This is a genomic window from Clostridium sartagoforme, assembly GCF_004794105.1.
GTDB classification, from domain to species: Bacteria; Bacillota; Clostridia; order Clostridiales; family Clostridiaceae; genus Clostridium; species Clostridium sartagoforme_B.
The window spans coordinates 57,672-173,014 of sequence record NZ_SRYR01000005.1; the positions used below are offsets into that span (position 1 = coordinate 57,672).

Consider the following 115,343-nt stretch of genomic DNA (forward strand, 5'->3'; position numbering starts at 1 on the left):
CTATTAAACTATAATCATAGCTGTATTTTTATATTTAGTTTGTGAATGGATGGTAGAAATTATTAAGAACCATGATAACAAAGAGAATTAATGGTTACTTCTAGAAATCTATTAGAGATGATTAATTCTAAGAAGAACAAAGATTTAGATTTATAATTAACTAATGTGATTAACTAGAGGGAATATTGAGAAAATTTAAATTTATTTATAATTATTAAAATAACTCCGTCAAATATTGACAAGCTTACTGATGGATGATAATATAAGAAAAAATCCCTTTAAATTGATTCGAGAAATCAGCAAGGAAGTTATAGTATGCTTGTATGTTTTAGCCTTTTATTTTAAATAAGATTAAAATAAAAGATTTAGTAGAGTTATAGTAACCTTCCTTAATATTAGGAAGGTTTTTTTTATTCTTTATAAATTAGGTATAACATGAATTTTAAGGTTTTAAATATAGTAATGTTATTAAGATAAAGAGTAAAAATATGTGCTTAGAATATAGGGCTAAATATTACATAAGTTAAGTATATTAAACCTGATAAAGTTGTTTAGATCTGACAAGTAGGGAAATAACAATTAGGAGAAGGTATCATGAAAGTAAACAACAATAATAGAGTAGCTATAAAAATGGCAATTGCTCTTATTTTAGGATTAGTAGTAGGTATAGGGTGTTTATTACTAAGAGAAAATTTAATGGCAAATGGAAATGCAGATGCATGGACAAAAATAAATAATATTTTATTCCAAGATATATCAGCAGAAGGTGCAACAAGCGCTTTAGGTATTTTTTATATAATAGGACAGTTATTTGTTAACTCACTTCAACTTATAATTGTACCAATGGTATTCACTTCTATAGCATTAGCTATGTGTAAGATAAGTGATACTAAGAAGCTTGGACGTATTTCATTTAAAACTATATCAGGATTTTTAGTAACATCATTTTTTGCATTAGCATTAGCTGGAATAATAGGTTTTATAATTAAGAACTTAGGTTTATTTACTGCTAATGTGGATAATGTTACAGCACAAGTTGGAGTTGCAAGTTCAACAAATCCATTGCTTGTAATAGTAAATGTAATACCCAATAATATTATATCTGTTTTCTCAAAAAATAGTGAAGTGCTTGCAGTGGTATTTATTGCAGTAGTAACAGGATTATGTATTAATAATTTAGGTGATAAAATAAAAGTACTAAAGACTGTATTAGAAGAAGTTAACTCTATTATTACTGTATTCTTAACTTTTGTAATAACTAAGTTTGGACCAATTGCTATATTTGTACTTATAACAAGAACCTTTGCAATATATGGCGTAGAGAATTTAAAACCAGCATTAGTATATGTAGTAGTTACAATAATTACATTATTACTATTCTTAGTATTTGGTTATGCTATATTTGTAGCAGTAGGGGCTAGACTTAACCCGTTTAAATTTGTAAAGAAAATAGGAAAAGTTGCTTTATTTGGATTCTCAACTTCATCTTCAGCAGCAACATTACCTTTAAATACAAAGACAACTACTGAAGAATTAGGTGTTGATAAGGATATTGCATCATTTATATTACCTCTTGGAATGACTGTAAATATGAATGGTACTGCAATAATGCAAGTTATAGCAACAATATTTATAGCATCTTCAGCAGGATATGATGTAACAATAGGAAATATAGTTGTTATTTCATTAATAGCATTAATAGCATCAGTTGGTACTCCAGCAGCACCAGGAGCAGGAGCTATAATATTATTTACTGTACTTTCAGGTATGGGATATAACAATGATGGAGCAATCCTTGCTTACTCATTAATATTAGCTATAAATAGACCGATAGAAATGCTTGTAACATCTTTAAATGTAGTAGGAGATGCAGCAACAAGTGTTGTAGTTGCTAAATCTGAAGGAATGCTTGACGAAAAAGTTTATAATGCAGATTAATTTTTAGGTTGTTGTTTGAACAACCAGTGACAATAAGATAATATATGAGATTAGATATAGATTCAAAAGAGTTTAGTATAAAAAATACTAAGCTCTTTTTTATATACAATTTACTACATTATAGCAATATCCATTAAATGGTTTATTATTAATTTACTTTATGCAATAATAAGTATTAAGAATACTATTTATATAGATGGGGTGGATATAAATATTAGGAAATTAAGAAAAGCGTTATTTACTATTTTAATAGCTATTTTATAAGATGCTTTTAGGGGAAGGTGTTAATTTATGAGAAAGGGTATAAAAATAATGCTTACTATAATGATAAGTATATTTGTAATGGGGTTCTTATCAACTACAGTAAGCGCTACTGATGATGTTGAAGATTATTATAATGGAAGTTACTATTTCAAAAATTTTAATGTAAGTATAGAAGCTAATGATAAAAGAGAATTTATAGTTACAGAAACAATAGATGTATATTTTAATAAAGAAATGTCAGGGATAATAAGAGGTATCAACTTAGTATCTTATTTTGAAAAATGGACAATATCAGATATATCTGTTGAAGGAGGTTCCTTTGAAGTAGAAGAAGAAGCCCACTCGAAAGATATAATAATAGATAGTGAAGGTGAAAAGGTATCTGGAGATAAGAGATATATAATTAAATATACTTTAAATTATTATGATGATGAAGAAGTAGATGGAGATTATATATATTTAGACTTACTACCTAAGTTTACAAAGGTAGAAAATTTTAAAGCAGAAATAACATACCCAAGAGGGAGTAAGCTTGAAGATATAAGATTAATAGATTTTATCAGTGATAGCGAGAATACTAATTTGGCTAAATATAGTCTTAAAGATAATAAAATCATTGTAGAATCCACTGATGTTATAGAAGAAAATAATGAGTTTGTAATTCATGCAAAGTTGATTGAAGGAACATTTAAAAATGCAAAAGAATATCCATATCCTTATATTATAAATAAGGATGTTATGAATATTAATATTACTAAGGATAAAAATTATATTATAGAAAGACACTTTGAAATAGATGTTAAAAGAGGTGGGGAATTTTATCCTTCAAATGAGTATATTAAGCTTTGGGAAGGGTATGAAGATAAAATAAGCAACTTAAATATTAGTAATAGTAGTATAGAAACCTTTGATGGGAATTATATAAATATCCCTAAAGAGCCTGGTATTTATGACTTTGTTGTATCTTATACAATAAGTCCTAAATTAGAATATATGCAAAAAATTATAATAAAGCAGGCTTATATGTACTGTAGGCTAAAGAATTTAGAAGTTAATATTAATTCTGAAATCCCAATAATAAAGAATAATATAAACTTTCAAGAGTTAGGAATGTATGGACTTAAAGATAGACATTCTCTACGAACTAATAGAAATACAATCTTTTTTAACTATTTAAACAGGTTTCATCCAGATGAAGAAGTTTCTATTACATTAATTTTTGATAATAGTGCTGAAAAAATGAAAATTTTATGGACATCTATTATAGTATCAATAGTGTCTATACTTTTATTTATAGGAATTAAGGTAAATAAAAAATCAGAAAGCAAATCTTCATTAGTTACAACAATAGCAATGTTAATTTTATCATTTATTCCTATTATTAAAATTCATATAGGAATACCTAAATTTAGTATAACTAAATTAGGTGAAGCATTAAATTTTATGCAAATAGATATTATTGTTATTCTAATGATATATACGGCTCTACGCCTTTGGAGGAAGAGTAAAGCTAGTAATAAATATATTATTAAGAGTATAATAATATATTTATTAGCAGTAGGGTTTTTTGCAGGATTTGTATTATTAGAAATGAAAAAGCTTGATGTAAATATTTCGTTTAATATATTAATATCTGTAATACTGTCATCATCTATAGCTTTTTTATTATCTGTATTTATATCTAAAATTAACAAAGATAAATTATAGATATATGAAATAATAGTATTAACTTTCTTAATAATAAACAAAACAAAGTAAAAATTGAATAATGAATAAGTGGAGCTACTTCTATAGGTTAAAAAAATACTTGAAGTTAGCTCCTTTTTTGACAGAAGCAATTCAAATAGTGTTTAACACCTATCTTTAGCTATAATATAGTTTAGTAAGGAATTAGGAGCTATAAAAATTAATTATAATAATATTTATAGGATAAATTAATTTTATGATTGTAATTAAAAAGAGAGAAACTATGAGATATAGGGTTTAAATAGGGTAAATATAGCTATATAGTTTAGATATGGGGGAGAGGGAATGTATAGAAGGATAGAGTATTTAGATAATGAGATAAAGATAAATGTAAAATTTATTAAAGAAATAGTAACATCATATCATTATCATAATAGTATTGAGTTGTTATATGTAATTAATGGGGAGTTGGAAGTAAATAAAATAGATCATAAATATATTCTAGGTGCTGGAGATTTATATATAGTTAATAATGAAGATATTCATAGAATAAAAACTATTGGGAAAGAAAACATTATACTTATGGTACATATAAATGAAGAATTAATAAGAGAACTTCATGGTGAGCTTAGTGGAGAAATGTTTAGGTGTAGATACATAAGAAATATTTCTCATGAGGATTATCTTTGTAATCCAGAATATTTAGAGGAAAAGAAGAGCGCTGTAGATAAAGTTATAGATTATATATTAAAAATCTATTTTATTAATACATTATTTGAAGAAGCTTCTAGAAATAAAAGAAAACTTAAATGGCTAAATAAGAATAAGCCAATATATGATTATTATGAGGAAAGTTTAATTGAGTTAATTATTGATGAATTTGGATTAACTGAATTTTATAGAAGAGTAGCTAATTTAGATGATGATATCCTTAAAAAGAATTATGAGTTTAGTAGATATATTAGTGAAAATTATAGTGGGAAAATAACCTTAGACAAGCTATCTAAAAATTTAAATTTTAGTAAGTACTATATTTCTCATCTTTTAAATGATAAAGGTTTCGGAGGTTTAAATAACTATGTAAATAATATAAGATCATATAAAGGTAGGGACTTACTTTTTAAAACAAATAAAAGTATAAATGAGATTAGTGAAATTGTAGGTTTTAGTTCATCAGGAGCATTTATAAAAAGGTTTAAAGAAGTTTTTTTATATACACCAAGCGAATACAGGAAGATGTATGAAGTAACTAAAGAAGATGAGATAGTTACTGAATTAGAAGATGATAAGATAGAAATTATTTTAAGAAATAGTATGAAAGATTATTTGAAATTTATAGAGAAGGTAAGGGACTTTAATGAGAGAAAGCTAATGATTAACTTACTTGAAAAGAAAAAAGTTAATAAATTTATGCCTATAATTAAATTTATTTTAAGAAGTAACAGTCCTATAGAGGATATATTAGAATTAAAAGATAGGGATAATTTATATAAATTTGATTTGAAAAAAATTGATTTTAGTAAGGATTTAATTAGTGAAAATTATGATATGAATTATAGATATAGTAATTTATTAAAGAGCATAAGAGAAGAAACCTATTATGAAGAGTGGATTTCAATAAGTGAGCTTATATTAGAAAACGGTGTAGAAACACCATTATATTATTTTTATTGTTTTTTAAATAGCCTTGAATCTAATATAGTTGATTATACAGAAGATTATATAATTACTGGGGAAGAAGAAATAGGATATAAAATATTAATATTAGGAAGAAAGATAAAAGTAGATGATAATAATGAAATGCTGGATATTAAATTTAAATTACCTAAAGGATTTAATAAGGTTATAGTCCACATATTAAATTTAAATCAGCCTACTTATGAACCTATTATTAATGAAAGGGAAAAGGAAATAATAAGGAGAATAGTAATGCCACAGTGTAGATTTAATATGGTTTATAAGGATGAATTTACATTAAGTTACAAGCCAGGAGAGCAATATTTTATAGAAATTGATAAATAAAAATTGCTATGGTCATAAATATAAATAATAAATTAAAATATAGACAATATACGATGATAAATATAGCAACAGGAAACAACATTTAAAAATATATCCTTGCTAAAATCTAAATATAAGGTTTTAGGGGGAATATGTATGAATATTATAATTAAATGTAAAGAATATTTATTTGGAAAAATAGATTTGGGAGATGACAATATTAGTAGATTGCTTATTAATCTAACTATACCATCTATTTTAGCTGTATTTGTTAATAATCTCTATCAAGTTATTGATTCTATGTTCGTAGGGAAAGTTATTGGCGAGTTAGCTATTGGGGCAGTAGCTATCGTCACTCCATTTATAGGAATTATTATGACTTTTGCTATGTTAGTTTCAACTGGAGGAGTAAATGTTTTATCTAGAAGTCTTGGTGAAAAGGATATAGAAAGGGCTAAGTACTGTTATGGTAATAGTCTTACTATTATAGTAAGTATTTCAATAGCTATATCAATTATTTCTTTAATATTTTTAGAACCTATTTTAGGAATATTAGGTGCAAAAGATGAATTACTTCTATTAGGTAAAGAGTATTTTGGCATATTTTTAATAGGAATACCTTTTATGGCTACTGCATTTATATTTGGACATCTTTTAAGAGCAGAAGGTAAATCAAAAGAATCAATGATTATATTAGTTATTGGTTCAATTACCAATATAATATTAGATTATATATTTATGATTGTTTTTAAATGGGGGATACAAGGCGCAGCTTTAGCAACTACAATAGCAAATTTTCTATCTTTTATATATGGAATTATTAAAATATTAAAAGTAAGTAGTGTTTTAAAAATAAAGTGGGAGTACTTTAAATTAGATTTTAAACTAGTAAAAGAAATATTATCTATAGGAATATCTTCTTTTATTAGTCAAAGTGTTTCGAATTTAGGGCTATTAGTGGCTAATAAAGTAATGATTAATGTTGGTGGAATTGAATTAATGCCAGCAGTAGGACTTTTTGGAATGATACAAAATCTTGTTTTTATGCCTGTTTCAGGAGTAACACAAGCAATGCAACCAATCTTAGGATATAACTATGGTGATAAAAGGATAGATAAAGTGCTTAAAGCTGTTAAACTGACATTAAAGTATGTCTTTTTTATAGTTTTATTCACAAGTGTAATGGCGATGATATTTACTAAAGAGATAGCATGGTTATTTTTAGAAGGAGATGCTTCTATTTTAGAGTATGCAGTACCTAATATAAGAATTGCTTTAATATTTTCAGCTATAGGAGCTTTACAAGGTGTAGGAGGAACTGCTTTTAGAGCTATAGGGATGGCGAAAAAGTCATATTTATTTTCACTTTTAAGAATGGTAATTATCTTTATACCATCAATTATAATACTAGGTAATATCCTTGGACCTATGGGATGTTGGTTATCTTATGCCTTTGCAGATTTGATATCTGGTATTGTTTCTAGAAAATATTTAATTAAGTCTATTAATAAGCTTAACCTTAATTATTAAAATAAAAACGGAATTTAATAAAACATTATGTCAAAAAAGACATTTCCTCATATTATATATTAGATAGATTTAGTCTAATTTAAAATGGAGTTGATGACTTTGGAGACTAATACATCAAAAGATAAATCTTGTTTTAGTGGTGAAATAGTAACAAGAAAGAGTAAAACCTATAATAAAGATAGGCAGATTTATAATAGAGCAATTCAAAAATTTCCTAAGGCTATAGTATATTGTAAAATTACAGAAGATGTTGCTTGTGCTGTAAAAGATGCCTTTAAAAAAAGATGTCCGGTTAGAGTAAGATCCGGTGGTCATAATTATGAGGGGTATTCAACTGGAAATAATATAGTGGTTATTGATGTAAGCAAAATGAGGAAAATAAGAATTAATTATAAAGAAAATACAGTGACTATTCAATCAGGAGTAGAGAACTATATGCTTTATGATTTTCTAGGAAAAAGGGGATATCCATTTCCAGGAGGAACTTGTCCAACTGTTGGATTATCAGGATACTCCCTTGGTGGAGGTTGGGGATTATCTGCAAGATTATTTGGTCTTGGAACAGATAGTTTAGTTGAAGCTGAAATAGTTAACTATGAAGGTGAAGTTTTAAAAGCAAATAAGAGAGTTAATACAGATTTGTTTTGGGCTCTAAGGGGTGCAGGTGGAGGAAACTTTGGAGTTGTAACTTCACTTAAATTTAAGCTTCCACCTAAGGTTAAGTATGTAACTATATTTAGAATTCTTTATAGTAAGACAAGTCAACAAGAACAAGCATATGTAATGAATCTTTATCAAAATTTATTTAAGCATTTAGATAGGAGAGCAAATATAAGAGCTAGTTTTTATAATTCTCATGTAGAAGGAAAAGGAATAGATATATCAGGAATATTCTATGGAAAAGAAAAAGAAATAAAAGAGATATTAAATCGATTTTTAAGATTATCAAATGTATCATATGTATTTAGATATGTAACATTTTTAGAAGCAATAAGCTTAATTGAGGATTTATATCCTGCTAGTGAGAAGTTTAAGGACACAGGGGCTTTTTCTAATAGAATGTACACAAAAGATGAATTATATAATTTAGCTGGAGTAGTAAGAAGTAGGCCAGAAGGTTCTATTTTTACTGCAGTAACATTTTATGGACTTGGTGGGGCTGTTAAAGATGTAGGAAGCAGAGAAACAGCCTTTTATTATAGAGATTCAAATTATATTATTGGAATGCAAACAGTTTGGGAAGATTCAAAGTTTGCAAAGGAAAATAGAAAATGGTTAGATAATAAAGTTTGTTATCTGAAGACATTAACAGAAGGATTTTATGTTAACTTTCCATATAACCTTTTAAAAGATTATGAGAAAGCTTATTATGGAGAAAATATATGTAGGTTAACTAAGATTAAGAAAAAGTATGATCCTTTTAATTTCTTTCATTTTCCTCAATCAATAAGGATAACTAAATAATAGAAAGATTATAAGTACAGTAGATTTAATTTTTACTGTACTTTTTAATTCACTTATATAGATTTAAAGAAAAAAATATTAATGGTTAAAAACTAATTTGAAATTATTTGAATTATATTAGTAATTGATAAGGGTTTTAATTAAAATTACAATATCAAAAATAGAGGTTATATTATCAATTTTCAGACATTGACAGTAATAGTAAAAAAGGTTAAAATATTAATAGATAATGATAATTAATATCAATTGTGAGTGATTATAAGAATTTAGTTGATATATAGATTTTTAAATATATTTACATACTTTTTGTGGACATGCACCATATAGGATGGGTTAGAGAAATTTTAGCGTAAGGTTATGATCACAAAATATAAAAAAAAGATAATTGAAGGGATGATATAAATGGAAAATAAATATCCAATGTCACAACTAATTACTGACAGAAGAACAATAAGAAAATTTAAGAATGAGGCTATAGAAACTGAGATATTAGAAGATTTACTTCAAGTGGCATCTTGGGCTCCTAATCATAAGTTAAAGGAACCTTGGAGATTTATTATTTACAAGGATGAAGGAAGTAAGGCTCTTGGAAACATAATCTTTGATATAGCATCAAAGGCTGGAAAAATGAAAAAGAGTCCTGAAGATATGAAAAATTACTTCTCATCTATTCCAGCTCATATATTAGTAGTAATGCCAGAAGATCCTCAACCGCTATTAAAGGAAGAAGATTATGCAGCTAATAATGCCTTAATTCAAAACTTCCAGCTTGCTGCTTGGGAAAGAGGAATAGGAGTATTTTGGAAGAGTGATGGATATCTTACATTACCAAGCTTTAGGGAAGCTGTTGGTGTAGTACCAGGAGAAAAAATAGTAGCAATATTACATGTTGGATATCCAGATATGACACCGAAAGCTCAGGAAAGAACAAAAGTATCAGAAAAAATTACTTTAATTGATTCGGCGATTAATTAAGAATTAGTTTAAAATAGAAAATGAATAATTAAAGAATTAAAGAATTATGGATGTAATTTTTTCAAAATTGCTAAAATTAAGTGACTATCTCATTAAAAAAATGGGGTAGTTTTTTTTATTGAAAGTGCAGAAATATTATTTTATAATAATAAATCGAAAAATAAGGCAATATAAGATATAGAAGAAGCAACTTCACAAATAACCAAATTGTATTTTTCTACAGCACCTTAAATTATGTTAATAAAAAAGGATATACTAAGGATTATTAAAATTATAAACAAAAGAAGGAGAATATATATGGGAAAAAAATTACCTAAAGAAGCTTATGGAGGAGTCCATGGAAAAGACTATGTTCCATATTTAACTGATAAATCTAAGAAAGGAAGTAATATATCAGTACTTATAATAGGTTCAGTTTTATCTGCAATATTTGCAGCTTCTACTGCGTATTCAGGTATGAAATCTGGATTAACAGTTGCTGCTGGTATTCCTGGAGCAATTATTGGATCTATGCTAATTGGAGTATTTGCAAAAGATAAGGGGATGCTTGGTAAAAATATTACTCAAGGTATGTCTAGTGGCGGAGAGTCCATAGCAAGTGGTATGATTTATGTTTTACCTGCAATTATATTAATAGGAAAAAATATTACTTTTTTTGAAGGCCTTGCAGTTGGAGTAGGTGGAATACTATTTGGAATAGGAGCACTATCTTTAGTATATAATTATTTAATGGTTGAAGAGCATGGAAATCTTATGTATCCAGAATCTATGGCTATTTCTGAAACTCTTGTAGCATCAGAAGGTGGAGGAGATGCTATAAAATATATGGGAATAGGATTTGCTATAAGTGGTATTATTAATGTTTTAACAGGATCATTTTTAAATATAGTTAATAACACTATTTCTTATATGGGAAGTAAGTTTTATAAATGGAAGTTTGCAACAGAAGTAAATCCACTTTTACTTGGAATAGGATTTATAGTAGGTCTTGAAGTATCCTTAACTATGTTTGCTGGATCAATATTAGCCAATTTTGGTATAGCTCCATTAATAGGTTATTTTACAGACCTAGCAGATAAAAATATACAATCTTGGAATGATGCTTCATTATTACTTCATCAAATGGATGTGAATGCTATATCAGGAAATTATGTTAAATATATAGGCGCAGGAATGATGCTATGTGGAGGAATAATCGGAGCAATAAAGTTAATCCCAACTATTATAGTTTCTATTAAGGAAACGTTAAAGGCTAGGTCTGGTAATAGTGACAAAGGTGAGAAGGGTTCTAGTGAGATTATTATATTATTAGCAGGAGTAATTATTGCTTTTGCTGCAGGATATTTTATATCTGGAACAATTAAGATGGCTATAATTGCAACAATTGTGTCATTAATACTTTCATTATTATTTGTTATTGTATCTGGTAGATTAACAGGTACCATAGGTACATCAAACCTTCCTGTATCAGGAATGACTATAGCTTCATTAGTTATTTTAACATTATTTTTTGTGATTTTTGGATGGACTACGAAGTCAGATAATAAATCATTATTATTATTTGCAGCCTTTATGGTGGTAGCAATATCAGTAGCTGGTGGATATAGTCAATCCCAAAAGGTAACATTTATTATTGGTGGAAGCAAAACTGAAATGCAGAACTCCTTTGCAATAGCAAGTATAATAGGAGTAATTGTAGTTACAGGTACAATAATGTTACTTTCAAGCCAATTAGCTGAAACAGGAGCAAATGCTCAATTTGCATTACCACAAGCTAACTTAATGGCAACACTAACTTCAGGAATAATGTCAGGAAACTTACCTTGGCCAATGATAATAGTAGGAGTTGTTATGGCATTATTTTTATTCTTTTTAGATTTACCGATAATGACTATTGCAATTGGTTTTTACTTACCTATTTCAACTACTTCAATAATACTAGTTGGCGCATTAATACGCCTATTAGTAGAAAAGATGAGCAATAGCGAAAAAGATAAAGAAGTTAAGATATCAAATGGAATAAGTTTATCATCTGGACTTGTTGCAGGAGGATCAATAATAGGACTTATAGGTATAATACTTCAAGTTACTGGGGTAATTACTCCAAGAACTCCAAGTGGTTTTGCTAGCGGTAATATGATTGCAATAATATTACTTATAATTTTAGTAGTAGCAACGACAATACCTATTATGATGTCTAAATCAAAGGATGCTTAAATAATTATGATAAATCATTTTTAAACTTAAAATAAGGCTGTTTTTGTAACAGCCTTATTTTAAATAATATTAATATATAATTATTCAATATTTTTAATATATTTTATTAAGTAACTTATAGTATAAAAATCCTTATCTAAATTGTCAGTAATATAATTTAGCCCATTAATTAAGGTTTCTTCATCAAAAGTCTCTAAAAGAATCATAAGACTTAAGTTATTAATTCCACCATCTTTAGTATCTAATATTCTTGAGGATTTTACATATTTATTATTGAAGGTATTAAGAGTAGCAACTCTTAGCTCTTCGCTAATTTCTATTTCAGGCATCTCATTAAATACTCTTATTTCTGGATTATCTATATCTAAGTTTTTAGCCTTACTTACATCACAAGAAACGAAGATTGTATTCTTAAACTTAGCATCTTTAAAATTAATATCATCTAATTTCACTGAATCAAAAATAGCATTTTCAAAGTTTGCATTTTTAAAATTACTCTTTCTAAAATTTGTTCCGATAAACTCAGACCATTTAAAACTACAATTTAGGAAACTAGAAGATTTAAAATGAGCCCCTCTAAAGTTTACGTAATCAAAATTTGAACCTGAGAAATTACAGTTGTAGCAATTGCTTCTTTCAAGATTTTGATACATAAAATTTTTATCTTTCTTTTCTATATTATTGAAATGAAAATTTCTTTTAACATTTTTATTATTAGCCACAGGTTCCTCCGTAATATATAATTTATTTTTTCTCTTTAGTCTACATAATATTACCACAATATTTAAAGTATTACTAATTAATAATCAAATTATAAAGTATACATTGAATTTTCAAAGATAATAAAAATCACATTAGTATGAAACTTTAATATATTAATATAAAATCAATAAATTAAGGTGATTAGATTAGCTTTAGAAAATTAGAATTTATATTATTTGCTGGTGAAGAAGCTTTGCCTGTGAATGGTGTAGAAATTATTATAATTTATACGGAGACCTCTGAATTAGTTAGTAATAAGGTGCTGGAGGTTGATAAGGATGGAAAGACAAAGGCTATAAGTTTGTATACAATCAAATTATTTATAAAATATTGTGTATGTATCTTTAGTTTCTAGTTAATATTTTTGATGGGTGTACTTGAAATATTAGGATATGATATAATTATTTTATAAATTATGGTTTTGAAATTTATTTATGGAAGCAAAATAATCGTATGAGATTTAGTGCAAGAGTAAAGTTATTTTATACAGAGGAAGGAATAAAAAATGATATATGAAAAGATAAATATAAGTGAAGTAAATAGTAATTTAAAGGATAGTAAAGCTTTTATTAATGCATATATACCTGATAATAGTGAAGAAATTGACATAAAGAAAAAAAGAAAAACTATTATTATATGTCCAGGTGGAGGATATTCTATGACTTCAGATAGAGAAGCTGAGCCTGTAGCCTTAAGATTTATTTCAGAAGGATTTAATGTTATTGTTTTGAGATATAGTGTTGCTCCAAATAAATTTCCAGATGCATTATTAGAGCTTGCAGCTACTATGAATTATGTTCGAAAAATGAGTGAAATATGGAATGTGGACAAAGATAAAATTATAGTTAGTGGATTTTCAGCTGGAGGGCATTTAGCAGGAAGTCTAGGAGTTTTATGGGATAGAGAGTTTATTTCAGAAACATTAAAAGTAAATAAAATGGATATTAAACCAAATGCTATGATACTTTCTTATCCAGTTATAACTAGTGGGGAATTTTCTCATAGAGGTTCTTTTGACTGTTTATTAGGGGAGGATGCAAGTGAAGAGGAAAGAGAAAAGCTTTCTTTAGAAAAATTGGTATCTAAGGATACTCCACAAACATTTTTATGGCATACTTTCGATGATGGAACAGTTCCTGTGCAAAATTCATTAAAATTTGCAACTTCTTTAAAGGAAAATGATGTGCCATTTGAGTTACATATATATCCAACTGGTGTACATGGACTAAGTCTTTGTGGAGAAACTTCTGCAAGAAAAGACAAGGTAAATCATATAAATCCACATGTAGGTACTTGGTTTAAATTAGCAGTTCAATGGTTAGAAAATATTTAGCTAAGTAAGGGGGTTGTCCAATTATCAGCTCAAATTAAGAATTAAAAATGAATAATTATTGATGTAATTCTTACAGAATTACTAAAATTAATTGCTTTTCAAAACTCCTATGGGAGTTTTTTTATTATTCATTCTTAATTTACATTGTGCGACATCATCTTTAAAATAAAGCAAACACTAAAAATGTAGATTATTTATTGAAACTTATATATTAATTTTTATTATTTATAGTAATAGGATTTACTATATATTAATAACAAAAAAGTTAGGAACCTAATTATTTTTATTGACATAGGATTGGTATAAAGAATATAATTAATTTAATTAGGTACCTAAATAATTATAAAATTATAAGGAGGATGTTTATATGACAGAAAAAATTTCAAATGAATTATATGATGCAGTGCAAAAACTAAATAGACATATGCATAGAAATAGACATAGAGCAGTAAAGACAAATGAAGGAATCCATAGAGGAAGAATAAGACTACTACATTTTATTTCTAAGAATGATGGAATCATTCAACGTGATTTAGCGGAAATGTTAGATATGAGACCATCATCTTTAACAGAAATGATAACTAATTTAGAAAAGAGTTCATTAGTTAAACGTGAAAAGGATGAAAATGATGGTAGGGTAATGCATGTATTTTTAACTGATGAAGGTAAAAAAATTATTGATGATTTTACTAAGGTAAAGGATGAATTACCTGATACTGTTTTTAATTGCTTAACAGTAGAGGAAAAAGAAAAAATGCTAGAGATAGTTAATAAGGTTAACTCAAATCTTGAAACTATTGATAGTACTGAAGAGGGATTGAAAGATAATACAAAGTTAGAATGTTCTCAGAAGGGGCGTGGAGGACATCATAGGAAACATGGAAGACCTGATAAATTTAATCATCATAGAGAAAATAAGAGGATTTGGATTTAACTAGAGGATACATTTACAGTATGGATTAAGGTGTGGAGCTTTTAAATGTAAAACTGTATGTAAATGGAGGAATAATTATGGCAGGAGGATTTGGAGGCAAAATGAGGTTTGCCAAAGAGGAGGATAAGGAAATAAAAATATCTAAAGATATATTACTTAGGATATTTAAATACTTTAAGCCTTTTTGGAAGCAGATGATTTTAGCTATTATTTTACTACTTATTGTATCAATATTAGGACTAGTGCCTCCTATAATGACTAAAAATATTATTGATAAGGCTTTACCAGAGAAAAGTATGTATCTACTTATTATGTTTATACTTGCATGTATTGGAGCTACAGTTCTTAAGGAATTAGTCTCTGTTGGACAAAATTATATTAATACATGGATATCTAAACATATTATTTATAATATGAAAAATGAAATGTATATGCATCTGCAGCATATGTCTATGAATTTCTTTTCACTATCGAAGCCAGGTGAAATTACTACCAGAATGACAAGTGATATTGAAGGTATTCAAGATATTTTTAAAACGACAATTGTAAATGCCTTAGGGAGTATATTAACCCTTGCAACAACTATGGTGGCATTATTTGCAATGAATTGGAAGATGGCATTGATAAGTTTTATAATATTACCAGTGTTTATATTACCAACAAGAAAGGTTGGGAAATATAGATGGAAGATAGCCATGGATAGTCAAGAAAGGTTAAGCGAATTAAATCAATTAATTCAAGAAACCTTAAGTATTAGTGGAGCAACATTAATGAAGATCTTCACTAAAGAAAAGGATTCTTATAACCAATTTGAAAGTACTAATAAAAAGGTTATTAACCTGCAGATAAAAGAAACACTAGCAGGAAGATGGTTCTTTATGACTATGAGTATTTTCACTACTTTAGGACCTATGCTTATATATTTATATGGCGGATATTTATTTATGATAGATAAGATGTCTATTGGAGAAATAGTTGCTTTTGTTGCTTTATTAGATAGGTTATATAGGCCAGTAACTCAGCTTTCCAATATTCATATTGACGTTACTAGATCTCTAGCATTATTCCAAAGGATATTTGATTACTTTGATATAGAAGAAGAAAGTAGAGATAAAGATAATGCAATTAATTTAGAAAAAGTAAATGGAAATATTGAATTTAAAGATGTTTCTTTTGCATATAAAAAGGATCTTCAAGTACTACATGACATTAATTTTTCTATTAATTCTGGAACAATGACTGCTTTAGTAGGAGCTAGTGGAGTAGGGAAGACTACAGTAACTAATCTTATACCAAGACTTTATGAAGTTTCAGAAGGAAGTATAAAAATAGATGGACATGATACAAGAGATGTAACCCTTCAATCCCTCCGTAGACAAATAGGGATAGTTATGCAAGAACCATATTTATTTAATGATACTATTGAAGCTAACTTAAGATATGGAAGTGAAGATGCTACTAATGAAGAGTTAATCGAAGCATGTAAAGCTGCATATATCCATGATTTTATTATGTCTTTACCGGATAATTATAAAACAGTAGTAGGGAATAGAGGTATTAAACTATCAGGCGGAGAAAAGCAGCGTATATCAATTGCAAGAGTAATATTAAAGAATCCTAAGATATTAATTCTTGATGAAGCTACATCTGCCTTAGATTCTGTTTCTGAAATGTATATACAAAAAGCGTTAGTTCCATTACTAAAAGGTAGGACAAGTATAGTTATTGCCCATAGATTATCTACAATTTTATCAGCAGATAATATATTAGTTTTTGAAGATGGAAAAATAGTTCAATCAGGAAAGCATAATGAATTGTTAAATGAAGGTGGATTATATAAGAAGCTATATGATACACAGTTTAAAAAAGAAAATGCTTTTATATAATGAAGGAAAGAATATAAATAATAAACAAAGAGTTATAAAAGGTTTCATGGAAATTATACATGGAGCTTTTTTTATTAAAATGAGTCGTATTTAAGGCGCTATATTTAAGATTAATATAGAGATTTTAGTATAAGAAGATACCCTTAGTTATAATTATTAAAGGGGATATTAAACAAGTGAGAAATGTAGGGACTGTAGTTTTTATGTGAAAATAGGCTTGTCATACAATATATGAAAATATGTTTAATCATATTAAATATACTTTAAAAATATTCTCATATAAATGTTTTAAAATGCTAAATTATAGAAAAAGGAGACAAAATTTTCTTGCCTATGATATAATAAGAAAATGTAAAGATGAAAATAATTATATGGGAACTTTAATTGGACACAGGGGGTAAAATAATGAAGCGGAAAAGAAACTATACCTTAAAAGTAGTTGCTGCTTTTTTTGTTACTATAGTATTTGCGTTGATTTGTTCGTTTACATATTTAGATTATATGAGAAATATATTAAATAATGATACAAAAGAAAGATTGCTTGAAGTAGCAGATCGAACTACGGATACAATGAAGATAAAGCTTCAGTCTGGTATTACTGAACTTAAAAATTTAAGTACAGCTATTTCTTTAAAAAGTGGATATAACACAGAGGAAATGAAAGATGTATTATATAATTATGTTAAAGAATCGAGTTTTCAAAGAATCGAATTAATTGATCCTAATGGAGATGGGTACTCAAATGACTTCAAAGACATTAACTTTTCAGATAGAGAATACTTTCAAAAAGCAATGAATGGAGAAGTAAATATTTCTAATTTTATGCAAGAGAAGGTTAGTGCGGAAATAGGTAGCACATTTGCAGTACCAATATTTAATGAAAATAATGAGGTAATAGGTGTATTAGCTGCCTCAAAAGAAGTTTCTGAATTTAAGAAATTATTAGATGTAAATATTTTAGGGGGAGAAGGATATTTAGCATTAGTAGATTCTAGTGGTGCCATTATTACAAGCCAGAATCATAAAAACTATGATAGTGGTATTACGGATTTAAGAGAAGTTAAGTTTGAAAATAATAATACCTTTGTTGATTGTTCAAGGAAGTTTGAAAAAGGCGTTCTAAAGACTCAATCAAGTAGTAATGATAGTAAGTATATAGCCTATGCTCCAATAGGTATAAATAATTGGTATATCATATCTATTGTTCCCGCAAGTATCATAGAGAAAAATATAACTAGTTTGAATAACATATCTTCTTTAATGTGGATTAGCATGTCAATATTACTTTTGATTATAGTAACATATATTATTTATTCCAAAAGAAAAGCTGATAACAAGTTAGAAAAAATAGCATTTGTTGATTCAGTTACGAATGATCCCAATTATAATTCATTTTTTTATGATTTTAATAAAAGAATGAGTAAAGAATATAAAAATAGTTATGCACTAGTAACATTAGATATAGATAAGTTTAAAGTAGTTAATGATGTCTTTGGATATGAAAATGGAGATGATATTTTAAGACATATGGCCTTTGTTATCTGTGAAAATTTAACGCAAAATGAAATATATGCAAGACATAGTGCTGATAATTTTTTAATTCTTCTAGAATATATAGATGAAGATAGCATGTTGAACCGGATGGACAGTATGACAATAGAGATATTGAATAATTTAGATAAAGTAATTAAAAATATGAGTGGAAGAATTTATTCTTATAAGTTTATTTTAAATTACGGTATATGCATAATAGATGATAAAAAGGATCCTTTAGATTTAATAGTAGATAGAGCAAACCTTGCTAAGAAAAGAGTTAAGGGTAGCCACAAAACTACAGGGGCTATTTACACTAAGGATTTAAGAGAAAAAATGCTAATGGAAAAAGAACTTGAAAACTATATGGATAAAGCATTGAGAGAAAAGCAATTTAAAGTATATTTTCAACCAGAAGTGTCTTTTAAAACAGGGAAAATTATAGGTGCAGAAGCACTAGTTAGATGGTATCATCCTGAAAAAGGTATAATTTATCCGGATAAGTTTATTCCATTATTTGAAAAAAATCAATTTATAAAGAAATTAGATTACTATATGTTTAATGAGGTAGCATTTTATATTCAAAAATGGGAATCAGAAGGTATAGTGCTTCCAAAAACATTATCTATTAACTTGTCTAGAGTACATTTATCTGATTTAGATTTAGTAGATGAATTATTAAAGATAGTTAAAGATCACAATGTAGAGCCAAGTAAAATAGGAATTGAGCTTACTGAAAGTGCATTTTTTGAAGATACTGATTTAATTATAAATGTAATGGAAAGGTTAAAAAATGCAGGCTTTAAAATTTATATTGATGACTTTGGTTCAGGTTACTCATCATTAAATACATTAAAAGATCTGAAAGTAGACTACTTAAAGTTTGATAGAGGATTCTTAACTAATTTAGAAGATAATAAAAAAGGGCAAGCTATATTGCATAATTTAGTTAATATGGCTAGGGATATTAGTATATGCACAGTGGCTGAAGGTGTAGAGACTGTAGCACAAGCAAACTTTTTAAGTGAAAAGGGATTTGATATTGCACAAGGATACTATTATTATAAACCTATGACAGCAAAAGAGTTAAGGGATAAATTAATTAATGATGAGAATATTTGAGAAGCATTAATTAGGTATGATAATATATAGTAAGGGAAAATATAGACTATAAGATAAAAGAGATATGGAGGAGAAAGTAGTTATGATAAAATTTATAGCATCAGATATGGATGGAACATTGCTAAATAGTGACCATGACATAGATAAAGAAACAATTGAAGCAATCAGAAGAGCTGAAGAAGCAGGAATGACTTTTGCTATTTCTACAGGTAGAGAATACGAAAGTGTAAAGGGACTTTTAGAAAAACATAATTTAAAAGTACAGTGTGTTCTTTCAAATGGAGCAGAATATAGAGATGAAGATGGAAATATCTTAGAAGTTATTAATATAAAGGAAGAAAGTGCTAAAAAAATAATAGAGCTATTAGATAAGCATCACCTTTCAGCTAGAATTTTCACTGATAAGGGAATATTTACAACTTCTACAGAAGAAGAAGCTTTAAAAGAAATTATATTTAGAACTATGACCTTTAATCCAGGGATATCAGAAGATGAAGCTAGAGAAGTTGCAGAAAACTTAGGTTTTTTCACTTGTCTTCAATATATAGATGATGTAGATGAATTTTTTAAAGGTGGAGTAGAGGTAAGAAAATTTGTTGCCTTCCATAATGATATTGAACTTATAGATAAAATGAAGAAGGTATTAAGTGAGATAGATGGATTAGCTATTTCCTCTTCCTTTAGAGATAATATTGAGATTACAGATATTAATGCGCAAAAAGGAATTATCTTAGAGAGAATAACAGCTAAAAAAGGTCTTGCTAATAATGAAGTTATGATTCTTGGAGATAGCTTTAATGACTACTCTATGTTTGAAATTTTTGAAGAGAGTGTAGCTATGAAAAATGCAATTGATGAAGTTAAAGCCATTGCAAAATATATAACTGCAAGTAACAATGATTTAGGTGTGGCAAAGGCTATTAATTATGCTGTTGATAATAATTTAGATGTTATATTAAAATCCGATAAGAATAATTAATTAATTAATAAATCTATTAAGTGGTGTAAAGTAAGTAATGCTTGCTTGCATCACTTTAGTTACTTTAAAATGATTTTAATAAATTATAAAGTGTAATTAATATATCTAAGTTGTAATAAATTTTCTATATTTTTTTAAGTTAGTTAATATTTAAAATAACATAATTACTAAATATGTAGATTATTTATTGAACTATATCTTAAGATAGTCTTATTAATATTAATTTGTAGGAGGTTATTATGGGAAAATTTGCAGAGTTTTTTGATTCGATAGATAAGTTATTCAGTGAAGAAAAGGAACAAAAATTGAAAGCTAAACTAGCTAAGAAGATAAAAGATACTATTTTTACTGATGATATATTAGAAAAATTAAATGAACATGATTTTACTGGATTAGCAGATGAAGAAGAAGAGGTGGTTATGTTATTCTCTTCTATCTTTCCAGTAATACTGGAAGATAAAGATATAGTTTTTAGATTGTATAAACATAAAATAGAAGTTGATTTTTCTTCTGAAATGAAAGATAGATATATTTATATATTATCTGATGGAAGATATACTTCGGGAATGTTTAAATGCTTCAACATTAGCGATGAAGAATATGTTATAGGAATGAAAATTATAATAGATGCTATCCCTAAATTAAAGAAATCCTTATTAGAGACATTATCGAACTATGATAAAATAGTAAGTTCTAATAATAATTCAGAAAACTATAAGGAAAAGATAGAAATATCAGAAAAAAATTATATTGAATTAATAGAATATATAGAGAAAAACAACAAGTAGGAAGTAATTTATAATATTTATACGCAGAAATAGTTAAAGAAATAGATGGAGGATTGACCCTAGTTTATATGAAGAAAGTAGAATCAGTTATATTTGATATGGATGGAGTGCTTTTTGATACTGAAAGCATATATTTAAAGGTTTGGAAAAACGTATTTAAAAAGTATGGTTATAAAATGACTAAGGATATATATAGTCAAGTTATTGCCACTGGAAGAGAAAATGTGAAAAAAGTATTTCTAAGAGAGTTTGGAGAAGAACTTCCAATTGAGAAGATGTATGTAGAAAAAGATCTTGCCTTAAAAGAGGAGATAGAAAAGTGTATATATATTAAAGAGGGAGCTGTTGAAATTTTAACTCACTTAAAAAGTAAGAATTATAAAGTTGCCTTAGCTACATCTTCAGATAGAGAACGAATGAATAAGCAATTAGAAAAAGCAAATATAAGGAAATATTTTGATGAGATAGTTTGTAAGGATGAAGTGGAAAAGACAAAGCCTAATCCTGAAATATATTTAAAAGTTGCTAATAAGCTTAATGTAAACCCTAAAAATTGCTTAGTTATTGAAGATTCCTTAGCTGGTGTAAAGGCAGCATACAAAGCAAATATGAAGGTGTTACATGTAGAAGACTTGAAGAAAGCAGATAATGAAATAAAAAAATACTGCTATAAGAGTTTTAATAATTTATTAGATATAAAAGAAGAAATATTTTAATAAAAGAGGCGATACTTAAATTAAAAAATGTAATGTAGAAATATCTAATTCATTAAACTTAAAAGTTTTTGTAGCAAAAAAAGCTAAAGAAAGGATTAAAAAGTACTTAAACACATAAAAGATTATAGAGTATTTGTATAATAATCAGTGTTTTTAATAGTAATTAATAGTAATTATTAGTATAATTATTTAAGAGAATAATTATATAAGTAGAGGTGGATTATGACTGAAAAAGAAAAAATGCTATCAGGAAATTTATATATGGCTAATGACAAAGAGCTTAAAGCTGATGCAAAGAAATCTAGAATGTTAACTAGATTATTTAATAATACTACAGAAGAGCAAAAAGAGTATAGAGCAGAACTATTAAAAGAGTTATTTAAAAAAACAGGGGATAATATTTATATTGAACCTTCTTTTAAATGTGATTACGGATGCAATATTTCCGTAGGAAATAATTTTTATGCTAATTTTGATTGTATAATTTTGGATGTATGTAATGTAGATATAGGAGAAAATGTGTTTTTTGCTCCTAGAGTATGTATCTATACAGCAGGTCATCCAATAGATGCTGAAGTTAGAAATACAGGCTTAGAGTTTGGGAAACCTGTTAAAATTGGGAATAATGTATGGGTCGGTGGAAGTACAGTAATAAACCCAGGTGTTATCATAGGGAATAACGTAGTTATAGGATCGGGTTCAGTAGTAACTAAGGATATACCTGATAATGTAATAGCTGTAGGTAATCCTTGTAGAGTTTTAAGAAAAATTACAGAAGAAGATAAGATATATTGGGAAAAGAAAAAAGAAGAATATTATAGTGGATTATAAAGTTCTGTTATAATAAAAAAACTCCTAATGGATTTAAAAAAACATTTTTTTAGGGGTCTTTAAAGAATTATATCAATAGATGTTTACTCTGAATTTTTAAATTTTAATTGGGCTGTTTGTGAAACAGTCCCTTTTTATGTTTTAAAATAAGTTTTTTTACAGTTGGAATATCAGCAGGAGCCCAATTCAAACTTTCTATGTAATCTATTGGTAGCCATAGTAGCTTAGCGTGTTCTTTAGCTAATGGGTTGTCCTGAGTTAACTCACACTTTGCTACCATTAAATTTAATATGTAATTATCATATTCATATGTAGTTGCGCTAAATAAAGAGGAGAACTCTACTTTACAACCTAATTCTTCGTATATTTCTCTTGTTATAGCTTTTTCAGGAGATTCACCATCTTCAATTTTTCCACCTGGGAATTCCCAAAAGCCAGAAAGTGACATGTCTTTTGATCTTAAAGCACAAAGAATTTCAGAATTATCATTTTCAATAATTGCGCCTACAACTTTAATAATTTTTTTCACAGTTATTCACCTCTAAAATGATATTATCACAGAAAAGCACTAATTTACATATAAATAATTATATTTTAATAGAAAAATGTTTTTGTAAAAATTAGAGAAAAAAAGAAAAAAATATTCTATATTAGGTAAAATTATGTTATATTTAAGTCTTGGGGATTATTAATATATTTATTTTGCATAATTAATTTTATATTTCAAAAACTATAATTAGGATATAGAAAAATACTTAAATTTTCAAAAATGTAAAATTATCCTAATATTATTACTAATAGTGATATATAGATTTAAAAGTTAATAGAATGTTAAAAATAAAGTAAAAAAATATAATATATTGTCATGAAACAATATTTAGTATAGTATAATTTGTAGAGATAAAAGCTTAATAAAAAAATAATTATTTGAGGTGGCACATGATACATATTGAAAAACTTAAAAAAGTTTATAGCAATGGTTATGAAGCTTTAAAAAGCATTGATCTTAAAATTAATGAAGGTGAATTAGTTTGTCTTTTAGGACCTAGTGGTTGTGGAAAGACTACTATCTTAAACTTATTAGCTGGACTTCTGGACCCAAGTGATGGAGATATAAGATTTGGTAATGAATCTGTTATAGGTAAGCACCCTAAAGATAGAGGGATTGGATTAGTGTTCCAAAATTACGCTTTATATCCGCACATGACAGTTCTAGAAAATGTAATGTTTCCACTAACTGTTGGTAAAAATAAAAAAACTAAGAGCGAGGCTATGGAAATAGCTAAAAAATATATGAAAATTACTAGTATTGAAGAGTTAGCTGATAAAAAACCAGGTGAAATGTCAGGTGGACAACAACAAAGAGTTGCAATAACTAGAGCATTAGTTCAAAATCCAAGAATATTATTACTTGATGAGCCTTTAAGTAACTTAGATGCTAGATTGAGATTAAAGATTAGAGAAGAAATTAGAAGATTAGTTAAAGAAATTGGTATAACTACTATTTTCGTTACTCATGACCAAGAAGAAGCATTATCTATAAGTGATAGAATTGTATTAATGAATGAAGGTATAGTTCAACAATTTGATATTCCTCAGAATCTTTATTTGGAACCAGAAAATCTTTTTGTAGCTAAGTTTATGGGAAATCCAATAATTAACTTAATCGATATGAAAAAAGATGGAAATGTATTAAAGTCTAAAGATTTTAATATTGATTTAAATCTTTTAAATAAAGATAGATTTAAAGGTGAGTTAACGGAAGTGAATTACATTGTAGGTATAAGACCAGAATACTTTGAATTAAGTACAAATCCATTATTTACAGCTGAAGTTGAATCAATAGAATTGATAGGTAAAGATTGTATTATAAACTTTAATGTTAATGAAACAAATGCAAAGTCTATTACAGATATTAGTAAGAAGGTATCAGAGGGAGATAAAATAGGATTTGATATTGACTATAACGGAATTTATTTATTCCAAGAGAATGGAGTTAGAGTGTACTAATGAAGAAGTTTAAGTATAGAGCAGAGAATTCACCACAAGCATGGCTGTTTTTAATGCCTGCTTTAATAATCGTCGGAATATTTAATGTGTTACCTTTAATAAGAACATTTATTATGTCCTTTCAAAAGGGGACTTTAAATAACTTAACATTTAATGGATTTAAAAATTTCGAAGTAGTACTTAAAGATCCTAAGTTTCATACTGCTATAGGTAATACTGCACTTTTTTCTTTTATTGTAGTACCTGTAGGGTTAATTATCTCTATGTTTATTGCTATTACAATATATGAAAAAATTAAGTATAAGGATGTATTTGAAACAATATTCTTTATACCATATTTAACAAGTGTAATTGCAGTAGGTATTGTATTTAGATTTTTATTAAATGGTGAGTATGGATTTGTAAACTATGTACTAGGAATTTTCAATGTAGGACCATTTAATTTCTTAGATGACCCAAATATGAGTATGATTACTCTTATAATATTTGGGATTTGGTCAGGACTTGCTTTTAATATAATAATATTACTTTCAGGTCTTAGAAATGTTGATAAAAGCTATTATAAGGTTGCAGATATGTTTGGAGCTACAAAGATGGAGCAGTTCTTTAGAATAACTTTACCTCAAATGATACCAATTATAACATTTTTATTAATGGTTAATTTTATAAATGCTTTTAAGGTATATGCTCAAGTGTTCTCTATATTTAACGGTAAAGCTGGTATTGCAGATAGTGCAACAACTGCAGTGTTCTACATATTCAATAAGTTCTATGTAGAAAATCGTTATGGCCAAGGTATGGCAGCAGCAGTCATCTTATTTGGTTTAATTTTAATTTTCACATTAATTCAAAATCGTATATTAAAAAGAATATCTAAGTAGGTGAAAAAATGAAGAAAGTTAATTTAGTTTTATCAAAAACCTTTATAGTATTAATGGCGATTATTACATTATTTCCTTTTGTATATATGATTTTGTCAAGCTTAATGACTTATCAAGAAGCAACAAGCATACCACCAACATTATTTCCTAAGGAATTTCAATGGAATAACTTTTCCCTTGCAATGGAACAGGCTCCATTTGTAAGATATTTCTTTAATACAATATTTGTTTCTGGTATATCAACAATAGGAACAGTAATTACGTCTATATTAGCTAGTTTTGCACTAGTTAAATTGGAATTCAAGTATAAAAATATCTTAGTATTAGGTATGGCTGCTTTATTAATGGTACCATATGAAGTTACAGTATTTACAAACTACCAAACTATAGCGCAGTTTGGTTTATTAGACACATATACAGCATTAATAATACCATCTCTTGCAAGTGTATTTTATATATTCTATTTAAAAGAGTACTTAACAAGTATTCCTATATCTTACTATAAGGCTGCAAAAGTAGATGGATGTTCAGATTTAGAATTTGTTAAAAGAATATTGATACCTTTAGCAAAGCCTGCATTGTTTACTATGGGAATTTTAAGTTTTATTAATGGATGGAACTCATTCTTATGGCCAATACTAGTTACAAATAGTAAGGAAATGAGATTATTAAGTAATGGATTAAGTTCCTTTGCAACAGAAAGTGGTACAAATGTACAACTTCAGATGGCAGCATCAACAATAGCTATTGTACCAATACTAATTTTATACTTAATCTTTAGAAAACAAATTATTAGAGGAGTTGTTAAGAGTGGCGTTAAAGGATAAAAAGACAAAAATCACTTTTCACAATGGTATATTAACTATTGGTGGAACAATAATTGAAGTAGTTTATGAAGATAGCCATATATTCTTTGATTTTGGTAGTGAGTATGATCCAAAGGCTCCAGTACAGCCAGAAGATTTACAAGGTTTATTAGATGAAAAGTTAGTACCATATTTAGATAATATGTTTGATCCTAGTATTCCATTAAAGGGATATGAATCAAAGGAAAATAAATTTAAAAATACAGCAGTATTTTTATCACATATGCATTTAGATCATTCAAAAATTATAAATTACTTAAATCCAGAAGTACCTTTATATATGTTAGAAGGAACAAAATCACTATTAAATACCTTAAATATTAATAATGATTTCTTATTCCCACTTCATGAAAACAAGGGTAAGAATACAAGAGATATAATTGGAGTTAAAGAATATGAAGTTATAGAAATTGGTAAGATTAAAGTTAAAGTAATGCCAGTTGACCATGATGCCTATGGCGCTTGTGGACTATTAATTGAAACTCCAGATTTGGTTATTTCTTACACTGGAGATATAAGACTTCATGGATATAGAAAAGATGCTACATTAAGATTCTGCAAAGAAAGTGAAAAATGCGACGTTCTATTAATAGAGGGTGTAAGTGTTTCATTCCAAGACTTTGACGATGATGTTAGCGATAAAGAAATATCAAATGAACCAGAATTAATAGATAGAATAAATGAAATAGTTAATAATAATCCTGATAAGCAAATAACATTTAATTACTATATTTCTAATATAGAAAGAATATTAAATATTATAAAATCTAATTCAAGAAAAGTTGTGCTAGATGCATATTATTCATATGTTCTTAAGGAAGCAACAGGATATGAGTCTTATTATTATCAATTAGATAATACAGATTATGGATTAGATGAAAAGCTTAAAATTGATTTTGAAGAATTATTAAATGATAAAGGTAGCTTTTTCTGGCAATTAGATAAACTTGCCATTGAATATATAGATAAATTACAGGAAGATGGAATTTATATTCATTCTAATGCAGTGCCATTAGGTGATTTTGATCCAGCATACACACCATTTGTAAACAAATTTGAAGAAAGAAATATTAAATTCGAAAGAGTTTCATGTAGTGGGCATGCTCATCCTTATGATTTAATTGAGATAATTAACTTAATTAAACCTAAGTTATTAGTACCAATACATTCTTATCGTCCTGAAAAACTTTATAATGAAAATGGTGATGTTCTTTTACCAGAAAAGAAACAAACTATATAACCGGAGGGGAAAATAATGAAATTTAAAAAGTTAATTGCTCTTACACTTTCATTAGGTTTATTAACTGGATGTGGAACAAAGGGAGCAGGAACATCTAACGAAGACATTGTTACAGAAATTACTTCACCTGTTGAAATTACTTTCTGGCATGCAATGAATGGAGACTTAGAAAAATCTCTACAAAAATTAACAGATGAGTTTATGGCTCAAAACTCTAATATAACAGTAACTTTACAAAATCAATCAAGTTACCCAGATTTACAACAAAAAATAACTGCTACAGTTGCAAGTCCTAAAGACTTACCAACTTTAACTCAAGCTTACCCAGATTGGATGTTCAATCCAATTCAAGATGGACTAGTAACTGACTTAGCTCCATATATTGAAAATGAAACTTTAAAATTTGATAATTATGAAGATATATTAGCAAGTCTTAGAGAAGCAGCTACTATAGATGGAAAAATATATGGTATGCCATTTAATAAGTCAACAGAAGTTATATGGTATAACAAGACTTTATTTGATGAATTAGGATTAAAAGCTCCAACAAACTATGATGAGCTTGTTCAAGTTGCTAAGACAATAAAAGAAAAGAAGGGCATCCCAGGAGCTGGATTTGACTCATTAAATAACTACTATACAACTTTCTTAAAGAGTGAAGGAAAGACATTTGATAATAACTTTGATGTAACTAGTGAAGAATCAGCTAAAGCTGTTAACTATTACTTAGAAGGTGTTAAAGAAGGTTACTTTAGAATTGCTGGAACAGATAAGTACTTATCAGGACCATTTGGTAATGAAACTGTAGGTATGTATGTTGGTTCAAATGCTGGCGAAAACTTTGTTAAGCAAGGTGTAGGCGATAAGTTTGAAGTTGGAGCTTCTCCATACCCAACAAATGCATCACTACAACAAGGTACTGATTTATATGTATTCTCAAGTGCTACACCAGAACAAAAAACTGCTGCTTATGAATTCTTAAAGTTCTTAACTAGCAAAGAAAAGCAAATTCAATGGGGTATTGAAACTGGATATATGCCAATTAGACAAAGCGCTATTGAATCAGATGAATACAAGAACTCTGGAAGCTTAATAGCTCCAATACTTGCTGATGCAACTAAGAATCTTTATACAAACCCAGTTATGACTGGTGCTGATGCAGCATATCGTGAAGCTGGTACTGTTTTAGAAGCAATATTAGCTGACACATCAACAGATGTAACTAAGAAATTAGAAGAGTTTAAAACTACTTTAAATTCTATTTGGGAATAATGCTATAATTATATAGATAGAATTACAAGGAGCTGTTATTTTAACCTATTATAAATAAGTTAAAAGCAGCTCCTATTCTCTAAATAGAATTATTAAGAATAAAATTAACAATCTTACTTTAAGTATTAGAATAAATTACTTGAAGAACTATATAAACTTTAACTTTGATTTATAAAAAATATTTTAATTAATTTAAAATAAAGAATATTATAAGCTATGAATTATTTAGAATAAACTATAATAATTTATTAATAATTAATTATTAATTGAAAAAATTCAATAAAGTAATTTGCATCAAATTACATCGACAATTGATAACTGTTAATTGTTAACTGTAAATTGAGAAGAAGATTAATTAAAGTAATTTGGAACAAATTACTTCAACAATTGTGAATTATTAATTGTTAACTGTTAATTGAAAAAATGGAGGTACTATGAAATTAGTAATTTATCAAACTAGTGATCTACATGGATTTGTATATCCAACTAACTATGTTACTGAGCAATCCCTAGGGATTTTAAAAATAGGAACATATATATTAAAAGATGAAAAAAATTATGATGCAGCATTAAAAATCGATTGTGGTGATTTAGTTCAAGGATCAGCATTAACTCACTATTTATCTAAACAAAAGTTAGATACTAATCCGATTACTGAGCTTATGGAGGATATAGGATATGATGCTTATATATTAGGTAATCATGAGTTTAATTATGGATTAGATTATTTAAATACTGCTTATAAAGATATTTCAAATAAGATTATTAATGCAAATATTAAAGGATTAGCTTTTGATAGTAAGCCTTATAGAATTTTTGATATAAATGGTTTTAAAGTAGGATGTATTGGATTTACTACATCTTTTATACCTAACTGGGAACAAGAAAAGAATATTGAAGGTTTAGAATTTTTAAATCCAGTTGAAGTATACGGCAAATATGAACAGGAATTAAAAGAAAAAAGTGATATTATAGTTGTATGTTATCATGGAGGTTTTGAAAAAAGTATAGATGGTAACAATACTCCTACAGAAAAATTAACAAAAGAAAATCAAGCTAGTGAATTATTAGAAACTTATGATTCAATTGATATAGTTTTAAGTGGTCATCAACATAGATCATTTATAACTAGAATAAATGGTGTTATATGTACACAACCAATGCATAATGGACAAAATTTCAGTAAGATAGTAATAGATACTGAAACTAAGGAATCAAGCTACGAATTAGTAAATGTTTCATTATTAAAAGATGAAATTAATAAAGAGTTAGAGAAGAGATTTATTGAAACTAATAAAGAATTACAAAAGTACTTAGATAAAGAAATAGGACATTTTAAAAATGACATTATCTTAGATAATATATTTACGGCAAGACTTAAGGGACATCAATTTATAAACTTTTTACATGATGTTCAATTAGATGTTTCTAACGCAGATTTTTCAGCTTTATCATTATTTGATACTGCTATTGGATTTAAGAAAAATGTGTCAATTAGAGATGTATTAATTAATTACCCATATCCTAATACCTTAAAGGTGCTTAAAATAAAGGGTAGCAAAGTTAAAGAGGCAATTGAAAAAAGTGTCACATATTTTGTTTTAGAAAATAATGAAGTTAAGATAAATAATGAATTTTTAGTTCCAAAGGTTCAAAACTATAATTATGATACCTTTGCAGGTTTAACTTATGAAATAGATTTAAACAGAGACTTTGGAGACAGGGTTATTTCTATGAAGAAAGATGGAAAAGAGATAGATTTAAATAAGGACTATACTATAGTATTAAATAACTATAGAGCAAGTAATACTGCAATATATCCTGCTTATGAAAATGCTGAAGTAGTTAAGGAAATAAATATGGATATGAGTGAGCTTATAATAGATTATTTCCAAAGAAATAAAGAAGTAGATGTTCCATCTGAAAGTAGTTATATAATTAAATATTAGTATAATAGCTATATCAGATAAAAACTGATATAGCTATTATTTTTTTGAATATAGTTAAAAGACTATGAAATCTGATATAAAAGTCCCCTTTTTTATGAATTGTTTTGTAGAAACTTCGGATAATACATAATAAGAAGATAAAAAAGGAGATTTTATGATATGGAAGTAAAGGATAGAGTAGATAAGGAATATTATATATTAATAAAAAAGGTATTTAAATGGGTAATACTTAGCATATTATTAGCGATACCAATTGGCATTGTAGTAGGTTTATATAATAGGATATTAACTGCTGCAAATAGTTTTAGAAAAGAACATGAGCTATTAATATTATTTTTACCAATTGCAGGAGTAATAATTACTTTTATGTATTTAAGAACCAAAAGAAATGCTTATTGAGGAGAAAACTTGCTTAAATCAGATGTACAATTAGCAGCTAAAGACATACCTTTTTATATGACCTTTGTAGTTTTTTTAGGATCATTATTAACTACATTTTGTGGAGGATCTGCAGGAAAAGAAGGATCAGCAATTTCTATGGGAGGAACCTTTGGAGATTTTATTGCTAGAAAGTTTAATCTATCGAATGATGAACAAAGAACTCTTGTTATTTGTGGAGTAGGAAGTGCTTTTGGAGTAATATATGATGTACCTTTTGCTGGGGCAATACTTGGAATGGAGCTTGTATTAAAAGGAAGGTTTCATTACTCAGCTTTAATTCCTGCCTTTTTTACTACAGTAGTATCTAATGAAATTGCTATAAGAGTTGGAAGTAAGGCAATTCAATATCCCAATTTAATATTAGATGATTTAAACTTAATATTAATTGGTAAGTTAATTATATTAGGAATTATATTTGGAATAGGTGGATTTATTTTTAATTTTGTTTTAGATAATAGCAGTAAAGTTTATAACAAAGTAACTAAAAATCCTTATATAAAAGCTATTTTAGGTGGGGGAATTACTATAATTTTATTTTTCTTAGTTGGAGATAACTACAATGGGTTAGGTCAATCTTTTATAAACGAATCCTTTAATAATTATGTAGGTATAGAGGATCCTATATTAAAGATAGTATTTACTGCAGTGGCCTTAGGTTCAGTATTTCAAGGAGGAAGAGGAAATCCAACATTTTTTGTTGGAGCTACATTAGGAAGTTTTGTGGCTAAATATATTAATTTACCGTTACCATCAGTAACGGCTCTTGGAATGATAGGAGTATTTTGTAGTGCTACATCTTTACCGATGACATCTATAGCAATGGCTCTTGAGTATTTTGGAGGTGAAGAAATGGTGGCAATTATTTTAGTTATGACTATAAGTTATATTATTTCTGGATTTTATGACATTTTATATAAGAGTAAATTACCTAAGGGAAAAGCTACGTTATTTGAAGGGTATGTACATAAGAATAAAGAATAATATTAATAGATGTATAGTATGAATTTTAGGTCATAAAATAATGCTGAAAGAAATATTAAGGAGGATTAAAATTGAAGAGTAAAAATAAGAAACATTTAATTATTACTTTATGCATCCTTGTTATAAGCATTGTAACATTAGTTTTTTCTAATATTAATAAAGAAGATGAAGACCTAGCTGTTATTGCAGAAAAGGTAAACAATACTATAATTCCAAAACCGATAAATTATAAAGAGGCAGAAGGTAAGTTTACATTAAATAAAGATACAAAAATATATGTAAAAGGTAATACAGAAGAAGAAACTACAGAAATTACTAGAATTGCTGAGTATTTAAAGGGAAAGTTAAGTCCTTCAACAGGATATGAATTTACTATAGTAAAAAATGAAGTACCTAGTGGAAATAGCATTTACTTAACTACAGTTGAAGGAAAAGAAGAACTAGGAAATGAAGGATACGAATTAACTACTACTACTGATGGAATTATATTGAAGGCATATAAACCTGAAGGATTATTTAGGGGAATTCAAACTATTAGACAACTATTACCTGCTGAAATAGCTAAAAGTACTTTAGTTAATAATGTTGAGTGGAGCATTCCTGCATCTACAATTTATGATAAACCCGAATATGCATATAGGGGATTTATGATAGATGTAGCAAGACATTTCTTCCCTGAAGATGTTATAAAACAGCAAATAGACTATGCAGCTCAATATAAAATAAATAGATTGCATCTCCACCTTACTGATGATCAAGGTTGGCGTATTGAAATTAAGAAATATCCTGATTTAACTCTTATAGGAGGAAGTACACAAGTTGGTGGTGGACCTGGTGGATATTACACTCAGGAGCAATTTAAAAGTATAGTTCAATATGCAGCAGATAGGTATATAGAGATAATACCAGAAGTAGATATGCCAGGACATACAAATGCAGCATTAGCTTCTTTGGCATTTTTAAATCCAGATGGAAAAAGAAAACCTCTATATACAGGTATTGATGTTGGATTCAGTACATTAATGACAGATAGTGAAGAGACATATGAGTTTATAGAGAATGTGGTAAAGGAAATTTCAGCAATTTCACCATCAAAGTATTTTCATATGGGTGGAGATGAGGCAGATAGTACTAAAAAAGAAGATTATGATTATTTTGTAGGGAGAGTATCTAAAATAGTTCAGAAATATGGAAAGACTCCTATAGGATGGGATCCAATAGATACAGCTCCAGAAATAAATTCTAGTACTATATTACAAAATTGGAAGGCTTCAAATGAAGCAGCTAGAGAAAAAAATATGAATATGATAATATCCATAGCTAGTAAAGCATATTTAGATATGAAATATAATAGTGCTACTCCATATGGATTAAACTGGGCAGGATATATTCCAGTAGAAACAGCATATAATTGGGATCCAACTGATTATGCTCCTAAAAATTTAGTATTAGGAATAGAATCACCTTTATGGACTGAAAATATAGCTACTGAAGATGAAATGGAGTTTATGATATATCCAAGATTATTAGGATATTCAGAAATAGGTTGGACTCCAAAGAGTTCAAGAAATTGGCCAGAATATAAGGTTAGATTAGAAAGACAAGGACTAAGAATGGAAAATGAAGGGATAAATTATTATAAAGATAAAGATATATGGAAATCCAAGTAATGGTCCTATTAAATAATAATGTTAAATAAGCTATAAATTAAATAAGGAGTATCTAGTAAGTAATTTAAAAGTAATTTACTAGATAGCTCCTTTATTTTTTTATATTATTTACTGATTTGTTATGAAAATTCATTAAAAGAGACATTATATGAAAAAAATGCAAAATTAATATAAAATATATCAATAATAGTCAGAAAATAGAGAATATAGCAAAAAGTGCAAAAATATAAAACTTCTATCGGAAAGTGCAAATACCATAATAATTAATTAATGTATAATTTTTCTTGAAAGCGTTAACAGAAATGCTTTTTATAATGACTATTTTATAATGGAAAGGATGTGTTATGTTTTAATTTAAAACAAATAATATTATTATATTAGGGGGAAAGTTATGTTTAATAAACTTAAAAGAGTTGGAGCTACAACATTGGCAGGAATGATGGCTCTAACATTATTTTCAACTCCATATAAGACGGTAAAAGCAGATGTTTTAGGTGGAGAAGTTCGTGCAAGTTATGAAAATGGTAAATTAACAATTGAGAATGACTACATAGGACGTACTTTTTCAACAACTGAAAATAAGTTAAAAACAGATAAAATTACAAATAAGAGAACAAGTAATGGAATTACTGACTTTATTCCAGCAGAAGGCAGTGAAGAATTTAAGATAAGAATGACAAAAGAAAAATCAGATCCTATTACATTGCCATCCGTTTCTAGAGATGGATGGACTGCAAATGCAGAGAGTTATCAAAATTCATCTGGTCCTAGTGATGGACCTGCATCTAATCTTATTGATGGGAATGTATCATCAATATGGCATACAAACTACGGTGGAGGGCAAGGAAAACAAGAATATCCGTATAATGTATTATTCACATTAAACGGAGTTAAAAAATTTCAATCATTTTCTTATACGCCACGTCAGCAAGGTGAAGGGGTAAATGGGAATATCAAGGGTTATGAACTTTGGGCTGCAACAAGTGATACTAAGCTTGCTGCAGATTCTAGTGAGTGGAAGAAAATAGCACAAGGTAACTTTAAGTATGATGGTATAAATCCTATTTATGTTAACTTAGATGAAGAAGTAAGTGCAAATCAATTAAAATTTGTAGCTGTTTCTTCAAATAACGGACAGAAATTTGCAGGAGGTGCAGAATTTAATTTACATGAAGAAAAAGCACCAATTGTGGTAAATGATAGAGAGTTTGTATCAAGTAATTTAGAATTAAATGGAGAGCCTGTTATTTCAGATACTAATGCAACAATAAATAATGTTAATAAAACAGGTAAAAAAGTAACATTTAATTTTAAACCTTATACATTTAAGAATGTTGAATATACTATAACTGAAAATATTGTTATGTATGAAGGCGATCACTTTATGCGTAAATATTTAGAAATAAGTGTACCAGATGATCAAAAGGCAAATGCAGTTATTGATTATATTGATTTAGAATTTATGAATGTAAATGAAAACGATGCTAAATGGACAATTCCAACAGATGCTGGTGGAATTGTTGAAATGGATCAGTTTAAGGCAAATCTTGGACAACCGATTTATATTCAAGGAATGTTCTTTGGATCTGAGTTTCCTTTAACAGATACACAAATTGTAGATGATATTGGATATATAAGATATTATTCAGGAAAATCTTTTGAAAGACTAGGACAAGATAATCAACTTGCTAAAACAGAAGATGGAAGTGCAAAATATGTTACATGGCAAACAGTTGCTGGTGCAGCAAGAAGCACAGAAAATGAAGTTATTCAAGCAGATTTCTTTGAATATATATCATCTATTGCTACACCATCTGAATTCCGTATTCAATATAACTCATGGTTTGATAATATGATGAGAATTGATGATAAGAATATTCTTGAATCATTTATTGAAATAGATAGAGAACTTAATAAGGTAGAGGCTCGTCCTTTTGATTCTTATGTAGTAGATGATGGTTGGGTAAATTATAATGATACTTCTATTGTAGATCCAGTACGTTCTGGTACTACATTAAATAAAACTGGTTTCTGGGAGTTTAACTCAAAGTTCCCTGAAGGACTTACACCTTCAAGTGAACTTGTTAAAAAGTTTGGAAGTAACTTTGGTGTATGGATTGGGCCACGTGGAGGATATAACTTCTATGGATCATTAGCTAATATTATGACAAAGAGTGGTAAAGGAAGTAAAGCAGGCGGTTCAATTGATGTTGCAGACCGTGAATATATAAAGAATTTTACTGATATGGCAGTAGATTGGCAAAATGAGTATGATGTTAACTACTGGAAGTGGGATGGTTTTGTAGACCGTGCACAATATAATGCTTTTCCAGCAGCAGATGGAGTACCTGGATATAATAACCGTCATATGACTGGTGGATATCAACATATGTACCATGTAACAGATATGTGGGAAGCATGGATAGACCTATTTGAAAAAGTTAGAGAAAAAGGAGACCATATTAATAAGCTATGGATTTCAATAACTTGTTATGTAAACCCAAGTCCATGGTACTTACAATGGGCTAATAGTGTATGGCTTCAATGTACTGCAGACCAAGCTGATGCAGGAAGTAGTAGCAGTAAAATGGATCGTCAAATGACATACCGTGATGCAGCTTATTATGATTTTATAAAGAACCATGAATTCCAATTCCCTCTAGCTAATATTTATAATCATGATCCTGTATATGGTAAAGAAGGAACTGGAATGAATCTTACTACTGCAACAGATGAGCAATTTAAGAATTACTTATATATGCTTGCTACTCGTGGAACAGCATTCTGGGAGCTTTATTACTCTGATAGCATTATGACAGATGGTAAATATGAAGTTACAGGAGAATTCCTTCAATGGGCAGAAGAAAGCTATCATATGCTTAAAAATTCAAAGATGTTTGGAGGAAATCCGAATACTGGTACTAAACTTAGTGGAAATGGATCAGGAGAAAACTATGCATATGGATTCTCTGGATTTGATGGAACAGATGGTATAATTTCATTAAGAAACCCTGCTACAACAGCTAAGGAAATTACCTTTACTTTTGACCGTACTATGGGAGTAGCTGAAAATGCAGGTGTTTTAAAGTATCATTTAGAACATTCTTATAATCTTACAGAAGGAACAGATACAACAGGAACTCTTGAGTATGGAAAAGAATACACAATTACATTACAACCAGATGAAGTACGTATTCTTCGTGTATCTAAGGATGGAGATACAACAGCTCCTAAATATACAAGAGCTTATACAGATGGAGATAAGACAATTACTGTGAAATTCGATGAGAAAGTAAATGGTAAATTATTTGAAGTAGAAGGAGCAAATATATCTTCTATTAATAAAAGTGCAGATGGAATAACTTATACTATTAAGTTAACAGAAGCACTTGAAGATGGTGATACTGTATCTATTAAGGCTAAAGATATTAAAGATTTAGCAGGTAATAAGTTAGAAAATAAAACAATTACTACAACTTATCATAAAGATAATAAAGTAATTGAAAGTAATACTACAAATGTAAATGGAAGTAAGCAAATATCAGATACAAAAAAATCTATTAATTCAAACAATGGATTTACTGTTTCTGCATCAGTAAAGACAGCATCAAAGGGAAGTGTTGTTTTACAAGAAAATGGTTATGATTTAGGAATTAATGAAGAGGGAAAAGCATATTTCACATTAAATGGTGCAACAGCAGTATCTGAAGATGTTGTTAATGATAATGTTCAGCATGTAATAACTGGTGTAAAAGAAAATAACGGTATTCTAAAATTATATGTTGATGGAGAGCTTGTTGGTTCTGCATATAATGAAGATAATAGATATTTTGAAGTAAATGCTGGAGTAACTACAATTGGAAGTACAGGATTTACAGGAGATATTGGAGTTACTGTATATGATATTGCTTATGGTTATGATGTGGTAAAAGAACTTGCTAACCCAAGCAATGAGCGTAAACCTCTAGATACTACTGGAATGACAGTAAGTGTACCAAATACTGGTGATGGAAATATAGATAAGATTTTTGATAATGATCCTACAACTTACTGGACAAGTACTAGAGCAGATAATGGTATTGCTAAGGGTAATCCATATCTAGAAATTGACCTTAATGGTTCATATGTTATTGATAGAGTAGATTATACAAAACGTTTTTATAATAACTCAGCAAACATATGGAAATGTACTGGTAATTTACGTGAATATGTTTTAGAAATAAGTAATGATAATGGACAAACATGGAGAGAAGTTAAGTCAGGAGAAACATTTAAAGATGAATCATTAAATGAAAAGGGCAATGGAGGAACTACGGAAATAACTTTTGATAAGGTTGAAGCAACTAATATCCGTATTAGTGGTACCAAGTCTTATCACTGGAAACCTGAAGACGTTGATAAGTATATGACTGTTGCTGATATGAAGATTTTCGGAGAGAAAGAAGTATCAACTAATCTTGCATTAAATAAAAATATTACTGGTAAATGGACAGGAACTAATAATGATGTAACAGTAAATGCAAGCAAACCATTATCAAATGCAGTTAATGGTAATAAGACATTAAATGACTATGCAGACTTTGGAACTGATAATAATACAGACTCTTCTTATATTCAAGTTGATCTTGGTAAAGTGAGTGATGTTGAATCTATTAATTTATATCGTTACTGGAGTGATTCAAGAATATACAAGGGAACTGTTATAGCTTTATCTGAAACAGAAGATTTCTCTAATCCTATAATAGTTTATAATTCAGATGTTGAAAATAAGCATGGACTAGGCAAAGGAACAGGTTCTACTTATACAGAAACTGCAGCTGGAAAAATATTTACATTGAATAAAGTAACAAAAGCAAGATATGTACGTGTTTATATGCATGGAAGTAATAAAGGTAATACAAACCATATAGTAGAATTAGAAGTTATAGGAAAACAAAATAAGGATCCCGAAGTAGCTATTGATATAAGTACTTTAATCGATAGACTTGCTGTATTAAGCGAGGTAGATACTACTAACGCTACAAAAAATAGTGTAATAGAGTTTAATAAATTAATGAAAGAAGGATATGACTTATTATCAAATGTTAAGACAGAAGAAGATATTAATAGTATGATTGCTAAATTAGAAAATGCAGAAAGTATTCTAGTTGATACAAGGAATCTTAAAACAGCTATTCAAGAAGCAAAAGATGTTGTTGCTATAAAGACAACAAGTAGTTCTCAAGACTTAATTGCTAAAATAGAAGAAGCAGAAGCTTTATTAATTAATGGAACTACAGATAGTATTACAATAATTATTGAAGAATTAAATGCAGATAAATCAAGTGATAAACTTGTTGATCGTGGTAACGTAGAAGCATTAGCAGATTTAATAAATTCTTATGAATCATTAAAGGAATCAGATTATACTAAGGAGTCATGGGATTTATATAAGGCTAAACTTGATGAAGCAGTTGCTATTGTTGAAGATAATAGTAATAGTTCACAGGCTGATGTAGATGCTGCAAAGTCAGCTCTTGAAAGTGCAAAGAATAATCTTGTAAAAGCTCCTGTTGTAACAGAAGTAAATAAGGATGCACTTAAGAAGGCTATTGAGAATGCTGATAAGGTAGAAAAGAATGTTTATACAAATACATCTTATGATTTTATGAAAGCAGCATATAATCGTGCTATAGAATTTATGACCAGTAATACTGTCACGCAAGAGCAAATTAATGAAGCAACAAAGTTATTAGAGGATTCATTAAATGCGCTTGAAAAGCGTGCAGATGTAACAAAAGGAGAAAAACTTTTAACTAGTATCCAAGAAGAAGATCTTAAAGCAGCTGACTATACAGAAGAAAGTTGGAATACATTTGCAAAAGCTAAATCAGCTTTAGAAGCAGCAGTTAAAGATAACTCTGATATAAATGAAGCTAAGATCAATGAGCTTATTGAAGCTCTTAAGGATGCAAAAGACAACCTTAAGAAAGCAACTCCAAAGGTTGATAAATCAGAGCTTGAAAGTTTGTATAACGCAAATAAAGATAAGAAGGATGAAGGTTACACAAGCAGTACTTGGAATACATTCCAAAATGCATTAAAAGTAGCTGATGCAATTCTTAAAAATGAAAATGCAACACAAGAGCAAATTGATAATTCTTTAGCTAATTTAATAAAAGCAATTGATGAATTAGAAGAAAAGCAAGAACCACCAACAGAAGAAGTAAACAAAGATAAGTTACAAGCAGTGTATAATGTAAATAAAAATAAAAAGAAAGAAAATTATACAGAAGATTCTTGGAATATATTTATTAATGCTTTAAATGAAGCAAAAATAGTATTAGATAATAAAGACGCTATAAAAGAAGATGTTGATAAAGCTTTAGCTAATTTAGAAGAATCTATTAAGAACTTAAAAGAAAAGACTAAGGAGCCGTCAACTGATACAGAACAACCAGGAAATAATGAAGATAAAGAAGAATCAGATAATAATAGTTCAGGGAATAATAATTCAGGAGCTAATAATTTACCACAAACAGGAGGAAGTAATCCTATGGCAGGAGTATTATCTGCTATGTTATTAGTAGTTGTAGGAGCATTCTTTCTATTTAATAAAAAAAGAATAAATAATAATATTAAATAAGCTATAAGCTAAATAAGGAGCATCTAGTAAGTATTCAAAAATAACTTATTAGATAGCTCCTTTATTTTTTAAAATTATAAAGGAGAAACAATTTTAAAAAATATTTAATATAGAAAATATTGACAATTAATAGTAAGTATATAATAATAAATATAAAATAGAAAATTGCTAGGGGTGCCATAAGGCTGAGAAATAGATAAGATATTAACCCTTGTACCTGAACTGGATAATGCCAGCGGAGGAAAGCTTTAATAATATTAAGATTTTATAAGATATTAATTTTTTATTGAAGATTATGCTATATTCCTTTGGAGTATAGTCTTTTTTATTTCGCAACTATAATTAAATATTTTCTGTCTCTATTTTTAGCAGAAAAATTTAACTTAAAATATAAAATTTATGGAGGTTGGGTTTATGAAATTTACTGATATTTTATTTGAGGATGTAAGGGAGATTTGGGGGAAGTATTTAGAGCATCCCTTTGTTAAGGAAATAGGAGAAGGAACTTTAGATAAAGAAAAGTTCAAAAATTATCTAGTTCAAGATTATCTATACTTAAAAGAATATGCTAAGGTTTTTGCGATGGGTCTTGTAAAAGCAGAAAGCTTAAGTGATATGAATTTATATTATGGTTCTATTAAGGGGATATTAGAAGATGAAACAGAAGTTCATACTAATTACTTAAAGTACTTTGGAATAGATCAAAACAAGGTATTTGATAATAGAAAAGAAATGACAACAGAAAGTTATACAAGCTATATGCTTGGAATTGGATTGAAAGGTGACTTAAAGGAGATTGCCATGACTATATTACCTTGCGCATGGAGCTATCAATTTATAGGTAGAAGTCTTTATGAAAAGCATAAGGATACCTTAGATAATAACTTCTATAAGCCTTGGATAGAAGAATATTCTTCAGTTGAATTTGAAGAAGGTAGTGAAGTCTGGAAAAATCATATAAATGATTTATGTAAAGATATTTCAGAAAAAGAGGCTGGAAATTTAAGAGATATATTTATGAAATCTAGCCTATATGAAATGGATTTTTGGGATATGGCCTATGGAAAATAGAATGGATTTTCATTTGTTAGAATACTAAGGTGTAATAATATAGTAGAAGAATATTTATTATGATATATTGGTTTTAAAAGATAAAGTTAAATAGAAGTAAATACTAATGATAAGGGGGAGATAGTTGTGAAACTTCAAGTAGCAATAGATAGGGTTTCTATAGAGAAGGCAATAGAAATTATTGAGGAAGTAAAGGATTATGCTGATATTATAGAAATAGGAACATCATTAATTAAAGATTTTGGATTAGAATCAGTTCGAAGGATTAGAGAAAAGTTTCCTAATGTAACAATATTAGCAGATATCAAAACAGTAGATGAGGCTGAGTATGAGTTTGAAGCCATATATAAAGCTGGAGCTGATATAGCAACAGTTCTTGGATGTGCATCTTTAGAAACTATAAGAATTTGCAAAAGGGTAGCTAATAAGTATAAAAAAGATTATCTAATAGATTTAATTGAAGTCTCAAAGGAAAAGCAAGAGGCCCTAAAAGAGTTTAATGATGGGATTATTTGTGTCCATATGCCAAGTGATAATAATGGACAAGATTTAGAGAATCTTATAAATTCATCAATAGAAAATCTAAAAAGTTTTAATAGATTAGCTGTAGCTGGTGGAGTTACAAAAGATAATATAAATATTATAAAAGAATATAATTTCCATATCGCCATAGTAGGTGGTGCTATAACTAAAGCAAAAGATATAAAGAAAGAAGCTAAGGAATTAAAAAAACTATTAGGAGATGAAAAGAATGGAAGTTTTTAATGTAATATTAGATGAAATTAAGGAAGTTTTAGATAAAGTTAATGATTCAGAATTTAAAAATGCCGCTGTATCTATTAAGAAGGGGAGAAGAATATTTGTTAATGGTGAAGGACGTTCTGGACTTATGGCTAAAGGCTTTGCTATGAGACTTATGCATTTAGGATATGAGACTTATGTGGTTTCTGAAACAATTACTCCTGCATTGAAAGAAGGAGATTTATTTATTGCTGTTTCAGGTTCAGGAAAAAGTACTAACATAATTTCAGATACTAAGAAAGCTAAAAGTATAGGCTCAGAAATTTTAGTTTTCACAAGTAATAATGATTCGGAATTAGCAAAATTAGCAGATAATATTGTTATAGTACCTGGAACAGTTAAAGGAGATATAGGAGCAGAGAGAAAATCAATACAATTATTAAGTTCCTTGTTTGATCAAAGCATTCATATAGTATTTGATGGATTATGTTTATACTTAAGCCAAAGAGATAATATTTCAAATGAGTCTGCTACTAAAACTCATTGGTAAATAAATAAATAAATAAATAAATAAATAAATAAATAAATAAGCTGCCTTAAGGTAGCTTATTTATTTATAAATTGACTATTTGTTCAATCTTCTGTATTGCTTTGCATAAATTTACTAATGGGTATATAATATACGTATATTTTAATTTTAGTTAAATGATGTATTTGTATAGAATGTTTATATACTTTTACTGAAGATGAGTACATTTTTTATATTAAACAAGAGCTAGAGAAAAATAAAATTAATTGAAAAATTATTTAAAGAAATAGGGAGGTAGAAAAATGAAAGTAGAGATTTGGTCAGATATTTTTTGTCCGTTTTGTTATATAGGAAAACGTAGATTTGAAAATGCTTTAAAAAGCTTTTCAGATAAAGATGATGTGGAGATAATATATAGGAGCTTTGAATTAAACCCAGATGCTCCAAAGGTAAATAATAATAACATTCATGAAGCTATAGCAGAAAAGTATGGAATGAGTGTGGAAGAAGCTAAAGCAAACAATGATGGAATAGTTAGACAAGCGGCTTCTTTAGGATTAGAGTATAACTTTGATACATTAATTCTAACTAATTCTTTAGATGCACATCGTTTGATACATTTTGCTAAAGATTTTAATAAGATGGAAGAGATGACTGAAGCTTTATTTAAAGCATACTTTACTGATTCAAAGAATATCAGTGATATAGATATATTAGGTGATATTGCAAAGAGTGCTGGCTTGAATAAAGAAGAGGCTATAAAATTCCTAAATAGTGATAAGTATAAAAATGAAGTTAGAGAAGATGAAGCTTTATCTAGAAATTATGGTATTACTTCTGTACCAACTTTTGTATTCAATGATAAGTTCAAGGTTACTGGTGCACAGCCAGAGGATGTATTCTTAATGGCATTAAATAAGGCATTAGAAGAAGATAAGCCTTCATTAGATTTAGAAAATAATGATGGCAAAAATGTATGTGTTGATGGTAATTGTGGTATCTAATATTCTATAATTATCAATAAAAGATATATAAGACTAAAAACTCTGTAGTTTATACTATAGAGCTTTTTTATTTAAAAGAACCTTCATTAGTATAATAGTTATAAATTAACTTATTAGCTTATAATTATTGATTAATTTTAAAAAGTATAATTACAGAAGTACATAATGTATAAAAAATACATAAATAATATTACGAAAATATAGTATAAATAGAATAAAACCACTAAAATAGTGTTGAATTTCCAGTGATTTATATGGTATATTTTATGTCTAAAAAATAAATAGGAGGAATTATTATTATGAAACAAAAGATATCAACTACGCTTGCTGTAGCATTAATTGCCAGCCAAATGCAAAATGTTGCATATGCAGAAACAATAACTAATAAAGAAGCCATTGATATTCTTAATGGAGAGATTCTACAAAGTGATAAGAATAATAAGGATTCAAATTTAGAAGATAAAGCTGAAAGTAATAATGATATTATATCAACAGAAGATAATGCAGATAAAGTTAATGACATAGAGAGTAGTGAAAATATTGAGCAAGCTTCAGAAGATGAAAATGTACAGGAAACTGAAAATATTGAAGTTACTGAAGAAGTAAAAGAAGTTGATGAAAAGGTAGAAACTGAGACTGAAGAAACTAAAGAAACTGTAGAAAATATTGATTATGAAGTTACGGGGAAATTAGAGTTAGATATAAGCTTCTCTACACCAATAAAGAATGAAACCACTGAAAATACTAATATATCAGTAAGATTAATAGGTGAATCAGGAGAAGTTGGAATAATAAAATTAGGCTCAGATAATAAGAAGGGATCTATAGGGGATACTGGTATTACTTATAATTTAGAGGCATTAAATTCTAAGAGAAGTTCATTAGAAGATGGAGATAATTCAGTATATTTCTATCATCTAACTTTCAACAAACTACCTTTAGGAAATTATTCTTTACAAATTCTAGGTAATGGTTATAAAACTGCAAATATAGGTAACATAGATATACAAGATTCATCAAAGAGAGTTTTAGTAGGTACAAGTGAGAGTGATGATAATCAAGTTCTAGATGAAGTTTATCCAGTAGCTTTCTTATCAGGAGATGTAAACTCAGATAATAAAGTAGATAAATCAGACTATGATGCAATAAAAGATAAAATAAAGAGTAAGGAATATGATTCTAGTTTTGATTTAAATAGAGATGGAAAAGTAGATGTAACAGATTTAAGTTATGTACATAAAAATATGGATAAAGCTAGTACTGATGCAAGTATATTAGATACAGACCCAATTTTAAATCCTAATAATATTGATATAAATGTTAATAACACTACAAAGGTAGAAGGAAACATAAGAGATATATTAGCTGATAATGGATCAGGGGTAAAATTATCACCTAAAAACAATGCAGAGATAAGTGAAAATAATGCTATTGAAATACCTATAAATCTATCAGGTAAAACTAGATCTACAACTAATGTAGAAAAAATAACTATAGAAGCACCAAAGGATACAGCTCCAGGAAAAGGACTTATAAGTATACCTGGTCAAGAGGATATTAAGTTTGATGAGACTAATTCAAGAACTATAGAAGCAAGAAATGCTGATGGAAAAGAAGTTAGCGTAATAGAAATAGATTTAGAAGGCCAAGTGGCAGTAAGTGAAATTACTATAAAGGTTACTGGTGGTAGAGGAAATAAAAATCTTGCTGAAATAACAAAGGTTAACTTTTTAAATAATGTTTATAAAGAGATGCCAAAGCCTAATATGAATATTCCTGTTATAAATAACTTTACAAGTTCAACAGCTGTTGGTAATGAAGCAATGACTTTAGGCTGGAATCATGAAAATAATATAAGTGGATATGAGATTAAAGTAGAAGAGCTAAAAGAAGATGGCAGTGTTAAATCCACAAGTACATATAAGACTACTGAGAATACTTTAAAGATAGAGAAAGTTAATGGTTATTCTACATATAGAGTAAGTATTCAATCTTTAAATGGCGATTGGAAGAGTGGCTATAAGGATGAGCAGGATGACTATAATGAAGATAAAGTTGGAAGTACTAACTTAGAGAATAATTCAAATGATAAAGATGGAATCCCAGATAATGTTGATGAAAACTATATACCAAAAGGATGGGACTCTACATCAGGAAAATTAAGCTCTAATGGAGAAGGTGGAAATAAGTTTGGGGCAGATTCCATTATTGAACTTCAAGTTATTCCAGAAACAGCACCTGAGGGACCAGAAGGTATAAAAATAGAAGGAGCATATAAAGGAATACTTAATGTTAGCTGGAAGAGCCATAAAAAGGCTAAGGATTATGATTTATACTATAGAAAGCTTGGAACTGGTCAATGGTTTAAGGCCAAAGATCCAAATGAACCTAAGTATGTAGATAGTGATCCTACTAACGATATACCAGATGGAGTAGCAAACTTAAGTCCAGCTGAAAAGACTGATAATGATGAGTTAATAAGAGCTACTAGCTACACTATAACAGGACTTGAAGATAATGCTACATATGAAATAAAAATGACAGCAACTAATCACCATGGTACTGGTGGATTATCACAGACTTATTTAGGTGCTACAAAAGGTATTAATCCTCCTAAAATGTCAGAATATAAGTTGATAAATAGAGTAGTAGAAGGTGAAGAACATACTTCAAACATAGTAGATGTAGAATATGGAAGAGTTGATCCAGGATCACACCCAGATGGTATGGAAGGTAATAAGTTTGCAATTGTAGATAATGACTTTAGTACATACTGGACATCATTTACATGGAATAGTAGCCATAATTCAGGTCCAACTGTTACTTTTGATAAAGAATATACAATAGATACTATAAGAATAGCAACTCGTTTAGATGGCGTATATGCATATGATGTTACATATGATTATGTTCCAGTAAGATATTTTGATTCAGAGAAGAATGAATTTGTAAATGTAAATGCAAAATACACTACTTTAAGAGATAAGGATAATGGAACATTATATTATGAAGTTAAACTTCCAGATCCAGTAACAACAAATAAGATACAAACTGCATTAAGAATTAATCCTTCATATGGTAAGGCACAATACTCAAGTATAAGTGAAATAAAGTTCTATGAGTATGATAGCTTAGAAAATGATGTAGCTGCATTATTTAAAGGTGATTTAATGCTAGAGTTAAATGATGATGTTACTCAAGAAAGAATTGATGAACTTATAAAAAGAGCTAATACTATAGATTCAGCAAGTATGGAATATCATCCAAAGCAAGAGCAATTATTAGCTGATTTAAAGAGAGCACAAGATTTATTCAACGATATTAAGTTAAGTGATAATATAAAGACTCTTGATGTTGGAATAAGAAATAACACTTCTAATGATGGGGGACATACCATAGGTCAATCAAATGACTATCAAGCATTAGGAGTAGCAGTTAAACCAGGTGATACTGTAAATATATATATAGGTTCATCAAGAAAAGATACTAAATTTAAGCTTGCTATAACTCAACATAACGGGGAAAGTGGAACTTATATAAAAGAATATAATCAACTATTAACTGTAGGTAAAAATGAGATAACAATTCCAGACTCACCATTTGATATGGATTATGAAAAGGGTGGAAACTTATATTTAAGATTTAATAGTGGTTTTAATGATGGACAAGAGGTTCAAGTGCGTGTAAGTGGAGGAACAGAAATACCTCACTTAAATGTTAATAATATGATGGATGATTCATCTAAGGAATCAGAAGTTAAAGACTCAATTAGACAATATATAAGAGAATTAAAATCTTATGTTAGTACAGTACAAGATAGATATCCTAAGACTGTAACTCCAGCTGATAGAGCAAAAAATATTTATGCTTATGATCCTGAAACTTCTATTTTAAATAGTACTGAAATAGAAAGTGATAGAGTTTCTCTGTCTCTTGCAGCAGATCAAGTGCTTAAGGGTATAGAAAGTGGATTAGCTGGAAATGAAGATGCTCAAGTAAATAGAGTTTATGATACATTAATGGCATGGGAACAATTAATGAAGGTATCATATGCACAACAAGGTTTACTTGAAAAACCAATAGATTTTGATAATGATGGTAAAATAGGAAACAATCCTTTAGAAGAGCTAAATGGTAAGAGTGAACAACAATTCTTTAAAGATAATAAAGCACCATTAAACCGTATTAATGTTAAATATCAAAGAATGTTTACAGGTGCATTTATGTATGCTTCAGGACACCACGTAGGTATTGGATATGGTTCAATTCAAGGAATGATGCAAGGGGTTCCATTTAAGTTCGATGAAAATGGAAACTTATTAAATAGTGATGAAGGACAATTATTTGGATGGGGTATAAATCATGAAATTGGACACGTTCATGATAGACCAGGCTTAACATATGCGGAAGTAACAAATAATATACTAGCTTTAATTAGCCAAACATTTAATGATATTAATACATCTAGAATTGAAGGAACATCATACAAGGGAGTATATAACAAGGTAACATCAGGAAGTGTTGGTCTTGCAAGTTCAGGAATTGAAAAGTTAGCAATGTTCTGGCAATTACATTTAGCGTACGATAATGACTATACTTATGATATGTTAGACCTAAATACAGATAACGACTTAGAAAATGATACTTTCTATGCTAAGTTATATAGAGCTACAAGGGTAAATGGAGTTGCACCAAAAGAAGTTGGTCATGATCAAACTGCTCAAACATTTATAATGAGATCATCAGATGCAATTGAAAAAGATTTAAGAGAATACTTTGAAAAGTGGGGTATTGTTGCAAGTCCAGAAACTAATAAGTACTTAGATAGTAAGGGGTATGATAAGGAAGATAAAGCAATATACTACTTAAATGATGAAGCTAGAAGAAAGAGATTAAAAGCAATAGATAACAATGATATGAGTAGTATAACTATGAATGCAGAAACAAAAGTTAATGGAACATTTGGTGCAGATAAGAATGGAAATGCTATAACTGAAAAGAGCTACTTAAATCAAAAGGAAGTTCCATTAAGATTAAGCGTAGATAGAGATTCAGATAAGATTCTTGGATATGAAATAATAAGAAGAGAAGCAACTGCAACAGGAATTAAAGAAACACCAGTTGGATTTGTTGAGAGAGATAAAGAGAGTGATATTACTGAATATACAGATATTTTAGATACATTAAATAATAGAGCATTTGAATATAAGGTTAAAGCTTATGACTATAGTTTAAATGTAACTAAAGAAACAACAATTGGAAATGTAAAAGTAAATCATGATGGAAGTATATCTAATAGAGATTGGGTCTTTGAAACAAACACTAGAAGTGAAGATGATGTTGTTAATGAAAATACAGGTCATGGACAATCTCAAGATGGTTCAATTAATAACATAAAAGATAGTGATGTATCTACTGTGTATAATGCATCGAAAGCGACAGATAAAGATGGACAAATTATAAGTGGTGATCCATATGTAACAGTTGATATGGGAGAGACTAAGTCAATAGTTGGGCTTAAATATACACCAGGAAAAACTGAAACTAAGAAGTTCTCTATAATGAATTTCTTTAAGAAAAATAGTGAAATTACTTATAATCCTATAAGTAAATATAAAGTTCTTGTAAGTGAAGATGGTGAGAATTGGGTTAAGGCTCATTCAGGTACATTTGATACTACAAAGGAAAATACTATTTATTTCAATGAAGCAGGTAATAGCGATAATACACAACTTTGGGCATATAATGCTAAGTATGTAAAACTAGTTGCTGAAGGTTCAGAAACTATATCAATAGCAGAGCTTGATATATTAGGACCAACAGGAGATAATATCGAAATTGGTATTGATAATGGAGATAAAGTATATAAAAATGGTATAGGAAGATTAAAATCAGATTATAAATATGCAGATGGTAAAGTTATTGAAGCTGGTTCAATAATTGTAACTGGAGAATATAAAGGAGATCCTGCATTTAACATTCCTCTTGTATTTAATGAAGATGATGAGAATTTTGCAAGAGAAGCTCAATCTATACTATTAGCTAAATTGCCAGAGGATTCAGAGCTTGGTGAAGTTGCAGAAGGAAAATGGATATATTGGATAACGCCAGAACAACAAAAGATGATAGTTGAAGGTGAGCCAAATGTAAAAGGGACTTCTATAAAGGCTGAATTATATAGATATAATAAATTAGAAGGAAATACTCCAATTGGACAAAGATTAGTAAGTGATACTTTCTATTACGATATTCCTGCTTTAAATAATTTACCACAAATTGATTTAAATGCTGGAAGTGCTAGAACTATAAATGATTCTTATGATGAAGTTGTAGAAATTAATAGTAGTGTAATGAGTGAAGCAATGGAAAATAGATAAGTTTACAATTGAGCTGTCTTTAAGGCAGCTCTCCTGTAAAGATAAGAAAGGAGAAAGTATATGAAAAGTAAGAAATCATTGGCAAAGGTTGCTATAGCATCAACTTTAGCATTAACATCAACTGTTGCAATTGTATACGCAACTCCCAAATTTAAGGAAGTTCAAAAAGCTAATAATGAAGATAAATTTGAATTAGTTGTAGAAAAAGTTGATAGTGATACTGTTAAAGTAGCGTTAGATAATATAGAAGATATACCAAAAGCACTTCAATTTAGTGTTAAGTTGGAGGGTGCATCTTTAAAGGATGGGAAAAATAGTATAAAGGATTTAATTACATCAGAAGTAGAGACAAGGCTTAGTAATAAAGATTACTCAAGCAGTTCAAATGAGATATTAGTAGATTATACTGTTAATGAAGAAAATAATACTATAGATGTATTAATAACAGCTGAAAATTCTATTCCTAAAACAGGAAATAAAATTGAGGTTTTTGAGTTAGATGTAAAATCCCCTGATTCAACTAACTTACTAGCCAAAGGTGAGGCACCTAAATATAAGGTTATTCCAACAAGTAATTACGAATATAAATACATAAGTAATACTAATAAAGAGTATTATACAACTAATGTAGAATACAATAAGAATAATATTATTACTATGAACACAGCACCTAAAATAAGCTTAGAATATAAGTATTTAGAAGTTACTGATGGAGAAAAACTAGAGTTAACTGCAGAGAATCTAGGGATATCAATGTCAGATGATGATAAAGATGATAAGTTAAAGCTTGAAGTTAAAAAAGGTAAAGACATAATAACTGAGTTTGTAGAGGACAAACCAGGAATTTATGATTTACAATGTACAGTTATAGATAGTTTTGGAGAAAGATCTGACACTGTAACAGTACAAGTAAATGTAGTTCAAGATGATATTAAGACACCACCAACATTTACTCAAAATGGAGAAGAATTAAAAGATATAACTATAGATGCTGGAGAAAGATTTGAACCATTAGATGGTGTTAAGGCAATAGATGCCAAGGGTAGGGAAGTTGCTGATATAAAAGTTACTTCAGATAAAGATATTGACTTAGATCCAGAAGCTGATACAGAATATAAAATAACATATACAGCTATAGATACTTATGGAAACAAAGGTGAGAAGACAATTACTTTAACAGTAAAAGCTAATAAGGCACCAGTTATATTAGGAGTTAAGGATCATGTATTAAAAGTTGGAGATAAATTTGATCCAAAAGACGATGTTACTGTAGAAGACGAAGATAAGAATATAGAATTACAAGTTGAAAGTAATGTTAATACAAGTATTCCTGGAACATATAGAGTTTTATATTCAGCAACAGATAGTAAAGGTAAAACTACTAAAGTTCAAAGCAAAGTAGTTGTTAATCCTAAAATAACTTCAATTAATAAGGCACCTGTAATATATGCAGAAGATAGAACTATAAAGGTAGGAGATTACTTTGATCCACTAGATGGAGTTAAAGCAATAGATCCAGAAGATAATGATATAACGAATGATATAGTAGTTACAGGGGATATAGTAGATGTAAACACTCCAGGAGAATATAAAATTACATATACAGTTGAAGATAGTCAGAAAGCAAAAACAACTAAAACTATAAAAGTAACAGTAGAGAAGAATATCTCTTTAGCAACTAGTATAACTATTGATAGTAAAATAAATCAGTTATACATAGGAAGTAGCAGTATCTTAACAGCAACTGTAAATAAGGAAGCTGATATAAAAGATATAGAATGGTCTACTAGTGATGAAAATATTGCTGAAATAGAAGTACTAGGAAGAGATGCCAAAGTAATAGCTAAATCAGAAGGGCAAGTTACTATAACAGCTTCAACTATTGATGGAAGTAATAAGTCAGATAGCTTAACTATTGATATAATAAACTTCGATAATAATGATGAGATACCATCATTTATAGTAAGTATAGTGGATAAAGATATAGTAACACCATTATATGGAATAGGTGATGTTAATGACCCACTAGTATTAGAAGTGAAAAATACAACTGTAGAAGAGTTTAATAAATTCATAAAAGACTTAGAAAAATTAAAGACAACTTTAGAAGATAAATATGTAGATGGAAATTCTACAGTATATAAAATAAAGGTTGAAAAGAAGATTAATTTATTTAAATTCTTTAAAGATAGCAATGATGGATATATAGAAATCAGAATAGATAATAGGTTAGATAACTATGAAAACTTTAAAGATCAATTAGATTTATTACTAGATGCACCTGAGAATCCAGGGGATGGAAACAATCCAGGAGATGAAAATAATCCTGAAGACGGAAACAACCCAGGCAATGGAAACAATCCTGAAGACGGAAACAACCCAAGCGATGGAAATAATCATGGAGATGGAAACAACTCAGGAGATGGAGAAAATTCAGAAATAGGAAATAACTCTGGTAACGGAGGAAACTCTGGAGAAGAAAATAACACTGAAATAGAAGATTCAAATAATAAGGATAATGTAGGAAAGTTACCTATAACAGGACAAGAAAGTATAATAGGATTTATTGGTATTGCTGCTTTAGGAACAGGTGCATTCTTATTAAGAAAAAAGAAAAAAGAAAAATAATAGTAAATTATTCTTTAGATAGAGATATAGAAAGCTATTAATAGATACTTAAGATATATTAAATTAAACGTATCTTAAGTAAATTAAAAGACTAGATTGGAAAGTTAATTAATTTTCTAATCTAGTTTTTTTATAATTAATATATAAGTTGTAATAAAATTTCTGCATTTTATTAAGTTAGTTCATATTTAAATTTCAGTTAGATAATTACATAAGCAACTTATGTAAAAATTAAAAACTCGATGCTTTCAATTGGTGTAATTTAATTTACAAATTATTTTTATACTTAAAATAACACAATTACTTATGCTGTGAATTATTTATTGAAAAATAGATATTAAAATTATTTTTTATAAAAATTTTTATAAATAGTATCTTACTTTCAATACAAAAAAGTAAGGTATTCTGCAAATTAGTTAGAAAAACGGATTATGATAGGGATAAATGAAATAAACAAAGATAAATAATAATGATAATCATTTTCAATTAAGTGGAGTATATGATATTATAATAATATATTTTAATTTTAAAGAGGAGGAAAGAAATGGCTAGAAAGAGAAGCCCAAGATTTAAAGAAAGTAGAAGGCTTGGATTGAATGTTTCAGGACATCCAAAGGCTATGAATAGAGCTACTAAAGGAACAAGTAGAGCAGATAAAAAGTTATCTGAATATGGTATAAGACTATTAGAAAAGCAAAGGTTAAGAGCTTATTATGGAGTCTTAGAAAAACAGTTTAGAAAATATATTGAAGATGCTTTCAAGGCTAAGAATGGTACAACTGGAGAGGCCTTATTAATAAGACTAGAATCAAGATTAGATAATCTTGTATATAGAATGGGTTTTGCTAACTCTATAAGAGCAGCAAGGCAAATGGTAAATCACGGTCATATATTAGTAAATGGTAAAAAGATAGATATACCATCTTATAAGGTTGAACCAGGTACAGAAATTTCTTTAAGAGAAAAATCAAGAAAGTCTTCTAACTATAATTATTACTTAAATAACCACACAAATACATTACCTTACATTGAGTCAAATTTAGATGACTTTAAAGCTGTATATAAAAGATATCCATTAAGAGAAGAAATACCTATTGAAATAAATGAAAATCTAATAGTAGAGTTCTATTCAAGGTAAATCTAGTTTTTAAATTCATATCTTCTCAAAATTAAAGTATATTTTGCCAAAGCTATATAGTGCAGTATATAGTTAGACCTTATTAAGAATAAAAAGGATGATTCTATATTAAGAATCATCCTTTTTAAATTATTTATGTTACAACATATATAATAATTTAACTAAAATATTGACTACTAACAACTGCTAAAAGAGTTTTGGAGTCGCTTAAAATTGTTATATCCGCTGGAATAACAATATCTTCAATAAATACTTTATCATCTAATTTCATATCAGAAGCATCAATTTCTATAGATTCAGGTATTTTTTCTACATCGCCTTGTAAATCTATATATAAATTATGTGTTTCTAATGTAAGTCTTTTAGCTTCTAATAAATCTTGTCCAATAAATTTAACTGGAATTCTCATTTTAATTACTTCATTAGGTTTTATATATTGAAAATCAACGTGAATGATTTCGTGTTTTTCATTTTTTTGTACTTCTTTAACAACACATTTAATTTTTCTTTCTTCAAGTGAAACTTCTAAAATTGATCCACTGCTATTTTTTCTAAGTAGTCTTCTTAGTTCTGCATTACACATTTTAACTGGAAGATTTTCTTCAAGGAATTCACCGTAAATAATTCCAGGAATTTCTCCCTTCTTTCTAAGTCTTGATTGATTTTCTTTTACATTTCTATTGTATACCTTTAAGGCTAAATTTGACATTTATAAATACCTCCTAAAAACTTAATTCTTAATTTGAATACTTAGTTTTTATTAAGCTCTATAAAGCTTTGGTAATTACATTAATAAACAATAATAGAGCTTAATCTAAAGCCCCACATATGCATCAACCTCCCTTATATTCTTATAGCTTACATTGTAATAACAAATAAAGCAAATGATGTAAAAAAAGTTGTATTAAAAAAGTGCAATAAAAATAAATAATTAATAAGAAATCATGTCTTATTTTATAAAAAATCAAGTTTTATTAGAAAATATTAAGATAATAGTAAATTTGTTCTATTTTTGGAAGTGATATTTATAAGTGTATTGGAAAGAGGTACAATTTAAGGAGTAAGATAAATATAAGTTTTATTTAAAAAGGTGAGGAATTAAAATGAGAACTATAATTGTTGATGATAATCCCTTAATTCTAGAGATTGAGAAAAATATTATTAGCAAAAACGAATACTTAAATATTGTGGGAGAATTTTATAATGGAAATAAATTTTTAAAATCTTTAAGTAAATTAAAGCCTGATGTTGTTTTTTTAGATATAGAAATGCCAGAGATTAATGGAATAGAAATTGCTGAGAAAGTTGAAGAGTTTAATGAAAATATACAAATAGTATTTTTAACATCATATGAAAAGTATGCTATGGAAGCTTTTAAAGTAAATACAATTAATTATATATTAAAGCCATTAACGAAAGAAATGTTAGATGTTACTGTAAAAAGATTATTAAAATATAGAAAAAAGAGTATTTATTTTACTGAAAATTCATATAAAAATCAAATAATCACATTAGGTAATTTCGAAGTATATGGTAATGGTGGAAAAGAGGTAGTGAAATGGCCGACTATTAAAGAAGAAGAATTATTTGCATACTTTATATATTTAAGAGGAGAAAAAGTTGATAAATGGAAACTATGTGAAATGCTATGGTCTAATTTAACCTCAGAGAAAGCACTTCATAATTTACATAATACAATATATAGGCTAAAGAAAACCTTGAAATTTTATGGAATAGAAAATCAAATAATGCATCAGCAAGGCAGTTATAGTGGAATTTTTGGAAATATCCATTGTGATTTATGGGAATTAGAAGATTTAATGAATAAAAAATTTATTTTAAATGAACCAAAAATAAAAAATATTGAGGTTATTCTATCAAAGTATAAGGGAGATTTATATGGAAGTAAGGATTATGTTTGGGCTATAGATTTAAAAGAAAATATTGAAAAATATTATCTTAATACTATAAAAGCTTTAAGTAAATATTATTATGATAAAAATTTATATTATAAGACAGAAGAGTATACAAAAAAGTTTTTAAAACTAAATCCTATAGATGAAGATACTATAGAGCTGCTTATGAAAACTTTTTATAAGTTTAATGATAAATTAAATATAATTAATATTTATAAAAAGCTAGAAATAACCTTAAAGGAAGAGTTAGATATAGAACCTAGAAAATCAACCGAGTTACTATATTTAAATTTATTAGGGAAATTGTAAGTTTGAACCCCATCTATTTGTGAGTATTTTGTGAGTATTGATAACTATAATTTTTAAATAATCAATACTAATAAAATCATATAATGGAGGGGTTCTATGAAAAAAACGAAAAAAATAGCTGTTACAATATTAGGATTATTTATAATACAGTTATTTTCTGGAATTGGGCATGGAGATATAGTAAAAGCTGAAGAAAATAAAGTCTTTAGGTTTATTAAATCAATTGAATTAACCGATTTTAATGATAAGCCTTTAGAAAATGCTATAGATAAATCTTCAGATGTACGTGTTAAATTTAATTTTGAAATTCCCAATATTGAAGAGGTACAAGAGGGAGAAATATTTACAGTTAATATTCCAAATCAAATAGAGCTTATAAGTAACTTCGATAAAGAATTACTAGATGAAGATAGAGAAGTTGTTGCTATAGCTCATTTTAAAAAAGGTGGACAAATAGACATAGAATTTACAGAATATGCTGAAGCTCATTCAAATGTAAGTGGCTATTTTTATTTAGATACAAAATTTGATAGAAATAATATAGGAAATAATGAAAGTGAAAAATTGCAATTTAATTTTTCTGGGGAAGCAGAGCCCATTGAAATAGAAGTTAAATTCAAACAGGATCCAGTTCCAGAATCATCTATATATAAGTGGAGTAGCGGTTATAATGGAGCTGAAAATGAAATTACTTGGAATATAGAATTTAATAAGGAAAATGTAAATTTAAAAAATCCAATAATTACAGATAATATTCCATTTGGACAAGAATATATTAAAGGAACAGCAAAAATAGATAATAGTGATGATACAAGTGGTTTTTCTTATAGTGAGGCAGATTCAAGTGATAAGGAGAAATCAGGAACACTAACTTATGCATTCAATAAAGAAACTAATAAAAAACATATAATTTCTTTTAAAACTAGAATAAGTGATACAAGTATTTTACCAAAAGAACAAGGGGAAAGCATAAAATTATATAATAAAGCAATCCTTGATATAAATGGTGACATTAAAGAGTCTAATGAAGCTTCAGTAGATGTTAAGACAAATTATATTGAAAAGTTTGGTAACTATAATTCTAATGAAAAAAAGATAGATTGGACTATTAAAGTAAATAACAATGCTTTAGAGCTTAATAATTTAAAGGTAGAAGATATTATACCAACAGGGTTAGAGTTAATAAAATACTCATTTAAAGTAAATAATGAAGTAAATAATAATTACAATTATGATGAGGTTAATAAAAAATTAGATTATACATTTAACGGAACAATTAATACTCAACAAATAATTACTTTTTCTACAGTTGTAGACCCAAAAGTTTATCAATCAAATGATACAAAATATTTTGAAAATACTGCAACTATAGTGGGAGGCTTAGAAGGTGAACCTTCTGCATCTGCTAATGTAGGAGTAGGAAGTAATATTTTAGAGAAAAGTGCTATGGGTGAATATGATGCTAAAAATCATTATTTAAAATGGAAGATAGAAGTTAATAATAACGAAGTAGAACTTGTGAATCCTATAATATCAGACAGCATTCCAGAGGGACAAAAGTATGTTGGTGGAAGTTTTACAATAGATGGAGCGCCTCCTGATGCAGATAAATTTAATTATAAACCAGCTTTAGAGGGAGATACCAATAAAACTGAAACTATCACTTATAGCTTTAAAAAGACTATTAATAAAAAATATGTTATTACTTTTCAAACTGAAGTAACTGATAGTAGTGTTTATGCAGGAAATGTTAGTAAAAATTATAGCAACACCGTATATATGAATGCTGGTAATATAGATAATGGGGTTAAAAGTACATCAGAACAAAAAGTTACAAGTAATGTTATTGATAAACAATCAGAAAGTTATGATTCTGTAAGTAAAGAAATTATTTGGAAGATAATTGTTAATAAAAACAAGACAGAATTAGGACAAGTAGTTGTTACTGATAATATTAAAATAGGACAAGAATATGTGGAAGGTTCTGCAACTATAAATAATAATGCTGATAACAGTAGATTTACTTATACAAAGGCAGATAAGGATGATAAAGATAAAACAGGAACCTTAACTTATAAATTTAATGATAAAATAAATGAAACTTATGAAATTACGTTTAAAACTAAGATCACAGATGAGTCTGTTTTCTATACTAATGGAAAAAAGATAGTTAAAAATAATGCTGAAATAACTGGAGATGTTATCCCTCCCAATGTATCTACAGAGGCAAAGAGGGAAATTGAAAACTCAGTAATTAAAAAATCAGCAGATTATCAATGGGGAAATGACTATATTGATTGGAATGTAGTAATAAACTCTAATTCAATTTCTATGGGAAATGTAACTATTGAAGATGATTTACAAGAGGGATTAGAATTAGACACGACATCTATAGAATTATATAAGCAAATTTTAGATTCTAATGGAAACTTAGTTAAGGGTGATATTGTTGAATTAAATGAAAATAGTGTTAAATATGATACAAATACTAGAAAGTTTATATTTAATTTCCCAGGTAAAGTAAGTTCATCATATTTATTAACATTTAGAACAAATGTTGTAGATAAAAGTAAATCACCATTTACTAATAAAGTAAATTTTAAAGGGGAAAAAACTAGTGAAAACAGCACTAGTGATTCTGTTGACGTAGAATTCCAATCAGGTGGTGGTGGTGCAGTAGGGACAAGAGGATCAATCACTGTAACTAAAGTAGATAAAGAGACTCAGGTAAAACTTAAAGGGGCTAAATTCAATTTATTAGATAAGTATAAGAATGTAATAGTGACAGGAGAAACTAATGAAATTGGTGAGGTGAAGTTTGATAAAATTAAATTTGATATACCTTATTATGTGGAAGAAATATCAGCACCAGAAGGATATTTAATAAATGAAGATAATATTCAAGAATTTAAGATAGAAAGCTCATCTGGTGTTAAAAATATAGCTTATAAATTTGAGAATACTAGAATTAAAGGTGATTTAGAGTTACTAAAATTAGATAAAAATAATAATCCATTAAAGGGAGCAGAATTTACTATTTATGATGCAGCTGATAAGGGAGTAACAAAGGGAACAACAGATGAAAATGGAGTAGTTAAATTTGAAAAATTAGTCTATGGAAACTATTATTATGTTGAAACAAAGGCTCCAGAGGGATATATATTAAATAGTACAAAACATCCATTTACTATTAGTGAAAATGGAGCAGTTATAAAAGAAACTGTGAATAATGAAAAAATATTAGGAAATATTAAAGTAGTAAAAGTAGATGAAGATAATAAATTCTTACTGAATGCTGAAATTACATTATTTGATTCTCAAGGGAAGAAGGTTCAATCTTTAGTATCAAATGAAAATGGAGAAGTTACTTTTGATAATATTCCTTACGGAGATTATGAAGTAAAAGAAACTAAAGCCCCAGAAGGGTACAACATTTCAAAAGAAGTATTAAAAGTTAGGATAAATGGAGAAGAAACTGGTTTAATTTATGAAGCAGGAAAAATTACTAATACTAAAATTAAAGCTGACATAAAGATTAATAAATTAGATCAGGATGAAAATAAGGTAGTTGGAGCAGAATTTACTCTTTATAATAACAATGATGAAGTTATTGGAACTACAGTAACTAATGAGGATGGAATAGCAGTATTCGAAGATGTAGTATATGGAGATTATTATATTAAAGAAACTAAAACTCCAGAAGGATATATAGGAACTGATGAAAAGTTTGATGTTAGTATCAAAGAAAATAATGGTGATAAATCTATTGAAATTGAAAATACTAGAATAAAGGGTAATATTGAAATTTCAAAGAATGATGGGAATAATAATCCGTTAAAGGGAGCAGAATTCACTATTTATGATTCATTTGATAAAGAAGTAGCAAAAGCAACAACAGATGAAAATGGAATAGCTAAATTCGAAGATTTAGTTTACGGAAACTACTATTATATAGAAACTAAAGCTCCAGAAGGATATCTATTAAAGACTGATAAGCATGATTTTACTATTAATGAAAATGGAATAACTTTAAAAGAAACTATAGTAAATGAAAGAATCTTAGGTAATATAAAAGCATTTAAAATAGATGAAGATAATAAATTCCTAGCAAATGCAGAACTTACTCTATTTGATTCTCAAGGGAATGAGGTTCAATCTTTAGTAACAAATGAAAATGGAGAAGTTACCTTTGAAAATATTCCTTATGGAGATTATGAAGTAAAAGAAACTAAAGCCCCAGAAGGATACAATATCTCAGAGGAGATATTAAAGGTTAGTGTAAATGGAGAGGAATCTGGACTAGTTTATGAAGCAGGAAAAATTACTAATACTAAAATTAAAGCTGATATAAAGATTAATAAGTTAGATCAAGATGGAAATAAGGTAATTGGAGCAGAATTTACTCTTTATAATAGTGCTGATGAAGTTATTGGAACTGCAGTAACTAATGAAGATGGAATAGCAGTATTCGAAGACGTAGTATATGGAGATTATTATATTAAAGAAACTAAAACTCCAGAAGGCTATATTGGTACTGATGAAAAAAAAGAAGTAAGTGTTAAAGATAATAATTCAGTATATTCATATGAAATTGAAAACACCAGAATAAAAGGAACAGTAGAAATCAAAAAAGTTGATGAAAATGGAAATCCACTAAAGGGAGCAGAGTTTACTCTATATAACAAAGATGGTAAGGAGATATCAAAATCAATTAGCGATGAAAATGGAGTAATAAGATTTGAAGCTGTTGACTATGGTAAATATATTCTAAAAGAGACTAAGGCTCCAGAAGGATATATCAAAGATGATATTGAAGTAGAGGTTGTTATAGATTCTTCAAAGACTCAAGAATTTACTTTTAAGAATGTTAAGATGAAAGAAGCTGTAAATAATGGCAATATAGATAATAATAATAGTTTAGGTAAAGGAAATCTTCCTTCAACAGGGGATGTATTTGATGTAAGACTATTTATATTAGTTGGATTAGCATTAATAGTAGTAGGAAGTGGATTATTATTTAAGAAGAAATTAAAACTAAATAAATAAAAAATAAAAGCTTTTACATAGTTTTCTATGTAAAAGCTTTTTTGTAATATTATTTATCTTCAGTTTTTAAAATTGAAGTTGGTAAGAAATATGCTGCTATCATAAATAATACACCTACTAGGAATAACCCAGTAAAACCAAAACCAAATATTGATGGGAATTTTTCTGATACATTAAATAGTGTTATCTTACCAAGATTTAAAACATCAAAGACGCCCATTTCTTTTAAAGAACCATATGAAAGGGAGAATAATAACGCACCAAATAATCCACCTAAAACTGCAGCCAATGCTTTCTTTAAGGTGCTTTTATTAGTAATAGCTCCTAGACAAGTTCCAGGGCATGTCCCAATTGAGCCAAAAGCAAATCCAAATAAAAGTCCACCTAATACTACGCCAAGATTCATAGTTTTTACACTTAAATTAGATATATCAAAGATTCCTAGAGCGTCAGATAAAGATAATAGTACACTAGAAAATCCTATAGCAAAAATAATTATTTTTGCAAGGGATAAATCTTCTAATCGTAACATTTTTAGTATTTTATTAAAATTAGTAGCTTTTGCTAGGGAAAGAGCAAATCCGAAAAAGCCACCTAATAATATTGCTAATATAATTTCCATAATTAAGCCCTCCTTTTATTAGTTCTTCTTTTATTTAAAATAATTGCTGTTGGAATAGCAGTCGCAAATACAGAAAGGGCAAATATATATCCACTTACACTTCCTTGCATCATTCCACTCATCATATGTCCACTAGTGCATCCATCTGCAAGCCTTGCACCAAACAATAATATTGCTCCACCAAAGAAACTAGGACCATATTTTTTTATAAAACATTTTTCTTCTATGCTACATGTAGAAGTTGACTTATTTTCATCAATAGAGCAACTTTGAGTTTCTACATCTTCAAAGTCAGAGGCTTCTATTAAGTTTTTCTTTTTTAACAATTTATATCCTAAATATCCTCCTAAAGGTATAGCTAAAACAAAGATAAAATCATAATTTAGTGGATTTTTAATTGATTTTGCTAGTTTACCTTCAGATTTATCATAATATGCATTTGAACTTATATATCCACCTTCTCTTGTTGGATCCTCTTTAATAACATCCTTATCTAAGGAACTATGAATTATACCTGATAAAACTGAGAATTGAGTAGATACTCCTATAGGTTTTACTAAAAAGACTGATATAAAAAAAGAAAAACCTAAAATTAAAGCTCCTATTAACCATTTTTTATTTTTCATTTATATTTCCTCCTGAAATTTATTTGCTTGATATCAATATAAACTGAAAACAATTAACTGTATGTAACATAGTCACATATAAGATGATTAATGATTTTTTAGAATCTTTAATTACTATTGCATAGTATAGTTTATAAGCAATAATAGAGAGGTATTGATTTGAGGATAATTAATAAGATTATTTCAGCATTTAGAGGAGAGGATAATTATATTGAAAATATCACTAAATATATAAATTCAGGAGATTTTTCAAGTAATACTAAATATTTTATATGGGTAGATAAAAAGAATTTTAAAGTTAATATTTTTACAGGATCTAAAAATAACTGGACTTTAATTCATAGTTATCTTTGTACAATAGGTAAAAAGTCTACCCCTACTCCAAATGGAACTTTTACAGTAGGAATAAAGGGCCTTTATTTTGGTGTAGAAAAGGGATATAAATGTTGGTACTATACTCAATTTAAAGGGAATTATCTTTTTCATTCAATTATATATAATTTAGATGGAAGTGTAAGAGATGGCAGGCTTGGAATGGCTTTATCAGACGGTTGTGTGAGACTTGAGAAAGTTAATGCAAAGTGGATATGGGACAATATTCCTGAGGGGACAAAGGTTTATATTAGTTAGTTTTATTTTAAGTTTAACTATATGTTACTATTTTATTAATTAAAAAATTAAATGTTTACAAAATATTTGTTGACCTACAATAAAGGTGATGGTAATCTTAACTTGGTAACTATAGATTTACTAGATAAAATAGTGATAGGAGACTAAAGATGATTAAAATAATATCAGACTCATCTACCCTTTATTCAGTTGATGAGGGACAAGCTAATAATATAGATATTTCTCCATTAATTGTAACTATTAATGATAAAACTTATATGGAATATGAGGAAATTAATTCAGAAGAATTTATTGAGATTATCAATAAAGGACATGTTCCTAAATCTTCTCAACCATCTATAGGTGGTGTTTTAGAACTGCAAAATAAATATAAAGATGATGAAATAATTAATATTTCCATGGCAGATGGATTATCTGGAACATATAATTCAGCTTGTATGGCTAAAAATATGGATAGTAATCCAGATAGGATAGAAGTTATTAATTCACAAACTTTATGTGGACCTCATAGGTATTTAGTAGATTTAGCAGTTAAACTTGTAGAAGATGGATTAACTAAAAGCGAAATTGTAAATGTAATTAATAAGCTTAAAGATACATCTAGATCATTTTTAATTCCTCATGATTTTGATTTTCTAGTTAGAGGGGGAAGGATTTCTTCTTTATTAGGAAAAGTAGGAAGTGTGATAAGTTTAGTTCCCGTAATGACTTTATCTAGAGATGGTAAGGCAATGGAAAAGTTTACGGCAAAGAGAACTTATAAGAAGGCTATAAAAAAGATAGTAGATCATTTAAAGGAAATAGGTGTAAATAGTGATTATAAATACTATATTTCTCATGGTTGTAATATAGGGTTGGCTAAAGAAGCGGAAGCTATATTAAGAGAGATGGTTGAAAATATAGATTTAGAAATAAAGAAGCTAGGACCTGCTTTTATAACTCAAGGAGGACCAAGCTGTTTAGCAATCCAAGTAATAAAGAAATATAAATAGAATATATAAAGCTAAGGTAATATATGAATGGCTGTATCAAAATCTAAAATAAATTTGATACAGCCATTATTCCTCTTCATTCTCTTCTTCTTTTAATTCTTCATCTTTAAGTACAAGTAATTCGTAAAAGGCTTCAAGTCTAAGGAAATTAGCAAAGGCACTTAGAAGGTATGATATTTCTACCTTTCTATAAGCATTAAGGCTATTTTGCCTTTCTAAATAATCATTTTCTAGTCTTTTAGTTTTTAATCTATTTAAAGATACTACCCATAGTATTGAATACCCTAAAGCAATAATACTTTGACCCAAAAGAAACGTTCTAAAGGCAGAATCACTATTAGTTTCATCATTTAGTAATTCGTAAATATCTATTTTAGCACCATAAGCTATTATAAGATATCCTAAGGAGTTTAAGGTAGCTCCAAGAATTTCAGCTTGACCTATACTTAAATCTGAGTTTCTTATATATTCTTCTAATTCTTCTAAAAAATCATTATAGTCCAAGGTTAGAACTCCAAAGTATTGCTTCTTTATTATATGTAAGAAAGAAATAATTGTTAAACTGTAAAAAGAGAAAACTACTTAGATAAAATAGAGTATTTAATTAATTGAGTGTTTAATTAAAGATAGTTATTAATTAAATCATCTAATATCATATTTCCACCCAATCTGTAATCATAATGGCTATTGCTATTTATGGATTTTATAAAGCTCCAAGTGGCATTCCACAATTTTACTACAAAAATATAATTCTCTAGTTTTTCTTTTAAAGAAAGATTAAAATATCCAAAATAGCTATTAAGTAATTCCATCTTTAATTTATCATTTAAGAACCAAGATAAGGTAGCTAAATCAAAAAATATATCACCCATTCCTGAGAACTCAAAGTCAACAAAGAAAATATCACTTTCTGTATATAGTATATTTGAAGTATTTAAATCATTATGGCATAAACCTAAATCCATATTATTACGATAAATCTCTTCAATATATTTTAATTTATTCAATATTCCATTTAAATCATGGTGGAAGTTATAATTAATATCTTTTAAATAATCTATATTTTTATAAATTTCATTAAAAGGGTTAAAAAATATATCACATCTATTTGTATGTAGTTTTTTTAAAGATAACAAAGTATTATAAATAAAAGCTTTTGAGTTATATATTTCTAAAGTGATTTTACTTGATGGTATAAACTCACTAACTAAGACCCCTTTTGTATTATGATACTTAATTAAAGGTGAAATATTTAGTTGTGAAATAAGGTCTAATATTTTTCCTTCATTAATAAAGTTATTTTTATTATCTTTGCTTGGAACCCTTAATACATATTTTTTATTATTAATCTGAAATAAATAATTAGAATTGTTTAATCCTCCAATTTTAGTAAGGTTAATTTTCTTGTATTTACCTTTAAGTATATTCATAATATCTCTCCCATGAAAGTAAGTAATACGTATATTATATATTAATATTATAAATAATAAATAGCATATAAGTTGCAGTAAAATTTTTATATTCTATTAAACTAGTACATATGTAAACTTTCAGCTAGGTAATTACACAGTTAACTTATATAGAAATTAAAATATTGATACTTTCAATTAATGTAATTTACTCCAAAAACTATTTTACACTTTAAATAATATAAGTGGTAAAAATGCAGATTATTTATTGAATAATATATTCTTTAAGTATGAATAATTAGTTATATAGGGAACAAAAGTTATTGAACAAATGATATTATATAAGCAAGAGGAACTTTTAATAGTGAATATTGAAGAAAGGAGAATATATTATGAAGAAACCAATTATTGCAGTTACAGCACTATTTGATGATGAAAAAGAGAGTATTTGGATGTTACCTGCATATTTAAATGCCATAACTGATGCAGGTGGAATACCTGTTATTTTACCATTAATAGATAATGAAGAGGATATAAAAAATTTAGCTTATAGATTTGACGGATTTTTGCTAACAGGAGGACAAGATATAAATCCTAAAATATATAATGAAAAAAAAGAAAATTATTGTGGATATGTTAATACAGCAAGAGATACTATGGAAGCTATTTTACTTGGAGAAATCTTAAAATCAAACAAGCCTATTTTAGCTATTTGTAGAGGCTTTCAATTGATAACTTCATATTTAGGAGGAAGCTTATATCAAGACTTAAAGGTTGAGAAGTATAATCATAAAGAAAGTAATCATAGACAAGGAAAGCCTTATAATAAACTAGTTCATAAGATTATTATAAGTAAGGAATCTTTGCTATTTGATATAATTAAAAAAGAAGAGATTATGGTAAATACACTTCATCACCAAGGTGTAAAAAGTATATCTGATAAGGTGAGTATAGCTGGAATAACTGAAGATAATTTAATAGAAAGCATTTATTTAAAAAATAAAAAGTTTGTACTGGGGGTGCAATGGCATCCTGAACTATTATATAAGGATTTTGAAGATCAAAGAAAAATCTTTAATACCTTTATAAATAGTTGTAATAAATAAAATTACAGAAAAATACTTTTAATAACTTTAAATGGGAATTAAAACCTATAAATGGTAAATATAAGAATGCTATAAAAACTATGTAAAATAGGGATAAAATTAAAAAAAGAGAGATAAATTTAGATAACAAAGGATACTAATTTTTACTTATATTAGTAATAGAGTTAATATATCATTGTTAAATATAAAATATTAGCTAGGGAGTGTTCTTTGTGGAAATTAGTAATGTTGCCCTGAGTCAGGAAGTTTATAGGGCAGATGCTGAAAAAATATGTGATTGGCTTAATGATGAGGAAATAACAAGTTATTTAAATGAGGATTCTAATGCGCAAAAAAAATTAATGAGCGTAGTAAATAGAGTAAATATGCCTATACTAACTCATCTTTTCAATAATAACTGTAGATTTTTTACTATAAAAAACTTATATGGGACAATTGGTTTCTTAAGGCTAGTACCTAAAGGAAGTTTTGTAGAAATTGTGCTTGCAGTAGGTGAAAAGGAATTATGGGGTAAAGGTATTGGTCATAATGCAGTAGTTGAAGCTTTAAAGGTTGCCTTCTTTGAAATGAGAGCAGATAATGTAATTGCAAAAATAAAGAAGGTTAATAAAAGATCTCAAAATTTATTTAAAGGAATTGGGTTTAAAGAAGTTAGATTATTAGAAAATGAAATTGAATATCATATTAATAGAGATAATTTTTTTAAGATAGCTGCTTAATTAGTCTAATTAAAATGATTTAATATGTATACCTATAAACGTTATTGTAAATAAAAGTTTCGTTTATAGGTTTTTTTATAAGGATTTTTACATACTCTTATTTTATTCCAAGTTATAATTAGAGGGGGATAGCCAAACTACTAATATTTATAAGAAGAATTATTAGAAAAAATGAAAGTCAGTATTATACATTGAAATTAATCCATAATTTTATTAAAGTAAAATAATAGATTAATTAATACAGTTAGGAGTAATGTATGAAAAAATATAATTTTGAAGCAGAAATAAAAAAGCATGATGGAAAAGATGCAACATATATAGAGGTGCCTTTAGATATTGAAAAAGAGTTTGGAGCTAAGAGATTAAAGGTAAAAGTGAAATTTGATAATGTAGAATATAGAGGATCAGTTGTAAGGATGGGTTTACCTTGCTATATGATTGGAATAACAAAGGAAATAAGGAGCAAGATAGGTAAAAGCTTTGGTGATATAGTCAGTGTTGAATTAGAAAAAGATGAAGATGAAAGAAAAATAGAATTGCCAGAAGATTTTAAAGAAAAGCTTATATTAAATGAAAAGTCTTATGGATTTTATGAAAGTTTGTCTTATTCACAAAAAAGAAAGTATTTTCAATGGATAACATCAGCTAAGAAGGAAGAAACAAGAATGAAAAGAATTGAAGAAGTAATTAAAAAGTTAGAGGAGAAAATAAAGATATAATATTAGCATTTGTATAATTTATACAATGAAAAAGTTATCAAAATAATATATAATCTTCTTATAACGATGGAGGAGATTTAATGGATTTATCAAAGTTTATAGAAAATAAGGGGCTTACAGAAATAGAAATAAAGGTATTAAATTACATAGCAGATAATATAGACGAAGTTAATAAGCTTGGAGTAAGAGGTATTGCAAAAAATAATTTTACTTCTACATCTACAGTTATGAGACTTTCGAAGAAGTTGGGTTATTCTGGATTCTTAGAAATGCAATATAATTTGGCTGCTCTTAAGAAAAGTAACTTTGGGGATACTATAGATGAGAGAGGTTTTGTTGATAGCCTTAATATGGAGGGACTTTTACAGGGGAATAGCACTGAATGTATTGATAAATTTATTGATATATTATTTAGTGAAGATAACAAGTTTATTTTTATTTATGCAAATGGATTTTCGGGAATAGTCGCTGAATATATAAATAAGAAGCTATTAGTAATGGGGAAAAGATGCATATTATCCAATGGTACAGATTCAATAGGAGTTTTTGAAAATAATTTAGATTATATAAGTTCTATAATAGTAATATCAAAATCAGGGGAAACACCTATGGTTTTAAATAAGGTAAAGACAGCAAAAGAATATGGAATAGAAGTTGTATCCTTTACTAACGAAAGAGAAAATAGCATAAGTAAACTAGCAGATATAAGTTTTAAAATTGATGATGCAAATAAGTTAGACGATAGAAATTTAATGCCAAATACTTTTTTCCCAAAGGTATTAGTTTTAGTTGAGCTTTTAATATATGAGTATTATAAGCGAAAAAACAAGTAATCTAAGTAACGTGTTATCTAATTGGGTAACACGTTTTTTTGGACCTAAAATCTATATACAGATAGTAGCCTGCTAATTATAATGATAAATGTAAATGGTTTCTGAAAACGTAATGGAGGGAGATTAACTATGAAAGAAAAGATAATGACAAAACTACAAGACTTTTCTAAGGGGATGTTTGTACCAGTTTTAATATTACCAATTGCAGGTATAATAATAGCTATAGGTAATATATTAACAAATGCAAAATTAGCAGAGTACTTACCATTTCTTAAAAATGATATGGTATATGGACTTGGTAAAATGCTATCAGGCTCACTAGTTTCAATATTAACTAACTTAGGTATTATATTTTGTGTGGGACTAGCGGTTGGATTAGCAAAGAAGAAAAAGGCGGAGGCTGGATTTACTTCACTTTTAGTATTCTTAGTATTCATAAATGCAATGAATATATTTTTAACACTAACTGAAAAGCTAGCACCAGCAGATGCTTTAAGAGGAAGTGGACAAACTACTGTATTAGGAGTTCAAATTCTTGATATGGGAGTTTTCTTAGGAATTATATTGGGAATTGTTGTTGCCTATATACATAATAAGTTCTGTGAAAAAGAATTTGATGGAGCTTTCCAAATTTATGGAGGTTCTAGATTAGTATTTATAATATTAATACCAGTTACTGTTGGTTTAGCTGTATTATTTAGCTATGTATGGCCACCAGTACAAAATGTTATTAATAGTCTTGGTGAATTTATACAAGGTTCAGGAAATTTCGGTATATTTACGTATGGAGCATTAGAAAGATTATTAATCCCAACAGGATTACATCACTTAGTTTATACACCATTCTTATATAGTTCTTTAGGTGGAGTTGCAGAAATAGGAGGCCAAGTTTTTGAAGGTGCTAGAAATATATACTTTGCAGAAATGGCTGATCCAACAATAGCTAAACTTTCAGCAACAGTAATTTGGGATGCTAGAGGACTTTCTAAAATGTTTGGTTTAATAGGTGCATGTTTAGCTATGTATCACACAGCATTACCAAAAAATAAAACTAAGATTAAAGCTATATTAATACCAGCTGCTGTTACATCAATATTAGCAGGTGTTACAGAACCAATTGAATTCTCATTTATGTTCGCAGCACCAGTGTTATTTGTAATACATGGTATATTAAATGGTTTAGGTATGGTTGTATTAAATGTACTAGGAGTTACAGCAATAGGTCCAAATGGATTAATAGACTTCTTATTATATAACTTACCACTTGGAATAGAAAAAACAGGCTGGCCAATGTATGTATTAGTTGGGTTAGGACAATTTGTAGTTTACTATGTAATATTCAGATTTGTTATAACTAAATTCAAATTAAGAACTCCAGGAAGAGAAGAAGATGGAGATACTAAGCTTTATAGTAAGAGTGATTATAAAGAAAAAGTAGCATCAAAAGATTCTAATGGGGAATCAGGATTTGCACCTCTAATAGTAGAAGGATTAGGTGGAGCAGATAATATAGTTAAGGTTGATAACTGTTATACAAGATTAAGATTAATAGTAAAAGATTCATCTTTAGTTAATGAAGCCTTATTAAAGAATGAAACACAAGCTAATGGTGTTATTATAAAAGGAGAAAATGTCCAAGTAGTTTATGGACTAAAAGTTAATGGCGTTAGAAAGAGCGTTGATGAATTCCTTGGAATAGAGGCAAACTAATAGTCTACTGTTTAAAATGCGAAGCACTTTAAAATGAAAAAATTAAGATAATGAAAAAATGAAGGAAGAGGTTTTGCATTGCAAAACCTCTTTTGCTTTAAAATTTTTTATAGGAATTATTTAATTTTTAAATTTTTTCATCCTTTAATTAATTTTTATCAGTACTTTCATTAGCCTTAATTTCGTTAGTTTTAATTGATTTCTCAAGTCTATTAAGTCTTATTTGAATTTCTTTAAAATGTAAAGATAATTTTTCTTCCTGCTTTTTTAAAAGGTAAGGTATGTAAAATACAATATTAAAAATAATTAATAATGATAATAAAATTATTATAATTTCCAATTTGTAATCCCCCCTAGGTAAATACTAGTAATTAAATTGTATCATATAAATTTTAAATTATAAAAGTAATAAGATTGTGATAATAAAGAGAATTTGGGGAACAGGTTACAACCTAGAGTAACATGTTTTTTTGGCCTCCGAAATGGTTTACCTAGATATTTTACTGTTCTATAATGTGCTTGTAAGTAATAAAAATAATAAATTTCAAATATATAATATGACAATTTTTAAATATGTCATTAGTGAAAGGTGGAAGAAATATGGATAACAGAAAATTTTCCGTAGTAATAGCAGGTGGAGGAAGTACATTTACGCCAGGAATTGTAATGATGCTTTTAGATAATGCAGATAGATTCCCACTACGTAAATTAAAATTATATGATAATGATAAGGAACGTCAAGATACGATAGGGGCAGCATTAGAAATCTTATTAAAAGAAAGCTACCCAGAAGTAGAGTTTTCATATACAACAGATCCAGAAGAAGCCTTTACAGATGTAGATTTCTGTATGGCTCATATAAGAGTTGGTAAATATGAAATGAGAGAAAAAGATGAAAAGATTCCTCTAAAACATGGAGTTGTAGGACAAGAAACTTGTGGACCAGGTGGAATTGCATATGGAATGCGTTCAATAGGTGGAATGTTAGAATTAATAGACATGATGGAAAAGTATTCTCCAAATTGTTGGATGTTAAACTATTCAAATCCAGCTGCAATAGTAGCAGAAGCATGTCGTGTATTAAAGCCTAATTCAAAAGTACTAAATATTTGTGATATGCCAGTTGGAACATTAAGACGTATGTCTCAAATAGTTGGATTAACACCAGCTGATTTAGAAGTTAACTACTTTGGATTAAATCACTTTGGATGGTGGACAAGTGTTAGAGATAAGCAAGGAAATGATTTAATGCCACAGCTTAGAGCTTATGTTGCTGAAAATGGTTATTTAAATCAAGTTGAAGTAGATACTCAACATACTGAACCAAGCTGGCAAGAAACTCATAAGAAGGCTAAGGATTTAATTGCTTTAGATCCAAATTTCTTACCAAATACATACTTAAAATATTACCTATATCCAGATTACGTAGTAGAGCATTCTGATAAGGACTATACTAGAGCTAATGAAGTAATGAATGGAAGAGAAAAGAATGTATTTGAAGCTGCTAGAAATATAGTTAAAGCTGGAACAGCAAAGGGTGGAGAATTCCATATAGATGCTCATGCATCATTTATAGTTGATTTAGCTAGAGCAATAGCATACAACACTCATGAAAGAATGTTATGTATAGTTGAAAATAAGGGAGCTATTGAAAACTTTGATCCAACAGCTATGGTAGAAGTTCCATGTATAGTTGGAAGTAATGGTCCAGAACCTTTAGTTCAAGGAAGTATTCCAAGATTTGAAAAAGGATTAATGGAACAACAAGTAGCTGTTGAGAAGTTAGTAGTTGAAGCATGGATAGAAGGAAGCTATCAAAAATTATGGCAAGCATTAACATTATCTAAGACAGTTCCAAGTGCAAAAGTTGCTAAGGAAGTTTTAGATGACTTAATTGAAGCAAATAAGGAATACTGGCCAGAATTAAAATAGTTTACAAATACTTTAAGTAATTACTTAAGATTAATATAAATAAAAATAACCTTAAGATAAGAGATATAGCTCGGAGTGTTGTAACATATCCGAGCTATGACTTTAATTTTAAATAATATAAGGGGTGAATAAAAATGATTAGCCAAGAAATAAGAAAAATTGCTCCAGAAATGGATCCGTTACGTAGGGGAATGGGATGGTCAGTTGATGATTTATCTAAACCTCAAATTATAATAGAAAGTACTTTTGGAGATAGCCATCCAGGAAGTGTTCATCTTTTGAAGTTTGCTAATAATGCAGTTCTAGGAGTTAATGAGAAAGGTGGAAAGGCTGCAAGATATTTTGCAACAGATATATGTGACGGTATGGCTCAAGGTCATGATGGTATTAACTATTCATTAGCGTCAAGAGATACAATAACATCACTTATTGAAATACATGCAAATGCAACACCTTTTGATGGTGGAGTATTTATTTCAAGTTGTGATAAGGCAGTACCATCACATCTAATGGCAATTGGAAGAATAAATATACCATCAATTATCGTTACTGGAGGAGTAATGGAAGCAGGACCAAACCTTCTAACTTTAGAGCAGATAGGTGCTTATAGTGCAATGCAAAAACGTGGTGAAATTACTGAAGAAGAATTAACTTACTATAAGCATAATGCGTGTCCATCATGTGGATCATGTTCATTTATGGGAACAGCAGCTACTATGCAAGTTATGGCTGAGGCTTTAGGGTTAATGTTACCAGGGAGTGCATTAATGCCAGCAACTTGTAAGGATTTAGAAGAGGTTGCAATTGAAGCAGGAAAACAAATTATTGAGCTTGCTAAAATGAATTTAAAAGCTAGAGATATAGTAAGTAAAAAGTCTTTTGAAAATGCTATAGTTATCCATGCTGCAATTTCAGGATCTAGTAATTCACTTTTACATATTCCAGCTATTGCTCATGAATTTGGAATAGATATAGATGAAGAAACATTTGATAGAATCCACAGATATGCACCATATTTATTAAATATAAGACCAGCAGGAAAATGGCCAGCTGAATACTTCTACTATGCAGGTGGTGTACCAGCAATTATGGAAGAAGTTAAGGATTTACTTCATTTAGATGTAATGACTGTTACAGGTAAGACTTTAGGAGAAAACCTAGAAGACTTAAGGAAAAATGGTTTTTATGATAGATGCAATGAGTATTTAAATAAGGTTGGTTTAAAAAGAGAAGATGTTATAAGACCATTTAATAATCCTATTGGAAGTAACGGAGCTATAGCTATTTTAAAAGGAAATATTGCACCAGAGGGGGCAGTAGTTAAACATTCTGCTGTACCAAAAGAAATGCATAAAGCAATATTAAAGGCTAGACCTTTTGATAGTGAAGAAGAAGCTATAGAAGCAGTACTTACTAAGAAAATACAACCTGGAGATGCAGTATTTATTAGATATGAAGGTCCAAAGGGAAGCGGAATGCCAGAAATGTTCTACACAACAGAAGCTATTTCTTCAGATAAGGAATTATCAGCTAGTATAGCACTTATTACAGATGGAAGATTCTCAGGAGCTTCAAAGGGACCAGCTATAGGACATGTATCACCTGAAGCAGCAGTTGGAGGTCCAATAGCACTAGTAGAGGAAAATGACTTAATTGAAATTGATATAGAGAAGAGAATACTTCAAATAATCGGAGTCAATGGAGAAAGATTAAGTCTTGATGAAATAGATAATATCTTAGCTCAGCGTAAAAAGTTATGGAAGCCAAGAGGGAATAAATATAAGTCAGGAATTTTAAAAATATTTTCAGATAAAGCAGTTTCACCTATGAAGGGCGGATATATGGAATAAATCATAAGGAGAGAGTAATCATGAAAAGGATAAAAGTATTAAGTGCATTAAAGAAATGTGGAGTAGTTGCAGTTGTTAGAGGAACAACTAAAGAAACTGGGGTTAAGATCTCAGAAAGCTGTATAAAAGGAAATGTTAAGGCTATAGAAGTTACTTATACTAATAAGTATGCAAATGAAATAATTAAAGAGTTATCAGAAAAATATATAAAAAATGATGATGTTGTAATAGGAGCAGGAACAGTTTTAGATGCTGAAACTGCAAGAATGGCTATATTATCAGGAGCAGAATATATAGTTTCACCATCTTTTAATAAAGATACTGCTACACTTTGTAATAGATATAATGTAGCTTATATTCCAGGAGTAATGACTATAAATGAAATAGTTACTGCTTATGAAAGTGGAGTAGATGTAGTTAAGCTTTTCCCAGGAAATACCTTTGGCCAAGGATATATCTCATCAGTTAAAGCGCCGCTTCCACATGCTAATATTATGGTTACAGGTGGAGTTAATTTAAATAATATAGATGAATGGATAAAAGCTGGAGCTGATGTTGTTGGTATTGGTGGAGAATTAAACAAGCTAGGCGAAGCCGGAAAGTTTGATGAAATAGAAGCTACTTGTAATGAATATGTTAAAAAGCTTGAAAGTGCAAGGGGGATTTAAAGTGAGAGTTGCAGCTTTTGGGGAAGTATTATTAAGGTTAGCTACTAATAAAGGACTTCGTATTTCTAACTCTAGGGAATTAAATATTAATTACGGTGGAGCTGAAACTAATGTTTTAGTTGGTTTAGGCAACTTTGGTATTGAAACTAGACTTATCAGCAAGATATCTGATGATGGATTTGGAGATGCTATTATTTCTTACTTAAAATCTAATTCAGTGGATACAAGCTTTATAAATCAAGGAGAAGGTAGAACTCCTATTTATTATTTAGAAGTTGGTAGTGGAAATAGAAATTCTAAAGTTATTTATGATAGAAAAAACTCCATATTCTCAGATATAAATGAAGAAGATATTGATATAGTAGAAGCCTTAAAAGGAGTAGATATACTTCATTTAACAGGAATTACTATGGCAATTTCAGAAAAAACTAGGGCTTTAGCATATAAAATATTAAATTACTGTAGAGATAATAATATCTTAGTAAGTTATGATTCAAATTATAGAGCTAGAATGTGGTCTTTAGAGGAAGCAAGCAAGGTTACTAACGAAATACTTCCTTATGTGAATATTTATTCTGCTGGGATCTTAGATGCTGAAAATATATTAGGTTTAAATAATAATAAAGAAGATAAAGCTGAAAAACTAAAAGATTATTATGATGAAATTATAAAAACATATCCAAATATAAAATATATATTTTCATCTTTTAGAGGAATAAAGTCTGCATCTTCAAATACTTTACAATGCAATTTTTATACTAATAATGAATTACATCAATCGAAGATTTATGATATAGATGATATTGTAGATAGAGTAGGGGGAGGAGATGCCTTAACTACTGGGATACTATATGGAATATTATCAAATAAAGATCCAATGTATATATCTGAGTTTGCAGCAGCTAATTCTGTTTTAAAACATAGCATATATGGAGATGGAAACTTAGTAAAAGTAGATGAAGTTGAAAGCCTGATGAAAGACGGAGTAGGGAAAATAGGCAGATAGGGAAGTGCTGGCGCACAATTAAGAATTAATAATTAAAAATGAAGAATTAAGGATGTTTTGCAGACAAAACTTAAGTTTTATAATGCGAAGCATTTTAAATGAAAAAATGAAGGAATGAAAGAATGAATAGAAGAGGTTTTGCCAGGCAAAACCTTCTTTATTTTAAAGATATTCTTATAAAAAATCTGTAAAGATTTTTATAAAATAATTCTTTCATTTTTTAATTTTTTTATTCTTTAATTAATAAAATGCTTCGCATTTTGTGGCAACTGGTGCTTTACTTGGTGTATAATACTAAAAAGTATTATTTTTAGGAGGGGCTATGAATTTTAGGAAGACAACTGAAAAAGATTTAAAATCAGTAATTAAAATAATTGATGAAGCAAAGGAATTTTTGAAAAATAATAATATTGACCAATGGCAAAATGGTTATCCGAATGAAGATGTTATATTAAAGGATATAGAAAATGATAATAGCTATGTTTTAGAGGATAATGGTGAAATAATTGCAACTACAGTATTATCTTTTGATGGAGATAAAAACTATGATGTTATAGAAGATGGGAATTGGATAACTAATAATAAATATGGAGTTGTTCATAGAATTGCAGTTTCAAGAAAGTATAGTAAAAAAGGAATAGGGAAATTTATTATTAAAATTTCTGAAGATATAGCTAGAGAAAATAACATAAAAAGTATGAGAGCAGATACTCACAAAGATAATAAAACAATGCAAAGTTTACTTTTGAAAAATGGATATGAGTATTGTGGGATAATTTTTGTTGAAGATGGTACAGAAAGATTAGCTTTCGAAAAAGTACTGTAAAATGAAAGAATAATAATGTATATATTGAATAAATTTAGTAAAATCTATGGTTAATTCTATAGATTTTTAATTTTGTGTATGTTACAATATTATGATGATTTTACTGTATCAATAATAAGTGTTAAATAATACAATTATTATTACTTGTTTTATATTTTATTAATTCATACGGTTTTTAAATAAGTATAGAGTATTATATTATGGACCTTTATAAAAGAAAGGAAAAGTAATATTATATTTCATACTTTTTTATTACTTAAAATTTACGAAAGGAAGTGAAATACAGCTATGAAATTAATATTAAAGTACTTAAAGAATTATAAGTCAATTCTTCTATTAAATGTAATATCGGTATTTGGTTTTGCCTTAGTTGAACTTGGTATTCCAACTATTATGGCAAAGGTTATCGATACAGGAATAATAAATAGTGATATAAATTATATTAAGAAAATGGGATTAATTATAGGCTTTATATCTATAGTGGGAGTTCTTGGAACAATTCTACTAGGTTATTGTTCATCAAGAATATCTTCAGGAATAACTAGGGATATTAGAAATGATATTTTTAAAAAAGCTCAAGAATTTTCTCACACTGAATATGATAAGTTTGGTGTATCATCTATGATAACTAGAACTACAAATGATGCATTTGTAATTCTACAATTTACTAATACACTGCTAAGGACAGCATTGCTTACTCCAGTAATGTTTACAGTAAGCTTAGTAATGATACTTAAAACTAGTCCATCATTGTCTTTAGTTTTAGCTGTTGTAATTCCATTTATTATACTAGGAGTTATGATTATTGCAAAAACTTCAGAACCATTATCTGAAAAACTGCAAAGAAGACTAGATAAGTTAAATAGAATTTCTAGAGAAAATTTAACTGGTATAAGAGTTATAAGAGCCTTTGGAAATGATAAACACGAAGGAGAAAGATTTGGAGAAACTAATGAGTCATATGCAGATGTATCTAAAAAGTTAAACAAGCTTATGGCAGTGTCTCAGCCAACCTTCTTTTTCCTTCTTAATGTGGCTATTATAGCTATTTTCTGGATATCCAGTAAGATGATTAATGTAGGAACGCTTCAAGTAGGGCAATTAGTAGCATTTATAGAATATTTATTCCATGCAATGTTTTCTATTATGTTATTTTCAATGGTTTTCGTTATGTATCCAAAAGCACAAGTTTCAGCTAATAGAATAATGGAGATTTTAAATGAAGAAAGCATAATAAAAAGCCCTAAAAATGGGGTTAAAGAAACAGAAATAAAGGGTCTAGTTGAATTTGAAAATGTATCCTTTACTTATCCTAATGGAGAAGCTCATGTTCTTAAGGATATTTCCTTTAAGGCTAAAAAGGGTGAAACTATTGCCTTTATAGGAAGTACTGGTAGTGGTAAAAGTACATTAATAAATTTAATTCCTAGATTTTATGATGTAACAGAAGGTAGTATAAAAATAGATGGAGTAGATGTAAGAGATTATGATTTAAAAGCTCTTCGTAAGAAAATAGGATTTATTCCACAAAAGACACTGTTATTTACAGGCAGTATATCTAGTAATATTAGATTTGGTAAGAAAAATGCTGAGACAGGTGAAGTAGAATATTCAGCAAAAGTAGCTCAAGCTTATGACTTTATTTCTCGTAAGCCTAAGAGATTTGATGAACCAATTAGTGAAGGTGGATCTAATGTATCTGGTGGTCAAAAGCAAAGACTTTCAATAGCTAGAGCTATAGTAAGAAGACCTGAAATATATATATTTGATGATAGTTTCTCAGCTTTAGACTTTAAAACAGACGCTGTTTTAAGAAAGAAACTTAAGTCAGAAACAAAGGATTCCGTAGTATTAATAGTAGCTCAAAGAATAGGCTCTATTATGGATGCAGATAAAATTATAGTACTAAATGAAGGTGAAGTAGTTGGAATAGGTAAACATAAAGATTTATTAAAAACTTGTGAAATATATCATGAAATAGCTTCATCACAACTTACAGAGGAGGAATTAAGCAATGAATAAGTTTAAATCAGTTGTTAAAAAGATATCTCCTTTTGTTAGTAAATATAAATGGTCTTTCTTTGGTGCAATATTATTTATAGTTTCAGCTGCTGTTTTTACAGCTATAGCGCCAAGAACAGAAGGACTTATTATAACTCAATTAACTAAAGATTTTGAAGCTATAGTAAAAGGAATTACTGGAGCAGAAGTTAATTTTAGTTACATTGTAAAAGTATTAGTTGTTTTATTTATTGTTTATATAGGAAGTGCTGGTTCAACATTTATAGCTAGTTTCTTATTAACAAATGCAATTCAAAATACAATGAAGGATATAAGAAATTCAGTTCAAAGAAAAATAAGTAAACTTCCAATTAAATATTTTGATAGTAATAGCTATGGAGATGTTTTAAGTAGAATTACTAATGATGTTGATACAATATCAAATGCGCTTCAACAAAGCTTTGTTCAAGTAGTTAATGCAGTGTTATCATTAAGTTTAGCTTTAATAATGATGTATTCCATAAATATTAAGTTAGCTTTATTAGCTACTTTAATAATACCTTTAAGTCTTATTATTACTAAGATAATAGTAAATAAATCACAAAAGCTATTTAATAGGCAACAAGCTTCTTTAGGTAAGCTTAATGGAAGAGTACAAGAAATGTACACTGGATTTAATGAAATAAAATTATATGGCAAAGAAGATGATGCTCTTAAGGACTTTATGGAAGCTAATGAAGAACTTAGAGCCACAGGATTTAAGGCCCAATTTATCTCAAGTATTATGTCTCCTTTAGTAAGTCTTGTAAGTTATTTAGGAATTGCAGTTATAGGTGTAGTTGGAGCTATTATAGCTTTAGCTGGAGGAATTACAGTAGGTAATCTTCAAGCCTTTATAAGATATATTTGGCAAATAAATCAGCCTTTATCACAGGTAACGCAATTATCTTCAGCAATGCAATCAGCAGTTTCAGCAACTCATAGAGTATTTGAGTTCCTTGAAGAAGAAGAGGAAGTACATGATATTGAAAATACTATTAAAGTAGAAGAACCAAAAGGAAATGTAACTTTTGAACATGTAAGATTTGGATATAGTGAAGATAAGGTATTAATAGAGGACTTAAGTGCAGAAGTTAAAAGTGGCCAAATGGTTGCTATAGTAGGACCAACTGGAGCAGGAAAGACTACACTTATTAATTTATTAATGAGATTCTACGAAATTCAAGGTGGTTCAATTAAAATTGATGGTGTAGATATAAGAGATATGAAACGTGAAGATTTACGTTCTATTTTTGGAATGGTTCTTCAAGATACTTGGTTATATAATGGAAGCATTTATGACAATATAAAATATGGAAGGTTTGAAGCAACTAAAGAAGAAGTAATAGAAGCAGCTAAAATTGCTAACGTACATCACTTTATAAAAACTCTTCCTGATGGATATGATATGTTATTAAATGAAGAAGCTTCTAATATATCTCAAGGTGAAAAGCAATTATTAACTATTGCTAGAGCTATTCTTAAAGATCCAGCTATATTAATTCTTGATGAGGCAACTAGTTCAGTAGACACTAGACTAGAATTATTACTTCAAAAAGCTATGAGAAATATAATGAAGGGTAGAACTAGCTTTGTTATAGCTCATAGGCTTTCAACTATAAGAAGTGCTGATTTAATATTAGTTATTAATGATGGTAATATTATTGAACAAGGAACTCATGAAGAGTTAATGAAGCAAGGTGGTTTTTATGAAAATCTTTATAATAGCCAATTTGCTGATAAAGAAGAAGTAAATTAATTTTAACATTAATAGTACCCCACTTTAAGGTAATGCATAGTTTATATTATAGCTATGGCTTAGAGGTGGGGTTTTTTTGGCTAGAAGAAGGCATCATAGGAGAAGAGGAAGGGCAGCAGCTGACTTCTTTGGAGGTAGAAGAGCAGAAGAGGCGAGAGTAGATACAAGTACAGGAGAAGCAAGAGAAGCAGGAGAAGAAAGCACGACGCAAAGTAGAGAAGAACTACTGAAGGAATTAGGAATAATAAATTTAAGTTTAGAAACAGTTCAAATAATAGTCTTTGCTACACTTCTAAACCTTTATTATGTGTATAGTTTAAGAGCTCAAACTATAGATGCCTTGTGTGACACAGATTTAAGTGATAATTTTATAGATACAACAAACTTTCCAAGAATAACAAATGATATATTTCTATATACTACAGGAGTTTTTTTAATATTAAATTATACTCTCTTTCAAGAAAGTGCATGTGAACATAAAGATGATTTAGATAATAAAGAGGTAGGTGCAGCCAGAAGATCATTTTTGGCAAGTTTATTTACTTTTCTAGCTGTAACTTTAAGTAGAAATAATTTAGAATTATAATAAGAGGTAATATCAAAAATAATTTAAATTTGATATTACTTCTTTTTTATTTAATGACTTAAGTATTTAAATAAATATATTTGTTGTTCTTTCTAAAGTTTTTTCAGTTGCTTAGTAATATATCCACCTCTAAATTGAGTAGGCTCATATGAAACTATAAAGGCATTTTTTTCAAAGGATTGAATTAAAGATATAACTTCATTTTCTCTACTTCTATGAGAAACAATTTCAAGTTTGTATCTTTTTTCTTTATTTATTCCCTCGCCTTCATATGTGGTAACTCCAAATCTTAGCTCTCTAAGTTTATTTATTAAATCTTCATTATAATTAGTTAAATTAACATGAATTGACCTATATCCTATAGCAAGCTTTTCTTCAATTTTTCCACCTATATAGACACCTATGCCATAGCCTAAGATATAAGAACCTATATTTAAAAAGTTTTTTAAGTCAGAAAAAACAATTCCTAGGCTAACTATATAAATAATTGCTTCTAAAAAAGCAAAAAGTGATGCCTGTACCTTTTTACCTTTAACAACAAAGGTAGTACGTAAAGTAAGAAGTGGAACATAAATTAACTGCAATATAAATATTGCTAATGCATTTATCAAAATAATCCCTCCTTTTTACACTTTATTATATAGTAAGAAGGGAAAAATTTCATATTAGGGATATTTAAGTATAGACAGTAATTTGTAGTATTTGGGATAATAAGATGGGTAATGTTTGATTTTAAAAGATTTAATTATAAAAAGTCTAATATCATTGTACACATTTTAGATACTTAATTGTCTTATTAGTATAAGGCCTTAATCTTAAGAAGGGAGAAGTAATGGATAAAGATTTAATTATTAATTTATATAAAGAGCAGTTTAATATTATTTGTCTTTATTTAATAAAGTGTGGATGTAGAACTAGTGATGTTGAAGATATAGTTCAAGATAGTTTTATAAAAGCTATGGAATACATAACAGAAGTAAATATTAAAAATATACCTTCTTGGTTATTTAAAGTGTCTATAAATAATTATAAAAATATGGTTAAAAGGGGTAAAATCATAAACTCTAAATCTATTTATGAAGGTAACTTTTATGAAGAATTAGTAGATAATTTTAATTTAGAAGAAAATATTTTAAATAAAGAAAAGTCAATGGAGATATTAAAAATTTTAAACTTATTAAAAGAAGAGTATAGAGGTTTAATTATATTAAAATATGAAATGGATTTAAGTTATAAGGAAATATCAGTTTTATTAGGGTTAGATGAAAATACAGTTAAAGTGTATTTGTACAGAGCAAGAAATAATTTTAAAAGGGAGTGGAATAAGATAAATGAAGGATATAGATAATTTTTTAGATGAGAAGAAATTTAAAAAATCTATTATAAGGGCTAAGATTAAATTAACTATAAAGATAATATGTATATCAGCTTTAGTTTTTATTTTAGGAAGTGTTATTAATAGTAAATTATCTTTAAAATATAGTAATATGTCATATGAAAAAGAAGAAGCAATAGTCAAATTAACTATACCTAATGGATATATAAGTGAATCTAGTGACTTTATAGGTGTATTAGGTGGAACAAGCTTTAAAAAAATATCTAAAAATATAGGTGGAAAAAATATAATTATAAATGATTCTATTACTAAATTTGGAATTAATGGAGAACAGGATAGAAACATATATGGAAGGGTTAGTGGTGGTGGATATAGCAACTCTGACAATGAATGGCCTGTTTCTATTAATAAGTATGGTTATAAAAAGCTAAGATTTTTTCATCCAGAATTAGATTATAAAGAGTATCAAAATGATTTAGATAAAATAGAAAAAATACCGGATGGGAAAATTATTGAATTAGCTATTTCTTTTGATAAAGCATACAGTATTTATGAATTAAATATGCTCCAAAGTAAATTGGAAAATGTAGAAATAAAATGGCTATGGTTAGATGAATTTACTAATGAAAAAATGGATGAGTTTAAATATGAAATTGAAAATTATGATTCTAAATCTACAGGAATAGAAGAAGGAGAAGTAATTGGTATAGAATGCTATAATTCTAAATATTTTAATATAAATGATTATAATGAAAAATATGATGAGTTAATAGATTTCCTTAATAAAAGCCCCTATATAAATCATAAACAACTATATGATGAAATAGTGGAAAGAGGAATGACTTCAGCTGATGATGCAGAAATTTTAGGAGTAGTAGTACATGGAACTAAGGAAGACCTAAAAGAAATAGTTGGATTACCAATAATAAAAGCTAGTTCTTTTGGAATAATTACAGATCCAATATATTAAAAAAGGAGCTGCTATAAAAAACAGCTCCTTTGATATTTAGTATCTTAAGAATTAATCCACTCAACTACTCCAGGAGTTAAAGATGCAACATCATCTTTAGCTACTTTTGTTACGAAAAGTAAATCACCTGATTCTAAAAATGGCTTTATCTTTTCAGATATTTCATTTGCCTTAGAAGTAGATTTAACTAAGTAGCTATCTGGCATAAAGTTAGCCCAAGCACCAAAAGATTTTATAGTTGCAACTATATCATAATCATCACGATGATGGTGATGATGTTCATGATCGTGATCATGACCTTCACAGCCACATGAATGAGAATTTTCGTTTAAATAAAAAGTTATTGCGTAAGTTTCCATATTTACCACCTTAAAAATATATTTCTTATATAAATAATAATATATAACATAAATAAATGCTAGTAAATATTAACTAGAAAAAAATATATAGGAAAAATAATAATTTTGTTATAAAATAGAAATGTTAAAATGTGGTGATGTCACATAATGTGAAATTTAGAATGTATATAAGTTGTAAAAAAGACCTACTTTCTATTAAATTTAATTTCATGTTGAAAATATTTAATAGATGAAGTTATATTGACAACTTATATAGAAATTAAAAAATTACATCAACAATTAAACATTTCTAATTATCATATCTTGTGAAAGAATCAAAAAATACAGGGGGAATTATGAATAAATTAGAGCAAATTTTAGAATTCAACAAAGCTTTTGTTGAAAACAAAGAATATGAGATATATGCTACATCAAAGGTTCCAAATAAGAAAATACTTGTGTTATCTTGCATGGATACTAGACTTACAGACTTATTACCAAAAGCATTAAATTTAAAAAATGGTGATGCTAAAATAGTAAAAAATGCAGGTGCAGCTATTATGCATCCTTTTGGAAGTATAATTAGAAGCATGATTGTCGCAATCTACGAATTCAATGTAGATGAAATATTTGTTATTGGACACCATAATTGTGGTATGTGCAACTTAAACACAGAAGATTTAATAGGAAAGATAATTGATAGAGGCGTACCTAAAGAAACAATAGATATATTAGAAAATGGTGGAGTAGACATTAAGAATTGGCTTCATGGATTTGATTCAGTAGAAGAATCTATAAAAGATAGTGTTGATATAATAAAAAAGCATCCACTAGTTCCTAAAGATATAATTGTTCATGGACTAGCTATAGACCCAGCAACAGGAAAACTAGACCTAATAGTAAATGGCTACTAAGATAAGTTATAAATTGTACAGGAGTTTTTAACATATTATGCTCGACCTCCGTCGCTAGCTCCAAGTCGGCTTACGCACAATATGTTAAAAACTCCTTGAGTAATTTAAACTTGGGGATGCGGGCCTACTAAAAGGAAGAAATTCAGACGAACTGAATTTCAATAAAATTTAATTGGATCTCTTAAAATATTTTAAATGGTGAATTACTAGCAAAGATAAATTGACGGTGAAGTAAGCATATGACGAAAAATTAGAAGTTCTTGGTTTGTCTGAGCGCATGCGAGTTCTACCAAAACTCTTGGCTTAGTAGTTTTTATGAGCCTTAGAACTTATTTTTGCAGCCATTTGTCTTATGGAGCCGTCTATTTAACTTTGTATTTATATTCGCATTTTATTAATTATACATGCTTTGCTAAGAACTTCTTTATTGTGGACCAATATAGCTCTGAATCTGTAGTTGCTGATTTTGCATGAGCTGCATTTTCTACAGTTAATTTTTCTTTTTCAGAAGCTGTGGCATTATATAATTCATCCATCATTTTATATGGAACAAAATCATCTTTATCACCATGTATATATAAAATTGGTGTTTTAGATTTTGCAACTTGTGCTAAAGCAGAAGCTTCTTTTAATGTGTATCCTGCCTTAAATCTAGTAATTACAGATGAAGCATTCATAACTGGAAAGTTTGGCAGGGAATAAAGAGATTTTAATTGATGGGAAAATTGATCCCAAACAGTGGTATAACCACAATCTGCAATTATTGCCCTAAGGTTATCTGGAAGCTCTTCTCCAGAAGTCATACAAACTGTAGCGGCTCCCATAGATACCCCGTGAAGAATTATAGTAGAAGTTTCATCTATATTTAAGATGTAGTTAATCCATTCTAATATATCTAACCTATCATCCCATCCCATTCCTATATAATTGCCTTCACTTTCTCCATGGCCCCTTAAATCAGGAATTAGAACATTATAACCCATATTATAAAACTCTTTAGCATAATTATTCATTTCTAAACCTTTGCTAGTATAACCATGAACAGTAATTACCCATTTATTTGTTGTAGTATTATTTAATATCTTATATCCATGAAGCTTTAACCCATCAGAAGAATTAACATATATATCTGAGTAATTAGAGGAACATAATAACCAAGATAAGGCTTCATTAACTGTCTCTCCACTAGTTTCTTTAGACTCTTTTTTTGAGCCGAAGATAGCTTCTTTTGAAGTCTTTGGATTAATAGCAAGATTATAAAAATAATTTCCTATTAGTGATAATGCTCCTACAGATAAAACTCCTAAAGCTCCTGTAGAAATAAGAGCTACTTTCTTTTTATTCATGTTGTAGTACCCCCTAACTTAAGTTGATATGATTATTTTAACACTATTAAAAATCTATAACAATCTATATAAATTTTTTAAAGGTTTGACATTTTTCAGAATATAGCATACAATAGAAGTAAAGTTACAATTAAATAGCTCGGTAGGTGAGGTTACCACAAGGATAAGGGTTGCTGCCGCAAAATAGTGGAGACACTATGAGAAGGTTAGCAGTCTATGTCGAAACCAAGGCATAGACTAATGCAATTTCATCGCCTTGTGATGCTGAAGCTTGAACGATAATAAAGTAAGTAATTTACTTTATATTTTGCGATGACTTTTATTTGTATATTATTTTTTATACTATATTTAAGTTAACTCACCTTACCATTATTTGTGGTAAGGTTTTTTTATTCTCAATAATCCATTTAAAAAGTTTGATTTCGGGAGGTGAAGAGGAATGGAAGACGGGAGTAGTAAGATTATAGATCCTTTAGGAGAAAGTATAAAATTATTTATAAGGAGGGATTCTGTTCCTCTCACAAACTAAAATTAAATATTATAATGCTTCTTTTGGATCTTAGTCTTACGTCTAATTTTTATTTAATATTAGGAGGTAAGAGTTATGAAAAAGAAATTATTTAAAAGCTTAATGGCAAAGGAAGTAAGAAAGAATGGATCAGCTGATAATTTGATATTAGCGTCAAAGTTAAAGGAAAAAGATCTTTTAAAGATATATAATACAAGTTATCAAGGATATGAAGAAAGTAAAGTTGAATTAATGAGGGAAAAGCATGGGAAAAATGAAATTACTCATAAAAAAGGTGAATCTCTTTTTATGAAGCTAATAAAATCCTTTATAAATCCCTTTACTATAATATTATTAACATTAGTAGCTATATCTTTTGTAACTGATGTAGTAATGGCAAATCCAGGTGAAGAAAGCTTAACTTCAGTTATTATTGTAACAACTATGGTTCTAGTTAGTGGAATATTGCGTTTTGTACAAGAGGCAAAATCTAATAAAGCAGCAGAAAAACTAGGAGAAATGGTTGAAACTACAATTAGTGTTTCAAGAACTCCTGTAGGAACTATAGAAATACCAATACATGAAGTTGTTGTTGGAGATATAATTCACTTAGCAGCAGGAGATATGATTCCTGCAGATATTAGGATTCTAAAGGCTAAAGATTTATTTATTAGTCAATCATCACTTACAGGTGAAAGTGAGCCAGTAGAAAAGGTTTCAGATTCATTAATAAGGGATTGCAAAAATCCATTGGAGCTAGAAAATTTAGCTTTTATGGGAAGCAATGTAATTAGTGGATCAGCAGTAGCTATTGTTATTAATGTTGGAGACGATACAATTTTTGGCGGAATAGCTAAGGATTTAAATGATAAAAAAGTAGTAACTAGTTTTGAAAAAGGTATAAACTCAGTTTCTTGGGTATTAATTAGACTAATGCTAGTTATGGTTCCAGTAGTACTATTTATTAATGGTTTTACTAATGGGGATTGGATGGAGGCATTCTTATTTGCTGTATCAGTTGCAGTAGGATTAACCCCTGAAATGCTACCAATGATAGTTTCTGCAAATCTTGCAAAAGGTGCAGTTTCTATGTCAAAGAAAAAGGTTATTGTTAAGGACTTAAGTGCCATACAAAACTTTGGAGCTATGGATGTTCTCTGTACAGATAAGACTGGAACTATTACTCAAGATAAAGTAGTTTTAGAATACTCATTAAATATCCATGGTATAGAAGATAATAGAGTACTAAGACATGCATTTTTAAATAGTTATCATCAAACTGGTCTTAAAAATCTAATGGACATAGCAATTATTAATCATGCCAATGACAGTGATATGATAGAGTTATGGAGAGATTATAAGAAGGTTGATGAAATACCTTTTGATTTTAGTCGTCGTCGTATGAGTGTAGTAGTTGAAAGTAAAGATAAGAAAACTCAACTTATAACTAAAGGTGCTATTGAAGAAATGCTAGAAGTATCTTCACATGTAGAATATAATGGTGAAATACAATTTATTACAGATAAGATTAGAGAAGAAATATTAAATAGAGTTTCAGAGTATAATAGCCTAGGAATGAGAATTCTAGGTATTGCTCAAAAAAATAATCCATCAAGAGTTAATGAGCTTTCAGTAAAAGATGAAAGTGATATGGTATTAATGGGATTCTTAGCCTTTTTAGATCCACCAAAGGAAAGTACTAAAGAGGCAATTAGAGCATTAAATGAATATGGTGTTAATGTAAAAATTCTTACTGGTGATAATGATAAGGTTACAGCAGAAGTTTGTAGACAAGTTGGAATGAAGGTTAATAATTTATTATTAGGCTCAGATGTAGAGGATATGGATGATGAGTTATTAAGGGAAGCGGTTGAAGAAACTAATGTATTTGCAAAGCTTTCACCAAGGCAAAAGACAAGAGTAGTAGCAGCATTAAGAGCTAATGGGCATACTGTTGGATTTATGGGAGATGGAATAAATGATGCATCTGCAATGAGTGAAGCTGATGTTGGAATTTCAGTAGATACTGCTGTAGATATTGCAAAGGAAAGTGCAAATATAATCTTATTAGAAAAAGACTTAATGGTTTTAGAAGACGGTGTAATTGAAGGAAGAAAGATTTATGCTAATATAATTAAATATATTAAAATGACAGCAAGCTCTAACTTTGGAAATATATTTTCGGTGTTAATTGCAAGTATTTTCTTACCATTTATACCAATGCTACCAATTCAACTTTTAATGCTTAACTTAATTTACGATATTTCTTGTATCACTATTCCATGGGACAATGTTGATGAGGAATATTTAAAAGAACCTCGCAGATGGGATGCTAGTTCAATTAATAAATTTATGTTTTGGATGGGACCTACAAGTTCAATATTTGATATTGTAACATTTGTTCTAATGTACTTCTTTATTTGTCCTTTAGTATTTGGTGGACATTTCAACACTTTAAATGAAGTACAGCAAATAGGTTTTATTGGACTTTTCCATGCAGGATGGTTTGTTGAATCACTATGGTCTCAAACTTTAGTAATTCATATGATTAGAACACCTGAAATACCATTTGTAAAAAGTAGAGCATCATGGCAATTGACTTTATTGACAAGCCTAGGTATATTTATAGGAACTGTTATTCCATATACAACTTTCGGAAATGCATTAGAAATGGTAGCTATGCCTGCAATATACTTTGTATGTTTAGTTGTAATAATTATTTTATATATGGCTTTAGTAACATTATTAAAGAAAAAATTCATCAATAGATATGGGGAGTTACTATAGGAAAATAGGATAGAAAAGATCTTGAAATAATTATATTTAATTAATGTAAGATAAAGCCTTTATAGTAATATAATATATAAAGATTTATTACCTTACAGTTATTTTAATTTTTAAATAACTGTAAGGTAATTTTATTTAGAAATATATTAATATATATTTTTCAATTAATAATATACATTTATAGTTTTATATCATTATAAATTAAAAATAATTCTTTAGTGAATTATCTAAATTGAAAGAATCGATCTTTTAATTTAAATATAAGTTGTTTAGATAACTTCATATATTAATTATTTTCAACACGAAATAAAACTTCAAATAATGTAAAAACTTAATTACAACTTATATGCTTATTACTTATTAAGGATTAATTAAATAAATCCTGATTAGTTACAATAAAACCTAATATATGATATTATATTTAGTATTAAGACAGATATAGAGGAAATTGGAGATGAATATGAGTAAGTATAAATGTATGTTATTTGATTTAGATGGAACAGTTCTTAATACTGAAAGAATGAATATGATACCACTTCAAAGATTAATTAAAGAAGAATTGGGATTAGAAATAAATTATAATGATTTATTAAAATATAAAGCATATGCAGGTATAAAAACACTTGAGGAGTTAGGATTTAAAGATATAGAAAGGTCTTATAGTAAGTGGGTTAAGTACGTAAATGAGTTTGAAGAAGGAGCTACTTTATTTGACGGTTTTGAAGAGGTCTTCGAAGAGCTAAATAATAGGAATATAATTTGTGGAATAGTAAGCGCAAAAACTAGAGATCAATATGAAATCGACTTTATTCAAAAAGGCCTTGATAAGTATGTAAAATGTGAAGTATTAGCCGATGATACAGAGTTACATAAGCCACATCCAGATCCATTATTAAAAGCAGCTGAAATATTAAATATTTCCCCAAGTGATTGTCTTTATATTGGAGATACAATATTTGATTACAAAGCAAGTAAGGCTGCAGGAATGGATTTTGGACTAGCGTTATGGGGAGCTGATTTTACAGAAGGTATCAATGCAGATTATGATTTAAAAGAGCCTAAGGATTTATTAGAAATACAATAGTTTATTTGATAGAGGGCGTTATAGCAAGTGCTAGCGTTACCAAGATATTGAAATAAAAGATAGAAGCTATGACAATTTAATCATAGCTTTTTTCTTTTTAGAAATATTTTGTGATGAAGAGTTTTTTATAGGGGAACGTTAAGTATTGATTAGTAATATTATTATAGTATATTAATATTTTAAGGGTGGATGATGATGATAGAAAAGAATCTACTGGAAATACTAAAATTAAAATATGATAAGTCAATAAAGGTTGCTAGTAATGAAGAAATTTACTTTTCTTTAGTGGAATTAGCTAAGAGTAAAATTAAGGAAAAAGAAATAAGTAAGACCGGGAAAAAACTTTATTATATATCAGCTGAATTTTTAATAGGTAGATTATTAAAAAATAATCTAATTAATTTAGATATCTACAAAGAAACTCGGGAAGTATTAGATAGATACAATATAGATTTTAGTGAAATAGAAGAGATAGAAATTGAACCTTCCTTAGGAAACGGTGGACTTGGAAGACTTGCTGCTTGCTTTTTAGATTCTATTGCAACCTTAGGGTTAAATGGAGATGGTATAGGTCTTAATTATCACCTTGGTCTATTTAAGCAAGTATTTGAAAATAATAAACAAAAAGCTGTAAAAAATCCATGGATTAATAATAGTGGATGGCTTAATGAAAGTAATATTGGCTTTGAAGTTAATTTTAGAGACTTTAAGGTAAATTCAAAATTATATAATATGGATATTATTGGTTTTAAAAATAGTTCTAATAACCTGCATTTATTTGATATAGATACTATAGATGAAAAGATAGTAGGAAATGATATTGATTTCAATAAGAAAGATATAAGAAAAAACTTAACATTATTTCTTTATCCAGATGACAGAGATAAGGAAGGCCAATTATTAAGAATATACCAACAATACTTTATGGTTAGTAATGCAGCTCAATATATATTACTTGAAAATGAGAAAAATGGCCTTAGTCTTGAAGATCTAGATAAAAATATAGTAATACAAATTAATGATACACATCCATCAATGATAATACCTGAGCTAATTAGGTTATTAATTGAAAAAGGAATAGATAAAGATAAGGCAATAGATATAGTATCTAAAACCTGTGCATATACAAATCATACAATTTTATCAGAAGCTTTAGAAAAATGGCCTATAAGTTATATAGAAGAGGTAGCTCCTCAACTAATTCCAATAATAAAAGAGTTAGATAGTAGAATTAATAGTAAGTTTAAAGATGAAAGTGTAAGTATAATAGATAGAAATAATATGATTCATATGGCTAATTTAGATATACATTATGGATTTAATGTAAACGGTGTTGCAGCCCTTCATACAGAAATATTAAAGAATGAAGAGCTTAATTCATTTTATAATATTTATAAAAATAAGTTTAATAACAAGACTAATGGTATAACTTTTAGAAGATGGTTATTAAGTTGTAATGAAAATTTATCCTCTTATATAGAAGAATTAATTGGAGGAGATTTTATAAAGGATTATAAAAAGCTATCTAGGCTATATGATTATAAGGATAATAAGGAAGTCTTAAAAAAAATAGGTGAAATAAAGAAGAGTAATAAAATTAATTTTAAAAATTATTTATTAAATACTCAAAATATTATTATAGATGAAAATTCAATTTTTGATATACAAATAAAGCGGTTTCATGAGTATAAGAGACAACAAATGAATTTATTATATTTAATTTATAAATATTTAGAAATAAAAAAGGGTAATAAGCCAGATACCACCATAACAACTATTTTTGGAGGAAAAGCAGCTCCAGCTTATATTATTGCTCAAGATGTTATTCATGCTATTCTTTGCTTAACTGAAGTAATAAATAATGATACAGAGGCAAATAAATTCTTAAAAGTTGTAATGATAGAAAATTATAATGTAACAAGTGCATCAAAAGTTATTCCAGCTTGCGATGTTTCAGAACAAATTTCTCTTGCATCTAAAGAAGCTTCAGGTACAGGAAATATGAAGTTTATGCTTAATGGAGCAGTAACATTAGGTACAGAAGATGGCGCTAATGTTGAAATAATGGATTTAGTAGGTAAGGATAATATTTATATATTTGGAGAAAAGAGTTCAGATGTAATTTCACATTATAAAAATAGAGATTATAATTCTAGAAACTACTATTATAAAGGCTTAATAAAACCATTAGTAGATTTTATCGTTAGTGATGAAATGATTAAGCTAGGAGATAGTACTTCTCTTTATAGATTATTTAATGAACTTATAAACAAAGACTGGTTTATGACTTTATTAGATTTAGAAGATTATATAAAAGTAAAAGAACAAGTGTTTAAAGATTATGAAGACAGGGAAGCTTGGAATAGAAAAGCATTAATTAATATTAGTAAGGCTGGATTTTTCTCATCAGATAGAACTATTGAAGAGTACAATAAAGAAATATGGAAGCTTTAGTAATCAAAAATTAATGTAATAAAAACTCCCTGAATAATTTAATCTTGGGAAAGAAGAACTTTGAAACCAAAGGTGCTGCCGCACAATGAAAAAATTAATTCTGTTTGTGCGACAGCACCTTCATTTTTTCATTATCTTCATTTTTTCATTTAAGAATGACCTGTTGTTAAGGCCTTTATAATATTCCGATGAAAAGGTATAGATATTTTTAGGAAAAGATGTAATAATATAATTGAGTATAAATTATAAAGGGGGATTTTAAATGAGCAGTTACAATAAAAGTATAACTATAAATTATCCATTAGAGAGAGTTTTTAAGGTGTTTATTGACCTTAATAAGAGAGAAATTCCTAAGTTTAATGATAAAAATCCGAAGGGGATGAGTCATACTAGAATTATAAAATATGTAGCAAAGAAAAAAATAGAAATGACTACTACAGTAACTGAATATGAGAAAAATAAGCTTTATGAAGTTACTAATACTATTCAAGAAGATAATTATGTATCTAGATATGAATTTGTTGAATTGAGTCCAAGCTCTACAGAAATAAAAATAACTGAAACTCAAAACATGAAAGGCCTTGGTTCATGGATAATGTTATTATTAGAAAAGTTTAAAGCTAAGAAAAAACTAAATGAGAAGACTGAAGGAATTAAAGTAGCTTTAGAGGCAGAATTAGAAAGAAGAGATGGTAAGCCAAGAAATGAGATTGAGGCTGAAGAAGAAATGGCTGTTGAAGAAGTTGAAAGTGAAAAATAAGCTTACTATAAGGTTTTAACATAAAAAATTGTACTGTGATACAATGTAAGATTAATAATTAAAAGAATATCTGATCTTAGTAAAGAAAATTTATTTAAGCATGTAACAGTAATTTTATTAATAATTTTTTAGGCGGATATTTAGTAATTTTTAAAATTAACATAATATAAGGTGATATGGTATATTATTATCTATAAGAAGAATGTCTATATGCAACTTGTAATTTTCTTAAAAGTAGGATTAGTTGAATGGACAGGGTCTAAGCTTAGATAGTTTGCTTTTATATTTTTTATGGGGCTGTTTTTGAAACAGCCCCATTTTTATTTTTTATAGAACTTTAATTTTTCTTAAAAAGCAAAGTTTCCATCTTTAAATATTTGAACTTCTTTATTTTCTTTATTAATACCAACAATATTTAAATCTTTAGTTCCTATCATAAAGTCAACATGTACTATAGAGCTATTTGCACCCTTTTCAAACAATTCATTTTCAGATAGGTTTTCACCATTTTCAATACATGTAGGATAAGCTTTACCAAAAGCCAAATGACAAGCAGCATTTTCATCAAATAAAGTATTATAGAATATTATATTAGAATTAGAAATTGGTGAGTCATAAGGAACTAATGCAACTTCACCTAAGTGGCTAGCACCCTCGTCACTAGATAACAATTCTTTTAATGTATCGTATCCTTCCTTAGCAGTAAAATCAACTACTTTACCATCTTTAAATGTTAGTGTAAAGTTATCAATTAAATTACCACCATAAATTAAAGGTTTAGAAGAAGATACAGTACCATTAACTCCATTTCTCTTTGGAAGAGTAAATACTTCTTCTGTTGGCATATTAGCATTGAAATCTAATCCATCTACTGATTTTTCAGCTCCACCAAGCCAAAGGTGGTCTTCTGGTAATTCTATAGTTAAATCTGTTCCAACTGAGTTAGTGTAATGTAGTTTAGTAAATTTATTAGTGTTTAAGAATTCTAAAGTCTTATTTATATTTGAATTATGTTCATCCCAAGCTTTAATAGGATCTTCCTTATCTAATCTTACAACTTTAAAAATTACATCCCATAGTTTTTGTACAGCTTCTTCAGAGTTTGAATTATTAAATACTTTTAAAGCCCAAGCCTCTGTAGGAACTGATACTACTGTCCAACGAATTTTATTAGCCATAGTATAATTATAATATTCATTTAAAGCTATTTGTCTGTACTTTTGGAATGTTGCTATTTTATCAGCAGGAACTCCCTTATAAGCATCAGGATCTTGTGCTGATATAGATATAGCACAACAACCTTCTCTTGCATAAGAATTAAATGATTCAGCAAGCCAATTAGGCACTTCTTGTAATGTTTCCATAGAAGCATATTCAAGCTTTAATCTTTGTAGCTTTTGATCTCCGTAGTGAACAACTACTTCCTTAGCTCCTTCTTTATAAGCTGCTTTAGCTATAGCTCTAGCAAAATCTGTACATTCAACAGGAGAATTAATTAAAAGGACTTGACCTTTTTGTAAATTAACCCCTTTTTTGACAGAAAGATAAGCGTATTTTTCCAACATATTATTATCCATATAATTACCTCCAATCTAGTATATGTTTATTTTTGCACATTATAGAAAAATAGTCTAGAGAAATTGATTATTTATCCTTGTTTAGAAGAATAATAATGAATATAATATAGTGTACTGAAAGCAAAGGATAAGAGGTGAGTTATGTTTAATTTACTTAATACATTAGTAGAAAACAACAAAAAATATGGAAAAGAAGGAAAGTTAGCAGCTTATATTCCAGCATTATTAGAAGCTAATCCAAATGATCTTGGAATATATATAGTTGATACAAGAGGAAAGGAATATTTCGCTGGTGATTATAATAAAAAATTCACTATACAAAGTATTTCTAAAGTAGTTTCATTAATTTTAGCCATTAAGGATAATGGAAGAGAAAATGTTTTTAAAAAGGTTGATGTTGAGCCTACAGGAATGGGATTTAACTCAATAGTTAACTTAGAAGCAAGTGATACAGGAAAGCCATATAATCCTATGATAAATGCTGGAGCTATTATGACCTCATCTTTAATAGATGGAAAAGATGTTGAAGAAAGATTAAAAAAAATATTAGATTTCTTAAAAATAGTTACAAATAATAATGATATATATGTAAATGAAAATGTCTATTTATCAGAAAAAGAAACAGGAAGTAGGAATAGGGCCTTAGCTTACTTTATGAAAAGTACAGGTGTATTAGATGGTGATGTTGAAGAAATATTAGATCTTTACTTTAAGCAGTGCTCAATAGAGTTAGATGCCAGGGACCTAGCTAGGTTTGGAGTAGTTCTTGCAAATGATGGTGTACTGCCTTGGAATGGTAGAAAGGTAATACCTAAGGATGTATGTAGAATAGTTAAATCTATAATGGTTACTTGTGGTATGTATGATGCATCAGGAGAATTTGCTGTTAATGTAGGTATTCCTGCAAAATCTGGAGTAGGGGGAGGTATTATAGCAACGGTTCCTAGACAGTATGGAATAGGTATCTATGGACCTGCTTTAGATGAAAAGGGCAATAGTATAGCTGGACTGAAACTAATAAAAGACTTATCTGATGAATTAGACTTAAGTATATTTTAAGTAAAAAGTAATGATTTATTATGCTTTTAATAGTATAATTTATAGTAAAAATAGCTTTAAGGAACTAATACCTTAATTTGGAGGATAAAGATGGAAAGATTATTAATATTAGATTCAAATTCTCTTTTAAATAGAGCTTTTTATGCAATTCCAGAATTAACGACTACAGATGGAATTCATACAAATGCAGTATATGGATTTGCAAATATGCTATTTAAAATGAGAGAAGAATTAAAACCGGATTATGTAGTTGCAGCTTTTGATAGAAAAGGTCCAACTTTTAGACATAAAGAATACAAAGATTATAAAGCTGGAAGAAAAAAGATGCCAGAAGAACTTGCAGAACAATTTCCACTAACAAAGGATCTTTTAAATCTATTATCTATTACAATATATGAAATGGATGGCTATGAAGCAGATGATATTATAGGATCATTAGCTAAGTATGCTGAAAAGAATGGTATTGAAGTATATATAGTAACTGGAGATAGGGATGCCCTGCAGTTAGCATCAGATAATATAAATGTTGTTATAACTAAAAAGGGAGTCACTGAAACAGCAGTATATAATTATAAAACCTTTATGGATGAGTTTGGAGTTACTCCAACTCAATTTATAGATGTAAAAGGATTAATGGGTGATAAGTCTGATAATATTCCAGGAGTTCCAGGGGTTGGAGAGAAAACGGCTTATAAATTAATTCAAACTTATGGTTCTATTGAGGAAGTACTTAATAATATAGATAATATTAGTGGTAAGAAGTTAAAAGAAAATTTAGAGAACAACAGGGAGTTAGCTATATTTAGTAAAAAGTTAGCTACTATAATTACAGAAGCTCCAATGGAGTTCGATTTAGATGAAATTAAGAGTCAAGATAATTATAATTATGATGAATTAAAGAAATTCTTCTTTAAGCTTCAAATGAAATCTATGATAGATAAACTTCCAAACAGTGAAGAAAATGAAGAAATTAAAGAAAAAGAAGAGAATTTTAACCTTGAAAGTATTACTGAAATAAAGGCTTTTTCAGAGCTACACTTAAATTTAGAAGAAATATGTTATATTACATATGAAGTTTCAAATAGCGAGAGATATTCAGAAATATCACTAGATAAACTTTATATTTCATCCAAGGACAAAACATATTACATTGATTTTAATGAGATTTCTTTATCTAATAATGAAGAAGCTATTAATGGATTGAAAAAAATTATGGAAAAGGAAAACTTAAACAAGGTTATCCATAATGGGAAGTCATTAATTACTATTTTAAATAAGTTAAATATTGAAATAAAAGATTTTATATTTGATACTGCAATAGCAGCTTATTTAATTAATTCAGCTAGAAGTTCTTATGATTTATTAACACTAGTAAATGAATACTTATGTGAAGATGTAAAAGGTGAAGATATAATATTACAAGGAAAGCTTAATTATAAGCTTAAAGATATTTACAATTATTTTAAGAAGAAAATTGAAGAAGAAGATATGGAAGAATTATATTATAAGGTAGAACATCCATTAATATATGTATTATCTTCTATGGAATCTCTAGGATTTAAAATTAATAAAGAAATGCTTGATGAACTAGCAGTTAAGTTTAAGGAAGAAATTATTACTACTGAAAAAGAAATATTTGATTTAGCAGAAGAAGAATTTAATATTAACTCTCCTAAGCAATTAGGTAAGATACTTTTTGAAAAATTAGACCTACCAGTAATTAAAAAGACAAAAACAGGTTATTCAACTAATGCAGAAGTTTTAGAAAAACTTCAAGATAAGCATGACATAATACCTAAAATTACTTATTATAGACAAATTACAAAGCTTAACTCTACTTATGTAGAAGGATTAAAAAATGTAATAGATGTTGATGGTAAGATTCATTCAACATTTAATCAAACTGTAACTACTACAGGAAGATTGTCTAGTACAGAGCCAAACCTTCAAAATATACCTATTAAGTATGAAATGGGAAGAGAAATAAGAAAGGTATTTATACCTAATAATGAAGAGGACATATTATTATCTTGTGACTATTCTCAAATAGAACTAAGAGTGCTAGCTGAAATGTCAAAGGATGAAAATATGATAAGTGCTTTTACGGAGCATAGTGATATTCATAGAAAAACAGCTTCTGAAGTATTTAAGGTTCCAGTTGATGAAGTTACTTCACTAATGAGAAGTAGAGCAAAGGCTGTTAACTTTGGTATAGTTTATGGAATAAGTGACTTTAGCTTATCACAAGATTTACACATTACTAAAAAAGAAGCATCAGAATATATGGAAATATACTTTGATAGATATCCTAATATTAAAGGATATTTAGATAGTTTAACTGAAGAAGCTAAGGAAAAAGGATATGTTTTAACTATTTTAAATAGAAGAAGATTTATACCTGAAATTAAATCTTCTAATAAGATAGTAAAGTCCCTTGGGGAAAGACTTGCTATGAATGCACCTATCCAAGGAAGTGCAGCAGATATAATTAAGCTAGCTATGGTAAATGTCTTTAATAAATTAAAGGAAAAATCATTAAAGAGTGAGATTATCCTACAAGTACATGATGAATTGATATTAAATGTTAAAAAGGATGAATTAGAAGAGGTTAAAGCTTTAGTAAAAGAAGAAATGGAAAATGTATTAAAACTAGCAGTGCCTCTAGAAGTTGATATTAATCTAGGAAAAACTTGGTATGAGGCTAAGTAAGGGGGCTTAACTTAATGATTAAAATAGGGTTAACAGGAGGAATTGGGTCAGGAAAAAGTACAGTAACGAAAATGCTCTGTGATAAAGGGTTTATTGTCATTGATGCAGATACTATATCAAAAGATGTACTTAAAAAATATCCGGAAATATTAGAGAAAATAAAAATAGAATTTGGTTCTGGATTTTTTGACTGGAGAGGTGAATTTAGAAGAAGAGAGTTTGGAAATCATATTTTTAGGTTTCCTAAGCAAAGGAAAAAGTATGAGGATATAATTATTCCTTATATAAAAGATGAGATATTTAAAGAAATAGAAAAGTATGAAAAAGCAGGAGAAAAATTAATTGTTCTTGATGCTCCAACCTTAATAGAAAATAATCTTCATTTAAATATGGACTATATAGTAGTTGTTTGGGTTGATAATAATACTCAAATAATTAGAATAAGAAATAGAGATAGATTAACTAGGGATGAAGCAATTAATAGATTAAACGCACAAATTTCTTTAGATAAAAAGAAAGATTATGCTCATATTATTATAGATAATAATGGAGATCTATTAAAAACTAAAGGTCAGGTAGATAAGGTAATGGATTTTTTTAATGTTATAAGGAAGTAAGGAGAAGGTAATGAAATTTAAGCGTATATTAACTGTTTTAATTGTACTACTTGTAGCTTATTTTGCATTTATGTTTGGAATGAAAAAGTACGTATACCCTTACAAATATGAGGAATATATTAATAAGTATAGTGATGAGTATGGTTTAGATCCTTATCTTGTTTTAGCAGTAATAAAAACTGAAAGTAATTTTAATAAAGAAGCAGTGTCAAAGAAAGATGCTAAAGGCTTAATGCAAATTATGGATAGCACAGGGGAATGGATAGCTAAAGAGCTAGATGTTAATTATTTTATGTCATCTATGCTATTTGACCCTGAGTTAAATATAAAAATGGGATGTTGGTACTTAGATAATTTAGAAAATGAATTTGATGAAGACTTAGATTTAGTTCTTGCTGCCTATAATGGAGGAAGCGGAAATGTTAATAAGTGGCTGAATCATGAGGAATACTCCGAGGATGGAGAAACATTAAGTTACATACCATTTCCTGAGACTAAAAAATATGTTGATAAGGTAAAAGCAAACTATAATATTTACAAGTACTTATATAACAAATAGAGGGTGCTAGAGCACAATGAAAAATTAAGAATTAAGAATGAAGAATCGAGGAAAAAACTCCTATGGGAGTTTAGAAATAATTTTTAGCAATTCTAGAGAATTACATCAATATGTTTTTGAATATTAAATGGGTCTATCCATAAGGATAGACCCATTTAAATTTGATTTATAATTTATAGTACTACTGAAAAATAGCTGTTACCCATTCATTGCTTTGATGTTTTTCTAATAAAGTGAAACCATTTTTATTAAGAATATCTTTTACTTTATTAAAGCTCCATTCAACAAGGCCAGATACTAGTAAGTTTCCGCCTTCTTCTAAATGTTCCTTTATAAAATCCATAAATAATTCAGTTTCTTCTCCACCAATATTGATAAATATCCAATTGAATTTATCATTAATGTTAACATCACCATTTAGGGCATTTCCTATTAAAACTTCTATATTATAAAGTCCATTTAATTTTGCATTTAAAATAACTTCATCTCTAACATCTCTTATATCAATTGCAGTTACTTTGGAAGCACCTACAATAGATGCCGCAATAGATAGTATTCCAGATCCAGTACCAATATCCATAACTGTCTTATTATGTAGATCTATTTTAGATAAGATAACATTTAATAAATCCTGAGTAGTTTCATGAAGACCTGTACCAAAGGCTCCTTGAGGACAAAATGTGATTACATTCTTACCTTTTTCCTTATCATCATCTGTAGAGGATGATAGCATCCATTCGTCATTAATATGAACATCAGGAAAATCAAAATCCTCATAATCATAATTTATTTCCTCAATAGAAACACAAGTAGAATCTATAATAGAGTTAACTTTATTTATAAAATTATTAAGTGATGATTTATCTTCATCATAGGCAACTTTTATATCTATATCACTAACTTCTTTTTCTAAATAGCCGTAGCCATATTCATCAGTAGTGATTTCTAAAGGACTATCATAAAAGACATTATAAATATCATTGATATTTAATAATTCGATTTTTGAATCTAGTTCTTTAAATTTAATATTATAAGTTAATATAAACATAGAATAATCCCCCGAATTAATTTACTTTAACATTATTGAGTATAGTAACATTTCATTCTTATGTCAAGGAAAGGGATGGAAGAATGAATATTATACAATTTATTTACTATTTTTTATTAAATGATTTTTTCTTCTTTCTAATTGAATACCCAAAAGAACCTAGAGGTTTTGCATTTAATCCAAAGTATTCTCCATGATTATAGCAAATTAAGTTTGCTTTATTGAAACAGATCTTTCCTTTTTCATCAATTATATCTTCAGATACTTTTACATTTAAAACATCTAATAAAAATAAATCATGAGTACCAAGTGGAGTTATACTCTTAACTTTACATTCAAGGGCTACTGGTGCTAAATCTATAGAAGGGGTAGAAATAGATACACCTTCATTTAACTTGTAGCCAAAATGCTTAATCTTATCTATTTTTCTACCGGATACTACACCGCAGTAATCTACAAATTTAACCATATCCCTAGATGGTAGATTTATTACACACTCTTGACTTTCTTTTATATAATCATAAGATAATCTTTCAGGCCTAACCCCCATAGCTATTATTGGTTCTTTAGTACATACAGTACTAATCCATCCTACAGTGAAGGCATTAACTTTATCTTCAGAATTTTTACATGTTACTACTACTACAGGAGTTGGGTTAAGCATTACGCTTCCCTTAAAATTTTGTTTTTTCATATTTATTACCTCTGTTCCTATTAATATAAAAGAGGTGGAGTCATAAGTCCTGTGATAATACAGAACCTTTGATATTCCACCTAAGTATTAAACTATATTACTGTTTAATAATATCTTCTTCTTCTTCTTCTCTTATTAGTATTAATAAGTCTAATAATTAATACTAAAAGAACTACTATTATAACTATAATTACTATTGATAATATATATAACGAAAGGTTAGTCTTAATTAAATCCATTTTTGAAAGATTAATAGTACCTTTAACATCCATTGAATATCCAGGAGTACTGTAAGTTAACATTACTTCTTTATTACCACTTAAGCTCCAAGCATCTTTATTATTATTAGCATATGTAATACTTGCTTTTGCATCATTAAAATCATTTTTATAATATTGAACGTCTTCATTTAATGTAATTGGAGCAGTAATTTCTTTTTCAGTTCCAAAGAATTTAAAAGCTTTATAAGTTAAATTCACAGAACCTACTTCATCACCAGCTTTCTTGAAAGTTTCTTTCTCAGCTGAATAACTATAATTAGCTATTTTTTCTGTATCTTCAAATACATTAAGACCAGTTGCACCATATTCAGATTTTAATACTACAGTTACAACATCTCTTCCATCTCTTTCATAAAAGCCTACAAAGCAGTGCCCAGCTAATTCTTCAGTACCTGTTTTTCCACCTATATTACCATTTTTACCTAGATTCTTATTTCTAGACTCTATAATAATAGGTGCACCATTTATAGTAACAGAAGTATTAGCGTTACTTGGAGAAATAATTTCTCTTACCCATTCATTTTGGAAAGCAGCAACAGCCATTTTAGCTAAATCATAAGCTGTAGTCTTATTAACCTCTGTATTGCTAGGATTTAATGGGTCTATTTCTAGTCCAGATGGATTTTGAAAAACAGTATCTGTAAGCCCAAGTTCCTTAGCTTTATCATTCATCATCTGAACAAAATTATCTACAGTTCCACCGACAGATTCAGCCATTAAATAAGCTGTATCATTAGCAGAAAAAATTAGTACAGCCTTCATAGTATCTTCTGCAGAAATCTTATCACCAGGTTTAATACTAGTATAATTATTTAATGATGTTTCTGTAACCTTTAGAACATTTTCAGAAAATGTTAGTATATCTGCTTTTGATTTATTTTCTGCAAATAATAGTGCTGTCATTAGTTTAGTCGTACTTGCAGGAGAAAGCTTAACATCTGCATTTTTGGAATAAATAATTTCTCCAGTTTCTACATCCATAGTAATAGCAGATTCGCCAATTATTTCTGGTGCACTAGAATTATTCTCTATTGCACTAACGTTATTAGCTAAAGGAGCTAATAATGAAACAGAAAGAGCAAGCGCTAGTGTTTTTAATAGTTTTTTTACTTTCAAGTTCATCTCCCCATTTCTTAAGGTTTATTTTGTCACATATCTTAAAGTATAACATCTACATCTAATAATAACAATAAATAGAGTAGTTGTTAAGTGGTTTAAATTACATATAATATATTTTTAATATTTGTACAAAATAAAGTATTATAGGAGGTGGTTACTATAAGAAAAATATATATTTTTATATTGTCTCTTTTTATTTTTATTAGTTATAATTCTATCCATGTATCGGCACTATATACAACAACTCCTAAAAAAACAGTTTACTTAACTTTTGATGATGGACCATCAGTTAAAATAACTAAGGATATTATTGATATTCTAAAGGCCAATAATATTAAAGGAACATTTTTTGTAGTTGGAGATTATATAAGTATTTATCCTTATTTGCTAGAAGAATTAGAAAATAGTAATATGTCTATAATGCCTCATTGCAATTATCACGATTATAAAGCCTTATATAAAAATGAAGAAGCATACTTTACGGATTTAAATAAGTGTATAAGTAATATTAAAAAAGTAATAGGGGATAAGAAAATGAATTTTGTAAGGTTACCTGGTGGAGCAGATAATACTTATTGCGAAGCTGAAACATTAAAAAAAATTAAATCTAATCTTTTAAGTAAGGATATAAATTATATAGATTGGACAATAGATACAGGAGACTCTGAAAGTTATGATATATCTAAAGATTATTTAATTTCTAGAATCAGGGATGAAGGTTGTCTATATGATGTTGAAGTAGTATTAATGCATGACCTTGGTGGTAAGAATACTACAGTTGAAGCACTTCAAGGAATAATAGATATATATAAGGAAAAGGGATATGAATTTAAAACTCTTAACTATATTGAAGATCAGGAAATAGAATACTTAAAGAAGATAAACGTTCTTAATAAATAGAGAGGTGCTGTGGCACAATTAAAAATTAAGAATGAGAAATGAAAAATTAGGGGGAAAACTTCTTACGGAGGTTTAAAAAATAATATTTAAGGCTGTAGCACAATTAAGACTTTTGTACTACAGCCCTAGATTTATTTACTTTCTAGTCTTTTTATCATATAATTTTTAGCTTTTAGTTCTAATGTGTCATCTAATGGCTCTAAAGTTACATTTTCATATTTATTATTTAAAGCTATAGATAAAAATCTATCAGCAAGCTCTGGATTCTTTGATAAAAGGGATCCGTGGAAGTAGCTACAATAAGTATTTTTATAAATACATCCTTCATATCCATCTTCACCATTATTACCAAATCCAGTTATACACTTACCAAGTGGTTTTAAGCCGTTTATATAAGTTCTTCCAGAATGATTTTCAAAACCTACATAAGTTTCATTAAATTCTTCATTATGAATTACTGTATTTCCAATGAATCTTGTTTCACCACCATCGGTATGTATATCTAAAATTCCAAGACCTTCGATTCTTTCACCATTTGGAGCCATATAGTAATTACCTAAAAGTTGATATCCACCACAAATTGCAATTACAACTTTATTAGATTCAACGTATTCTCTTAATTTATCTTTTTTATTAGTTTTTAAGTCATCAGATACTATTGATTGCTCGTAGTCCTGGCCACCACCAAAGAAAAGAATATCAGTATTTTCTACATCGAATTCATCATTTAATGAAGTATTGATTATATTTACCTTTATACCTCTTGCTTCCGCTCTATGTTTTAATATTAATATATTACCAACATCACCATATACATTAAGTAAGTCAGGATAAAGGTGACAAATATTTAGTTCCATAATTATTTCTCCTTTCTTACCATAATTTCTTTATATATCCCTTAGAATAAAGATGTTTTCTATAATTTATCATTGCAGTATAAGTAGCTAAAATATATATTTTATTATTAGTACTTTCCTTTATTTTAGAAGTTAGATTTTCAAATTCAGTTTCAATAATAAATTTCTCTTCCTCTAACCCTGCAATCTTAAGCCTTACAGCCATATCATAACATCTAAGTCCAGATATAAAGACTTCATCTATATTTAAATTATGTAGTTTTTCAAAATCTACATCCCAGATCCAAGATACATCAGTACCATCTGCATAATTATCATTTAATAAAAATGCACAAGAAAAGCTTTCTTTATTTAAGCATAATGTATCTAGTGCTTGATTGTATCCAGCAGGATTTTTAACAAGAATTATCTTAACTTCATTTCCATCTATATTTAAGGATTCCTGTCTACCGAAACTAGAATCTTGGTTTTCTAATGATTTAATAATTGATTCATCCTTAACTCCAAGCTCTTTAGTTATAGCAAAAGCACAAAGAGCATTATAGATATTATAAACTCCAGATTGACTAACCTCTATATCTAAGTTGTTAATTTTAACAGTAGAGCTATCAGGTGATAGGTCTAAAATTTCATTAACAGCATACTTTAACTCAGCTCTTTTAAAACCACAGCCTGTACAGTAAAAATCTCCAAGATGGTTATATGTAATATGATTATATTCATAAGGAGCCTTACAGAATTTACAGAACTTAGCATCTGCATTAACATCTATCTTAGTATCTTCATTTATTTTTGCATTAAAGCCATAAAACACAGTTTTATTTGGCAAATCTAAATTGCCTAATAAAGATTCATCACCATTTAAGACTAAAGTTGTATCTTTAGTTAAAGTAATTCCTTCTAATATTTTATTTAAGGTAGTATATACTTCTCCATATCTATCTAACTGATCTCTAAAAAGATTAGTTACAGTGATTATTTCTGGAGTTATATATTTTGTTATATATTTTAAGTTTGCTTCATCTACTTCTATGATGGCATAGGCATCTTCAGTTTTACTAAAGAATTTGTAGTTATCTATAAAAGTAGTAACTATACCAGGGAATAAATTTGCTCCTGTATTATTTGTAATTACCTTTTTACCATCCTCCTTTACTATGTTATAAATCATACTTGTTGTTGTTGTCTTTCCATTAGTACCAGTAACTAATACAACTTTATAGCCTTGAGATACTCTTTTAAGAATATTTCTATCTATTTTTAAGGCTACTTTACCAGGGAAGGTAGTTCCCCCTTTTAGTATTGTTTTTGTAAGAAAAATTGTTATTTTTGAAGCTAATATGCTTACTATAGATTTAATACTAATATTATTCACCACCTTAATATACTTATCAAATATTATTTACAATTATTTAATTATATAAACAAGTATTGTAATAATTTTTGATTTTAACTATCAATAGTATATCATAACTTTTTATCTGAAAGAATAATGATATTATAAGAATTTATTAAATATAGAAATTTCATAAGGTTAATTAAAGAGTGGTCGTTACATATGTAGAAAAGATGTAAAAGTAAATGGAAATTGACAAGACTAATTAAAGAAGCAATAATTATAATAAAGGTAATTATATTTATGATATTTATAGGAGATGAGTGATATGGAAAGATATAGCTTTAAAAATAGTATTGGTTCTGATATTGCATATTATAAATGGGGAAAAGATATAAAAAATCCAAAAGGTGTTGTACAAATAGTCCATGGAATGTCTGAGTGGGTAGGTAGATATGATTATTTTGCAGAAAAGTTAGTGGATGAGGGATATATAGTATATGGTCATGATCATTGTGGACATGGTAATAGTTCCTTAGATAAATCTAGTTTAGGCTTTTTTAAAGAAGGTGATAGTTTTTATATAATGTTAGATGATATAAGGAAAGTTAACGAAATAATAAAAACTGAAAATAAAGATTTGCCTATAGTTCTTTTTGGACATAGTATGGGATCATTTTTAAGTCAAAGATATTTACAGGAATATGGAGATACTATAGATGCTTTAATTTTATCAGGTACTAATGGTAAGCAGAAATCATATACTAAAGCTGGGATTTTAGTATCTAGATTAGAAAATATCTTAAGGGGACGAGAAAATAGAAGCAGAGTAATGGATAAGCTTTCCTTTGGAGGATTTAATAGTAGTGTTAAAAACTCTAATACCGACTTTGATTGGCTTAGTAGTGATGAGAAGGAAGTTATGAAGTACATTGAAGATGATTTTTGTGGTTTTGTATATCCTTCAGAGTTTTATTATTACTTAATTAAAGGAATTCATGATATACATAAAAACGAAAATTTGGAGAAGGTAAAGAAAGTTAATATTCCAATATATATTTTTGCTGGGGATAGGGATCCAGTAGGATATTTTGGAGAAGGAATTAAAAGTTTATATAACACTTATAAAAGCTTAGGAGTTAAGGATTTGAAATATAAGTTATATAAAGATGGTAGACATGAAATGTTAAATGAAGTGAATAAGGATGAAGTAATAGAGGATATATTAAACTGGATAAAAAGGTAAAATATTATGAGTGCTGTCGCAGAATGAAAAAAATTAATAATGAATAATTATTCATTATTAATTTTTAATTCTTAATTTGGGTTGTTTATGCGACAGCCTCTTTTTTTATATTAATATAAATTTTTTTTGCATATTCACATATAATAGGAAATGTTGTAAAATTATGTAGTAAATATAGATAGTGAGGAGAATTAAGTTGGACTATAATGCTTTTAGAGAAAAAATATACTATATGACTCCAAAAGATTTATTAACTTATGTTTTTTATAGCGTAATAGCTTATTGTATATTTGAAATTATGTCCTTTAGATACACAGAAATAGTTTATGATATTGTTGGACTTTTAAGTTTGATAATTTGTATGATATTAATTATGTTCTCAATGCATTTGAAAAATCTAACTAAGAAAGAGATATATGGATTAGTACAACTAGTTTTATTTATTACTATGATTGTGATAATTATTTCTATTACTCCAGAGTATTACTTTATAGATTTTAAGATTTTCTTAAGTAAGATTGGTTTTTTAAGTTTTAACACTTTAAAATACAATAACTTAATTATTATGTACTTTATAATAGCAAAATATAGGGTAAGTGAAGTTAACAGTAAAATTATTTATTTTGAATATATATTATTATTAGTTATACTCAGTTTCTTAGGCTGTATTAATAATAAGTATGAATATATGTTTTTAGGATTAATATATAGAATATCTTCATTAGTGCTTATTTTTAAAGCATATAAATATATATGTAAATCTGGAGTTAAATTTGATGGAAAGGTAGATTTATTAAAAATTAATTTAAATTTTGCTACATTGAACTTATTTGTTAGGTTGTTTTCAAATATTTTTAATATATATATGGTTATAGATTTAATTGATATTTTAATGAGAATAATTTTTATAGCTATTTTAGTTTCTATAGTTTTTAATATTACAAAAGAAAACTATAACTTTATATTTAAGGAAACTGTAAACACAAGTAAGTATTTAGAGGAAATAAATAATAAAATAATAAAGAATAATTACAAATTGGAAGTAGCTTATAAAAAAATAAAGGACAAGCAACAATTATATAAAAGCTTTCTTAGCAGTCTACCTCATCCAATTGTAATAGTTAACCGAAATCTTAGAATTTCATATTGTAATTTAAATTTTTTAAATTCTATTGGAGAAAAGAATTTAAGAAGGGTAGTTAATAGAAGAATCGAGAGCTATATTGATATTAGTTCAAGTACAAAGGAAATATTGTCAGGATTTAATAAAAATGAAAAAGTTTCATACTCAACTTCTATTACAATAAATGGCAAACAATTTGAATGTAGATTTTTAGGTCTAAATACTGAAGAAAATGAATTTATATTATTGTTAAAGGACTTAACTGAGGAATTAAAGTTAAGGGATATGAAAGAAGAGCTAGAAAGTATAAAGATGAAAGAAGAAATAAAAAAGAACTTTCTATCAAACATATCACATGATTTAAAGATTCCAGTTAATATAATTTATTCAGCAATTCAATTAGAAAAGATATTAATAGATAATAATGATATAGATAAACTAGCTTTTTATAATGAAATAGGCAAGGAGAATTGTTTTATCTTAACAAAGTTTACTAATAACTTAATAGATATTAGTAAGATAGATTCTTCAAATTTAGAAGCTAACTTAATATATGATAATATTGTTGTATTTATAGAAGATTATTTAATTTCTTTAAATACATATATCAAAAATAGTGGTATAAATCTTCTGTTTGATACAGAGGAAGAGGAAATCTATACTTATTTTGATACAGAAATGATGCAAAGGGTTATTCTAAATTTAGTTTCAAATTCTATAAAATTCACTAAAAAAGGTGGAACTATATTTACAAGAATTAAGGTTGAATTAGACTTAGTAATAATTGAGATAGGGGATAATGGAGAAGGAATGAGTGAAGAGTTTGTAAAGAAGGCATTTAATAAATATGAAATGGAAGAAAGAGCAAAAACATATAATCCTAATGGTTCTGGGGTTGGATTATTTGTAGTATATAATTTAATAAAAGCGCAAAATGGTAATGTTGAAATTAAGAGTGAAGAAGGTAATGGAACTACCTTTAGAATTAGCTTTAATAAGGGGAAGGGTGCTTAATTGAAGATGACTAGTGAGAAGGTTAGTTATAGATATAAGGGTTCTGCTTCTAATATTTTTATTCCTATGATTATCATATTAACAATACTAAGTATGGTATTTAAACTGAGAAGTGAGTATACGTTTATAGTGAAAATTATATGTTTTGCTATAGCAGTGATGATATTTATTATTAGTATGATAAAGATTGGAAATAAAGATTTAGGAATATTAAAGCATATTGGAATTGGAAGCATTTTCATAGCTTTAGTTAGGTTTATAGATATAGAATTCAATACTGGCATTAATGATATTTTAATAATATTATTTTATACTCAGGTTATAAGCTTAAGAGAACTTATGAATATAATGCTTAGTATGTTTTTTTATGAGAAAGGAAAATCACCTTTATGGCAATCTATATTCTTTTTATGCACTACACCTTTTATTTATTATTGGATAAAAGGTGGCAATAAAGGATTAGTACTTATTTCTAAAGCACATAGTGATTATTCTATATTATTCATTAGTGAAGTTATAATAATATTATTATATGTTATAATTATAGTTTTATATAATAAGTATAATTACAAGAGAGATAAAATTTGGATATTAATAAATGGACTATTAATAGTACTTAGTAGCATATTTGTTTATTTATCTAGAGTTTTAAATATAGATTTAACATATTTAATAGGATTATCAAAGATTATAATGTATTTCTTAATATATGATAAATTTGAAGAAATATTGTTATATAATGCATTTTCAAATGCTTATGAAAGCTTAAATAAGGCTAAAGAGACTAAAAGAAATTTAAATAAATCTTTAAAAAGAAGGGAAAAGGAACTATTAGAGTTAAACCTTCTTATAGAAAAAAGTGAAAAACGATATTACGATGTAGTACAGGCTTTTTCTAAGGGACTTCTACTATTTGAAAATAATTTTTTAACTTATTCTAATTACAATGATGAATGTTATTATGAGCGAGATCCATCTATGTATCCAAGGAAGGATTTAATGGAATTAAGTACGATAATTGGTAGAATAACAGGAAGAAATTATTGTAAAGATGAAGAAATAGAAGACTTTACAACAGAAATTGATATTACTGATGAAAATGGTGAAAAAAGAAACTTAGAAATATATTTAGTAAAGATTTATGGTAATAAAAAGCTATTAGTATTTAATGATATTACGGATATTATTAAGAAGAGAAAAGAGATAGTTAATATTGAAAAGAAAATTAAAGATGAAAATATAAAAGAAGAATTTTACTCAAACATTTCTCATGAGCTTAGAACACCTATAAATGTAATTTATTCAGCATTGCAACTAAATGATATATATTTAAAAAATAATGAGATTACTAAAATCAATAAGAACAATGAGATTATAAAACAAAACTGCCTAAGGCTTATAAGAACTATAAGTAATTTTATAGATAGTAATAAGCTAAACGAAGGTTTCTTAGAGGTAGATAAGAAGATTTATAATGTTGTAGAAATAATTGAAAATATAGTTTTAGCATGTGATTATTATATGAAACTTAGGAATATAAATTTGATTTTTGATCCTGAGAGAGAAGAAATAAAATTCTTATGTGATAAGGGACAAATTGAGAGGATAATGCTAAATATTTTATCTAATTCATTAAAATATGGTAAAGATAATGGACATATTTATGTAACTGTAAATATTAAAGATTCTAGTAGCATTGTTATAAAGGTAGTTAATGATGCAGAAGCTATTCCAGAAGATAAGAGAAAAGATATATTTGAGAAATTTACTAAGGTTAACTCTTCATTAAGTAGAACTTCAGAAGGAAGTGGACTTGGATTGTTTTTAACAAAAGGACTAGTTAAAAACCACAATGGAGAAATAAGTATTAGCACAGGAGTAAAATTTGGAAACACCTTTAAGATAGTATTTCCTTATGATAAAAGCATAGAAGGTGAAGAGGTTATATCAACAGTAGGTTTGAAAATAAATCCTCTTGAAGAAAAGGTAGACATAGAATTTTCAGATATCTATTTTTAACATAACACTATAGTTTTAAGCATATATATAAGTTGTGGATTTTGCAAAGTAAAATGATTAAGAGTGAAGGGAAAAATCCTTGGGGATTTTAAAATAAGAGAGACGTTTTCAGTAATTAAATTCTTTCATTCCTTTATTTTTTTCATTTTTCATTTTAAACTTAAGTTTTGCTCTGCAAAATGTCCTCAATTATAAGTTAAATAGGGAGTAGTGTTATGAAATCAGTTCTAAAAAAAGATAAAAAATATGCTGTGAAGAAAGAAAATAAAAGAATTAATAAGATAATTCCATTATTAATAAATATAATGATTCCTATATTGGCAATAATATTAATAGGATATATAAATAGAAATACATTGGATACATATAGATCTCTTAAGGGAATATTAGTAAATGAAATGGTAATAATTTTTCCAGTAGGATATGGAATTATATATATTTTAATGGGGGTTTCAGCTTATAGAATATATATGAGGAATAAAAGTGGTGTAGATGATAAGGGAGCGTACTTTACTTATTTCATACAACTATGTATTAATTTTATTTGGCCATTTCTTTTTTTCACCTTTAGATTATATGGTTTATCATTTATTTGGTTAATAATATTATTAGTAGCAGTTTTAATAACTTTTTATAAGTTCTTTAGAGTGGATAAATTTTCTTCTGCATTATTAATTCCTTATATAGCATGGATTGTGTTTATAAGCTTTTTAAACTATTTTATATGGTTTTATAATGAAATGTAACGAAAAATATAGTATAATTGTAAGGGTTGTTATGAAATTATATTATGATATAATTTTAAAGCCCATAAATATTCTATGGTTATTGAAAGTAAAAACAGGGCTGTTGTACAAAATTGACTTAAATTTTTTGTGCAAGAGCTTTTTTATTTAAAAAGTAGGAGATATAAATGAAAAAAGTAATAATTGCTGAAAAGCCATCTGTTGCTAAAAATATAGCAGATGCTCTTAAAATAAAAAATAGAAAAGATGGATATTATGATGGGGATGAATATCTAGTTACTTGGGCATTTGGTCATCTATTACAATTATATGATGCAAAAGATTACGATGAAAAGATGGTAGGTTGGAGGATGGAGAAGTTTCCATTTATACCTAATGAATTTAAATATAAGATTAAATGTGATGGCTACAATAGAAATATAGTAGATAAAGGTGCAGAAAAACAAATTAATTTAATAAAGAGTCTTATAGATAGAGATGATGTAGATGGAATAATATCTGCAACAGACTATGATAGAGAAGGGCAAGTTATTTCAGATGAATTGTTTATTCATTTTGATGTAAAGAAGCCTATATATAGAATACTTCTTAATGAATGGACAGAAGAAGAAGTGAAAAAAGGAATGGCAAATTTAAAGCTTAATTCTGAAATGAAGCCTCTTCAGGATGCTGGGATTGGAAGACAGTTAGCAGATTGGGTAATTGGTATTAATTTAACTTCAGTTGCTACATTACGTTATGGGGGAACTGGAAAAGATAGAAAAGTTATTAATATTGGAAGAGTGCTATTACCAACACTAAAGATTATTTATGATAGGGATAAAGAAATTGAGAACTTTGAATCTAGTTCATATTATAAATTAGCAGTTAATTATAAATCTAAGGATAATATTGAATTTGAAACACTTTATTATGAAAATTCTAGTGAAAAATTTGAGAAAAAAGAATATCTAGATGAGATTAGTAAAATTTTAGCAGGTAAAAGTGGTGTAGTAGTTCATAAAGAAATAGAAAAGAAAAGGGAATATCCGCAGCCTCTATTTAATTTATCTAACTTACAAGGATATATTACTAGCAAATATAAAGGGTGGACTTCAGATAAAGTATTAAAAGTTGCTCAAGGTCTTTATGAAAAGAAGTTTATTACATATCCTAGAACTGCGAGTACTGTATTAGAAGAAAGTTTAGAGGATAAAGCAAGAAAAGTATTAGAAAATATAAAAAAGGGATTGCCTTATGAAAATCAAGTTAAGTTTGTAAAGTCAAAAAGAGTTTTTGATAACTCTAAAGTAGAAAGCCATAGTGCGATAACTCCAACATATGTAATTCCAAAAGGTTTAAGTATTGATGAGCAAAATGTATATAATGCTATAAAGAATAGATTTATAATGCAATTTATGCCTGTTGCTGAATTTGAAGAAACAAAGATAACAATAAAGGTCAATGATGAAAAGATACCTGGAGAATTTATAGCTAAAGGTAGGGTTGAAATTGTTAAGGGATGGAGAGTAGTTGAAAAGATAGATACTAAAGATACTATATTACCATTAGTAGAAAAAGGTGAAAATCTTGATGTTACTAGTAGTAAAGTTAATAAAGTTACGAAGAAACCACCTAAGCATCATACAGAAAAAACTCTTTTAAGAGTTATGGAAACCTGTGGGAAAAACTTTAAGAAGGAAAAAGAAGATAAAGACGAAAGTTCAGATGATGAAACTAATACTGAAGAAATGATGAATGCAATATTAAGTGGATTTAGTATAGGGACTCCTGCAACAAGGGCAGAAACTATTAAAAGACTTAAAGATATTGGATATATTCAAACTAAAGGAAAAAGTTTAATTACAACTGAACTTGGCAGAACAATAGTAGAAATTTTCCCAGCTAAGGAGCTTTTAGATTTAGAATATACAGGTAGATTAGAAAAAACATTATCAGATATAGAAAAAGGTAAATATCAAAAGGTTGACTTTTTAAATCTTATTTACGATTTCACTAAGAATTCTGTTGAAAAGATAAAAAGTGATGATTCGCTTTTACATAAGTTTAAGGTAGAAGTACCAGAAGGTTTAGAGGAAGTAGGAAAATGCCCTGTTTGTGGTAATCCAGTAGTTGAAGGAGAAAAAAGTTTTGGATGTACTAACTGGAAAAATGGATGTAAATATACTATTTGGAAAGAAGATAAGTATATAGCTTCCTTTGGAAAAGCAGTATCTAAAGAAATGGTGCAGTTATTACTTAAAAATGGTAAAGTAG

At 27.9% G+C, this 115,343-nt stretch carries 84 protein-coding genes and 2 riboswitches (2 of these 86 cut by a window edge); of the genes, 67 read left to right on the top strand and 17 right to left on the bottom strand.

From position 1 onward, the window contains the following. The 8 genes from thiE to E5347_RS10980 all read left to right on the top strand — a co-directional run. Positions 1–14 carry the 3' end of a thiamine phosphate synthase gene (gene thiE / locus E5347_RS10945; protein WP_136007271.1) on the top strand. The gene continues 616 nt to the left of window position 1, outside the view, so only the last 14 of its 630 coding nucleotides appear in the window; its start codon lies beyond the left edge, outside the window; it ends in the stop codon at positions 12–14. 580 nt (positions 15–594) lie between these two features. Next, positions 595–1,938, top strand: a complete 1,344-nt coding sequence (locus E5347_RS10950) for a dicarboxylate/amino acid:cation symporter (RefSeq protein WP_136007272.1) — start codon at positions 595–597, stop codon at positions 1,936–1,938. Positions 1,939–2,229: 291 nt separating this feature from the next. Then, entirely contained in the window at positions 2,230–3,909 is a 1,680-nt protein-coding gene (locus tag E5347_RS10955; RefSeq protein ID WP_136007273.1) for a DUF2207 domain-containing protein, read from the top strand. A 324-nt stretch (positions 3,910–4,233) separates the two neighbouring features. After that, complete coding sequence (locus tag E5347_RS10960; RefSeq protein WP_136007274.1) at positions 4,234–5,910, top strand: AraC family transcriptional regulator; 1,677 nt, start codon at positions 4,234–4,236, stop codon at positions 5,908–5,910. Positions 5,911–6,045: 135 nt separating this feature from the next. After that, entirely contained in the window at positions 6,046–7,419 is a 1,374-nt protein-coding gene (locus E5347_RS10965; RefSeq protein WP_136007275.1) for an MATE family efflux transporter, read from the top strand. 99 nt (positions 7,420–7,518) lie between these two features. Further along, complete coding sequence (locus tag E5347_RS10970; protein ID WP_243109773.1) at positions 7,519–8,883, top strand: FAD-binding oxidoreductase; 1,365 nt, start codon at positions 7,519–7,521, stop codon at positions 8,881–8,883. 402 nt (positions 8,884–9,285) lie between these two features. After that, a complete protein-coding gene (locus tag E5347_RS10975; RefSeq protein ID WP_136007276.1) occupies positions 9,286–9,858 on the top strand; it encodes a nitroreductase family protein in 573 nt (190 codons plus the stop codon). Positions 9,859–10,155: 297 nt separating this feature from the next. After that, positions 10,156–12,075 carry an OPT family oligopeptide transporter gene (locus E5347_RS10980; RefSeq protein WP_136007277.1) on the top strand — a complete coding sequence of 640 codons (1,920 nt, stop codon included), beginning with the start codon at positions 10,156–10,158 and terminating at the stop codon, positions 12,073–12,075. An 80-nt stretch (positions 12,076–12,155) separates the two neighbouring features. Here the strand turns inward: E5347_RS10980 and E5347_RS10985 are convergent, their stop codons facing one another. Continuing rightward, positions 12,156–12,797, bottom strand: coding sequence for a pentapeptide repeat-containing protein (locus E5347_RS10985; RefSeq protein WP_136007278.1), 642 nt, complete (start codon positions 12,795–12,797; stop codon positions 12,156–12,158). Positions 12,798–13,342: 545 nt separating this feature from the next. On the opposite strand from E5347_RS10985, the gene E5347_RS10990 reads away from it, so the two are divergent. The 8 genes from E5347_RS10990 (at position 13,343) to E5347_RS11025 (ending at position 22,959) form a co-directional block, all read left to right on the top strand. Further along, a complete protein-coding gene (locus tag E5347_RS10990; RefSeq protein ID WP_136007279.1) occupies positions 13,343–14,170 on the top strand; it encodes an alpha/beta hydrolase in 828 nt (275 codons plus the stop codon). Between the two features lie 367 nt (positions 14,171–14,537). Then, complete coding sequence (locus E5347_RS10995) at positions 14,538–15,104, top strand: MarR family winged helix-turn-helix transcriptional regulator (protein ID WP_136007280.1); 567 nt, start codon at positions 14,538–14,540, stop codon at positions 15,102–15,104. Positions 15,105–15,181: 77 nt separating this feature from the next. Further along, a complete protein-coding gene (locus E5347_RS11000) occupies positions 15,182–16,990 on the top strand; it encodes an ABC transporter ATP-binding protein (RefSeq protein WP_136007281.1) in 1,809 nt (602 codons plus the stop codon). A 405-nt stretch (positions 16,991–17,395) separates the two neighbouring features. Next, a complete protein-coding gene (locus tag E5347_RS11005; RefSeq protein ID WP_136007282.1) occupies positions 17,396–19,645 on the top strand; it encodes a bifunctional diguanylate cyclase/phosphodiesterase in 2,250 nt (749 codons plus the stop codon). 82 nt (positions 19,646–19,727) lie between these two features. Next, complete coding sequence (locus tag E5347_RS11010; RefSeq protein ID WP_136007283.1) at positions 19,728–20,624, top strand: Cof-type HAD-IIB family hydrolase; 897 nt, start codon at positions 19,728–19,730, stop codon at positions 20,622–20,624. Positions 20,625–20,863: 239 nt separating this feature from the next. Beyond that, on the top strand, positions 20,864–21,412 hold the full coding sequence (locus E5347_RS11015; protein WP_136007284.1) for a hypothetical protein: 549 nt from the start codon (positions 20,864–20,866) through the stop codon (positions 21,410–21,412). Between the two features lie 68 nt (positions 21,413–21,480). Then, the gene (locus E5347_RS11020; RefSeq protein WP_136007285.1) at positions 21,481–22,128 is read left to right on the top strand and encodes an HAD family hydrolase; all 648 of its coding nucleotides are present in this window, start codon (positions 21,481–21,483) and stop codon (positions 22,126–22,128) included. A 222-nt stretch (positions 22,129–22,350) separates the two neighbouring features. Further along, positions 22,351–22,959: a sugar O-acetyltransferase gene (locus E5347_RS11025; protein WP_279230101.1), complete on the top strand. Its 609-nt coding sequence runs from the start codon at positions 22,351–22,353 to the stop codon at positions 22,957–22,959. A 103-nt stretch (positions 22,960–23,062) separates the two neighbouring features. Here E5347_RS11025 and E5347_RS11030 read toward each other — a convergent pair whose 3' ends face one another. Next, positions 23,063–23,488: a (deoxy)nucleoside triphosphate pyrophosphohydrolase gene (locus tag E5347_RS11030; RefSeq protein ID WP_136007287.1), complete on the bottom strand. Its 426-nt coding sequence runs from the start codon at positions 23,486–23,488 to the stop codon at positions 23,063–23,065. A gap of 410 nt (positions 23,489–23,898) precedes the next feature. Between E5347_RS11030 and E5347_RS11035 the strand changes: the two genes are divergently transcribed. From E5347_RS11035 to rpsD, 17 genes are all read left to right on the top strand, one after another. Beyond that, entirely contained in the window at positions 23,899–24,969 is a 1,071-nt protein-coding gene (locus E5347_RS11035; protein ID WP_136007288.1) for an ABC transporter ATP-binding protein, read from the top strand. Further along, positions 24,969–25,850: a carbohydrate ABC transporter permease gene (locus E5347_RS11040; protein WP_136007289.1), complete on the top strand. Its 882-nt coding sequence runs from the start codon at positions 24,969–24,971 to the stop codon at positions 25,848–25,850. Before E5347_RS11035 ends, E5347_RS11040 begins: the two co-directional genes overlap by 1 nt. A gap of 8 nt (positions 25,851–25,858) precedes the next feature. Beyond that, positions 25,859–26,677 carry a carbohydrate ABC transporter permease gene (locus E5347_RS11045; protein WP_136007290.1) on the top strand — a complete coding sequence of 273 codons (819 nt, stop codon included), beginning with the start codon at positions 25,859–25,861 and terminating at the stop codon, positions 26,675–26,677. Next, positions 26,661–27,956 carry an MBL fold metallo-hydrolase gene (locus E5347_RS11050; protein WP_136007291.1) on the top strand — a complete coding sequence of 432 codons (1,296 nt, stop codon included), beginning with the start codon at positions 26,661–26,663 and terminating at the stop codon, positions 27,954–27,956. The genes E5347_RS11045 and E5347_RS11050 overlap by 17 nt, the downstream gene beginning before the upstream one ends. A gap of 15 nt (positions 27,957–27,971) precedes the next feature. Next, complete coding sequence (locus E5347_RS11055; RefSeq protein WP_207670478.1) at positions 27,972–29,228, top strand: ABC transporter substrate-binding protein; 1,257 nt, start codon at positions 27,972–27,974, stop codon at positions 29,226–29,228. Positions 29,229–29,662: 434 nt separating this feature from the next. Beyond that, on the top strand, positions 29,663–31,177 hold the full coding sequence (locus E5347_RS11060; protein ID WP_136007293.1) for a bifunctional metallophosphatase/5'-nucleotidase: 1,515 nt from the start codon (positions 29,663–29,665) through the stop codon (positions 31,175–31,177). Positions 31,178–31,336: 159 nt separating this feature from the next. Further along, positions 31,337–31,576: a hypothetical protein gene (locus E5347_RS17105; RefSeq protein WP_243109774.1), complete on the top strand. Its 240-nt coding sequence runs from the start codon at positions 31,337–31,339 to the stop codon at positions 31,574–31,576. Positions 31,577–31,585: 9 nt separating this feature from the next. Further along, positions 31,586–32,599 (top strand): chloride channel protein, encoded by a 1,014-nt coding sequence (locus E5347_RS11065; protein ID WP_243109775.1) that lies wholly within the window; start codon positions 31,586–31,588, stop codon positions 32,597–32,599. A 128-nt stretch (positions 32,600–32,727) separates the two neighbouring features. Further along, positions 32,728–34,269: a family 20 glycosylhydrolase gene (locus E5347_RS11070; RefSeq protein ID WP_425350457.1), complete on the top strand. Its 1,542-nt coding sequence runs from the start codon at positions 32,728–32,730 to the stop codon at positions 34,267–34,269. Positions 34,270–34,660: 391 nt separating this feature from the next. After that, positions 34,661–40,894, top strand: a complete 6,234-nt coding sequence (locus E5347_RS11080; RefSeq protein WP_168354953.1) for a discoidin domain-containing protein — start codon at positions 34,661–34,663, stop codon at positions 40,892–40,894. 160 nt (positions 40,895–41,054) lie between these two features. Beyond that, a riboswitch (TPP riboswitch) is annotated at positions 41,055–41,155 on the top strand. 153 nt (positions 41,156–41,308) lie between these two features. Next, complete coding sequence (tenA, locus tag E5347_RS11085; protein WP_136007295.1) at positions 41,309–41,965, top strand: thiaminase II; 657 nt, start codon at positions 41,309–41,311, stop codon at positions 41,963–41,965. A gap of 126 nt (positions 41,966–42,091) precedes the next feature. Continuing rightward, positions 42,092–42,730 (top strand): 3-hexulose-6-phosphate synthase, encoded by a 639-nt coding sequence (gene hxlA, locus E5347_RS11090; RefSeq protein ID WP_168354954.1) that lies wholly within the window; start codon positions 42,092–42,094, stop codon positions 42,728–42,730. After that, positions 42,717–43,256 (top strand): 6-phospho-3-hexuloisomerase, encoded by a 540-nt coding sequence (hxlB, locus tag E5347_RS11095; RefSeq protein ID WP_136007297.1) that lies wholly within the window; start codon positions 42,717–42,719, stop codon positions 43,254–43,256. The genes hxlA and hxlB overlap by 14 nt, the downstream gene beginning before the upstream one ends. A 281-nt stretch (positions 43,257–43,537) precedes the next feature. Continuing rightward, positions 43,538–44,239, top strand: coding sequence for a DsbA family oxidoreductase (locus E5347_RS11100; protein ID WP_136007298.1), 702 nt, complete (start codon positions 43,538–43,540; stop codon positions 44,237–44,239). Positions 44,240–44,538: 299 nt separating this feature from the next. Further along, positions 44,539–50,616 (top strand): M60 family metallopeptidase, encoded by a 6,078-nt coding sequence (locus tag E5347_RS11105; RefSeq protein ID WP_136007299.1) that lies wholly within the window; start codon positions 44,539–44,541, stop codon positions 50,614–50,616. Positions 50,617–50,676: 60 nt separating this feature from the next. Further along, positions 50,677–53,244: an immunoglobulin-like domain-containing protein gene (locus tag E5347_RS11110; RefSeq protein ID WP_136007300.1), complete on the top strand. Its 2,568-nt coding sequence runs from the start codon at positions 50,677–50,679 to the stop codon at positions 53,242–53,244. Positions 53,245–53,788: 544 nt separating this feature from the next. Further along, complete coding sequence (gene rpsD / locus E5347_RS11115) at positions 53,789–54,382, top strand: 30S ribosomal protein S4 (protein WP_136007301.1); 594 nt, start codon at positions 53,789–53,791, stop codon at positions 54,380–54,382. 157 nt (positions 54,383–54,539) lie between these two features. Here the strand turns inward: rpsD and E5347_RS11120 are convergent, their stop codons facing one another. Continuing rightward, complete coding sequence (locus tag E5347_RS11120; RefSeq protein ID WP_136007302.1) at positions 54,540–55,091, bottom strand: 50S ribosomal protein L25; 552 nt, start codon at positions 55,089–55,091, stop codon at positions 54,540–54,542. 394 nt (positions 55,092–55,485) lie between these two features. On the opposite strand from E5347_RS11120, the gene E5347_RS11125 reads away from it, so the two are divergent. Together E5347_RS11125 and E5347_RS11130 are read left to right on the top strand one after the other, a co-directional pair. Continuing rightward, complete coding sequence (locus E5347_RS11125; RefSeq protein ID WP_136007303.1) at positions 55,486–56,607, top strand: response regulator; 1,122 nt, start codon at positions 55,486–55,488, stop codon at positions 56,605–56,607. A gap of 96 nt (positions 56,608–56,703) precedes the next feature. Further along, positions 56,704–61,653: a SpaA isopeptide-forming pilin-related protein gene (locus E5347_RS11130; RefSeq protein WP_136007304.1), complete on the top strand. Its 4,950-nt coding sequence runs from the start codon at positions 56,704–56,706 to the stop codon at positions 61,651–61,653. A gap of 49 nt (positions 61,654–61,702) precedes the next feature. Here the strand turns inward: E5347_RS11130 and E5347_RS11135 are convergent, their stop codons facing one another. Further along, complete coding sequence (locus tag E5347_RS11135) at positions 61,703–62,275, bottom strand: hypothetical protein (protein ID WP_136007305.1); 573 nt, start codon at positions 62,273–62,275, stop codon at positions 61,703–61,705. A gap of 2 nt (positions 62,276–62,277) precedes the next feature. Beyond that, a complete protein-coding gene (locus tag E5347_RS11140) occupies positions 62,278–62,901 on the bottom strand; it encodes a YeeE/YedE thiosulfate transporter family protein (RefSeq protein ID WP_136007306.1) in 624 nt (207 codons plus the stop codon). Between the two features lie 210 nt (positions 62,902–63,111). Here E5347_RS11140 and E5347_RS11145 point away from each other — a divergent pair, with 210 nt between their 5' ends. Both E5347_RS11145 and E5347_RS11150 read left to right on the top strand, forming a co-directional pair. Further along, a complete protein-coding gene (locus E5347_RS11145) occupies positions 63,112–63,531 on the top strand; it encodes a L,D-transpeptidase (protein WP_425350458.1) in 420 nt (139 codons plus the stop codon). Positions 63,532–63,680: 149 nt separating this feature from the next. Beyond that, positions 63,681–64,523, top strand: coding sequence for a DegV family protein (locus E5347_RS11150; RefSeq protein ID WP_136007308.1), 843 nt, complete (start codon positions 63,681–63,683; stop codon positions 64,521–64,523). Between the two features lie 66 nt (positions 64,524–64,589). On the opposite strand, the gene E5347_RS11155 is transcribed toward E5347_RS11150, so the two are convergent. Beyond that, positions 64,590–65,027, bottom strand: a complete 438-nt coding sequence (locus tag E5347_RS11155; protein WP_136007309.1) for a hypothetical protein — start codon at positions 65,025–65,027, stop codon at positions 64,590–64,592. A 116-nt stretch (positions 65,028–65,143) separates the two neighbouring features. Next, on the bottom strand, positions 65,144–65,953 hold the full coding sequence (locus E5347_RS11160; RefSeq protein ID WP_136007310.1) for a choline kinase family protein: 810 nt from the start codon (positions 65,951–65,953) through the stop codon (positions 65,144–65,146). 371 nt (positions 65,954–66,324) lie between these two features. Between E5347_RS11160 and E5347_RS11165 the strand changes: the two genes are divergently transcribed. From E5347_RS11165 to E5347_RS11185, 5 genes are all read left to right on the top strand, one after another. After that, a complete protein-coding gene (locus E5347_RS11165; RefSeq protein ID WP_136007311.1) occupies positions 66,325–67,038 on the top strand; it encodes a gamma-glutamyl-gamma-aminobutyrate hydrolase family protein in 714 nt (237 codons plus the stop codon). A gap of 212 nt (positions 67,039–67,250) precedes the next feature. Then, on the top strand, positions 67,251–67,757 hold the full coding sequence (locus E5347_RS11170; protein ID WP_136007312.1) for a GNAT family N-acetyltransferase: 507 nt from the start codon (positions 67,251–67,253) through the stop codon (positions 67,755–67,757). Positions 67,758–68,014: 257 nt separating this feature from the next. Continuing rightward, on the top strand, positions 68,015–68,476 hold the full coding sequence (locus E5347_RS11175; protein WP_136007313.1) for a YdeI/OmpD-associated family protein: 462 nt from the start codon (positions 68,015–68,017) through the stop codon (positions 68,474–68,476). A gap of 80 nt (positions 68,477–68,556) precedes the next feature. After that, entirely contained in the window at positions 68,557–69,309 is a 753-nt protein-coding gene (locus E5347_RS11180; RefSeq protein ID WP_136007314.1) for a MurR/RpiR family transcriptional regulator, read from the top strand. 129 nt (positions 69,310–69,438) lie between these two features. Beyond that, entirely contained in the window at positions 69,439–71,019 is a 1,581-nt protein-coding gene (locus tag E5347_RS11185) for a PTS transporter subunit EIIC (protein WP_136007315.1), read from the top strand. Positions 71,020–71,167: 148 nt separating this feature from the next. Here the strand turns inward: E5347_RS11185 and E5347_RS11190 are convergent, their stop codons facing one another. Further along, positions 71,168–71,359, bottom strand: coding sequence for a hypothetical protein (locus E5347_RS11190; protein WP_136007316.1), 192 nt, complete (start codon positions 71,357–71,359; stop codon positions 71,168–71,170). A 260-nt stretch (positions 71,360–71,619) separates the two neighbouring features. Here E5347_RS11190 and E5347_RS11195 point away from each other — a divergent pair, with 260 nt between their 5' ends. The 8 genes from E5347_RS11195 (at position 71,620) to E5347_RS11230 (ending at position 81,686) form a co-directional block, all read left to right on the top strand. Continuing rightward, positions 71,620–72,951, top strand: coding sequence for a 6-phospho-alpha-glucosidase (locus E5347_RS11195; RefSeq protein ID WP_136007317.1), 1,332 nt, complete (start codon positions 71,620–71,622; stop codon positions 72,949–72,951). Between the two features lie 134 nt (positions 72,952–73,085). Next, positions 73,086–74,801 (top strand): dihydroxy-acid dehydratase, encoded by a 1,716-nt coding sequence (gene ilvD, locus E5347_RS11200; protein WP_136007318.1) that lies wholly within the window; start codon positions 73,086–73,088, stop codon positions 74,799–74,801. A gap of 20 nt (positions 74,802–74,821) precedes the next feature. Next, positions 74,822–75,469: a bifunctional 2-keto-4-hydroxyglutarate aldolase/2-keto-3-deoxy-6-phosphogluconate aldolase gene (locus E5347_RS11205; protein ID WP_136007319.1), complete on the top strand. Its 648-nt coding sequence runs from the start codon at positions 74,822–74,824 to the stop codon at positions 75,467–75,469. Position 75,470: 1 nt separating this feature from the next. Further along, complete coding sequence (locus E5347_RS11210; protein WP_136007320.1) at positions 75,471–76,475, top strand: sugar kinase; 1,005 nt, start codon at positions 75,471–75,473, stop codon at positions 76,473–76,475. A gap of 322 nt (positions 76,476–76,797) precedes the next feature. Further along, positions 76,798–77,301 carry a GNAT family N-acetyltransferase gene (locus E5347_RS11215; protein WP_136007321.1) on the top strand — a complete coding sequence of 168 codons (504 nt, stop codon included), beginning with the start codon at positions 76,798–76,800 and terminating at the stop codon, positions 77,299–77,301. Between the two features lie 288 nt (positions 77,302–77,589). Then, on the top strand, positions 77,590–79,323 hold the full coding sequence (locus E5347_RS11220; RefSeq protein WP_136007322.1) for an ABC transporter ATP-binding protein: 1,734 nt from the start codon (positions 77,590–77,592) through the stop codon (positions 79,321–79,323). Continuing rightward, positions 79,316–81,100: an ABC transporter ATP-binding protein gene (locus tag E5347_RS11225; protein WP_136007323.1), complete on the top strand. Its 1,785-nt coding sequence runs from the start codon at positions 79,316–79,318 to the stop codon at positions 81,098–81,100. The genes E5347_RS11220 and E5347_RS11225 overlap by 8 nt, the downstream gene beginning before the upstream one ends. 76 nt (positions 81,101–81,176) lie before the next feature. Next, entirely contained in the window at positions 81,177–81,686 is a 510-nt protein-coding gene (locus tag E5347_RS11230; protein ID WP_136007324.1) for a hypothetical protein, read from the top strand. A gap of 92 nt (positions 81,687–81,778) precedes the next feature. On the opposite strand, the gene E5347_RS11235 is transcribed toward E5347_RS11230, so the two are convergent. Beyond that, positions 81,779–82,297 (bottom strand): DUF5698 domain-containing protein, encoded by a 519-nt coding sequence (locus E5347_RS11235; RefSeq protein ID WP_136007325.1) that lies wholly within the window; start codon positions 82,295–82,297, stop codon positions 81,779–81,781. A 221-nt stretch (positions 82,298–82,518) separates the two neighbouring features. On the opposite strand from E5347_RS11235, the gene E5347_RS11240 reads away from it, so the two are divergent. Both E5347_RS11240 and E5347_RS11245 read left to right on the top strand, forming a co-directional pair. Then, a complete protein-coding gene (locus tag E5347_RS11240; RefSeq protein ID WP_136007326.1) occupies positions 82,519–83,034 on the top strand; it encodes an RNA polymerase sigma factor in 516 nt (171 codons plus the stop codon). After that, positions 83,018–83,992 carry an anti sigma factor C-terminal domain-containing protein gene (locus E5347_RS11245; protein ID WP_136007327.1) on the top strand — a complete coding sequence of 325 codons (975 nt, stop codon included), beginning with the start codon at positions 83,018–83,020 and terminating at the stop codon, positions 83,990–83,992. The genes E5347_RS11240 and E5347_RS11245 overlap by 17 nt, the downstream gene beginning before the upstream one ends. 44 nt (positions 83,993–84,036) lie before the next feature. Here E5347_RS11245 and E5347_RS11250 read toward each other — a convergent pair whose 3' ends face one another. Next, positions 84,037–84,351, bottom strand: coding sequence for a hypothetical protein (locus tag E5347_RS11250; RefSeq protein WP_136007328.1), 315 nt, complete (start codon positions 84,349–84,351; stop codon positions 84,037–84,039). 335 nt (positions 84,352–84,686) lie between these two features. Between E5347_RS11250 and E5347_RS11255 the strand changes: the two genes are divergently transcribed. Continuing rightward, complete coding sequence (locus E5347_RS11255) at positions 84,687–85,244, top strand: beta-class carbonic anhydrase (protein ID WP_136007329.1); 558 nt, start codon at positions 84,687–84,689, stop codon at positions 85,242–85,244. Positions 85,245–85,642: 398 nt separating this feature from the next. On the opposite strand, the gene E5347_RS11260 is transcribed toward E5347_RS11255, so the two are convergent. Beyond that, on the bottom strand, positions 85,643–86,590 hold the full coding sequence (locus tag E5347_RS11260) for an alpha/beta hydrolase (RefSeq protein WP_136007330.1): 948 nt from the start codon (positions 86,588–86,590) through the stop codon (positions 85,643–85,645). A 131-nt stretch (positions 86,591–86,721) separates the two neighbouring features. Beyond that, positions 86,722–86,880: riboswitch (M-box (ykoK) riboswitch) on the top strand. Positions 86,881–87,194: 314 nt separating this feature from the next. Here E5347_RS11260 and mgtA point away from each other — a divergent pair. The 4 genes from mgtA (at position 87,195) to E5347_RS11280 (ending at position 94,183) form a co-directional block, all read left to right on the top strand. Next, on the top strand, positions 87,195–89,885 hold the full coding sequence (mgtA, locus tag E5347_RS11265; RefSeq protein ID WP_136007331.1) for a magnesium-translocating P-type ATPase: 2,691 nt from the start codon (positions 87,195–87,197) through the stop codon (positions 89,883–89,885). Positions 89,886–90,345: 460 nt separating this feature from the next. After that, complete coding sequence (locus tag E5347_RS11270) at positions 90,346–90,969, top strand: HAD family hydrolase (protein WP_136007332.1); 624 nt, start codon at positions 90,346–90,348, stop codon at positions 90,967–90,969. A gap of 195 nt (positions 90,970–91,164) precedes the next feature. After that, entirely contained in the window at positions 91,165–93,423 is a 2,259-nt protein-coding gene (locus E5347_RS11275; protein ID WP_136007333.1) for a glycogen/starch/alpha-glucan phosphorylase, read from the top strand. 262 nt (positions 93,424–93,685) lie between these two features. Beyond that, positions 93,686–94,183 (top strand): DUF3284 domain-containing protein, encoded by a 498-nt coding sequence (locus tag E5347_RS11280; RefSeq protein ID WP_136007334.1) that lies wholly within the window; start codon positions 93,686–93,688, stop codon positions 94,181–94,183. A 347-nt stretch (positions 94,184–94,530) separates the two neighbouring features. Here the strand turns inward: E5347_RS11280 and E5347_RS11285 are convergent, their stop codons facing one another. Then, complete coding sequence (locus E5347_RS11285; protein WP_136007335.1) at positions 94,531–95,760, bottom strand: aminopeptidase; 1,230 nt, start codon at positions 95,758–95,760, stop codon at positions 94,531–94,533. A 141-nt stretch (positions 95,761–95,901) separates the two neighbouring features. Here E5347_RS11285 and glsA point away from each other — a divergent pair, with 141 nt between their 5' ends. The 4 genes from glsA (at position 95,902) to E5347_RS11305 (ending at position 100,704) form a co-directional block, all read left to right on the top strand. Next, a complete protein-coding gene (glsA, locus tag E5347_RS11290) occupies positions 95,902–96,819 on the top strand; it encodes a glutaminase A (protein ID WP_136007336.1) in 918 nt (305 codons plus the stop codon). 90 nt (positions 96,820–96,909) lie between these two features. Next, positions 96,910–99,528 carry a DNA polymerase I gene (gene polA, locus E5347_RS11295; protein ID WP_136007337.1) on the top strand — a complete coding sequence of 873 codons (2,619 nt, stop codon included), beginning with the start codon at positions 96,910–96,912 and terminating at the stop codon, positions 99,526–99,528. A gap of 14 nt (positions 99,529–99,542) precedes the next feature. After that, positions 99,543–100,145 carry a dephospho-CoA kinase gene (coaE, locus tag E5347_RS11300; RefSeq protein WP_136007338.1) on the top strand — a complete coding sequence of 201 codons (603 nt, stop codon included), beginning with the start codon at positions 99,543–99,545 and terminating at the stop codon, positions 100,143–100,145. A gap of 10 nt (positions 100,146–100,155) precedes the next feature. Continuing rightward, entirely contained in the window at positions 100,156–100,704 is a 549-nt protein-coding gene (locus E5347_RS11305) for a lytic transglycosylase domain-containing protein (RefSeq protein WP_136007339.1), read from the top strand. Between the two features lie 181 nt (positions 100,705–100,885). On the opposite strand, the gene E5347_RS11310 is transcribed toward E5347_RS11305, so the two are convergent. The 3 genes from E5347_RS11310 to E5347_RS11320 all read right to left on the bottom strand — a co-directional run bounded on the left by E5347_RS11310 (position 100,886) and on the right by E5347_RS11320 (position 103,843). Then, positions 100,886–101,752, bottom strand: coding sequence for a 50S ribosomal protein L11 methyltransferase (locus E5347_RS11310; RefSeq protein ID WP_136007340.1), 867 nt, complete (start codon positions 101,750–101,752; stop codon positions 100,886–100,888). Positions 101,753–101,858: 106 nt separating this feature from the next. Further along, a complete protein-coding gene (locus tag E5347_RS11315) occupies positions 101,859–102,446 on the bottom strand; it encodes a flavin reductase family protein (protein WP_136007341.1) in 588 nt (195 codons plus the stop codon). A gap of 104 nt (positions 102,447–102,550) precedes the next feature. Further along, entirely contained in the window at positions 102,551–103,843 is a 1,293-nt protein-coding gene (locus E5347_RS11320; RefSeq protein ID WP_136007342.1) for a D-alanyl-D-alanine carboxypeptidase family protein, read from the bottom strand. A 153-nt stretch (positions 103,844–103,996) separates the two neighbouring features. Here E5347_RS11320 and E5347_RS11325 point away from each other — a divergent pair, with 153 nt between their 5' ends. Beyond that, positions 103,997–104,746 carry a polysaccharide deacetylase family protein gene (locus E5347_RS11325; RefSeq protein ID WP_136007343.1) on the top strand — a complete coding sequence of 250 codons (750 nt, stop codon included), beginning with the start codon at positions 103,997–103,999 and terminating at the stop codon, positions 104,744–104,746. Positions 104,747–104,877: 131 nt separating this feature from the next. Here E5347_RS11325 and E5347_RS11330 read toward each other — a convergent pair whose 3' ends face one another. Both E5347_RS11330 and E5347_RS11335 read right to left on the bottom strand, forming a co-directional pair. After that, positions 104,878–105,603, bottom strand: a complete 726-nt coding sequence (locus E5347_RS11330; RefSeq protein WP_136007344.1) for a type 1 glutamine amidotransferase — start codon at positions 105,601–105,603, stop codon at positions 104,878–104,880. Between the two features lie 16 nt (positions 105,604–105,619). Next, complete coding sequence (locus E5347_RS11335) at positions 105,620–106,978, bottom strand: Mur ligase family protein (RefSeq protein ID WP_136007345.1); 1,359 nt, start codon at positions 106,976–106,978, stop codon at positions 105,620–105,622. A gap of 289 nt (positions 106,979–107,267) precedes the next feature. Here E5347_RS11335 and E5347_RS11340 point away from each other — a divergent pair, with 289 nt between their 5' ends. From E5347_RS11340 to E5347_RS11360, 5 genes are all read left to right on the top strand, one after another. Continuing rightward, complete coding sequence (locus E5347_RS11340; RefSeq protein ID WP_136007346.1) at positions 107,268–108,185, top strand: alpha/beta fold hydrolase; 918 nt, start codon at positions 107,268–107,270, stop codon at positions 108,183–108,185. Positions 108,186–108,381: 196 nt separating this feature from the next. Continuing rightward, positions 108,382–110,322 (top strand): HAMP domain-containing sensor histidine kinase, encoded by a 1,941-nt coding sequence (locus tag E5347_RS11345; RefSeq protein WP_136007347.1) that lies wholly within the window; start codon positions 108,382–108,384, stop codon positions 110,320–110,322. 6 nt (positions 110,323–110,328) lie between these two features. Then, entirely contained in the window at positions 110,329–112,341 is a 2,013-nt protein-coding gene (locus E5347_RS11350; protein WP_136007364.1) for a sensor histidine kinase, read from the top strand. Positions 112,342–112,556: 215 nt separating this feature from the next. Beyond that, positions 112,557–113,087, top strand: a complete 531-nt coding sequence (locus E5347_RS11355) for a TspO/MBR family protein (protein ID WP_136007348.1) — start codon at positions 112,557–112,559, stop codon at positions 113,085–113,087. Between the two features lie 167 nt (positions 113,088–113,254). Further along, positions 113,255–115,343: the 5' portion of a type IA DNA topoisomerase gene (locus E5347_RS11360; RefSeq protein WP_136007349.1), read on the top strand. The gene runs 110 nt beyond the window's last position; only the first 2,089 of its 2,199 coding nucleotides appear in the window; the start codon lies at positions 113,255–113,257; the stop codon falls past the right edge of the window.

Coding starts and splice junctions, on each gene's coding strand:
- E5347_RS10950 (WP_136007272.1), top strand. CDS start 595: ATGAAAGTAAACAACAATAATAGAGTAGCTATAAAAATGGCAATTGCT.
- E5347_RS10955 (WP_136007273.1), top strand. CDS start 2,230: ATGAGAAAGGGTATAAAAATAATGCTTACTATAATGATAAGTATATTT.
- E5347_RS10960 (WP_136007274.1), top strand. CDS start 4,234: ATGTATAGAAGGATAGAGTATTTAGATAATGAGATAAAGATAAATGTA.
- E5347_RS10965 (WP_136007275.1), top strand. CDS start 6,046: ATGAATATTATAATTAAATGTAAAGAATATTTATTTGGAAAAATAGAT.
- E5347_RS10975 (WP_136007276.1), top strand. CDS start 9,286: ATGGAAAATAAATATCCAATGTCACAACTAATTACTGACAGAAGAACA.
- E5347_RS10980 (WP_136007277.1), top strand. CDS start 10,156: ATGGGAAAAAAATTACCTAAAGAAGCTTATGGAGGAGTCCATGGAAAA.
- E5347_RS10990 (WP_136007279.1), top strand. CDS start 13,343: ATGATATATGAAAAGATAAATATAAGTGAAGTAAATAGTAATTTAAAG.
- E5347_RS10995 (WP_136007280.1), top strand. CDS start 14,538: ATGACAGAAAAAATTTCAAATGAATTATATGATGCAGTGCAAAAACTA.
- E5347_RS11000 (WP_136007281.1), top strand. CDS start 15,182: ATGGCAGGAGGATTTGGAGGCAAAATGAGGTTTGCCAAAGAGGAGGAT.
- E5347_RS11005 (WP_136007282.1), top strand. CDS start 17,396: ATGAAGCGGAAAAGAAACTATACCTTAAAAGTAGTTGCTGCTTTTTTT.
- E5347_RS11010 (WP_136007283.1), top strand. CDS start 19,728: ATGATAAAATTTATAGCATCAGATATGGATGGAACATTGCTAAATAGT.
- E5347_RS11015 (WP_136007284.1), top strand. CDS start 20,864: ATGGGAAAATTTGCAGAGTTTTTTGATTCGATAGATAAGTTATTCAGT.
- E5347_RS11020 (WP_136007285.1), top strand. CDS start 21,481: ATGAAGAAAGTAGAATCAGTTATATTTGATATGGATGGAGTGCTTTTT.
- E5347_RS11025 (WP_279230101.1), top strand. CDS start 22,351: ATGACTGAAAAAGAAAAAATGCTATCAGGAAATTTATATATGGCTAAT.
- E5347_RS11035 (WP_136007288.1), top strand. CDS start 23,899: ATGATACATATTGAAAAACTTAAAAAAGTTTATAGCAATGGTTATGAA.
- E5347_RS11040 (WP_136007289.1), top strand. CDS start 24,969: ATGAAGAAGTTTAAGTATAGAGCAGAGAATTCACCACAAGCATGGCTG.
- E5347_RS11045 (WP_136007290.1), top strand. CDS start 25,859: ATGAAGAAAGTTAATTTAGTTTTATCAAAAACCTTTATAGTATTAATG.
- E5347_RS11055 (WP_207670478.1), top strand. CDS start 27,972: ATGAAATTTAAAAAGTTAATTGCTCTTACACTTTCATTAGGTTTATTA.
- E5347_RS11060 (WP_136007293.1), top strand. CDS start 29,663: ATGAAATTAGTAATTTATCAAACTAGTGATCTACATGGATTTGTATAT.
- E5347_RS17105 (WP_243109774.1), top strand. CDS start 31,337: ATGGAAGTAAAGGATAGAGTAGATAAGGAATATTATATATTAATAAAA.
- E5347_RS11080 (WP_168354953.1), top strand. CDS start 34,661: ATGTTTAATAAACTTAAAAGAGTTGGAGCTACAACATTGGCAGGAATG.
- tenA (WP_136007295.1), top strand. CDS start 41,309: ATGAAATTTACTGATATTTTATTTGAGGATGTAAGGGAGATTTGGGGG.
- hxlB (WP_136007297.1), top strand. CDS start 42,717: ATGGAAGTTTTTAATGTAATATTAGATGAAATTAAGGAAGTTTTAGAT.
- E5347_RS11100 (WP_136007298.1), top strand. CDS start 43,538: ATGAAAGTAGAGATTTGGTCAGATATTTTTTGTCCGTTTTGTTATATA.
- E5347_RS11105 (WP_136007299.1), top strand. CDS start 44,539: ATGAAACAAAAGATATCAACTACGCTTGCTGTAGCATTAATTGCCAGC.
- E5347_RS11110 (WP_136007300.1), top strand. CDS start 50,677: ATGAAAAGTAAGAAATCATTGGCAAAGGTTGCTATAGCATCAACTTTA.
- rpsD (WP_136007301.1), top strand. CDS start 53,789: ATGGCTAGAAAGAGAAGCCCAAGATTTAAAGAAAGTAGAAGGCTTGGA.
- E5347_RS11120 (WP_136007302.1), bottom strand. CDS start 55,091: ATGTCAAATTTAGCCTTAAAGGTATACAATAGAAATGTAAAAGAAAAT.
- E5347_RS11125 (WP_136007303.1), top strand. CDS start 55,486: ATGAGAACTATAATTGTTGATGATAATCCCTTAATTCTAGAGATTGAG.
- E5347_RS11130 (WP_136007304.1), top strand. CDS start 56,704: ATGAAAAAAACGAAAAAAATAGCTGTTACAATATTAGGATTATTTATA.
- E5347_RS11135 (WP_136007305.1), bottom strand. CDS start 62,275: ATGGAAATTATATTAGCAATATTATTAGGTGGCTTTTTCGGATTTGCT.
- E5347_RS11140 (WP_136007306.1), bottom strand. CDS start 62,901: ATGAAAAATAAAAAATGGTTAATAGGAGCTTTAATTTTAGGTTTTTCT.
- E5347_RS11150 (WP_136007308.1), top strand. CDS start 63,681: ATGATTAAAATAATATCAGACTCATCTACCCTTTATTCAGTTGATGAG.
- E5347_RS11160 (WP_136007310.1), bottom strand. CDS start 65,953: ATGAATATACTTAAAGGTAAATACAAGAAAATTAACCTTACTAAAATT.
- E5347_RS11165 (WP_136007311.1), top strand. CDS start 66,325: ATGAAGAAACCAATTATTGCAGTTACAGCACTATTTGATGATGAAAAA.
- E5347_RS11175 (WP_136007313.1), top strand. CDS start 68,015: ATGAAAAAATATAATTTTGAAGCAGAAATAAAAAAGCATGATGGAAAA.
- E5347_RS11180 (WP_136007314.1), top strand. CDS start 68,557: ATGGATTTATCAAAGTTTATAGAAAATAAGGGGCTTACAGAAATAGAA.
- E5347_RS11185 (WP_136007315.1), top strand. CDS start 69,439: ATGAAAGAAAAGATAATGACAAAACTACAAGACTTTTCTAAGGGGATG.
- E5347_RS11195 (WP_136007317.1), top strand. CDS start 71,620: ATGGATAACAGAAAATTTTCCGTAGTAATAGCAGGTGGAGGAAGTACA.
- ilvD (WP_136007318.1), top strand. CDS start 73,086: ATGATTAGCCAAGAAATAAGAAAAATTGCTCCAGAAATGGATCCGTTA.
- E5347_RS11205 (WP_136007319.1), top strand. CDS start 74,822: ATGAAAAGGATAAAAGTATTAAGTGCATTAAAGAAATGTGGAGTAGTT.
- E5347_RS11215 (WP_136007321.1), top strand. CDS start 76,798: ATGAATTTTAGGAAGACAACTGAAAAAGATTTAAAATCAGTAATTAAA.
- E5347_RS11220 (WP_136007322.1), top strand. CDS start 77,590: ATGAAATTAATATTAAAGTACTTAAAGAATTATAAGTCAATTCTTCTA.
- E5347_RS11225 (WP_136007323.1), top strand. CDS start 79,316: ATGAATAAGTTTAAATCAGTTGTTAAAAAGATATCTCCTTTTGTTAGT.
- E5347_RS11240 (WP_136007326.1), top strand. CDS start 82,519: ATGGATAAAGATTTAATTATTAATTTATATAAAGAGCAGTTTAATATT.
- E5347_RS11245 (WP_136007327.1), top strand. CDS start 83,018: ATGAAGGATATAGATAATTTTTTAGATGAGAAGAAATTTAAAAAATCT.
- E5347_RS11250 (WP_136007328.1), bottom strand. CDS start 84,351: ATGGAAACTTACGCAATAACTTTTTATTTAAACGAAAATTCTCATTCA.
- E5347_RS11255 (WP_136007329.1), top strand. CDS start 84,687: ATGAATAAATTAGAGCAAATTTTAGAATTCAACAAAGCTTTTGTTGAA.
- E5347_RS11260 (WP_136007330.1), bottom strand. CDS start 86,590: ATGAATAAAAAGAAAGTAGCTCTTATTTCTACAGGAGCTTTAGGAGTT.
- mgtA (WP_136007331.1), top strand. CDS start 87,195: ATGAAAAAGAAATTATTTAAAAGCTTAATGGCAAAGGAAGTAAGAAAG.
- E5347_RS11270 (WP_136007332.1), top strand. CDS start 90,346: ATGAGTAAGTATAAATGTATGTTATTTGATTTAGATGGAACAGTTCTT.
- E5347_RS11275 (WP_136007333.1), top strand. CDS start 91,165: ATGATAGAAAAGAATCTACTGGAAATACTAAAATTAAAATATGATAAG.
- E5347_RS11280 (WP_136007334.1), top strand. CDS start 93,686: ATGAGCAGTTACAATAAAAGTATAACTATAAATTATCCATTAGAGAGA.
- E5347_RS11285 (WP_136007335.1), bottom strand. CDS start 95,760: ATGGATAATAATATGTTGGAAAAATACGCTTATCTTTCTGTCAAAAAA.
- glsA (WP_136007336.1), top strand. CDS start 95,902: ATGTTTAATTTACTTAATACATTAGTAGAAAACAACAAAAAATATGGA.
- polA (WP_136007337.1), top strand. CDS start 96,910: ATGGAAAGATTATTAATATTAGATTCAAATTCTCTTTTAAATAGAGCT.
- coaE (WP_136007338.1), top strand. CDS start 99,543: ATGATTAAAATAGGGTTAACAGGAGGAATTGGGTCAGGAAAAAGTACA.
- E5347_RS11305 (WP_136007339.1), top strand. CDS start 100,156: ATGAAATTTAAGCGTATATTAACTGTTTTAATTGTACTACTTGTAGCT.
- E5347_RS11310 (WP_136007340.1), bottom strand. CDS start 101,752: ATGTTTATATTAACTTATAATATTAAATTTAAAGAACTAGATTCAAAA.
- E5347_RS11315 (WP_136007341.1), bottom strand. CDS start 102,446: ATGAAAAAACAAAATTTTAAGGGAAGCGTAATGCTTAACCCAACTCCT.
- E5347_RS11330 (WP_136007344.1), bottom strand. CDS start 105,603: ATGGAACTAAATATTTGTCACCTTTATCCTGACTTACTTAATGTATAT.
- E5347_RS11340 (WP_136007346.1), top strand. CDS start 107,268: ATGGAAAGATATAGCTTTAAAAATAGTATTGGTTCTGATATTGCATAT.
- E5347_RS11350 (WP_136007364.1), top strand. CDS start 110,329: ATGACTAGTGAGAAGGTTAGTTATAGATATAAGGGTTCTGCTTCTAAT.
- E5347_RS11355 (WP_136007348.1), top strand. CDS start 112,557: ATGAAATCAGTTCTAAAAAAAGATAAAAAATATGCTGTGAAGAAAGAA.